Source organism: Micromonospora musae (genome assembly GCF_003626635.1).
Taxonomy (GTDB): domain Bacteria; phylum Actinomycetota; class Actinomycetes; order Mycobacteriales; family Micromonosporaceae; genus Micromonospora; species Micromonospora musae.
In genome coordinates this window covers 172,526-287,868 of sequence record NZ_RAZT01000005.1, presented here as the reverse complement: position 1 = coordinate 287,868, position 115,343 = coordinate 172,526, and the positions used below count along the sequence as shown (strand labels likewise).

At 72.9% G+C, this 115,343-nt stretch carries 99 protein-coding genes, 2 tRNA genes and 1 pseudogene (2 of these 102 running past the window's edge); 40 read left to right on the top strand and 62 right to left on the bottom strand.

The window, feature by feature from the left end; genetic code table 11:
• Window positions 1-1,804, bottom strand: partial view of a bifunctional polysaccharide deacetylase/glycosyltransferase family 2 protein gene (locus D7044_RS12070; protein WP_199716588.1) — the 5' portion only. It extends 383 nt beyond the left edge of the window; only the first 1,804 of its 2,187 coding nucleotides appear in the window; its start codon is at window positions 1,802-1,804; its stop codon lies beyond the left edge, outside the window.
• Entirely contained in the window at window positions 1,797-2,720 is a 924-nt protein-coding gene (locus D7044_RS32610) for a hypothetical protein (RefSeq protein ID WP_199716587.1), read from the bottom strand. The genes D7044_RS12070 and D7044_RS32610 overlap by 8 nt, the downstream gene beginning before the upstream one ends.
• 176 nt (window positions 2,721-2,896) lie before the next feature.
• Here D7044_RS32610 and pta point away from each other — a divergent pair, with 176 nt between their 5' ends.
• A complete protein-coding gene (gene pta / locus D7044_RS12065; RefSeq protein WP_120688878.1) occupies window positions 2,897-4,972 on the top strand; it encodes a phosphate acetyltransferase in 2,076 nt (691 codons plus the stop codon).
• Entirely contained in the window at window positions 4,969-6,084 is a 1,116-nt protein-coding gene (locus tag D7044_RS12060) for an acetate/propionate family kinase (RefSeq protein ID WP_120688877.1), read from the top strand. The genes pta and D7044_RS12060 overlap by 4 nt, the downstream gene beginning before the upstream one ends.
• A 4-nt stretch (window positions 6,085-6,088) precedes the next feature.
• Here the strand turns inward: D7044_RS12060 and D7044_RS32605 are convergent, their stop codons facing one another.
• Window positions 6,089-6,259 (bottom strand): hypothetical protein, encoded by a 171-nt coding sequence (locus tag D7044_RS32605; protein WP_199716586.1) that lies wholly within the window; start codon window positions 6,257-6,259, stop codon window positions 6,089-6,091.
• Between the two features lie 154 nt (window positions 6,260-6,413).
• On the opposite strand from D7044_RS32605, the gene D7044_RS12055 reads away from it, so the two are divergent.
• From D7044_RS12055 to D7044_RS12045, 3 genes are all read left to right on the top strand, one after another.
• Window positions 6,414-7,301 (top strand): alpha/beta hydrolase family protein, encoded by an 888-nt coding sequence (locus D7044_RS12055; RefSeq protein ID WP_120688876.1) that lies wholly within the window; start codon window positions 6,414-6,416, stop codon window positions 7,299-7,301.
• A 37-nt stretch (window positions 7,302-7,338) separates the two neighbouring features.
• The gene (locus D7044_RS12050) at window positions 7,339-7,860 is read left to right on the top strand and encodes a nucleotidyltransferase domain-containing protein (RefSeq protein WP_120688939.1); all 522 of its coding nucleotides are present in this window, start codon (window positions 7,339-7,341) and stop codon (window positions 7,858-7,860) included.
• Window positions 7,861-8,001: 141 nt separating this feature from the next.
• Complete coding sequence (locus D7044_RS12045) at window positions 8,002-8,967, top strand: alpha/beta hydrolase family protein (RefSeq protein ID WP_120688875.1); 966 nt, start codon at window positions 8,002-8,004, stop codon at window positions 8,965-8,967.
• 18 nt (window positions 8,968-8,985) lie between these two features.
• On the opposite strand, the gene D7044_RS12040 is transcribed toward D7044_RS12045, so the two are convergent.
• From D7044_RS12040 to D7044_RS12030, 3 genes are all read right to left on the bottom strand, one after another.
• Entirely contained in the window at window positions 8,986-9,948 is a 963-nt protein-coding gene (locus D7044_RS12040; protein ID WP_120679346.1) for a zinc-binding dehydrogenase, read from the bottom strand.
• A 99-nt stretch (window positions 9,949-10,047) separates the two neighbouring features.
• On the bottom strand, window positions 10,048-11,226 hold the full coding sequence (locus D7044_RS12035) for an NAD(P)-dependent malic enzyme (protein WP_120688874.1): 1,179 nt from the start codon (window positions 11,224-11,226) through the stop codon (window positions 10,048-10,050).
• Between the two features lie 143 nt (window positions 11,227-11,369).
• Window positions 11,370-11,777: a S24/S26 family peptidase gene (locus D7044_RS12030; protein WP_199716585.1), complete on the bottom strand. Its 408-nt coding sequence runs from the start codon at window positions 11,775-11,777 to the stop codon at window positions 11,370-11,372.
• Between the two features lie 25 nt (window positions 11,778-11,802).
• Between D7044_RS12030 and sodN the strand changes: the two genes are divergently transcribed.
• The 3 genes from sodN (at window position 11,803) to D7044_RS12015 (ending at window position 13,168) form a co-directional block, all read left to right on the top strand.
• A complete protein-coding gene (gene sodN, locus D7044_RS12025) occupies window positions 11,803-12,207 on the top strand; it encodes a superoxide dismutase, Ni (protein WP_120679342.1) in 405 nt (134 codons plus the stop codon).
• Between the two features lie 65 nt (window positions 12,208-12,272).
• Complete coding sequence (locus D7044_RS12020) at window positions 12,273-12,728, top strand: GNAT family N-acetyltransferase (protein ID WP_120688937.1); 456 nt, start codon at window positions 12,273-12,275, stop codon at window positions 12,726-12,728.
• A gap of 32 nt (window positions 12,729-12,760) precedes the next feature.
• Complete coding sequence (locus tag D7044_RS12015; protein WP_120679864.1) at window positions 12,761-13,168, top strand: ATP-binding protein; 408 nt, start codon at window positions 12,761-12,763, stop codon at window positions 13,166-13,168.
• A 12-nt stretch (window positions 13,169-13,180) separates the two neighbouring features.
• On the opposite strand, the gene D7044_RS12010 is transcribed toward D7044_RS12015, so the two are convergent.
• Window positions 13,181-13,573: a hypothetical protein gene (locus D7044_RS12010; protein ID WP_120688873.1), complete on the bottom strand. Its 393-nt coding sequence runs from the start codon at window positions 13,571-13,573 to the stop codon at window positions 13,181-13,183.
• 43 nt (window positions 13,574-13,616) lie between these two features.
• Between D7044_RS12010 and D7044_RS12005 the strand changes: the two genes are divergently transcribed.
• Both D7044_RS12005 and D7044_RS12000 read left to right on the top strand, forming a co-directional pair.
• On the top strand, window positions 13,617-14,567 hold the full coding sequence (locus D7044_RS12005; RefSeq protein WP_120679338.1) for a diacylglycerol/lipid kinase family protein: 951 nt from the start codon (window positions 13,617-13,619) through the stop codon (window positions 14,565-14,567).
• 442 nt (window positions 14,568-15,009) lie between these two features.
• Entirely contained in the window at window positions 15,010-15,267 is a 258-nt protein-coding gene (locus tag D7044_RS12000; protein WP_076472094.1) for a WhiB family transcriptional regulator, read from the top strand.
• Between the two features lie 155 nt (window positions 15,268-15,422).
• On the opposite strand, the gene D7044_RS11995 is transcribed toward D7044_RS12000, so the two are convergent.
• Genes D7044_RS11995 through D7044_RS11985 form a run of 4 tightly spaced genes read right to left on the bottom strand, consistent with a single transcriptional unit; the run spans window position 15,423 to window position 18,917 of the window.
• Entirely contained in the window at window positions 15,423-16,280 is an 858-nt protein-coding gene (locus D7044_RS11995; protein ID WP_120688872.1) for a sirohydrochlorin chelatase, read from the bottom strand.
• Window positions 16,262-17,050, bottom strand: a complete 789-nt coding sequence (locus D7044_RS11990) for a phosphoadenylyl-sulfate reductase (protein WP_411710979.1) — start codon at window positions 17,048-17,050, stop codon at window positions 16,262-16,264. The genes D7044_RS11995 and D7044_RS11990 overlap by 19 nt, the downstream gene beginning before the upstream one ends.
• Complete coding sequence (locus D7044_RS32600) at window positions 17,047-17,208, bottom strand: hypothetical protein (protein WP_187398655.1); 162 nt, start codon at window positions 17,206-17,208, stop codon at window positions 17,047-17,049. Before D7044_RS32600 ends, D7044_RS11990 begins: the two co-directional genes overlap by 4 nt.
• Window positions 17,205-18,917 carry a nitrite/sulfite reductase gene (locus D7044_RS11985; RefSeq protein WP_120688871.1) on the bottom strand — a complete coding sequence of 571 codons (1,713 nt, stop codon included), beginning with the start codon at window positions 18,915-18,917 and terminating at the stop codon, window positions 17,205-17,207. Before D7044_RS11985 ends, D7044_RS32600 begins: the two co-directional genes overlap by 4 nt.
• A gap of 365 nt (window positions 18,918-19,282) precedes the next feature.
• Between D7044_RS11985 and D7044_RS11980 the strand changes: the two genes are divergently transcribed.
• Window positions 19,283-20,731 carry a glycosyltransferase family 39 protein gene (locus tag D7044_RS11980; protein ID WP_411710980.1) on the top strand — a complete coding sequence of 483 codons (1,449 nt, stop codon included), beginning with the start codon at window positions 19,283-19,285 and terminating at the stop codon, window positions 20,729-20,731.
• Between the two features lie 21 nt (window positions 20,732-20,752).
• Here D7044_RS11980 and D7044_RS11975 read toward each other — a convergent pair whose 3' ends face one another.
• Window positions 20,753-22,369: a PAS domain-containing sensor histidine kinase gene (locus tag D7044_RS11975; RefSeq protein WP_120688870.1), complete on the bottom strand. Its 1,617-nt coding sequence runs from the start codon at window positions 22,367-22,369 to the stop codon at window positions 20,753-20,755.
• 25 nt (window positions 22,370-22,394) lie between these two features.
• Complete coding sequence (locus D7044_RS11970) at window positions 22,395-23,426, bottom strand: SIS domain-containing protein (protein ID WP_120679330.1); 1,032 nt, start codon at window positions 23,424-23,426, stop codon at window positions 22,395-22,397.
• Between the two features lie 189 nt (window positions 23,427-23,615).
• Between D7044_RS11970 and D7044_RS11965 the strand changes: the two genes are divergently transcribed.
• A complete protein-coding gene (locus tag D7044_RS11965) occupies window positions 23,616-25,430 on the top strand; it encodes a tetratricopeptide repeat protein (RefSeq protein ID WP_120688869.1) in 1,815 nt (604 codons plus the stop codon).
• Between the two features lie 89 nt (window positions 25,431-25,519).
• Here D7044_RS11965 and D7044_RS11960 read toward each other — a convergent pair whose 3' ends face one another.
• Window positions 25,520-27,085, bottom strand: a complete 1,566-nt coding sequence (locus D7044_RS11960; protein WP_120679326.1) for an MDR family MFS transporter — start codon at window positions 27,083-27,085, stop codon at window positions 25,520-25,522.
• Between the two features lie 110 nt (window positions 27,086-27,195).
• Between D7044_RS11960 and D7044_RS11955 the strand changes: the two genes are divergently transcribed.
• A complete protein-coding gene (locus D7044_RS11955; protein WP_199716584.1) occupies window positions 27,196-27,783 on the top strand; it encodes a TetR/AcrR family transcriptional regulator in 588 nt (195 codons plus the stop codon).
• A 129-nt stretch (window positions 27,784-27,912) separates the two neighbouring features.
• Here D7044_RS11955 and D7044_RS11950 read toward each other — a convergent pair whose 3' ends face one another.
• A complete protein-coding gene (locus D7044_RS11950) occupies window positions 27,913-28,419 on the bottom strand; it encodes a GNAT family N-acetyltransferase (RefSeq protein ID WP_120679322.1) in 507 nt (168 codons plus the stop codon).
• Complete coding sequence (locus tag D7044_RS11945; protein ID WP_120679319.1) at window positions 28,416-28,631, bottom strand: biotin/lipoyl-binding carrier protein; 216 nt, start codon at window positions 28,629-28,631, stop codon at window positions 28,416-28,418. The genes D7044_RS11950 and D7044_RS11945 overlap by 4 nt, the downstream gene beginning before the upstream one ends.
• A gap of 246 nt (window positions 28,632-28,877) precedes the next feature.
• Between D7044_RS11945 and D7044_RS33525 the strand changes: the two genes are divergently transcribed.
• The gene (locus D7044_RS33525) at window positions 28,878-28,952 is read left to right on the top strand and encodes a 50S ribosomal protein bL37 (protein WP_369700219.1); all 75 of its coding nucleotides are present in this window, start codon (window positions 28,878-28,880) and stop codon (window positions 28,950-28,952) included.
• Between the two features lie 110 nt (window positions 28,953-29,062).
• On the opposite strand, the gene rsrA is transcribed toward D7044_RS33525, so the two are convergent.
• The 5 genes from rsrA to D7044_RS11920 form a co-directional block, all read right to left on the bottom strand.
• Window positions 29,063-29,350, bottom strand: a complete 288-nt coding sequence (rsrA, locus tag D7044_RS11940) for a mycothiol system anti-sigma-R factor (RefSeq protein WP_120679316.1) — start codon at window positions 29,348-29,350, stop codon at window positions 29,063-29,065.
• A 1-nt stretch (window position 29,351) separates the two neighbouring features.
• Window positions 29,352-30,164, bottom strand: a complete 813-nt coding sequence (locus tag D7044_RS11935) for a sigma-70 family RNA polymerase sigma factor (protein WP_120679314.1) — start codon at window positions 30,162-30,164, stop codon at window positions 29,352-29,354.
• Window positions 30,165-30,533: 369 nt separating this feature from the next.
• Window positions 30,534-31,196 carry an alpha/beta hydrolase family protein gene (locus D7044_RS11930; RefSeq protein ID WP_120679312.1) on the bottom strand — a complete coding sequence of 221 codons (663 nt, stop codon included), beginning with the start codon at window positions 31,194-31,196 and terminating at the stop codon, window positions 30,534-30,536.
• A 100-nt stretch (window positions 31,197-31,296) separates the two neighbouring features.
• The gene (locus tag D7044_RS11925; protein ID WP_120688868.1) at window positions 31,297-31,689 is read right to left on the bottom strand and encodes a WhiB family transcriptional regulator; all 393 of its coding nucleotides are present in this window, start codon (window positions 31,687-31,689) and stop codon (window positions 31,297-31,299) included.
• Window positions 31,690-31,887: 198 nt separating this feature from the next.
• Window positions 31,888-32,595, bottom strand: a complete 708-nt coding sequence (locus tag D7044_RS11920; protein ID WP_120688867.1) for an SOS response-associated peptidase — start codon at window positions 32,593-32,595, stop codon at window positions 31,888-31,890.
• A 92-nt stretch (window positions 32,596-32,687) separates the two neighbouring features.
• Between D7044_RS11920 and aroA the strand changes: the two genes are divergently transcribed.
• From aroA to D7044_RS11900, 4 genes and pseudogenes are all read left to right on the top strand, one after another.
• Complete coding sequence (aroA, locus tag D7044_RS11915) at window positions 32,688-33,989, top strand: 3-phosphoshikimate 1-carboxyvinyltransferase (protein ID WP_120679306.1); 1,302 nt, start codon at window positions 32,688-32,690, stop codon at window positions 33,987-33,989.
• A 121-nt stretch (window positions 33,990-34,110) separates the two neighbouring features.
• Complete coding sequence (rsgA, locus tag D7044_RS11910) at window positions 34,111-35,094, top strand: ribosome small subunit-dependent GTPase A (protein WP_233564956.1); 984 nt, start codon at window positions 34,111-34,113, stop codon at window positions 35,092-35,094.
• Between the two features lie 28 nt (window positions 35,095-35,122).
• Window positions 35,123-35,941, top strand: coding sequence for a histidinol-phosphatase (hisN, locus tag D7044_RS11905; protein ID WP_120688865.1), 819 nt, complete (start codon window positions 35,123-35,125; stop codon window positions 35,939-35,941).
• 59 nt (window positions 35,942-36,000) lie between these two features.
• Window positions 36,001-36,945, top strand: a pseudogene (locus D7044_RS11900) (hypothetical protein).
• On the opposite strand, the gene D7044_RS11895 reads toward D7044_RS11900, so the two are convergent.
• Window positions 36,903-38,102, bottom strand: a complete 1,200-nt coding sequence (locus tag D7044_RS11895; RefSeq protein WP_120679298.1) for a glycosyltransferase — start codon at window positions 38,100-38,102, stop codon at window positions 36,903-36,905. The pseudogene D7044_RS11900 and the gene D7044_RS11895 sit on opposite strands and share 43 nt — an antisense overlap.
• 232 nt (window positions 38,103-38,334) lie before the next feature.
• On the opposite strand from D7044_RS11895, the gene D7044_RS11890 reads away from it, so the two are divergent.
• The 4 genes from D7044_RS11890 (at window position 38,335) to D7044_RS11875 (ending at window position 41,379) form a co-directional block, all read left to right on the top strand.
• A complete protein-coding gene (locus D7044_RS11890) occupies window positions 38,335-39,336 on the top strand; it encodes an SDR family oxidoreductase (protein WP_120679296.1) in 1,002 nt (333 codons plus the stop codon).
• Entirely contained in the window at window positions 39,333-40,097 is a 765-nt protein-coding gene (locus D7044_RS11885) for an ATP-binding protein (RefSeq protein ID WP_120688863.1), read from the top strand. Before D7044_RS11890 ends, D7044_RS11885 begins: the two co-directional genes overlap by 4 nt.
• Window positions 40,098-40,200: 103 nt before the next feature.
• Window positions 40,201-40,773 carry a DUF5709 domain-containing protein gene (locus D7044_RS11880; protein ID WP_120679292.1) on the top strand — a complete coding sequence of 191 codons (573 nt, stop codon included), beginning with the start codon at window positions 40,201-40,203 and terminating at the stop codon, window positions 40,771-40,773.
• A 144-nt stretch (window positions 40,774-40,917) separates the two neighbouring features.
• Window positions 40,918-41,379 (top strand): ATP-binding protein, encoded by a 462-nt coding sequence (locus tag D7044_RS11875; protein WP_120688862.1) that lies wholly within the window; start codon window positions 40,918-40,920, stop codon window positions 41,377-41,379.
• A gap of 15 nt (window positions 41,380-41,394) precedes the next feature.
• Here D7044_RS11875 and D7044_RS11870 read toward each other — a convergent pair whose 3' ends face one another.
• The gene (locus D7044_RS11870) at window positions 41,395-42,333 is read right to left on the bottom strand and encodes a ribose-phosphate diphosphokinase (RefSeq protein WP_120679858.1); all 939 of its coding nucleotides are present in this window, start codon (window positions 42,331-42,333) and stop codon (window positions 41,395-41,397) included.
• Between the two features lie 126 nt (window positions 42,334-42,459).
• On the opposite strand from D7044_RS11870, the gene glpK reads away from it, so the two are divergent.
• The 4 genes from glpK (at window position 42,460) to D7044_RS11850 (ending at window position 48,330) form a co-directional block, all read left to right on the top strand.
• Entirely contained in the window at window positions 42,460-43,944 is a 1,485-nt protein-coding gene (gene glpK / locus D7044_RS11865; protein ID WP_199716583.1) for a glycerol kinase GlpK, read from the top strand.
• 165 nt (window positions 43,945-44,109) lie between these two features.
• A complete protein-coding gene (locus D7044_RS11860; protein ID WP_120679287.1) occupies window positions 44,110-45,786 on the top strand; it encodes a right-handed parallel beta-helix repeat-containing protein in 1,677 nt (558 codons plus the stop codon).
• Window positions 45,787-46,171: 385 nt separating this feature from the next.
• Entirely contained in the window at window positions 46,172-47,305 is a 1,134-nt protein-coding gene (locus D7044_RS11855) for a type VII secretion protein EccE (protein ID WP_120679285.1), read from the top strand.
• Window positions 47,302-48,330, top strand: a complete 1,029-nt coding sequence (locus tag D7044_RS11850; protein ID WP_120688861.1) for a polysaccharide deacetylase family protein — start codon at window positions 47,302-47,304, stop codon at window positions 48,328-48,330. Before D7044_RS11855 ends, D7044_RS11850 begins: the two co-directional genes overlap by 4 nt.
• A gap of 44 nt (window positions 48,331-48,374) precedes the next feature.
• On the opposite strand, the gene eccCa is transcribed toward D7044_RS11850, so the two are convergent.
• Window positions 48,375-52,325 (bottom strand): type VII secretion protein EccCa, encoded by a 3,951-nt coding sequence (gene eccCa, locus D7044_RS11845; protein WP_120688860.1) that lies wholly within the window; start codon window positions 52,323-52,325, stop codon window positions 48,375-48,377.
• A 213-nt stretch (window positions 52,326-52,538) separates the two neighbouring features.
• On the opposite strand from eccCa, the gene eccD reads away from it, so the two are divergent.
• Window positions 52,539-53,915 carry a type VII secretion integral membrane protein EccD gene (gene eccD, locus D7044_RS11840; protein WP_233563213.1) on the top strand — a complete coding sequence of 459 codons (1,377 nt, stop codon included), beginning with the start codon at window positions 52,539-52,541 and terminating at the stop codon, window positions 53,913-53,915.
• Window positions 53,916-53,922: 7 nt separating this feature from the next.
• Window positions 53,923-55,317 carry a type VII secretion protein EccB gene (gene eccB / locus D7044_RS11835; protein ID WP_120688859.1) on the top strand — a complete coding sequence of 465 codons (1,395 nt, stop codon included), beginning with the start codon at window positions 53,923-53,925 and terminating at the stop codon, window positions 55,315-55,317.
• 11 nt (window positions 55,318-55,328) lie between these two features.
• Here eccB and D7044_RS11830 read toward each other — a convergent pair whose 3' ends face one another.
• From D7044_RS11830 to D7044_RS11820, 3 genes are read right to left on the bottom strand one after another with little or no spacing between them, the layout of a single operon-like run.
• Window positions 55,329-56,615, bottom strand: a complete 1,287-nt coding sequence (locus D7044_RS11830; RefSeq protein ID WP_120679277.1) for a S8 family serine peptidase — start codon at window positions 56,613-56,615, stop codon at window positions 55,329-55,331.
• Window positions 56,612-57,586 carry an SMI1/KNR4 family protein gene (locus tag D7044_RS11825; RefSeq protein WP_199716582.1) on the bottom strand — a complete coding sequence of 325 codons (975 nt, stop codon included), beginning with the start codon at window positions 57,584-57,586 and terminating at the stop codon, window positions 56,612-56,614. Before D7044_RS11825 ends, D7044_RS11830 begins: the two co-directional genes overlap by 4 nt.
• Complete coding sequence (locus D7044_RS11820; RefSeq protein ID WP_120679275.1) at window positions 57,583-58,527, bottom strand: SseB family protein; 945 nt, start codon at window positions 58,525-58,527, stop codon at window positions 57,583-57,585. The genes D7044_RS11825 and D7044_RS11820 overlap by 4 nt, the downstream gene beginning before the upstream one ends.
• A 148-nt stretch (window positions 58,528-58,675) precedes the next feature.
• Here D7044_RS11820 and D7044_RS11815 point away from each other — a divergent pair, with 148 nt between their 5' ends.
• Window positions 58,676-59,119: a hypothetical protein gene (locus D7044_RS11815; RefSeq protein WP_120688858.1), complete on the top strand. Its 444-nt coding sequence runs from the start codon at window positions 58,676-58,678 to the stop codon at window positions 59,117-59,119.
• Between the two features lie 14 nt (window positions 59,120-59,133).
• Here the strand turns inward: D7044_RS11815 and D7044_RS11810 are convergent, their stop codons facing one another.
• The 12 genes from D7044_RS11810 to D7044_RS11755 form a co-directional block, all read right to left on the bottom strand.
• Entirely contained in the window at window positions 59,134-59,682 is a 549-nt protein-coding gene (locus D7044_RS11810) for a hypothetical protein (RefSeq protein WP_233564955.1), read from the bottom strand.
• The gene (locus tag D7044_RS11805; RefSeq protein ID WP_120679271.1) at window positions 59,679-60,239 is read right to left on the bottom strand and encodes a hypothetical protein; all 561 of its coding nucleotides are present in this window, start codon (window positions 60,237-60,239) and stop codon (window positions 59,679-59,681) included. Before D7044_RS11805 ends, D7044_RS11810 begins: the two co-directional genes overlap by 4 nt.
• The gene (locus D7044_RS11800; RefSeq protein WP_147434642.1) at window positions 60,239-60,481 is read right to left on the bottom strand and encodes a hypothetical protein; all 243 of its coding nucleotides are present in this window, start codon (window positions 60,479-60,481) and stop codon (window positions 60,239-60,241) included. The genes D7044_RS11805 and D7044_RS11800 overlap by 1 nt, the downstream gene beginning before the upstream one ends.
• Window positions 60,482-60,546: 65 nt before the next feature.
• The gene (locus D7044_RS11795) at window positions 60,547-61,212 is read right to left on the bottom strand and encodes a hypothetical protein (RefSeq protein WP_147434641.1); all 666 of its coding nucleotides are present in this window, start codon (window positions 61,210-61,212) and stop codon (window positions 60,547-60,549) included.
• 112 nt (window positions 61,213-61,324) lie between these two features.
• Window positions 61,325-61,855 carry a hypothetical protein gene (locus D7044_RS11790; RefSeq protein ID WP_120688856.1) on the bottom strand — a complete coding sequence of 177 codons (531 nt, stop codon included), beginning with the start codon at window positions 61,853-61,855 and terminating at the stop codon, window positions 61,325-61,327.
• A gap of 95 nt (window positions 61,856-61,950) precedes the next feature.
• On the bottom strand, window positions 61,951-62,484 hold the full coding sequence (locus D7044_RS11785) for a hypothetical protein (RefSeq protein WP_120688855.1): 534 nt from the start codon (window positions 62,482-62,484) through the stop codon (window positions 61,951-61,953).
• A 237-nt stretch (window positions 62,485-62,721) separates the two neighbouring features.
• Complete coding sequence (locus tag D7044_RS11780) at window positions 62,722-63,828, bottom strand: hypothetical protein (protein WP_120688854.1); 1,107 nt, start codon at window positions 63,826-63,828, stop codon at window positions 62,722-62,724.
• Window positions 63,825-75,131, bottom strand: a complete 11,307-nt coding sequence (locus D7044_RS11775) for a WXG100-like domain-containing protein (protein WP_120688853.1) — start codon at window positions 75,129-75,131, stop codon at window positions 63,825-63,827. The genes D7044_RS11780 and D7044_RS11775 overlap by 4 nt, the downstream gene beginning before the upstream one ends.
• Window positions 75,132-75,176: 45 nt before the next feature.
• On the bottom strand, window positions 75,177-75,551 hold the full coding sequence (locus D7044_RS11770) for a hypothetical protein (protein WP_120679257.1): 375 nt from the start codon (window positions 75,549-75,551) through the stop codon (window positions 75,177-75,179).
• Window positions 75,544-75,945 carry a YbaB/EbfC family nucleoid-associated protein gene (locus tag D7044_RS11765; RefSeq protein ID WP_120679255.1) on the bottom strand — a complete coding sequence of 134 codons (402 nt, stop codon included), beginning with the start codon at window positions 75,943-75,945 and terminating at the stop codon, window positions 75,544-75,546. Before D7044_RS11765 ends, D7044_RS11770 begins: the two co-directional genes overlap by 8 nt.
• Window positions 75,946-76,089: 144 nt before the next feature.
• Complete coding sequence (locus D7044_RS11760; protein ID WP_120679253.1) at window positions 76,090-76,380, bottom strand: WXG100 family type VII secretion target; 291 nt, start codon at window positions 76,378-76,380, stop codon at window positions 76,090-76,092.
• A 33-nt stretch (window positions 76,381-76,413) separates the two neighbouring features.
• Entirely contained in the window at window positions 76,414-76,773 is a 360-nt protein-coding gene (locus D7044_RS11755; RefSeq protein ID WP_233563209.1) for a WXG100 family type VII secretion target, read from the bottom strand.
• 247 nt (window positions 76,774-77,020) lie between these two features.
• Here D7044_RS11755 and D7044_RS11750 point away from each other — a divergent pair, with 247 nt between their 5' ends.
• Window positions 77,021-78,055 (top strand): hypothetical protein, encoded by a 1,035-nt coding sequence (locus D7044_RS11750; RefSeq protein ID WP_120688852.1) that lies wholly within the window; start codon window positions 77,021-77,023, stop codon window positions 78,053-78,055.
• A gap of 19 nt (window positions 78,056-78,074) precedes the next feature.
• Window positions 78,075-80,060 carry a hypothetical protein gene (locus D7044_RS11745; RefSeq protein ID WP_120688851.1) on the top strand — a complete coding sequence of 662 codons (1,986 nt, stop codon included), beginning with the start codon at window positions 78,075-78,077 and terminating at the stop codon, window positions 80,058-80,060.
• Between the two features lie 37 nt (window positions 80,061-80,097).
• On the opposite strand, the gene D7044_RS11740 is transcribed toward D7044_RS11745, so the two are convergent.
• Complete coding sequence (locus tag D7044_RS11740) at window positions 80,098-80,931, bottom strand: phosphoribosylaminoimidazolesuccinocarboxamide synthase (protein WP_120688850.1); 834 nt, start codon at window positions 80,929-80,931, stop codon at window positions 80,098-80,100.
• Window positions 80,932-81,055: 124 nt separating this feature from the next.
• Between D7044_RS11740 and D7044_RS11735 the strand changes: the two genes are divergently transcribed.
• A complete protein-coding gene (locus tag D7044_RS11735) occupies window positions 81,056-82,429 on the top strand; it encodes an ABC transporter substrate-binding protein (RefSeq protein WP_233564954.1) in 1,374 nt (457 codons plus the stop codon).
• 50 nt (window positions 82,430-82,479) lie between these two features.
• On the opposite strand, the gene D7044_RS11730 is transcribed toward D7044_RS11735, so the two are convergent.
• The 12 genes from D7044_RS11730 to D7044_RS11675 all read right to left on the bottom strand — a co-directional run bounded on the left by D7044_RS11730 (window position 82,480) and on the right by D7044_RS11675 (window position 96,845).
• Window positions 82,480-82,731, bottom strand: a complete 252-nt coding sequence (locus D7044_RS11730) for a hypothetical protein (RefSeq protein WP_120679243.1) — start codon at window positions 82,729-82,731, stop codon at window positions 82,480-82,482.
• A 112-nt stretch (window positions 82,732-82,843) separates the two neighbouring features.
• Window positions 82,844-83,407 (bottom strand): hypothetical protein, encoded by a 564-nt coding sequence (locus D7044_RS11725; RefSeq protein ID WP_147434640.1) that lies wholly within the window; start codon window positions 83,405-83,407, stop codon window positions 82,844-82,846.
• A 122-nt stretch (window positions 83,408-83,529) separates the two neighbouring features.
• A tRNA-Met gene (locus D7044_RS11720) sits at window positions 83,530-83,603 on the bottom strand.
• A 101-nt stretch (window positions 83,604-83,704) separates the two neighbouring features.
• Window positions 83,705-84,667, bottom strand: a complete 963-nt coding sequence (locus D7044_RS11715; RefSeq protein WP_199716581.1) for an SGNH/GDSL hydrolase family protein — start codon at window positions 84,665-84,667, stop codon at window positions 83,705-83,707.
• A gap of 329 nt (window positions 84,668-84,996) precedes the next feature.
• Complete coding sequence (locus tag D7044_RS11710; protein ID WP_120688848.1) at window positions 84,997-87,408, bottom strand: glycosyl hydrolase family 95 catalytic domain-containing protein; 2,412 nt, start codon at window positions 87,406-87,408, stop codon at window positions 84,997-84,999.
• Window positions 87,409-87,527: 119 nt separating this feature from the next.
• Window positions 87,528-89,393, bottom strand: coding sequence for an alpha-galactosidase D (locus tag D7044_RS11705; protein ID WP_199716580.1), 1,866 nt, complete (start codon window positions 89,391-89,393; stop codon window positions 87,528-87,530).
• Between the two features lie 60 nt (window positions 89,394-89,453).
• The gene (locus tag D7044_RS11700) at window positions 89,454-90,536 is read right to left on the bottom strand and encodes an ROK family protein (RefSeq protein ID WP_233564953.1); all 1,083 of its coding nucleotides are present in this window, start codon (window positions 90,534-90,536) and stop codon (window positions 89,454-89,456) included.
• Between the two features lie 325 nt (window positions 90,537-90,861).
• A tRNA-Met gene (locus D7044_RS11695) sits at window positions 90,862-90,935 on the bottom strand.
• A 95-nt stretch (window positions 90,936-91,030) separates the two neighbouring features.
• Window positions 91,031-91,957: a hypothetical protein gene (locus tag D7044_RS11690; protein ID WP_120679233.1), complete on the bottom strand. Its 927-nt coding sequence runs from the start codon at window positions 91,955-91,957 to the stop codon at window positions 91,031-91,033.
• A complete protein-coding gene (locus D7044_RS11685; RefSeq protein ID WP_120679231.1) occupies window positions 91,947-92,459 on the bottom strand; it encodes a SigE family RNA polymerase sigma factor in 513 nt (170 codons plus the stop codon). The genes D7044_RS11690 and D7044_RS11685 overlap by 11 nt, the downstream gene beginning before the upstream one ends.
• 162 nt (window positions 92,460-92,621) lie before the next feature.
• Window positions 92,622-95,633: a UPF0182 family membrane protein gene (locus tag D7044_RS11680; RefSeq protein WP_120679229.1), complete on the bottom strand. Its 3,012-nt coding sequence runs from the start codon at window positions 95,631-95,633 to the stop codon at window positions 92,622-92,624.
• Window positions 95,634-95,831: 198 nt separating this feature from the next.
• Window positions 95,832-96,845 (bottom strand): YlbL family protein, encoded by a 1,014-nt coding sequence (locus D7044_RS11675; protein WP_120688847.1) that lies wholly within the window; start codon window positions 96,843-96,845, stop codon window positions 95,832-95,834.
• A gap of 112 nt (window positions 96,846-96,957) precedes the next feature.
• On the opposite strand from D7044_RS11675, the gene D7044_RS11670 reads away from it, so the two are divergent.
• Window positions 96,958-98,256 carry a zinc-dependent metalloprotease gene (locus tag D7044_RS11670; protein ID WP_199716579.1) on the top strand — a complete coding sequence of 433 codons (1,299 nt, stop codon included), beginning with the start codon at window positions 96,958-96,960 and terminating at the stop codon, window positions 98,254-98,256.
• 98 nt (window positions 98,257-98,354) lie between these two features.
• Here the strand turns inward: D7044_RS11670 and D7044_RS11665 are convergent, their stop codons facing one another.
• On the bottom strand, window positions 98,355-98,954 hold the full coding sequence (locus D7044_RS11665) for a glycosyltransferase family protein (RefSeq protein WP_120688846.1): 600 nt from the start codon (window positions 98,952-98,954) through the stop codon (window positions 98,355-98,357).
• 44 nt (window positions 98,955-98,998) lie between these two features.
• Window positions 98,999-99,532: a M48 metallopeptidase family protein gene (locus tag D7044_RS11660; protein ID WP_120679222.1), complete on the bottom strand. Its 534-nt coding sequence runs from the start codon at window positions 99,530-99,532 to the stop codon at window positions 98,999-99,001.
• Window positions 99,533-100,059: 527 nt separating this feature from the next.
• Between D7044_RS11660 and D7044_RS32595 the strand changes: the two genes are divergently transcribed.
• The 3 genes from D7044_RS32595 (at window position 100,060) to D7044_RS11650 (ending at window position 102,955) form a co-directional block, all read left to right on the top strand.
• Complete coding sequence (locus D7044_RS32595; RefSeq protein WP_007072829.1) at window positions 100,060-100,227, top strand: DUF5679 domain-containing protein; 168 nt, start codon at window positions 100,060-100,062, stop codon at window positions 100,225-100,227.
• A 216-nt stretch (window positions 100,228-100,443) separates the two neighbouring features.
• Complete coding sequence (locus D7044_RS11655; RefSeq protein WP_120679220.1) at window positions 100,444-101,496, top strand: TOMM precursor leader peptide-binding protein; 1,053 nt, start codon at window positions 100,444-100,446, stop codon at window positions 101,494-101,496.
• Between the two features lie 112 nt (window positions 101,497-101,608).
• Window positions 101,609-102,955: an ABC1 kinase family protein gene (locus tag D7044_RS11650; RefSeq protein ID WP_120679218.1), complete on the top strand. Its 1,347-nt coding sequence runs from the start codon at window positions 101,609-101,611 to the stop codon at window positions 102,953-102,955.
• A gap of 408 nt (window positions 102,956-103,363) precedes the next feature.
• Here the strand turns inward: D7044_RS11650 and D7044_RS11645 are convergent, their stop codons facing one another.
• From D7044_RS11645 to D7044_RS11635, 3 genes are all read right to left on the bottom strand, one after another.
• Complete coding sequence (locus tag D7044_RS11645; RefSeq protein WP_120679216.1) at window positions 103,364-103,729, bottom strand: WhiB family transcriptional regulator; 366 nt, start codon at window positions 103,727-103,729, stop codon at window positions 103,364-103,366.
• 133 nt (window positions 103,730-103,862) lie between these two features.
• A complete protein-coding gene (locus D7044_RS11640; RefSeq protein WP_120688930.1) occupies window positions 103,863-104,117 on the bottom strand; it encodes a hypothetical protein in 255 nt (84 codons plus the stop codon).
• 122 nt (window positions 104,118-104,239) lie between these two features.
• Complete coding sequence (locus D7044_RS11635; RefSeq protein WP_120679214.1) at window positions 104,240-106,405, bottom strand: ATP-dependent DNA helicase UvrD2; 2,166 nt, start codon at window positions 106,403-106,405, stop codon at window positions 104,240-104,242.
• Between the two features lie 92 nt (window positions 106,406-106,497).
• Here D7044_RS11635 and D7044_RS11630 point away from each other — a divergent pair, with 92 nt between their 5' ends.
• Window positions 106,498-106,743, top strand: coding sequence for a mycoredoxin (locus D7044_RS11630; RefSeq protein ID WP_120679842.1), 246 nt, complete (start codon window positions 106,498-106,500; stop codon window positions 106,741-106,743).
• 110 nt (window positions 106,744-106,853) lie between these two features.
• Here the strand turns inward: D7044_RS11630 and D7044_RS11625 are convergent, their stop codons facing one another.
• Window positions 106,854-108,257 (bottom strand): MFS transporter, encoded by a 1,404-nt coding sequence (locus tag D7044_RS11625; RefSeq protein ID WP_120679212.1) that lies wholly within the window; start codon window positions 108,255-108,257, stop codon window positions 106,854-106,856.
• Between the two features lie 141 nt (window positions 108,258-108,398).
• Between D7044_RS11625 and D7044_RS11620 the strand changes: the two genes are divergently transcribed.
• The 3 genes from D7044_RS11620 to D7044_RS11610 all read left to right on the top strand — a co-directional run bounded on the left by D7044_RS11620 (window position 108,399) and on the right by D7044_RS11610 (window position 110,168).
• A complete protein-coding gene (locus D7044_RS11620) occupies window positions 108,399-109,379 on the top strand; it encodes a helix-turn-helix domain-containing protein (RefSeq protein WP_120679211.1) in 981 nt (326 codons plus the stop codon).
• A gap of 69 nt (window positions 109,380-109,448) precedes the next feature.
• Entirely contained in the window at window positions 109,449-109,685 is a 237-nt protein-coding gene (locus D7044_RS11615) for a DUF397 domain-containing protein (protein ID WP_120679209.1), read from the top strand.
• A gap of 219 nt (window positions 109,686-109,904) precedes the next feature.
• A complete protein-coding gene (locus tag D7044_RS11610; RefSeq protein ID WP_120679207.1) occupies window positions 109,905-110,168 on the top strand; it encodes a hypothetical protein in 264 nt (87 codons plus the stop codon).
• A 147-nt stretch (window positions 110,169-110,315) separates the two neighbouring features.
• On the opposite strand, the gene nudC is transcribed toward D7044_RS11610, so the two are convergent.
• From nudC to D7044_RS11590, 4 genes are all read right to left on the bottom strand, one after another.
• Window positions 110,316-111,275, bottom strand: a complete 960-nt coding sequence (nudC, locus tag D7044_RS11605) for an NAD(+) diphosphatase (RefSeq protein WP_233563204.1) — start codon at window positions 111,273-111,275, stop codon at window positions 110,316-110,318.
• A 55-nt stretch (window positions 111,276-111,330) separates the two neighbouring features.
• Window positions 111,331-112,689 carry a M16 family metallopeptidase gene (locus D7044_RS11600; RefSeq protein ID WP_120679205.1) on the bottom strand — a complete coding sequence of 453 codons (1,359 nt, stop codon included), beginning with the start codon at window positions 112,687-112,689 and terminating at the stop codon, window positions 111,331-111,333.
• Window positions 112,686-113,996 carry a M16 family metallopeptidase gene (locus tag D7044_RS11595; protein ID WP_120679203.1) on the bottom strand — a complete coding sequence of 437 codons (1,311 nt, stop codon included), beginning with the start codon at window positions 113,994-113,996 and terminating at the stop codon, window positions 112,686-112,688. The genes D7044_RS11600 and D7044_RS11595 overlap by 4 nt, the downstream gene beginning before the upstream one ends.
• A gap of 166 nt (window positions 113,997-114,162) precedes the next feature.
• Window positions 114,163-115,343 carry the 3' portion of a DEAD/DEAH box helicase gene (locus tag D7044_RS11590; RefSeq protein WP_120679201.1) on the bottom strand. 154 nt of this gene lie beyond the right edge of the window, so only the last 1,181 of its 1,335 coding nucleotides appear in the window; its start codon lies beyond the right edge, outside the window; its stop codon occupies window positions 114,163-114,165.

The following is a 115,343-nucleotide window of genomic DNA, read 5'->3' as shown; positions in this document are numbered from 1 at the left end:
GCGAGCGTCGGTGCTTCCACATCGCCTGCATGGTGCCGTAGCTCCACCGGTAACGCTGCTTCCACAGCTGGCCCATGGTCGCGGGCGCCTCGGTCCACGCGCGGGCGCTCTCCTCGTACACCACCTTCCAGCCGGCGCGTCCCATCGCCATGGTGATGTCGGTGTCCTCGGCCAGCGTGTCGTCGCTCATCCCACCGGCGTAGCGCAACGCCTGCCGCCGGAAGGCGCCGATGGCGCCGGGCACCGTGGACATGCAGCGCAACGTCTCGTAGAGGCGGCGGTCGAGGTTGAACCCGATGACGTACTCGATGTGCTGCCACTTGGCGATCAGGCTCTTGCGGTTGCCCACCTTGACGTTGCCGGCGACCGCGCCCACCTGCCGGTCGGCGAAGGGCTGCACCAGCCGGCGCACCGAGTCGCGTTCCAGGACCGTGTCGCCGTCGACCATCACGATCAGCTCGTGCCGGGCCAACGCGACCCCGGTGTTCAAGGCGCTGGACTTGCCGCCGTTCGGCTTGCGGACCACCCGGACGTTCGGCAGCCTCAGACCGTCGACGATGTCGGCGGTCCCGTCGGTCGAACCGTCGTCGACGACGATGACCTCGATGCCGCCCGGGTGATCACCGTCGGCGAGGGACCGGACCGCCGCCTCGATCCCCTCCTTCTCGTTGTAGGCGGGGACGATCACCGACACCGGATCGGTCACCGGCTCCCCCCAGGCCCACTCCGGCGAGCGGCGACGGCGGGCGTGCCGGGCCGCGAGCACGAAGAGCAGGGCGGTACGCCCGATGGTGAGCGCACCGACCACGACGAAGAGGATCCCGAAGAGGCCCAGCATGCCGTCGGCGCCCTGCACCGCCCAGACGAGGAACTTGCCGCGCCACCGGTCCGCCTCGGAGGCCACCGGGTTCCCCACCACCCGCTGGTCGACTCCGGCCGCCGCCAGCGCCAGGTTCACCCCCTCCGACACCGTGGTGAACCGGTAGCCCCGCTCCTTCATCAGCGGGATGAAGCGGTCCAGCGCGGCCACCGTCTGCGCCCGGTCGCCGCCGGCGTCGTGCCAGAGGGTGATCGCGCCGGAGTAACCGGGCGGGATGGCGTTCTGGATCACCTTCTCCGTGCCGGGCCGCTCCCAGTCCAGACTGTCGGTGTCGTTGAGCACCGTGAGGTAGCCGAGCTGACCGGCCTCATTCACCAGCGGCCAGTCCCGGTCGTCGATGGCGTTCGCGAAGGACGAGTACGGGAAGCGGATCAGTGAGGTCTCGACGCCGGCCGCGCTCGCCATCGCCAGCTGGGTCTGGGCGTACTCCAGCCGGCGTCGCCAGCCGGGCAGGTTGGCCAGGTCCGGGTGGGTGAAGGTGTGCACCCCCAGCTCGTGTCCCGAGCCGGACATCTCGCGGACCAGCTCGGGGTGCCGGGCCACCTGTGAACCCATCACGAAGAAGGTGGCCTTGACGTCGTACTTCGCCAGCACCCGCAGGATCTCGGGGGTCCACGTCGGGTCGGGGCCGTCGTCGAAGGTGAGCGCGATGGTCCGGGCCGGGAAGCGGTAGGAGCGGACCTTCCCGTCGGCGGCGCCGATGACGGGCCCGCCGTCCACCACCTCGGCGGGGACCCGGCTCTGGTCGTGGTCGGTGTGCTCACGGTCGGGCACGAAGGCGGCGTTCGAGTATGCCGCCACGAAGAGCACACCGGCCAGGACGACGAGCAGCATGCCGAGCACGGCCCAGCTCGGCGACGGCACCACCCGGCGCACCCGGCGGGCGGCGGTGGGGGGTGTGACGGAGGAGAGCTGGTCAGCCATGCGGCTCGGTCACCGACGCCCTGCCCGAGGCGGGCGGCTGCCGATCGCCGGCCGACGACGGTTCGTCGGCGAGCCCCGCGGGCGCTGACGCGTCGCTGGCGCTGACCCCCGGCGCCGGCTTGGAACCGGTCGGGGTGGGGTCCGGGATGGTGGCCGGTATCGGTGGCGGTTGCCACGGCTGCTTCGTCGACTCGACGAAGGGGAGGATGGAGCCGGGGCTCACCGACGCCCCGGCGAAGCTCGCCCCGACGAGCCCCGTGTAGGCCAACCCCAGCAGCCCGAGGGCGTACGCGACCAGCCGCAGCCGGGACCTTCGCCGTCCGGTCGGGTCGACGAAGACGGGCGGGAGCCGCGGGATCACGGCCATCAGCATGGTCGGGGTGTCGACGCGCCTGGCGGCGGGCGTGATGATGACCGTCGTGTCGTCGGACTCCGACCGAGCTGCGGCAGCTGTCCGGGGCCGGCGCGACACAGCGGGCTTGATGATGATGGTCGTGTCGTCGGAGGCCGACGGCGCGGCGGCCGGAGTCGGCACCGTGGGCGGCACCACGGCCGGAGTCGGCACCGCGGGCGGCGCAGCACGCGTGATCACGACCGTCGAATCCTCGGAGGGCAGCGACAGCACGTTGGGGGTCCGGGTCGCGGACGGCGCGGCGGGCGTGACCACGACGGTCAGCTCACCGGAGTCCGACGGCACTGCGGCCGGAGTCCGCAGCGGCGCGGGCGCGGCGGGCTTGATGGTGATGGTCGTGTCGTCGGAGGCCGACGGCGCCACGGCCGGAGTCCGCAGCACGGCCGGCGTGATCACGACGGTCAGCTCGTCGGAGACGGACGGCCCCACCACCGTCGCACTCTCGGCCGCGGTCTCGATCGGATTCTCTAGCACGGCCGGGACGACGGTCGGACGGTCGGTCACAGGTGGCGATTCTAGCGAGGGGTCTTCACGTCCGTGCGGCGCACTACCACCGATGCCGATCCCACCGGGCTCGCGCCGCGAGCAACCGGTTGACCAGGCATTCCTGCACCCGTCCGGCGGTGCCCGGCACCGGGCTCGGCCCGACGGGGCACAGCACGATCTTGTAGCGTGAGATCGTGGCGCGGAGTGTGTACCTGACCAGCGTGGGGTCCGGCGGTGGGAAATCGACCATCGCGCTCGGGCTGGCCGAGCTGCTCTCCCGCCAGGTCGGCCGGATCGGCGTGTTCCGACCGCTGATCGCCGGCACCGGCCCGGATCCGATCCTGGCGCTGCTCAGCGAGCGCTACCGGGTCGACCTGCCGTTGGCGGACCTGGCCGGAGCGACGTACGCCGAGGCCACCACCCTGGTCGCCGACGGCCGCCGCGAGGAGCTGATCTCCCTCATCGTCGAGCGGTACCGGGCGATCGAGCGGCAGTGCTCCGCGATGGTCGTGGTGGGGAGTGACTTCGACGACACCGGGGATCCCGCCCGCCCCCGCGAACTGGCGTTCAACGCCCGGCTGGCCACCGAGTTCGGCAGCGTCGTGGTGCCCGTCGTGGACGGTTTCGGCCAGGAGGCCGCAGCCATCGCGGCGACCACCCGCGGCGCCTACCACGACCTCGCGGACCTGGGCGCCACCGTGCTCGCCGTGATCGCCAACCGGGTGCCCGAGCCGATGGCGCTGCCCGAGCTGCCGGTTCCCGCGTACGCCATCCCCGAGGTGCCGAGCGTCTCGGCGCCGACGGTGGCCGAGGTGGCGGCGGCGCTCGACGCCACCGTGCTCGCCGGTGACGAGGCGGCGCTCAGCCGGGACGTGCTCGACTTCGTGGTGGGCGCGGCGCACGTGCCGACCCTCCTCGACCACCTGACCACCGGGGCCCTGATGATCACCCCGGGTGACCGCGCCGACCTGCTCGTCGCGGCGAGCGCCGCGCACGTGGCCGGGCAGATCTCCCTGGCCGGGCTGGTGCTCACCCTCGGCGAGCGGCCGGACCCGCGGGCGATGCGGCTGGTCGAACAGTTGAACACCGGCCTCGCCGTGCTCTCCGTGGGCACCGACAGCTACGACACGGTGGCCGCGTCGAGCCGGATCGAGGGGCGGCCGAGCGCCGCCAACCCGCGCAAGGTCGAGGCGGCGCTCGGCGCGTTCGAGGCGAACGTGGACACCGCCGACCTGGCCGGCCGGCTCCGGGTCAGCCGGTCCGAACGGGTCACGCCGCTGATGTTCGAGAACGAGCTGATCGACCGGGCCCGCACCCAGCGCCGCCACCTGGTGCTGCCCGAGGGGAGCGAGGAGCGCATCCTGCGCGCGGCGGAGATCCTGCTGCGCCGGGGCGTCGCCGAGCTGACCCTGCTGGGCCGCCCGGACGAGATCGCCCGGCGGGCCCGGGAACTCGGTGTCGACGTGGGCGACGCGCACCTGGTCGACCCGACCGCGAGCCGGTGGCGCGACGAGTTCGCCACCGAGTACGCGCGGCTGCGCGCCCACCGTGGCGTGTCGGCCGAGCTGGCGTACGACATCGTGGCCCAACCCAACTACTTCGGCACCCTCATGGTGCGGGCCGGCCGCGCCGACGGCATGGTCTCCGGGGCGACGCACACCACCGCCGCCACCATCCGCCCCGCCTTCGAGGTGATCCGGACCGTGCCGGACGTCTCGGTCGCTTCGAGCGTCTTCTTCATGCTGCTCGCCGACCGGGTGCTCGTCTACGGTGACTGCGCGGTGAACCGCGACCCGGACGCCACCCAGCTCGCCGACATCGCGATCTCCTCGGCGGAGACCGCGGCCCGGTTCGGCATCGAGCCCCGGGTGGCGATGCTGTCCTACTCGACCGGCAGCTCCGGGGCGGGCGCGGACGTGGAGAAGGTCGCCGCGGCCACCGCGCTGGTCCGCGAACGCCGGCCGGACCTGCTGGTGGAGGGCCCCATCCAGTACGACGCGGCCATCGATCCGGCGGTCGCCGCCACGAAGCTGCCGGGCAGCCCGGTCGCCGGGCGGGCGACGGTCTTCATCTTCCCGGACCTGAACACCGGCAACAACACGTACAAGGCGGTGCAGCGCTCCGCCGGGGCGGTGGCGGTCGGGCCGGTCATGCAGGGTCTGCGCCGCCCCGTGAACGACCTCTCCCGAGGGGCCACCGTGCCGGACATCGTCAACACGGTGGCCATCACCGCGATCCAGGCCGCGGTGCCGGCCGAGGAGGCCGAATGAGCCGGGTGCTGGTGCTCAACTGCGGGTCGTCGTCGGTCAAGTACCGGCTCTACGACGGCGACGAGGTGCGGGACAACGGCACGGTCGAGCGGATCGGTGAACCGGGCGGCGGGCCCGCCGACCACGAGACCGCCGTCCGCCAGGTCATCTCCGGCCTGGACCTGACCGGGCTGACCGCCGTGGGCCACCGGGTGGTGCACGGCGGCACGCGCTTCGGTGAACCGGTGCGGATCGACGAGGAGGTGCTCGCCGCGATCCGTGACCTGGTGCCGCTGGCGCCGCTGCACAACCCGCCCAACCTGGCCGGCATCGAGGTGGCCCGGGAGGCGCTGCCGGACGTGCCGCAGGTCGCGGTCTTCGACACCGCGTTCCACCGCACGCTGCCCGAGGCGGCCGCGACGTACGCGATCGACCGGGACACGGCGATGCGCTACGGCGTACGCCGGTACGGCTTCCACGGCACCTCGCACGCGTACGTCTCCCGGCGCACCGCCGAGCTGCTCGGCCGCCGCTACGACGAACTGAACACCATCACCCTGCACCTGGGTAACGGGGCGAGCGCCTGCGCGATCGCCGGTGGCCGGAGCGTGGCGACCTCGATGGGCATGTCGCCGCTGGAGGGCCTGGTCATGGGGACGCGCAGCGGCGACCTGGACCCGACGATCATCTTCCACCTGCGACGCGAGGGCGGGCTCTCCGTCGACGAGATCGACGACCTGCTCAACCACCGCAGCGGTCTGCAGGGGCTGGCCGGCGCCAACGACATGCGGGAGGTGCTGGCCCGCAGGGCGGCCGGTGACCCGGCGGCGTCCCTCGCCTTCGACGTCTACTGCCGCCGCATCACGAGCTACGTGGGGGCGTACTACGCGCTGCTCGGCCGGGTCGACGCGATCACCTTCACCGCCGGCGTCGGTGAGCACGCCGCCCCGGTGCGGGAGGCGGCCCTGACCGGCCTGGAGCGCCTCGGCATCACCGTCGACCCGGCACTCAACGCGGGGAAGGGCGACCGGGTCATCTCGCCCGACGGGGCCGAGGTCACGGTCTGCGTGGTCGCCACCGACGAGGAGCGCGAGATCGCCCGCGCCGCCCGCCGGATCGCGGGAACGGCCTGACCGCTCAGCCCGCGAGCCAGACGGCCACCGCGACCAGCACCACGACGACTGCGGCCGCGCCGATGATCAACGGCAGCCGGCTGGCGGTCGCCACCGGCGCCTCCGGCTCGGGGGTGTGGACGAAGGCACGGAAGGCCTCGGTGTTGCCGCTCGGGTCGCTCTGGGTCTCAGGCATGCGAGTGACCCTAGCGAAACCGGTCCAGGCCGGTCGTGCCGCATCGCCGACGCGGGCGTGGACCGGGCGGTGGAGCGCGACCCGGCCACCGGGTGCGACGGCCCGACCCGGACGGCGGGGCGTGCGGCCCGGCTCGGGCCCCTACCGTGGAACCATGGGGACGAGGCGGCTGCTGGCCGCGCTGGTGGCGGTGCTGCTCGCCGGCTGCGCGCCGGCCGGCGCCGTCGGCGGGGAGCCGGACCCGACGCGCCGGGCGCCCGAGGGAACGTACGCCGTCGGCGTGCGTACGTTCACTCTCGATCCGGGCTCGGCGCGTCCCCTGCCGGTGACCGTCTGGTACCCGGTTCGGGACGGGGCGGTGGCCGCCGGGCGGTTCCCGGTGGTGATCTACAGCCACGGCCTGGACAGCCTGCCCGAGCTGCACGCGGGGCTGACCCGCCGTTGGGCCGGGGCGGGCTTCGTGGTGGCCGCGCCCGCCTTCCCGCACACGCGGCGCGGCGCGCCCCGGTTCACCAGGGCGGACGTACGCCACCAGCCGGCCGACTGCTGGCGGCTGATCCGGCACCTGGTCCGGTTGGACTCGCGCCGGAGCGATCCGCTCGCCGGGCACCTCGACGTGGCCCGATTCGCGGCGGCCGGCCACTCGGCGGGCGGCTACACCACCGCGGGGATGTTCTCCGCGGGCCACTCGTCCCGGCTGCGCGCGGGCGTGATCGTCGCGGGTGGCGGGATGGCGGGCGGTCTCGCGGGGCAGCCCGCCCCGCTGCTCTTCGTACACGGCACCGCCGATCCGATCGTGCCGCTGGCGGTGGGGCGCGCGGCGTACCACCGAGCCCCCGGCGCGGCCGGCTTCGTCAGCGTGCTCGGGCAGGGCCACGGCGAGTACCTGATCCCGGGGAAGCCGGCCTTCGAGCAGGTCTTCGCCACCATCACGGATTTTCTGCGCTGGACCCTCTACGGCGACCGGGCCGCCCGTGACCGCCTTCCCGCCGACGCGAACTCGCCGCCGCTGACCCGCTACGAGTCCCGCCGACCCTTCTGACCTCATCGGCGGTCCGGTCCGGTTGTACGGTCTGCGGGTGGACGGGCTCACGGAGCGGCAGTTGGCGAGCGTCGACGACGTTGTCGAGGCGGCCGCGGCGGCCGGCATCGAGGTGTGGCTGCGCGGAGGTTGGGCGATGGACTTCCACCTCGGTCAGGTGACCCGCCCGCACGTCGACGTCGACTGGTACTGCTGGCGTGCGGACGCGGAGCGCCTGGCCGCGACGTTGACCGGCCGGGGTTGGCGCCCGGACCCCCGGATGCCGGTCGAGGTTCAGCTGGACCTGTTCCGGGGCGACGTCGAGGTGAGCTTCGCCTACCTGTCCCGCGACGACACCGGCCGGGTCACCGTGGGCGGTGGCCCGTGGACGGGCACCCCGCTGCCCGCCGGGATGCTGGACGGTCCGCGCGGAGAGATCGGGTCGCACACCGCGCCGATCATCTCGGTGGCGGCGCAGATCGAGTTCAAGGAGATGTTCCCGGTCTGGATGCCGGAGCGCCCGCGCCGGCCGAAGGACGCCGATGACGTGGCCCGGCTGCGCGCGTCCCTCATCACCTGAGCGACCAGCGCCGATGGGGACGAACCGGCGGCGCAGGTCCGCGTCGGAGAGGCCCCGGTCAGAGCGGTGTCGAGTGCGCGGCCGACCACGGTCCGTCGGATACCGGACCGGCAGCCTCGGGATCCGGGCACAATCGGATTCATGTCCCGTCGCTGGAGGGCCACCCTGCTCACCGCCGGCCTCCTCGCGGCCGGCCTGACGGGCTGTTCCGCGAAGGCGCCCACCGCCGAGCGGCCAGCCGCCCCGGCGGACCGGTCGACGAGCACCACGCCGACACCGCGGGTGCCCGCGGGCAACGCGCCCACGGAGAGCTTCGCGGTCGGCGTACGACAGTTGCAGCTGAAGCGCGACGACCGTTCCCTGCCGGTGACCGTCTGGTACCCGGCGGCCGGGACGGCCGGCGGCGATCCGGAGCGCTCCGTCGCGGCGGCGGACGGGGATTTCCCGGTGGTGATGTTCAGTCACGGGCTGGGCGGCCGGCCGGACGACTACGCGGCGCTGCTCACCCGCTGGGCGGCGGCGGGTTTCGTGGTGGCCGCGCCGACCTTTCCGCACACCTCCCGGGGCGCCGACGGGAACGTGCTCGACGTGCTCAACCAGCCGGCCGACGTGTCGTACGCGCTGACCCGGGTGCTCGCGCTCGACGGCGCGGCGGGTGACCCGCTGCGCGGCCGGCTCGCCGCCGACCGGGTGGCGGCGGCCGGGCACTCGGCGGGCGGGGTGACCACCGTCGGCCTCTTCACGGCCGGCCGCGACGAGCGGTTGGACGCGGGCGTGGTCTTCGCCGGCACGTCGCTCGGCGTGGGCACGGCGTTCGCCGGCGCGACCGCCCCGCAGCTCTTCGTGCACGGCGAGCTGGACGAGGTGATCGAGTACGCGGCGGGGAAGGCCGTCTACGACGCGGTGCCCTGGCCGAAGGCGATGCTCAGCCTCAGCGAGGGTGACCACGGGCGGGCGCTGCTCTCCGACGGCGCCGCGCTGCGCGTGGTCGCCGACACCACCGTCGAGTTCCTCCGCTGGTCCCTCTACGGCGACGCGGCGGCCAAGGGCCGGATCGCGTCCGACGCCACCCGCGGTGGCCTGGCCACCTTCGACAACCACCTCTGACCGCGCACCTCGGCGGGGTCAGGCGGTGTGGTCGACGACCACCTTGCCGAAGACCTCGCCGGTCTGCAGGCGGGCGAAGGCCTCCTCGACCTTGCTGAACGGCACCACGCTGTCGACCACCGGGCGGACCTGCCGGTCCGCGCAGAACGTCAGCAGCTCGTACAGCTCGCCGGGGGTACCCATCGAGGTGCCGAGGATCTCCAGCTGCATGGCGAAGACCCGGCGCAGGTTCACCTTCGGCTCGTGCCCGGCGGTGGCGCCGGAGACCACGATCCGGGCGCCGGGCGCGGCGGACTTCAGCGAGTGGTCGAAGGTGGCCGCGCCGACCGTCTCGATCACCACGCCCACCCGCTCCGGCAGCCGGGCACCCGGCTCGACGCCGGTCGCGCCCAGCTCGGTGATCCGCTCCCGCTTGCCGGCGTCGCGGCTGGTCGCGTACACCCGCTTGCCCATGGCCACGGCGAGCGCGACGGCCGCCGTCGCCACCCCACCGCCCGCGCCCTGCACCAGCACGGAGTCGGCCTCGTCCACCCGGCCCTTGGTGGTCAGCATCCGCCACGCGGTCAGCCAGGCCGTCGGCAGGCAGGCCGCGTCGGCCGACGCCAGCCCCGCGGGCAGGGGCACCAGGTTCGCCCGCGGTACGGCCACCCGCTCGGCGAGGGTGCCCGGGAAGTGCTCGGAGAGGATGGAGAGCCCGCGCGGGTCGCCCGGGGTGGGGACGACCGGGTAGACGACCACCTCGTTGCCCTCCGGGTCCACCCCCGCCGCGTCGCAGCCGAGGATCATCGGCAGCTGCGCCTCGGTGAGACCGACACCGCGCAGCGACCAGAGGTCGTGGTGGTTGAGCGAGCTGGCCCGCACCTCGACGGTCACCCAGTCGTCGGCCGGGTGGGTCGGCTCCGGCCGCTCCCCCACGCTGAGCGCGGCGAGCGGGTTGGCGTCATCGAAGCGGGAGGCGAAGGCGGCACGCATGGTCGGCACGGTAACAAGCTGAGCGCCCGTTAAGAAGGCCCCTTCCTGTGCCGAACGCGACAGGAAAGGGCCTTCTCCAGCTTCACGGGCGGGCCGGGCGGGCCGGGGTCAGGCGCGGGCGACACCGTCCCGGCGGGCCGCCTCGGCGACCGCTTCCGCCACCGCGGGGGCGACCCGCGGGTCGAGCGGCGACGGCACGATCGCCTCGGCGGTGAGCGACTCGGCGACCACGCCGGCGATGGCGTCGGCGGCGGCCACCTTCATCCCGTCGGTGATGCGGGTCGCCCGGGCGGCGAGCGCGCCCCGGAACACCCCGGGGAAGGCGAGCACGTTGTTGATCTGGTTCGGGTAGTCGCTGCGCCCGGTGGCGACCACGGCGACGTGCCGGGCCGCCACCTCCGGGTGCACCTCGGGGGTGGGGTTGGCGAGGGCGAAGACGATGCCGTCCGCCGCCATGCCGGCCACCGCCGCCTCCGGGATCTGCCCGCCGGAGACGCCGATCAGCACGTCGGCTCCGCGCAGCGCCTCGGTGATGTCGCCGGTACGGGCGTCGGCGTTGGTCGTCGCGGCCAGCTCTGCCTTCGTACCGGTCAGGTCGGTGCGGTGCCGGCCGATGATCCCCTTGGAGTCGCAGACCACCACCTGGTCGGGGTCGACCCCGCCGGCGATCAGCATCTTCGTCACGGCCACCCCGGCGGCGCCGGCGCCGCTGACCGTCACCCGCAGGTCGCCGAGCTTGCGGCTGAGCAGCGTCGCCGCGTTGCGCAGCGCGGCCAGCACCACGATGGCGGTGCCGTGCTGGTCGTCGTGGAAGACCGGGATGTCCAGCGCCTCGTCGAGCCGGCGTTCCACCTCGAAGCAGCGCGGTGCGCTGATGTCCTCCAGGTTGATCCCGCCGAACGACGGCGCGAGCGCCCGCACGATCGCCACGATCTCGTCCACGTCCTGGGTGTCCAGGCAGACGGGCACCGCGTCGACGCCACCGAACTGCTTGAACAGCACCGCCTTGCCCTCCATCACGGGCAGCGCCGCGCGGGGACCGATGTTGCCGAGCCCGAGCACCGCCGAGCCGTCGGTGACCACCGCGACGGTGTGCGAGGCCCAGGTGTAGTCGGCGGCCAGGGCCGGGTCGGCGGCGATCGCCTCGCAGACCCGGGCGACTCCCGGGGTGTACGCGAGGGAGAGGTCCTCCCGGCTGGTGAGCGGCACCGTCGAGGCGACGGCCATCTTGCCGCCCCGGTGCAGCTGGAAGACGGGATCGGCGGGGTCCACGCGGGACGAAGGCATCGGTGACTCCAGAACTCTGTCGAGCAGACGGGGCGGCTCGCTCGGGGCGCGAGGTGGGCGGCGAGCGGTGGCACGCGGTGCAGGGGGTCACCCGGGCACTTTCCGAGCATAGTGTCGGCGGTGACCGCCGGACGTGAGCAGGGTCATAACGGTCGGGGTCGGACCCGACCGGGCCGGGGCCAGTAGCGGGCCAGCACCCGGCCCCGCACGTCGGCCACGCCGTACGCCCGGGAGTCGTCGGTGACCAGGTCGTTGTCCCCGAGCAGCCACCAACCGCCGTCCTGCGGCCGGACCGCACGCTTGACCACCAGGAGGTCCGGGCGGCTGCGGAACACCGCCACCACCACGTCGCCGGGGCGCACCGGTCGGCCACCCCGGCGCACCAGCAGCGCGTCGCCGTGGCGCAGCGTGGGCGCCATGGACGGGCCGCTCACCAGGACCGCGGTCAGCGGCCGACGCAGCCGGTGCGGCTCCGCCGGGTGACTGGGTGGCACGGTTTCACCTCCACCGGGTCGGGGAGCCGGTCCAGGAGTAATGTCGTCTTGGATCATCGCAAACTTCCCATGGAGGATCCCGATGCGACTTCCACGCATCCTTACGCCCCGTGTCACGGCGAGCGCCCACTGCGACCTGCCCTGCGGCGTCTACGACCCGGCCCAGGCCCGCATCGAGGCCGAGTCGGTGAAAATGATCTGCGAGAAGTACCAGGCGAACACCGACCCGGAGTTCCGTACTCGCGCGGTCATCATCAAGGAGCAGCGCGCCGAGCTGGTCAAGCACCACCTCTGGGTGCTCTGGACGGACTACTTCAAGGCGCCCCACTTCGAGAAGTACCCGAACCTGCACCAGCTCTTCAACGAGGCCACCAAGCTCGCCGGCTCCGGCGGCGTCAAGGGCAGCCTCGACCCGGCCACCGCCGAGCAGCTGCTGCAGAAGATCGACGAGATCGCCAAGATCTTCTGGGAGACCAAGAAGGCGTGACGCCCGGAGCTCCGGCACCGACGATCCGGCCGGTACGTCCCGAGGACGTACCGGCCGTCGTCGCGATGGTGCATGAACTCGCCGCGTACGAACGTGCCCCCGACGAGTGCCACCTCACCGACGAGCAGCTCACCACCGCGCTGTTCGGCCCGGTGCCCGCGCTCTTCGGCCACGTCGCCGTGGACGCGCAGGACGAGCCGCTCGGGTTCGCGCTCTGGTTCCTCAACTTCTCGACCTGGGCCGGGGTGCACGGCATCCACCTGGAGGACATCTACGTCCGTCCGACGGCTCGGGGCAGCGGCGCGGGTCGACTCCTGCTGGCCACCCTCGCATCGATCTGCGTCGAGCGGGGCTACCGCCGGCTGGAGTGGATGATGATCGACTGGAACCCGGCGGCCGGCTTCTACGCCGCGATCGGCGCGGGGCAGGAGAACGAGTGGGTTCCGTACCGGCTCAGCGGCGAGGCGCTGCACGAGCTGGCCCGCCAGGCGGTGACGGCCCCCACGCGTACGACCGTCTGAGCGGGTAGAGTCCCCGACCGGGGGGATGAGTGGTGACTCAACTGACCGGCCAGGCGGCCACCGATGACGATGTCGTGCACCTCACTGTGCCCGCTGACGGCGGCTACCTTGGCGTGCTCCGCACCGCCACCGCCGGCCTCGCGGCCCGGCTGCAGTTCGCCCTCGACGAGATCGAGGATCTGCGCATCGCCGTCGACGAGGCCTGCGCCATGCTGCTGGCGATCGCCACGTCGGACGCCGAGCTGGAGTGCCGCTTCTCGGTGACGGAGGACGCGCTGACCGTCGAGGTGACGGTGCCGACCGTGCGCGGCGCCACGCTCCCCGCGGAGTCGTCCTTCGCCTGGAAGGTGCTGACCGCGCTCACCACGTCCGCCGCCGCCACGGCGGGCGACGGGCGGGCGACCATCTCGCTGCTCACCCGGCGGTCCACCGGCTACTGAGCGGCCGACGGCTCAGGAGAAGCCCAGGGCCCGGTTGCTCGCGGGGGCGACCAGCAGCGCGCTCACGCCGACCCCGAGCGCCATCAGCGGTACGCCCAGCCAGCCCAGCCCGCCCTGGATCATGTACCAGCCGATCGGCAGGAGCATCAGCTGGAGCACGATCGACGGGGCGCGCGCGCCCGCGCGGCGGCGGTTCAGCGCCGCACCGAGCGCCCAGAGCGCCACGGCGCCGGCGACCGCGAACCCCGTCACCAGCAGCGCCGAGGTCAGCCCGACGGTGGTCTCCGCAGTCAGGTCGGCCCAGATCAGCCAGACGGCGATCAGCCCCACGGCGACCGCTTCGGCGCGCAGCAGCCGTACGGCCCAGCGGAGCGTGACGGGAATCGGGTCTGCGTCGGTGGTCACGCGCGCCACGATACTCGGGCTACCGAGAGGTACAGTGCCGCCCATGCGGGCCGTCCTGGTGGTCAACCCGAAGGCCACCACCACCAGCGAGCGCAGCCGGGACGTGCTGGTCCGGGCGCTGCGCAGCGAGGTCGACCTCACCGTGCGCTACACCCGTCGACGGGGGCACGCGACCGCGCTGGCGCGGGAGTCCGCCGAGGAGGGCGTCGACGTCGTCGTCACGCTCGGTGGCGACGGCACGGTGAACGAGGTGGTCAACGGCCTGATGGCGGCGCAGCCGCCCACCATGCCCGGCGCGGCGTCGTCGGCCGAGCGGTTGCCGGCGTTGGCCACCGTGCCAGGCGGGTCGACGAACGTCTTCGCGCGGGCGCTGGGTCTGCCACGGGAGTGGCCGGAGGGGACCAGCATGATCCTCGAAGGGCTGCGTCTGGGTCGTTACCGGACGATCGGTCTGGGCCGGGCCGACGACCGCTACTTCACCTTCTGCGCCGGTTTCGGGCTGGACGCCGCGGTGATCCACCGGGTGGAGCAGGCGCGGCGCCGGGGACGGGTCTCCAGCCCCGGTCTCTACCTGCGCGCAATGCTGAGCCAGTACTTCCTCGCCTCGGACCGGCGGCATCCGGCCGTTCGGCTGGAGCGGCCGGGCGAACCGGCGGAGGAGGGGCTCTCCACGGCGATCATCCAGAACACCGCGCCGTGGACGTACGTGGGCGACCGGGAGGTCAATCCCAATCCCGGGGCCTCTTTCGACCTCGGCCTCGACGTCCTCGCGTTGCGCCAACTACGGGTGCCGAGTACGACACGGACGGTCACCCAGTTCTTCTCCACTCGGCCCGACCCCAAGGGACGCGGGGCGCTGCGCCTGCACGACGTCGCCGAGTTCACGCTGGTCTCCAGCCGCCCGCAGGCGTTCCAGCTCGACGGTGACTATCTCGGCGAGCGGGAGAAAGTCAGATTTGCATCCGTTCCCGCCGCACTGAGAGTAATCTGCTAGGCCTCGGGTACCACCGCAGGTTGACGCGGCCGCCGCACCGAACGCGAGAGGCCGCCACGCCGAAGGAAGGGTGCCGGAAATGTCAGCATTGACACCTCATCCGTACTATATTGATCCTCGACTGTGGCACTCCGGGTAACCAGAGGGCCCAAGAATCCGGACAAATGGGTTGTGGGCTTGCTCACCGCACGGAGTTTTTCCGAGCGTCACCCTTGACATTGCGTGAGTTCGTGAAAGTATTCACAAGCGAACTTGAGTTACCGGGACATCGCCTGGACATACTCACGAAGCGGAGTTGTTCCAGCAGGTCCCCGGGGCCAGCAGCCTGCTCACGCATAGCCGAATAGTCGAACGCGAACCGTTACGACCGGCGATGCGGACGCATATAGGAAAAGCACCAAAGCATTACTGCCACCCATCCAGAATGAGGAGTGTTGCCGCCATGGACTGGCGTCACCATGCTGTCTGCCGCGACGAGGACCCGGAGCTGTTCTTCCCGATCGGGACGTCTGGCCCGGCTCTCCTGCAGGTCGAGCAGGCCAAGGCCGTCTGCCGGCGCTGCTCCGTGACCGACCAGTGCCTGCAGTGGGCGCTCGAGTCGGGTCAGGACGCTGGCGTCTGGGGCGGAATGAGCGAGGAAGAGCGGCGCGCCCTCAAGCGCCGCGGTGGCCTCCGGGTGCTGCGCGCCCACTCCGCCTGAACCACGACACAGCGAAACGCCTCGCGGGTGAACCCGCGGGGCGTTTCGCTGTCCGCAACCGGAAATTCGCCGCCGAAAGCGCGGCGCACCGGAGATCGTCACGCAGCGGCATCCTCCGACCGTACCGATCTGTCGGAGAGTGACGGCGAGCGCAGTCACGCAGCGTCAATTCGCGCGGCCGCCGCGAGCGGAACGGCCGGAGCCGGATTCCCGCGCCGGTCCGGCCCGGCGCGGAGCGCGTCGACCCGCCGCAGCACCAGACCCGCCAGCTCCGGCGCGTCGGTGAGCGGAGCCGAGACGGCCGCCGCACCCGCGTCCCGAGCGCCCGCCGTCACCGCGTCGTGGAAGAGACCGGGAGCCAGGAAGTACGCCGACACCACGATCCGGCGAGCCCCCTGCGCGCGCAGCCGAGCCACCGCCGCCCCGACCGACGGCGGAGCCGCCGAGGCGTACGACACCCGGACGGGCACCTCAAGTTCCCGGCCGAGCGCCGCCGCCACCCGACCCACCGAACCACGGGCCCGCGCGTCCCGGGTACCCGCCGCCGCCAGCACCAGCGCGTCGAACCGACCCGGCTCCGCCTCGACCAGCCGACGCCGCAGCGCCGCCAGCAACGCCGGATCCACCTCCGCCCCGACCGGCCCGAGCACGTCGGTCACCCGCACCGCGAAGCCCGGCTCGGCGGCCCGAACCGCGGCCACCGCCGCCGGAACGTCGACCCGACGGTGGTACGCGGCGGTGAGCAAGAGCGGTACCAGCACGGCCCGCTGCTGCCCGGCGACGGCCAGCGCCCGCAACGCCTCGGTCGGCCCCGGGGCCGTGTGGTCCAGCCAGCTCGCCGAGACCGGGACGCCGGGGCGGGCCGCGCGCACCGCCCGGACCAGCGCCCGGGTCGCCGCGGCAGCTCGCGGATCACGGCTGCCGTGCGCCACCAGCAGGACCGGATCGGCGGCCCGTGCCGCCACCGGGGCGGGCACGGACCGGATCGGCCGACTCAGGTGTGCAGACCGCATTCGGTCTTCTCGAACATCGCCCACCGGCCCGCGCGCGGGTCCTCCCCCGCTCTCGTCCGCCGGGTGCACGGCCAGCAGCCGACCGAGCCGTACCCCTGCTTGAACAGCTCGTTCACCGGCACGTCCCACCGGGCGATGTAGTTGTCCACCTCCGCCTGGGTCCAGGCGGCGATCGGATTCACCTTCACCTTGCCGCGCCGCGGGTCGAACGTGACCACCGGCGTGTTGGCCCGGGTCGGCGACTCGTCCCGGCGCAGCCCGGCCGCCCACGCGTCGTAGCCGGTCAGCGCGCGCTCCAACGGCTCGACCTTGCGGAGCTGGCAGCAGTCGTCCGGGGACCGGTCGAAGAGCCGGGGACCGTACTGGCCGTCCTGCTGCCCCACCGTCAGCCGGGGCCGGACCGAACGCACTCGCACCGGCAGCCGGCGGGCCACCTCGTCGCGTACCCGCAGCGTCTCGGGGAAGTGCAGTCCGGTGTCGAGGAAGACCACGTCCACCCCGGGCGCGACCCGGGACACCAGGTGGGCCAGCACGGCGTCCGCCATCGAGCTGGTGACGCAGAACCGGTCGCCGAAGGTCTCCGCGGCCCAGCGGGCGATCTCCAACGCCGGGGCGCCCTCCAGCTCCCGGCCCGCCTCCTCGGCGAGCGCGCGCAGCTCCTGCGGATCACGCCGGGCGGCGTCGGCCGGCGCGGGCCCGCCGGCCCCCACCAGAGCCAGGTTCACCGCCGACACGAGGGACCTCGCGGCCGGCGCGACCTCCGCGCTCACCGGGCCACCGCCCGGCCGAGCAGACCGGTGAACCTGACGGTGAAGACCCGGGCGCAGGCGTGGCACTCCCAGGCGCCGTGGCTCGCCTCGTTGGGCCGCAGGTCCTCCTCGCCGCAGTACGGGCAGTACAGGGGTGCCGCTCGGTTCTCGCTGCTCACCGCAGTTCCTCCTCGTCGACTCTGATCACCCACTGGGCGAACGCCTCATCCTCCTGCCGGCCGGCGAGGTAGCGGCGCGCCAGCCGTTCCACGTACGCCGGAAGCTCCTCGGCGGTGGTCTTCAGGCCGCGCAGCTTGCGGCCGAAGCCGGCGGTCTGCCCGGTCGCCATGCCGAGGCCACCGCCGAGGTGCACCTGGAACCCCTCCACCTGACGCCCGTCCGGGCCGAGGACCAGCTGCCCCTTGAGCCCGATGTCGGCCACCTGGGTACGGGCACACGCGTTCGGGCACCCGTTGAGGTGGATCGAGATGTCCGCGTCGAAGTCCCGGAGCCGCTGCTCGAGCCGGGTCACCAGCTCCTCGCCCCGGGCCTTCGTCTCGACGATGGCGAGCTTGCAGTACTCGATGCCGGTGCAGGCCATCGTGCCCCGCCGCCAGGCCGACGGCCGGGCCTCCAGACCGATCCCGCGCAACGCGGTGACCAGGGACTCCACCCGCTCCGACGGCACGTCCAGCACCAGCAGCTTCTGGTACGGGGTGAGCCGTACCCGGTCGCTGCCGTGCGCCTGCACCACGTCGGCGAGGCGGGCCAGCTGGCTGCCGGAGACCCGGCCGACGATCGGGGCGGCGCCCACGTAGCTGAGCCCGTCGTGCTGGCGGTGCACGCCGATGTGGTCGATCGGCTTGCCGGGCAGCTCCGGGGCGGGGCCGTCGAGCAGCGTGCGGCCCAGGTACTCCTTCTCCAGCACCTCCCGGAAGCGCTCCACGCCCCAGTCGGCGACGAGGAACTTCAGCCGGGCCCGGTTGCGCAGCCGGCGATAGCCGTAGTCGCGGAAGATCCCGACCACGCCGGCCCAGACGTCGGGCACCTCGGCCAGCGGCACCCACACGCCCAGCCGCTGCGCCAGCATCGGGTTGGTGGAGAGCCCGCCACCGACCCAGAGGTCGAAGCCGGGGCCGTGCTCGGGGTGCTCCACCCCGAGCAGGGCGATGTCGTTCGCCTCGTACGGGGTGTCCGCGAGCCAGGAGATCGACGTCTTGAACTTACGCGGCAGGTTGGAGAACTCGGGGTTGCCCACGTACCGACGGACGATCTCGTCGATCGCCGGGGTCGCGTCGACCACCTCGTTCTCGGCCACGCCGGCGACCGGGCTGCCCAGCACGATCCGCGGGCAGTCGCCGCACGCCTCCGTGGTCTGCAGACCCACCGACTCCAGCCGCCGCCAGATCTCCGGCACGTCCTCGATCCGGATCCAGTGGAACTGGATGTTCTGCCGGTCGGTGATGTCGGCGGTGTCTCGGGCGAACTCCTGGGAGACCGCGGCGATCGTCCGCAACTGGGCGAGGGAGAGCTGGCCGCCGTCGATCCGTACCCGGAGCATGAAGTGCTCGTCCTCGAGCTCATGCGGCTCCAGCACCGCCGTACGCCCACCGTCGATGCCGGGCTTGCGCTGGGTGTACAGGCCCCACCAGCGCAGCCGGCCGCGCAGGTCGGCGGGGTCGATGGAGGCGAAGCCGCGGTGCGCGTAGATGGTCTCGATCCGCGCGCGGACGTTCAGCGGATCGTCGTCCTTCTTGGTCCGTTCGTTGGGGTTGAGCGGCTCGCGATGCCCGAGCGCCCACTGCCCCTCGCCGCGCGGGCGGCGCGGGGCCCTGGCGGGGCGGGTCGGCGGATCCTCGGGCCGGGTGGAGATGCTGCTGACCGCCATCGCGGCCTCCTCAGTCGTCTGCTGGACCTCGGTGGGAGCGCGTACGCGACGGCGGCCCGTCAGGACGGGCTGAGGACAGCGATGTCGGAGAAGCCGGCGCGGAACGCGCCCGAGATGAATGAGTCGGGCGTCGTCAGTGGGCCGGACAGATCGCGCTGCGCACGCGGCCGTAGTCGACGTGGCGGCGGGCCACGAAGCGACGCACGACGGCGGCAGTCATGCCCGTCATGCTGCCACACCCACCCGGGCGCAGCCAACGATCGCGTGCCTGATCCCACATCACGGGCCGGCGCCGTCGATAGGCTCGACCCGTGGGCGAAAAGTCCGATAGGCGGCATCGGGCAACCCCGCCGGCGAGCGGCGCGGTGCCGCCCGCGGCCCGGCGCGGCCTGCGGGAGACCGCGGTCTGGCTGGCGCCGGCGGTACTGACGCTGGTGGTGACCGGCTACGGGCTCACCGGCGCACAGCTCTGGCGGGACGAGCTGGCGACGTGGAACGCGGCCAGCCGCTCGGTGCGGGACCTGGTCCGGCTGGCCGGCAACATCGACGCGGCGACCGGACCGTACTACCTCTTCATGCACTTCTGGACGGCGCTGGCCGGCGACTCGATCGTCGCGCTGCGGCTCCCGTCGGTACTGGCCATGGCCGGTACGGCGGCACTGACCGCGCTGCTCGGCCGACGTCTCGCGGGGGCCCGCGCCGGGCTGCTCGCCGGACTGCTCTTCGCGCTCCTACCCGGCACGTCCCGGTACGCCCAGGAGGCCCGCCCCTACGCGCTGGCCAGCCTCTTCGCCATCCTCGCCACGCTGCTCCTGGTCGACGCGCTGTGCCGACCCGGCTGGGGACGCTGGATCGGGTACGCCGCGGCCCTCGCCGCCCTCGGACTGACCCACCTGATCGCCCTCACCCTGCTCGCCGCGCACGCGGTCGCCGTGCTCGCCACCCACCCTGCCGGGCTCACCGCGGGCGGGGGCGACCGCCGGCGCTGGTTCTGGGTGCCGGCCGTGCTGCCGGCGGTGCTGCTGGTGGCCCCGCTCGCGCTGGTCGCCCGGTCGCAGCGCGGACGTCAGCTGCAGTGGGTGGAGCTCGTCCGGCCGAGCGATCTCACCACGCTGCCGGGCGGGGTGGCGCAGAGCAGCGTGGTGGGTGGACTGCTGGTGGGGCTCGCCGTACTCGGCGCCGCCCGACTCGGCCGGCGTGCCCTGCTGCCGGGCACCGCGGTGCTGCTGCCGGTCTTCCTGCTCTTCGTCGCCGGGTTGGCCGTACCCATCTGGGTGCCGCGCTACCTGGTCTTCGTGGTCCCGTTCGCGTGCCTGCTGGCCGGGGCGGCGCTCGCGGCGGTACCGCTGCCCGGCGGGCTCGCCCTGGTGGTCCTGGCCGGGCTGCTCGGCGGGCCGGACCAGGCGGCCCTGCGGCGTACGCACGAGTGGCCGCGCAGCGCGCCGATCGACTACCGGGCGGTGGCCGAGGTGATCGCGGCGAACCAGCGCACCGGCGACGCGATCGTCTACTCACCCCGGCGCAGCTGGCTCTTCCTCGACTTCGGGATCGAGTACCAGCTCCGGGACCGGCGCCCGCGCGACGCGCTGCTGGTCGAGGGGGCGGCCCGGCGCGGTGACCTCTGGGCCACCGAGTGCGGCCGGCCCGCCGACTGCCTGGCCGGGGTGCCCCGGGTCTGGCTGGTGCTCTCCGGCCGGCACACCGATCCGGTCGCCGCGGTCTCCGGCGCCAAGGGCTCGGCCCTGCGGGACGGTTTCACCGTCACGCAGGTCTGGCAGCGCCCGGGTCTCACGCTGGCCCTGCTCACCCGGTGACCCGCGGCCGGGGCGCGGCGGTCAGGAGACGGAGCGCCCCTGCTCGCCGCCGCGCGCCAGCGGTACGACCAGCACCGCCTCGGTGCCGCCGCCGGAGGCGTCGCGCAGCTCGATGCTGCCGCGCAGCTCACCGGTGACCAGGGCCCGGACGATCTGCAGGCCGAGGTTGCCGCCGCTGTCGGCGTCGAAGCCCGCGGGCAGGCCCCGCCCGTTGTCGGTCACCGTGACGTGCAGCTGCTTGCGGAACCGGTGCGCCGCCACCACCACCTCCGGCGCGCTCGGCAGGTCACCAGCCCCCGGCGGCTCCCCCGCCCCGGCGGCCTCCGCCTCGTCGCCCGCCGGTGCGAAGCCATGCTCGACGGCCTCCGCCTCGTCGCCCGCCGGTGGGAAGCCGTGCTCGACGGCGTTGAGCAGCAGCTCGTTGAGGACCATCACCAGCGACGTGGCGATCTCGGCGGGCAGCACGCCGAAGCTCCCCTTGCGACGCATGCCGACCGGCACCTCGGTCGCCGCCACCTCGGTCGCCGCGCTCGCCACCCGGTCGACGATCGTGTCGAACTCGACCGCCTCGTCGCTGGACATGGAGAGCGTCTCGTGCACCAGCGCGATCGAGGCGACCCGGCGTACCGAGTCCTCCAGCGCGACCCGGGCCTCCGGCATGGCGACCCGCCGGGCCTGGAGGCGCAGCAGCGCGGCGACGGTCTGCAGGTTGTTCTTCACCCGGTGGTGGATCTCCCGGATGGTGGCGTCCTTCGTGATCAGGGCGCGGTCCCGGCGGCGCACCTCGGTGATGTCGCGGACGAGCACCAGCGCGCCGATCGGCACCCCGGCGGGCATCAACGGCAGCGCCCGGGTCAGCACGGTGGCGCCGCGGGCGTCGATCTCCCGGCGCGGCGGCGCGTCGCCACGCAGCGCGGCCAGGACGGCGTTCGCCGCGTCGGTCCCCTCCAGCGGGTCGTTGGCGAGCCGCCGGTGCAGCGCCGCCAGGTCCTCGCCGACCAGGTGCGAGGCGTAACCCAGCCGCCGGTACGCGGACTGCGCGTTAGGGCTGGCGTAGGTGACCTTCCCGTTCGCGTCCAGCCGGACCAGGCCGTCGCCGACCCGGGGAGCGGAGGTGGTCTCGCCCGGGTGTCGGGGCGGCGGGAAGGTGCCGTCGGCGATCATCTGGGCCAGGTCGTCGGCCGTGGTCAGGTAGTTCAGCTCCAGCTGGCTGGGCGTACGCGCGGTGGAGAGGTTGGTGTCCCGGCCGACCACGGCCACCACCTCGCCCGCCTCGCCGTCGGCGGTACGCAGCCGGACCGGGATCGCCTCGTGCCGGGCGGGCACGTCGCCGTACCAGACCGGGTCGCCCTCCCGCCAGATGCGGCCCTGCCGGTAGGCGACCTCCAGGTGCGCCACCTCCGGCCCGCCGACGATCCGGCCCACCTGGTCGTCCTGGTAGGCGGTGGGCGCGGTGGTCGGGCGTACCTGGGCGACGCAGAGGAAGGTGCCGTCGGCATCCACCGGCGCCCAGAGCAGCAGATCGGCGAAGGACATGTCGGAGAGCAGCTGCCAGTCTCCGGCGATCCGGTGCAGGTGGTCGATGTCCGCCGGGCGGAGCTGGGTGTGCTCCTCGGCGAGGTCGCGCAGCGTGGACACGTGCTTTAGCGTGCCACGCGCCGCCTCACATCGTCGCGGTGACCTTCTTGAGCCCGCGTGGGGAGTCCGGATCCTCGCCCCGGGTCAGGGCGAGCGCCAGGGCGAGCCGCTGCAGGGGCAGGATGTCCAGCAGCGGGGCGTACCGCTCGTCGACCTCGGGGACGGCGATCCGGGTGGCCCCCTCGACGTCGGCGGAGCCGACCACGACCACGTCGGCGCGGCGCTCACCGAGCCGGGGCAGGACCTTCTCCATCGAGCGCCCGCCGGGCCCAGAGCCGACCACGGCGAGCACCGGCACGTCCGGGTCGGTCATGGCGAGCGGGCCGTGCAGCAGGTCGGCGCCGGAGAAGGCGAGCGCCGGCAGGTACGAGGTCTCCATGAGCTTCAGCGCCGCCTCCCGCGCGGTCGGGTAGGCGTAGCCGCGGCCGGTGGTGACCAGCTGGGCGGCGAACCGGTAGCGCGGGGCCAGCTGGGCCGGGGTGGGGTCGGCGAGGGTACGGGCGGCCAGCTCCGGCAGCGCCGCGAGCGCGGCCTGCTCCTGCGCCGGCAGCGGCCCGCCGCCGGCCCGGACGCCCTCGACGAGCAGGAGCAGGGCGAGCAGTTCGGCGGTGTACGTCTTGGTGGCCGCGACCGCTCGCTCGTGGCCCGCCGCGACGTCCACGCTGAGTTCGGCGGCGGCGGCGAGCGGCGAGTCGGGCGCGTTGGTGACCGCGAGGGTGAGCGCTCCGGAGGCGCGGGCCTCCCGCAGCACCTCGGTCAGGTCCGGCGAGCCGCCGCTCTGGCTCACCCCGACGACCAGCGCGTCGGAGAGGTCGGGTCGAGCGCCGTAGAGCGTGACGACGCTCGGCGAGGCGAGCCCGGCGGGCAGGCCGAGCCGGATCTCGGTGAGGTACGCCCCGTAGAGCGCCGCGTGATCCGAGGTGCCGCGCGCGGTGAAGACGACGTGCCGCGGCCGGCGCTCGGCGATCACGGCGGCGACCCGGGCGATCGCCCCGGCGTGCTCGGCGGAGAGCAACCGCTCGTAGCCGGCCGGCTGCTCGTCGATGTCGGCGGCCATCCCGGCCCCTGCACGCGTCACGGAAACTCCTCCCACTGCGCGGTTGCCGCGCGTTTCCTGCTCAGTCTTGCATCTTTGATCTGGCCTGAGCAATCGAACGCGCAGTAGTGCGCAGCCGATCACCATGGCGGCTCAACATCACCTAGGCTGTCCCGGCTCGATTCCGCCACCGGACGACGAAAGGACGACGTGCCCGACGACGCCGCGCTCTCCGCCGCGGAGGAGCTCGCCCTGGCCCGGCTGGCCTTGACGGAGGGCGACCTGCAGCACGCGGCGGGACACGTGGCCGGCGCGCTGGCGCAGGCGCCGACCCTGCCCGAGGCTCACGAGACGCTGGCCCGGCTCGCCGCGATCAGCGGCGGCGGGGTGGACCTCTTCCCGCTCGACCAGCACACCTACGTCGGCGCCGCGGTCGCACGCGCCCACCTGCTCGCGGCGGCCGGGAAACCCGAGGACGGACTGGACCTGCTCGCTGCGGCGACCGGCTACGCCCCGCAGACGGACTGGGCCGGGGTGCCGTGGGTGATCGCGCCGGAGCTGACCCAACGGGTCACGCCGGAGCACGTCGCGCGGATCCTCATGCAGGTCTGCGCGGCCGTTCCCGACCCGGTGCCGCGCGCCGGGCGGCCGGCGCTGGCCGCGTACCTCACCCTGGCCCGCAACGCGGTCACCGCCCACCCCGAGCACGCGCTGCTGCTCGGCGCGGCGTCCGCGCTGGCCCGGCGACTCGGCGAGGTCGCCCTCGCGATCGACTGGGCCGCTCGGGGCGTACGCGCCGAACCGACGAAGCTCGGCGAGGTCTGGCTCGGCTACGCGTACCGCAGCGCCGGCCGGACCCGGGAGGCGCTCGCGGCGCTCGGCCGGGCGATCGAGCACGACCCCGACGACCTCGCCGTCTACGCCGACATCGCCGGCACCCTGGCCGACAACGGTCGGCTCGACGAGGCGCTGGACTGGATCGACCGGGCGCTGGGCCGGGACCCGACCTTCGACTGCGCGGTGCACACCGCGCATCGGCTGCGCTACCTGCGCGACGGAGACGTGGCACACCTGGTCGCGCTCGCCGACTTCATCCGGGACCACCCCGACGACACGCACGAACACGGCGACCTGGCCGAGTGCTGCCGGGGCCGCCCGTGGCTCGGGCAGCTGACGCCGGCCGGTGGGCCGGTGGCCGAGGCGCTGCGCCGGGTGGCCGCGGAGGGCGACCGGGCGGCCACCGTACGGCTGCCGACCCCGCCCGCACCGAGCGCGCTGCGGACGATCACGGGGGCGGGGCTGCGGGTCGAGGTGGACGGCGACGGCTCACCGGAGGCTCGCGAGCCCCGGCGCGCCGACGCCCAGCGGCTCTGGCGCTACGACGACGGCGTCCCGGTACCCGCGGTGCCGACGCCCTCGGTGGCCGCCGCCGACCGGCTCCGCCAGCTCGCGCACCCGGCGTGGCCGCACCCGCCGGCCGCGTACGACGCGGCGGTGGGGCTCGCCACGCTGGAGCTGACGGACCTGGTCGGGCTGCTGGTGCACCCGCCCGAGCCACCGGCCACCGCGGTCGGCCGAGTGCTGGCCGCGCAGGACCCGACGCTCTGGGTGCGCTGCGTGCAGGTCTGGGCCTGCCTCGGGCTGCTGCACCATCGCACCGACGAGCCGTGGGACGGCTCCACTCGCCGCCGGGTGCTGCTCGACCTGGTCTGGGGCGTGGAGGACTGGGTCACGGAAGCGGCGCTCTTCGCCCTGGTCACCGCGGCCTGGGTCGACCCGGCCGTACGCCCCGACGTGGCCGGGGTGGTCGCCGGGCGGATCGCCGACGCGGCGGCCGCGGCCCGGACCCGCCCGGTGCCCATCGCCACGTCGCTGGCCCACCTGGCGCTGGCCGCGCCGGCGCTGGAAACCGAGACCCGCGAGCTCGCTGCCGCACTGATCGCCACGGCCGTCCCGGTGCCGCGACCCCGCAACCCGCTGACCCGCCTCTGGCGACGCCTCACGGCCCCGCTCCGCCGTCCCTGACCCCGCCCCCACCACGGCTGATCATGAGGTTGTCGCCGTGACACGCCGACGTGGGTGGCGACAACCTCATGATCACCGCGAGGTGGGGGTCAGGCGACGGGAGCCGGTTCGCTCTCCTCACCGGTGGCCGGCGCCGGCGTCTCGTTCGCCGTACGCAGCGGGATCTCCTTGATGAACCAGGCGAGCACCGGAATGGCGACGGTGAAGAGCACCGCCCACAGGAACACGTGCGAGACCGCGTCGGCGAGGCCGGCGAGCACCGTCTCGCGGACCTGGGCGGGCAACTCCTTGAGCTGCTCCAGATCCATCCCGCCGCCCTCACCGCCGCCGAACGCTCCGCCCGCGGCCGAGTCGGCGAGCCGGTTGGCGAAGATCGCGCCGAAGAGCGAGATGCCGAACGAGCCGCCGATCGACCGGAAGAAGGTGGCCGCGCCACTCGCCGCGCCGAGGTCCTTCTGGGCCACGCTGTTCTGCGCGATGAGCATCGAGGTCTGCATGAGGAAGCCCATGCCGGCGCCGAGCACGACCATGAAGAGCGAGGACTCCAGCTTGCTGGTGCCGACGTCCAGCATGGTCAGCAGGCCCATGCCGGCGATCATCGCCACGCCGCCGATGATCGGGTACGCGCGGTAGCGGCCGGTCCGGGTGATCGCCCGACCGACGAGCAGCGAGACCACCAGCATGCCGAACATCAGCGGGAGCAGCAGCAGGCCGCTGTTCGTGGCCGAGGCGCCCTGCACGGTCTGCTGGTACAGCGGCAGGAAGTTCATGGCGCCGAACATCGCGAACCCGAGCAGGAAACCGATCACCGAGATCAGCGCGAAGTTGCGGTTGGCGAAGAGGGCCAACGGCAGGATCGGTTCGGGCGCCCGCCGCTCGACGAAGCCGAAGGCGATCAGCGACACCACGGCGAGCGCGACCAGGCCGAGGATCTGCCCGGAGCCCCAGTCGTACTCGTTGCCGCCCCAGGTGGTGATCAGCACGATCGAGGTGATGCCGACGGAGAGCAGTCCCGCGCCGAGCCAGTCGATCCGGTGCTCGGTGCGGTACTTCGGCAGGTGCATCGTCGTGATCAGCAGCGCCAGCGCGACGCCGCCGAGCGGCAGGTTGACGTAGAACGCCCAGCGCCAGGAGAGGTGGTCGGTGATGAAGCCCCCGACCAGCGGGCCGGCGACCATGGCGATCGCCATGATGCCGGCGATCATGCCCTGGTAGCGCCCCCGTTCCCGGGGCGGGACGAGGTCACCGATGATCGCCATGACGCCGACCATCAGGCCGCCCGCGCCGAGTCCCTGGACCGCCCGGAAGGCGATGAGCTGCATCATGCCGTCGGCGGGCCCGCCGAGGAGGCCGGAGCCGGCCATGCCGCAGAGCGCCGAGCCCACCAGGAAGATCGCGACCGAGGTGAGGAAGACCGACTTGCGCCCGTAGAGGTCGCCGAGCTTGCCCCAGATCGGCGTGGAGACGGTGGTGCCCAGGACGTACGCGGTGACCACCCAGGTGAAGTGGTCCAGGCCGCCGAACTCGTTGACGATCCTCGGCAGCGCGGTGCTGACGATCATGTTGTCGAGCATCGCGAGCATCATCGCGATCATCAGGCCGAAGAGCACGACCCGTACGTTGGGTCGCACGGCGGCCTGGCTTGGCTGACTCATCGGTAAGCTCCCCCGGAAGCGTGTACGGCCAACTTACTTGCCGGCCGGCTAGTTAACTTACTAGCCGCACGGTAAGTTGGTGGCGGACCAGGGTCAAGTGAATTGGGTGGGTGAGAGTGCGGGAGAGCACGAGCGGCACGCGGAACCGGATCAAGGCCGTGGCGCTGGAACTCTTCACCGAGCAGGGGTACGAGAAGACCTCGCTACGGGAGATCGCCGAGCGGCTCAATGTGACGAAGGCCGCCCTCTACTACCACTTCAAGAGCAAGGACGAGATCGTCTCCAGCTTCGTGGAGGACCGGCTGGAGCAGATCGACTCGCTCGTCGCCTGGGCGGAGGCGCAGCCGCCCGACCGGGACACCCGGCGGGAGCTGATCGCCCGGTACGCCGACGCCATGTTCACCGACGACCACCCGTCGGTGATGCGCTTCTTCGAGCAGAACCAGACGGTGCTCAAGAGCCTCGCCGCCGGCCAGCAGATGCGTGGCCGGATGATGCAGCTGGCCAGCGCCCTCTGCCGCGGTGACGACTCCCCGGCGGCGCAGCTACGCGCCGCGCTCTCGCTCTTCGCCGTGCACAGCAGCTGGTTCGCCGTGCGCACGCCGCACATCACCGACGCGGAACGCCGGAAGATCGCCCTTGAGGTGGCCGACGAGCTGCTCGCCCGGATCGGCCAACCGGAGACCGGCAAGGCCTAGCCACCGGCGCAACGGCCGGGCCCGGCGGCCCGGCGCGGCCGATTGCGGGTTGGTCGACCCGGATTCCGTGCATGTCGGGGTGTCCGATCGCGCGGAGGCCCCGACACACAAGGATCCCGGCGCCGTGCGTCAGGTCCGAGGCAGCTCGAGACGAAGGGCCAGCAGCTCTACCCCCGGCAGCGGCGACCAGTCCTTCTCCCGGACCCGGACGAAACCGAGCCGGTCGTAGAGACGCCGCGCCTGCTCGGCCATCCCGTCGCGTATGCAGATCACCACGGCCGAGCAGCCGAGTTCGCCGGCACGGTCGACGCACGCGCGGGCCAGCGCCACCCCGGCACCGAGCCCCTGCGCGGCGGGGTCGACGGCCAGCATCCGGAACTCCGCCTCACCCGGGCCGCAGAGCTCGGCGTACCGGGAGCCGGGCAGCACGAAGGTGACCGAACCGAGCAGCCGGCCCGCCGCGTCCTCGGCGACCAGCACCGTGCCGTGCTCCGCCCGGGCCGGCACGTCGGCCAGCACCGCGCCGTAGCCGTTCTCCCCCTTGAGCTGCCCGTCCGCCTCGTACGCGGCCACCGTGAGCCGGGCGATCGCGGGAAAGTCGGCCGGCGTGGCCGGCCGGACGAGCAGCCCCGTCAAGCGATCACGGCGATCAGGTCGCCGTCCTGCACCACGTCGCCCTCGTTGACCGCGAGCTGCTGCAGGATCCCGTCGGACTCTGCGACGACCGGGATCTCCATCTTCATCGACTCGAGGATCACCAGCGTGTCCCCCTCGGACACCGAGTCACCCTGCGACGCGACGACCTTCCAGACGTTCGCCACCATCTCGGCGCGAATCTCCTCGGCCATCTTCGCCCTCCCTCTCCTGGTTGCCTGCCGACGTATCCAATCATGCGGCGGCAGGTGTGCGGCCGGCGCTGGCGGGCACCCACCTCGACCCGGCCCGGCCGGCCGACCGGCGTGGCCGACGCCCCGGCGGGGCGCGGGCCACGCGGCCCGCACTAGCATCAGCGGGTCGGACCCGGTGCCGGGCGACCGGTCGGTGCACCGGCGCCGAGGTCGTCAAACCGGATCCGACCATCAAAGGAGGTCACCATGGCGAAGAAGGCTCGCAAGAAGAAGGCCCGTAAGAAGAGCGGCGCCAACCACGGCAAGCGCCCCAACTCCTGACCTCGCGGCGGGCCAGCCCGCCGACGACCAGTCAGCATCCCCGGCCCCGGCCGGGAACGCCGGTGGCCCGGGTCGACGATCGACCCGGGCCACCGTTGCGTGTGCTGTTCTCAGTCGGCCAGTTCGCGCGACTCGGTGCTCTCGAAGACGACCAGTTCGGTGAGCTTGACGCGCAGGCGCTCACGCAGCTGCTCCGGCGCGGTCTCGTTACCGCAGCACCGCGCCACCAGCGCCCTGACCTCCTGCTCGATGCCGTACTCACGTAGGCACGGCCCGCAGTCGTCGAGGTGGTGCCGGATCAGCGAGCGCCGGTCGTCGGCGCACTCCAGGTCCAGGTAGAGGTAGACCTCGGCGAGCACCTCGCGGCAGTCCGTCTCGTGCGGCTCTCCACAGCTCACGTCACACCTCCCGGCCGGCGGGAGCGGTCGAACCCTTGGTGGCGGCGCTGAAGCCCCGCTCCTTGGCGTACTGCTCCAGCAGCTTGCGCAGATTACGGCGACCACGGTGCAGACGCGACATCACCGTGCCGATCGGCGTGCCCATGATGTCGGCGACCTCCTTGTAGGAGAAGCCCTCGACATCGGTCAGGTAGACCGCGAGGCGGAACTCCTCCGGCAGCTGCTGGAGGGCCTCCTTGACGTCGCTGTCCGGCAGCCGGTCCAGCGCCTCGGTCTCGGCCGAACGCAGCCCGCTCGAGGTGTGCGACTCGGCCTCGGCGAGCTGCCAGTCGGTGATCTCGTCGGTCGGCGCCTGCACCGGCTGGCGCTGCCGCCGCCGGTAGGAGTTGATGTAGGTGTTGGTCAGGATCCGGTAGAGCCAGGCCTTGAGATTCGTGCCCTGCTCGAACTGGTGGAAGGCGGCGTACGCCTTCAGGTAGGTCTCCTGGACGAGGTCCTCGGCGTCCGCCGGGTTACGCGTCATCCGCAGCCCGGCAGCGTAGAGCTGATCGACGAATGGCATCGCGTCCCGCTCGAAGCGGGCCCTGCGCTCGTCCGTCTTCTCGGTCGTCAACCGCACGTCCCCTCGCGTCGGATGCTTTCTCGCCGAGGATACGCGCACGGGCCTGCCCGCAGATTCACTTCCGGCCGGTGTGCTCGTGCTCACCGCGGCCGTTCCGCCCGACGTGGCGGGCCACTCCGGCCCGGCGAGCAGCTGGCGTAGCTGCCGCACGTCCCGGTCGTCCCGCTCCCGGCTCGGTGTCTCGATCGGCACCCCGGTCCCCCCTCCGCGAAGAAAAGTCGTCCCGGGGGTAGTAACACGGCTGTGGGGTGGAGCATTCCGAGCGCCGCACCTTGATCGACTCGGGTGCCGGGAAGTCGGGCCGCCCGGCAGGGTCGAGACCGCGACTTGCTCGCCGCCCGCCCCCTTTCCTGGTCCCGGCGTCGGCGCGGCCGGCGCTGGGACCAGGAAGGGCCTGGGAGGATGGTTCCGCCGCCCGAACCGGACGTTCGGCACCATCCGATGCAACGACCCTCCTCGGCTGCCGGAAACGGCTCGATCGGGACGCGGAGTCCACTCCGCCGAGCATCACCCGCCGCCGGGAAGCCGGTCCCGGCCCGGCCCGATCCGCGCGCCGACGTCCTACCGCGACCGCGACCGCGCGACCGAATCCGCCGGGACACCCGCCGCTCGGTCGCCCGCCCAGCCCTGCCCGCGCAGCCAGTCGCGCACCACCGCAGCCGTGCCGGCCGGATCCTTCCGCAGGTCGTGCACCTCACCCGGCCGGGTCACCACGGTCACGCCGGGGCTCGCCTCGGGCACCCCGAACGGGTCCCGGTCACCGTTCACGACCAGGGTCGGCAGCCCGGTGAGCAGCTCCGCCGCCCGGGACCGCTCCGGCCGGCCCGGCGGGTGCAGCGGAAAGGCCAGGGCCACGATCCCCGCCGCGCCGACCGCGCCGGCCGTCCGGCAGGCCACCCGCGCGCCGCTGGAACGCCCGCCCACGAGCACGGGCACGCCCGGGTGCCACTCGCGTACCACGGCGAGCACCGCAGTCCACGCCTCGTCGAGGTGCCCGGCGGGCGCGGGCGCACGTCGGCCGGCCACCCGGTACGGCTGGGTCACCCGGACGACGCCGACGCCGACGGAAAGCACGGCGTCGCGTACCGCGAGCAGATCCGGGGCGTCGACGTCGCCCCCCGCGCCGTGCCCGAGCACGAGCAGGGAGGCGACCGGCCCGGCCGGCAGGTCGGCGTCGATCCGGGCCGGACCGCGGACAGTGGTGATCTCGTCGTGCTGGGTCACCGGGCCATTCTCCGCCCCGCCACACCGTCAGCAGGCTCGGACCCGGCCAGGAGTCGGCGCCCGACGGCCGACCCGACGGCAGGAGCTCCGAGCCGACCGCTCAGCTGAGCGGGACGAGAGCGAGCAGGCGGTCGCGGACCGGTGGGCCGGCCTCCTCGGCGGCCTCCGGATCCGGTTCGACCTCGGCCCGCCAGGCGACCAGCATGGCCCGGCGCTCCCGGGGCGTGGTCGCGCCCCACACGCCGTGGCAGTCACCGACCTCGAGCGCCCAGGCGAGGCACGAACCCTGCACGTCGCAGCTGCGGCAGAGCGCCACCGCCGCGTCGGCGGGCTCGTTCGGCGCGGGAAAGAACGTCTCCGGATCAACGGTCTGGCAGGTTCCTCTGGTCCGCCACGCCTCGTCCTCACGCCGCTCGCGCAGTGCGCGGAGCAGACGTGGATCTCGTCGTGCGGCAGCAACCTCGTGCGGGCGGGGCATACGCGCCCGGGTCATCCACCCACCTCCCCCGTGGGACCGGCAAGATCGATGGGTGTCGTCCGCCCCCTGCGAATCGACACTCACCACCGGCGCTGTGTTCTACCGCACTTGTGCGGGCGGTCACAAGGGGCTATCGGGAAGATGGCTGAACGGCCGGGCGACGTTTCACCCGCAACACTGGCAAATCGGCACGCGACAATGCGCAAGCCGCGATCAGAACAGGGTCGGCTCCGCCAGGTCGACGGCGCGGGCGAGCGGCACCCGAGCGGTCAACTGCGGGCCGTCGTTGCGTACGTCGCCCACTGCGGGACCGACCGGACGGACCTCCAGCCCGGCGAGCCACTCGGACGAGGGTGGGACGAGCAGCGCGGCCGGATCGTCGGCGGGGGCCAGCCACGACGCCCAGCGCTCGCGGGGCAGCAGCAGCGGCATCCGGTCGTGCACCTCCGCCAACTCGCCGAGCGCGGCGGTGGTGAGCACGCTGAACGTGAGGCGCTCGCTGTCGGCCGAGCCCCAGACCGACCAGATGCCGGCGAAGGCGAGCACCGAGGCGTCCCTCGGCGTCATGTAGTACGCCTGCCGGCCGCTCGGCGTGCGCACCCACTCGTACCATCCGTCGGCCGGCACCAGGCAGCGACGACGGGCGAAGGCACCGGCATAGGCCCGGCTGGTCGCCACCGTCTCCGCGCGCGCGTTGATCATCCGCGCGGCCCCGGCGGCGCTGCGGGCCCAGTGCGGCAGGAAGCCCCAGCGACCCACGGAGAGGATGCGCTGCTGCTCCGGGCTCAACCGGACCAGCGGAACCCGGTCGGTGGGCGCGACGTTGTGGTCGGGGCCCAGCTCGCCACCTGTGTCGTCGGCGGACTCGAAGACGGCACTCAGCTCGCCGGAGCTCCGAGTCGTCGCGTACCTGCCGCACATGGCCCCCACGCTAACCCGCCGGACGGCTCGCCGGCTGTCCCGACTACCGGGCGGCCGACGTCACGGGCCGGCGGACACGGCAGAATGTAACCGTGGGGAATCTGACCGCGACCCGGCCGCTGAAGCCGTGGACCGCACCGACCGCCACCGACCCGGTCGCGGCCACGCTGCGCCTGCCCGGATCCAAGTCGATGACCGCCCGCGCGCTGGTGCTCGGCGCACTGGCCAACGGTCCGTCGACGCTGGCCGGGCCGCTGCGCGCCCGGGACACCGAGTTGATGGCCGCCGGCCTGCGCGGCATGGGCGCGCACATGTCGATCAGCGACGACGAGCGCTGGCTCGTACGACCGCACCGGCTCGTCGGCCCCGCGCACGTCGACGTCGGCCTGGCCGGCACGGTGATGCGCTTCGTGCCACCGGTCGCCGGGCTGGCGGACGGACGGATCAGCTTCGACGGCGACCCGCACGCCCGGACGCGCCCGCTCGGCCCGCTGATCGGGGCGCTGCGCTCGCTCGGTGTCCGGATCGACGTCGCCGGCCCCGGCAGCCTCCCGCTCACCGTGCTCGGCGTCGGCCGGGTCACCGGCGGCGAGGTCGTGATCGACGCCTCCGCCTCCAGCCAGCTCGTCTCCGGCCTGCTGCTGGCCGCGCCCCGCTTCGACCGCGGGGTGGTGGTCCGGCACGTCGGTCCGCCGGTCCCGTCCGCACCGCACCTGCGGATGACCGTGCAGATGCTGCGCGCCGCGGGCGCCGCCGTCGACGACACCGTCCCGGACGTCTGGACCGTCGAACCGGGGCCGCTCACCGGGCGCGGTTGGCAGATCGAGCCGGACCTCTCCGGCGCCGTGCCCTTCTTCGCCGCCGCCCTGGTGACCGGCGGCGAGGTCACCCTCAAGGGGTGGCCGCACAGCAGCGCCCAGCCGCTCGAACGGCTGCGGGAGCTGCTGCAACTCATGGGGGGCGAGGTGACCCTCTCCACCGAGGGGCTCACCGTACGCGGCACCGGCACGGTGCACGGCCTGGACGCCGACCTCTCCGACGTCAGCGAGCTGACCCCGGCGCTGACCGCGCTGGCCATGCTGGCGGACTCCCCGTCCCGGTTCACCGGGGTGGCGCACATCCGCGGCCACGAGACCGACCGGATCGCCGCGCTGGCCCGGGAGTTCACCGCGCTCGGCGCCGACCTCACCGAGTCCCACGACGGGCTGCACATCCGGCCGCGTCCACTGCGCGGCGGCACGTTCCGCACCTACGCCGACCACCGCATGGCGCACGCCGCCGCGGTGGCCGGGCTCGCCGTGCCCGGCATCGAACTCGACGACGTCGCCTGCACCTCGAAGACCATGCCCGAGTTCCCGGCGCTATGGTCAGCGATGGTGACGGGCAAGAGCTGACACGACGGAGGGGCGGGTCCTGACGACCAAGCGGCGGGAGTACGACGAGGACGACGTACGGGTCCGACCCGGTAGGTCCTCGCGCCCGCGTACCCGCACCCGCCCCCGGCACGCCGACGCGGTGGAGGGCTTCGTCATCGCCGTGGACCGCGGGCGCTACACCTGCGTGCTCGATGACGCCGCGACGGTGGCGGCCACCGTCACCGCGATGCGCGCCCGCGAGCTGGGCCGCAAGTCGGTGGTGGTCGGCGACCGGGTGGCGCTGGTCGGCGACACCTCCGGCACGGCGGGCGCACTGGCCCGGATCGTCCGGATCGCCGAACGGTCGTCGGTGCTGCGCCGCACCGCCGACGACGACGAGACCACCGCCGAGGGGCGGTTGGAGCGGGTGGTGGTGGCCAACGCCGACCAGCTCGTGATCGTCAGCGCGCTCGCCGACCCGCCGCCGCGCACCGGGTTCATCGACCGTTGCCTGGTGGCCGCGTACGACGCGGACATCGAGCCGCTGCTCTGCCTCACGAAAGCCGACCTGGCCGGCCCCGAGACCGTGCTCGACTACTACGCCGAGCTGGAGCTGCCGTACGTGCTGATCCGGCCCGACTCGGAGCTGGACGCGCTGCGGGCGCTGCTTGCCGGGCGGGTCTCGGTGCTCGTGGGGCACTCCGGCGTCGGCAAGTCGACGCTGGTCAACCGGCTGGTCCCGGAGGCCGCCCGAGCGGTCGGCACGGTCAGCGCCATCGGCCGCGGCCGGCACACCTCGACCAGCGCCGTGGCGCTGCGCCTGCCGGCCGCGCCCGGGGGGTCCGGCACCTCAGCCGGCTGGATCGTCGACACGCCCGGCGTACGCAGCTTCGGGTTGGCGCACGTCTCCGCCGACAGCCTGCTGCACGGCTTCCCCGACCTGGTCGAGGGCACCGTCGACTGCCCGGCCAACTGCCCGCACACCCCGGACGCGGCGGAGTGCGGATTGGACGCCTGGGTGGCCGCCGGCAAGGCCGACCCGCGCCGGCTCGCGTCGTACCGCCGGCTGCTGGCCTCCCGGGCCGGCGACAGCGACCCGCGAGGCGAGCCGGAGTCCCGCGGCGAGCCGCCCACGCTCGGCTGACCCGGGCCCGGTCGGCTAGGTTCTCCAAATGACCGGGTACGCCGACGACCTCGCCCTCGCCCACACCCTCGCCGACGCCGCCGACGCCATCTCGACGGCCCGGTTCCGGGCACTGGATTTGCGGGTGGAGTCGAAGCCCGACCTGACCCCCGTCTCGGACGCGGACACCGCCGTCGAGCGGCGGATCCGGGACCTGCTGGGCGAGCACCGCCCGGCCGACGGGCTGCTCGGCGAGGAGTACGGCGCGCAGCCGGCCGCCGGACCGGACGGGCGGCGCTGGGTGATCGACCCGATCGACGGCACCAAGAACTTCGTCCGCGGCGTGCCCGTCTGGGGCACCCTGATCGCCCTGCTGGAGGGGGATCGGCCGGTGCTCGGGCTGGTCTCCGCTCCGGCGTTGGGACGCCGCTGGTGGGCCGCGGCCGGCGCGGGCGCCTGGGCCGGGCCGGACCGGGACAGCGGCGAGCCGATCCACGTCTCCGCGGTGCGGCAGCTCGGCGACGCCAGCTTCTGCTACTCCTCGCTGACGGGGTGGGAGGCCGCCGGACGGCTGGACGCGATGCTTGGCCTCATGCGGGACTGCTGGCGCAGCCGCGCGTACGGCGACTTCTACGGCTACGTGCTGCTGGCCGAGGGGGCGCTGGACGTGATGGTGGAGCCGGAGCTGTCGCTCTGGGACGTCGCCGCGCTGGTGCCGATCGTGCGTGAGGCGGGCGGGACCATCACCGACCTGGCGGGCACGCCGGCCCCGGCGGGCGGCCCCGGCACCGAGCACAGCGCGGTGGCCAGCAACGGCGAGCTGCACTCCGACATCCTCGACCGGCTGCGTCGACCAGCCGAGCGCTGACCCTCGTCTACCTCTATCCTCGCCAGGTGGTCTCCTCCGGCTGGTGCTTCCTCGCCGCCATGATCGTCGCGTACGGCGTCGCCAACCTGCTCCAGTCGGTGGCCGCCGCGCGCACAACGGTGCACCACACCTTCGATCCCGGGCTGCTGCTGCGGCTGGCCGGGCACCGCACCTACCTGGTGGGCGTGGCCTGCCAGCTCGGTGGCTTCCTGCTCGCCTTCCTGGCCCGCCGCGACCTGCCGCTCTTCCTGGTCCAGTCGAGCGTGGCCGCCGGGCTCGGGGTGACCGCCATCCTCGGCGTGGTGGTGCTGAAGTGGCGACTACCGGCCGCCGAGGTGGCGCTGCTGGCGCTGCTCTTCGCCGGGATCAGCGCGCTGGTGCTGGCCGCCCGCCCGGCGCCGTCGCGGCAGCTCGGCACGGGCGCCGTGCTCGCCCTGCTGCTGGTGCTCGCCCTCATCGCCGCCCTCGGCTTCTTCGCGGTGCGGCTGCACGGGGCACCCGGCTCGGTGGCGCTCGGGTCGCTGGCCGGCCTGGCGTTCTCCGCCGCCGCGGTGGCCGCCCGCCCGCTCGCCTCCGCGCCGTCGGTGGAGGCGTTCGCCCGCAACCCGCTGCTCTACCTGCTGGTGGCCCACTCGGTGGTCGGGCAGCTGCTGCTCGGCCTGGCCATGCAGCGCGGCTCCACGACCGCGGCGGTGGCGGCGATGGACGCGGCCGGCGCGGTGCCCGCCGCGATCGTCGGGTTGCTGCTGCTCAACGACAAGATCTGGCCCGGCCGTGAGTGGCTGGCCGCGGTCGGCTTCCTGGTCACGCTCGCTGCGGTGATCGGCCTGACCCGGTACGCCGAGCCACAGCAGCACCCGGTGGCCCGGACGCCCGGACCGGCGATGGCCGGCGTCGGCCGTCCCCGCTGAGACCCGCCGGCGGTGGCGTCACCGCACGCCCTGCCGCCGGCCGGTGCGGCTCATGCCTCGACCGGCTTGCGCTTGCCCACCACCCGCTCGTAGAGGCGCTCCAGCGCGGCGGCGGTCCGCTCCCAGGTGTAGCTGCACCGCACCCGGTCCACCGCCGCGTGCCCGTACGCGAACCGGCCCGCGTTGTCCGCGAGCAGCCGGCGCAGCGTCACCCCGAGCGCGCGTACGTCGCCCGGCGGCACCAGTCGCCCGGTCACCTCGTCGACCACCGCGTCGGCGATCCCGCCCATCGCGTAGCCGACCACCGGCACACCGCAGGCCATAGCCTCCAGCGAGACCCGCCCCGCCGAGGAGTAGTGCGGGGTGCAGGCGACCACGTCCGCCGACCGGTACCAGGTGGCCATCTGGTCGTGCGGCACGGCCCCCACCAGGCGCACCTGTTCGCCCACTCCGTTGCGCTCGGCCAGTTCGCGCAGCCGGCGCGCCTCGGCGTGGTTCTCCAGCTGCTCGACGGGCGGCCCGCCGGCGATCACCAGCTCGACGTCACCGACCAGCCGCATCGCCTGGATCAGGTCGTCCTGTCCGTGCCCGGGGGCGAGCCCGCCGACGGAGAGGATCCGGGGCCGCTGGTCCCGGGGCGCGGCCTCGCCGTCGGGGTGGAACTGCGCGACGTCCACCCCGGTGGGCACCATGGCGACCGAGGTGCGTTGCAGCCCCATCCGGGTCAGTTCGTCGACCTCGTCGTTGCACTGGGCGACCGCCACGTCCACCGCGCGGGTCAGCGCCCGCTCCAGGGGGATCCGCTCCCCCGGGCCGTCGTACGCCCCGCCGAGGTGGCGCAGCTGCTCGATGCCGAGCGAGTGGAAGGTCTGCACCACCGGGATGTCGGTCTCCCGCACCGCGTGCGCCGCGGCGAGCCCGCCGACCCAGTAGTGGCCGTGCACCACCTCGGGCGGCTCCTCGCCGGCCCAGCGGTCGGTCAGCCAGCCGCCGAACTCCGCCACGTACGGGATGAGCTCGGCCGTGGGCAGCGGCTCGGCCGGCCCGACGGGAACCCGTTCGACCTGGTAGCCGTCGAGCTCCAGGGTCGACGGCAGCTCGGGGTCGTCCCGGCGTTCGTAGACCCGGACGTCATGGCCTCGTCCGGCCAGCTCCGCGGCGACCCGTGCGATGTGTTGATGGGTGCCGACGGTCGGGCCGTCGGTCGTCCTGGACGGGCCGGCGTGCGCGCAGACGAGGCCGACGCGCATGGGTCACCTCCATGCGATGTGTCCAACGGTGGTCCTCCCGGTCAGAGGGTCCCATTAACCACGGCCCGAGAAGCCGAAACCTGGCAGATCAGGAAGAGCCCGGCAGGTCACCCGGACACATTCGCCACGAGGGCCACCAGACGCCTCGGAACATCGCCCTGTTGATCACTTTCGTGGCGATCCGGTCACCTTCACCGGCATGACCCGCCCCGGCCGGGGGTACGGGCCAGGAATGCCACTCACGCGCAGCCTCGACGCCGCCACCGTCGTGATCACTGGCGCCTCCAGCGGCATCGGCACCGCCACCGCGTACGCGCTGGCCAGGCGGGGTGCCGCGGTGGTGCTCGCGGCACGAAGCGAGGCCGCGCTGGGCCGGGTCGCGCAGCGCTGCGAGGAGCTCGGCGGCCGGCCGCTGGTCGTACCGACCGACGTCACCGACGCGGTCTCGGTCGAGCGGCTCGCCGAGCGCGCGGCGACGGGCTTCGGCCGGATCGACGCCTGGATCAACAACGCGGCGGTGGGTGCCGTCGGGCTCTTCGACGAGATCCCGGTGGCCGAGTTCCGCCGGGTGCTGGAGGTGAACCTGCTCGGCGCGGTGCACGGCATCCGGGCGGCACTGCCCCACCTCGGCGCCGCCGGGGGCGGGGTGGTGGTGAACAACGCCTCGATGCTCGCCGAGGTGGCGATGCCCTACCAGTCGGCGTACAACGCCACGAAGCACGGCCTGCGCGGCCTCGCCGACACCGTCCGTCAGGAGCTGCGGGTCACCGGACGGTCCAACATCTCGATCTGCACGGTGCTGCCGGCCACCGTCGACACCCCGTTCTTCCGGCACGCCGCGAACCACAGCGGACGCGAGGTGCTGCCGCCGCCTCCGGTCTACCCGCCGGAGATGGTGGCCGCGACGATCGTGCGCCTGCTGCGGCGGCCGCGCCGCGAGGCGTACGCCGGCAACGCGGCGCGGCTGCTCGGGCTCCAGTGGCGGCTGGCTCCGGCGCTGGCCGAGCGGACTCTCGGCTGGTACACGCACCGGACGCAGTTCGGGCCGGGCGTCCGCCTGGAGAGCTCGGGGAACGTGTTCCGGGCCGACGCCGACGGCCGGCGTGACGGCGGCTGGCACGGCCGACGCAGGCGGCTGGTCCGGATGACCGCCGCCTTCGGACTCGCGGCGGCCGGCACGGCGGTCGGCACGATCGCCGCCCGGTCCCGCCGGGCTCGGACGGAGCGCGCATGAGGCGGACCGAGCGCCCGGCGACCGTGGGGCAGGAGACGGCGAGCGGGCCCTGCCGGGTGGAGGCCGACGAGTCGTCGGCGGTGGTCCGGGTCCTCGGGCTGCTCGAACCGGCCGGCGCCCCGGCCGTACGCGAAGCGCTGCTCGCCCGGCTCAGCGAGCGTCCCGGCCCGGTGGTGGTCGACCTGACCGACCTGTGGGTGGCGGATCCGGCCACCCGTTCCGTCTTCGCCGACGTGCAGCGTGAGGTCGCCGGCTGGCCGGCGGCGGGTCTGCTGCTCTGCGATCCCGCCGCCACGGGCGACGACCCGGATCCGGCGCTGGCCGGGGTGCCGGTCCTGCCGAGCCTGGACGCGGCCCTGGCCGCGCTCGCCCGCTCGCCGATGGCCGCGGTGCTCAGCGCGGACTTCGCCCCGGTGGTCGATGCGGCTCGACAGGCTCGGGGGCTGGTCGCCGAGGGGTGCCGGCGGTGGGGTGTGCCGGCGCTCGCCGAGGCGGGCGGCATCGCGGTCACCGAGCTGGTCAACAACGTGGTGGCGCACGCCGGTACGCCGATGACGGTGCGGATCGCCCCGGCGGGCGAGGCCCTGCACCTGTCCGTACGCGACCACTCGCCGCGTCCGCCAGCCTTCGTCGGGCCGGCCGCCACGACGTCGATCGGCGGCCGGGGCCTGCTGCTGGTGGACGCCCTCGCCGACCGTTGGGGGAGCACTCCCCTGCCCGACGGCAAGCTGGTCTGGTGCGTTCTCCCCGCCGCGCCCTGACCCCTTCGGGACGGGTGGACTGCTGGGCGGTATCTGCGCTTGTGCCGCCTTTGCGGGCCGGGCCGACTGCATGACCGACGGGTCGAGTGGGTAGAGGTCCGTCATGCGCGACGACGAGTACCCGACGCCCGTGTCCGACCCGGAGGCGAACGGCCTGCCGGGGACCGCCGACGACGACTCGACCGCGAACGACGACGTGTTGACCGGTCGCGAGGCGGACGGCCCGGATCCGGCCCAGCTCCCCGGCGACCGGGACCCCGTCGCCGTGGACAGCTACGGCATCACCGCCGACGAGCAGCTCGACGGCGAGTCGCTCGACTACAAGCTCCAGCGCGAGCAGTACGAGCGCCCCACCGACGACCCGCTGGCCGGTCCCGTCGATCCCGGCATCGCGGCCGAGGCGGACAGCGAGGAGGCCGCGGCGCAGGCCCAGCTCGACGCCGACGTGATGGACGCGGGCCCGCGCTCGGACCCCGACTCGCCGGTCTCGCTCTACGACCACGGTCAGCTCGGCACGGTGGCCGACGCGGAGGTGGGGCGCATCGTCGAACCGGACGAGGGGGCGCACACCGACCAGGAGACCGACAACGTGGCGTACGACGCGGGCTCGGCCGGCGGCGGCGCGACCGCCGAGGAGCTGGCGATCCACGAGACGCAGCCACCGCACTCGGTCTGACCGGCACGGCGGCTCGGCAGCTCCGACCCCGTCCAGCGGCGCTGCGGCCGTCACACCATCCGGGGGCGCTGGTGCGCACCAGCAAACCCTGACGTACGGTGGAAAAGCCGCGAAAAACTCCGAGAGCCGCTGCCGGGACGGGCCATGACGAACGCCGATCCTCGCGTACCGCGTACCGTTGGGCCCATCGAACCTGCCCTCCTCATCGCCGAAGCCTTCGACCGGGGCCGGGTGACCGAACTGCGTCACTCGGTCACGTCCTGCGCCCAGGCCGCGGGCCTGCGCGACCAGCGACTCGACGACTTCGTGCTCGCGGTCAACGAGCTGATCACGAACGCCGTGCGGCACGGCGGCGGCCAGGGCTCGCTCCGCCTGTGGCAGCACGGCGGGACGCTGACCTGCGAGGTCGCCGATCAGGGCATCGGCATCAGCTCACAACGGCTCGACGACCGCAGCCGCCCCGCGCCCGACACCGCCGGCGGCTGGGGCCTCTGGCTCGCCCGCGAACTCAGCGACACCATCGAGATCGTCAGCGCCGAGACCGGCACGATCGTCCGGATCACCACCGCGGTCCCCGCGCAGACCTCGGCCGGTCAGCCCGACTGAGCGCGCCGGCCGGGCTCAACCGAAGAGAGCGCTGACCGACTCGCCGTTGTGGATCCGCCGCATCGCCTCGGCCAGCGCCGGCGCGACCGAGAGCACCTCGAGCTTCGGGCCCCGCTTCTCGGCCGGAATCGGCACGGTGTTGGTGCAGACGATCTCCAACACCCCGGGCTGCTCGCTCAGCCGACCCAACGCACCGCCCGAGAAGAGGCCGTGCGTGCAGGCGAGCCGGATCGACTGGACATCCCGCTCCCGCAGGTGGTCCATCAACTCGATCATCGTGCTGCCCTTGGCGATCTCGTCGTCCAGCACGATCACGTCCCGGCCCGACACGTCACCGATCACCGCGCTGATGGTGACCCGATCGTCGCTGAACCGCTGCTTCGCGCCCGCCGCGACCGGCGTACCGAGCATCCGGGCGAAGGCCGCCGCCTGCTTGGCGTTGCCCAGGTCGGGCGAGACGACCACGGTGTTGCTCAGGTCGTAGCGCTTGAAGTGGCCGGCCAGCTCGCGCAGCGCGTGCAGGTGGTCGACCGGGACGCTGAAGAATCCGTGCACCTGCGGCGAGTGCAGCGTCATCGCCAGCACCCGGTCGGCCCCGGCGGACGTGAGCAGGTCGGCGACGAGCCGAGCGCCGATCGAGATGCGCGGGGCGTCCTTCTTGTCCGACCGGGCGTACGCGTAGTGCGGCAGCACCACGGTGATCCGGCCGGCCGAGGCGCCCCGGGCCGCGTCGATCATCAGCAGCAGCTCGACCAGGTGCTCCTGCACCGGAGGCACCAGCGGTTGGATCAGGAAGACGTCCCGCTCCCGGCAGTTGGCCTGCAACTGCACCTCGAGACAGTCGTTGGCGAACCGGGACACCCGCACCGGGCGAAGCGGCACACCCAGCTGGTCGCAGATCTCGGCGGCGAGTTCCGGATGGGCAGATCCGCTGAAGACGGCGATGTCGCGCACGTTTGCAGATCGTACGGCCGGACGCGGGACGCGCCGCGCGCCGGGCCGTACGGCTCGGCGGCGAAACACGACGGACGCCGATCGGAGCGGTCGGCACGACCGCGCCGGTGCGGGTACGGTGCTGCCGTGACCGGAGAGTACGTCGCCGCCATCGATCAGGGCACCACCTCTTCGAGGTGCATCGTCTTCGACCGGGCGGGGGAGATCGTCTCCGTGGCGCAGCGGGAGCACCGGCAGATCTTCCCCCGCCCCGGCTGGGTCGAGCACGACGCCGAGGAGATCTGGGCGAACGTCGAGCACGTGGTGCGCGAGGCGCTGCGGGCGGCCGGCACCGACGCCGCCGGTCTCGCCGCCGTCGGCATCACCAACCAGCGGGAGACCACAGTGGTCTGGGACCGGGCGACCGGCCGCCCGGTGGCGAACGCGATCGTCTGGCAGGACACCCGGACCGGGGAGCTGCTGCGCGAGCTCGACCAGGCGTACGGCGAGCAGCGGTTCCGGGAACGCACCGGGCTGCCGCTGGCGACCTACTTCGCCGGGCCGAAGCTGCGCTGGCTGCTGGAGAACGTCGACGGGCTGCGGGCCCGCGCCGAGGCCGGCGAGGTGCTCTTCGGCACCATGGACAGCTGGCTGATCTGGAAGTTGACCGGCCGGCACGTCACCGACGTGACCAACGCGAGCCGCACCATGCTGATGAACCTCGCCACCCTCCAGTGGGATCCGGAACTGCTCGACGCGATGGGCGTACCGGCCGCGATGCTGCCGGAGATCCGCAGCTCCGCCGAGGTCTACGCGACGGCGACCGGGGTGCTCGCCGGGGTGCCGGTGGCCAGCGCCCTCGGCGACCAGCAGGCCGCGCTCTTCGGGCAGGCCTGCTTCCAGCCGGGAGAGGCGAAGTGCACGTACGGCACCGGCAGTTTCCTGCTGCTCAACACGGGCACGAGCGCGGTCACCTCGGCGCACGGCCTGCTCACCACCGTCGCCTACCGGATCGCGGAAGAGCCGCCCGCGTACGCCCTGGAGGGGGCCATCGCGGTGACCGGCGCCCTGGTCCAGTGGCTACGGGACAACCTGGGCCTCATCTCCACCGCGCCCGAGGTCGAGGAGCTGGCCGGCACGGTCGAGGACAACGGCGGCTGCTACGTGGTGCCGGCCTTCTCCGGGCTCTTCGCCCCGCACTGGCGCAGCGACGCGCGCGGAGTCATCGCCGGGCTCACCGGCTACATCACCAAGGGGCACCTGGCCCGAGCGGTGCTGGAGGCGTCGGCCTGGCAGACCCGCGAGGTGGTCGACGCGATGAACGCCGACTCGGACGTCGCGCTGCGACGGCTCCGGGTGGACGGTGGCATGACGGCCAACGGGCTGCTCATGCAGTTCCTCGCCGACGTGCTCGACGTCCCGGTGGTCCGCTCCCGGATCACCGAGACCACCTGCCTCGGCGCCGCGTACGCGGCCGGCCTGGCGGTCGGCTTCTGGCCCGACCTGGCCACGCTGCGCTCCCACTGGCGCTCGGACGCCGAGTGGGCGCCGCGGATGGACCCGGCGCATCGCGACCGTGAGCTGCGCAACTGGCGCAAGGCCGTGCAGCGGACCCTGGACTGGGTCGACTGACGCTCCCGGGCACCACGTCCGGCGGCGCGCGCGAGACGGCCGCCCCGGCGCCGGCCGGCACTTTCACCATCTGACGCGGCCGTCACCGTCACGAAGGGACCGGTACTCTTCGAGCCGGACGCCCACGGGCGTTCCGGTCCGTCCCTTCCACGACCGAGCGGGGCCATCGTGCGCGTGCTGACAGTCTCCCCAGATCGACCCGGCGCCTGTCCGACCATTTCGGACGCGCTCGAGATCGCCTCGGACGGCGCGGTGGTCTCGATCGAGGCCGGCGTCTACCGCGAGGCCCTGCACCTCGCCGGTCGGCGGATCACCCTGTCGGCCGCGGGCGAGGCCGGTTCGGTCACGATCGACGGCGAGGGGGCCGGCCGGCCGACGATCGGTTGCGCCGGCGGCGAGGTCGTCCTCCAGGGCCTGGTCGTGAAGGGCGCCGATCACCCCGCCGTCCAGGCGGCCGGCGGCCGGCTACGGATGGAGAAGTGCACGGTCGCCGCGGGCTACGCCGCGGCGGTGTCGGTCACCGACGGCGCGCGGCTGGACGCCGTCGAGGTGACGGTCACCGGCGGGCAGCACGGCATGGTCATCTCCGACGCCGGCGGCACGATCGAGCAGTGCGAGATCCGGGACGTCGCCGAGGACGGCATCATCGTCCGGCTCGGCGCCGATCCGACGATCCGCAACTGCACCGTGGTCAACAGCGGCTTCCGCGGCATGTACGTCTACCAGGCCGCCCGCCCCACCATCGAACGCTGCGACATCTCGGCCACCGGTGACGCGGGCATCGTGGTCGCGCTGCAGAGCGGCCCGACCATCGTGGACTGCTGGGTGCACGACACCCCCGGCGTCGGCATCGACGTGGGCCGGGGCTGCGCCGGGGTGGTGGAGGGCTGCCGGACCGAGCAGACCGCCCGGCCGGGCATCCGGATCGCCGAGGGCGCGACCACGGTGCTCCGCGAGGGCGAGGCGGGCGGCGGGCGGCCGAAGGCCGGCGTCAGCTCGGGCAGCTCCGTCGGGCAGGACGAACAGAAGGTCGACGAACTCCTCGGTGAGCTCGACTCGATGATCGGCCTGGAGGGGGTGAAGGCGGAGGTCCGCTCGCTGATCGACGAGATCCAGGTCAACGAGTGGCGGCGCAACGCCGGCCTGTCGGTCGGCGCGGTCAGCCATCACCTGATCTTCACCGGCGCCCCGGGCACCGGTAAGACGACAGTGGCCCGCCTGTACGGACAGCTGCTCAAGGCCCTCGGGGTGCTGCCGAACGGCCAGTTCCGCGAGGTCGCCCGCCGCGACCTGGTCGGGCAGTACATCGGCCACACCGCGGAGAAGACCTCCTCGGTGTTCAACGAGGCGCTGGGCGGCGTGCTCTTCATCGACGAGGCGTACACCCTCTCCCGGGCCGGGAGCACGGGTGGCGACTTCGGTCAGGAGGCGATCGACACCCTGGTCAAGCTCATGGAGGACCACCGGGACCAGGTCGCCGTCATCGTGGCCGGTTACACCAACGAGATGGCTGCCTTCCTGGACGCGAACTCGGGTCTGGCCTCCCGGTTCGCCAAGACGCTGGAGTTCGAGAACTACAGCCCGGAACAGCTGGTCGAGATCGTCGGGCGGATCGCCCGCAACGACGACTACGTGCTGCTCGACGGCCTGACCGACGGGCTGCTGGAGTGGTTCGGCCAGATCGACCGGGACCAGAACTTCGGCAACGCGCGCGAGGCTCGCAAGCTGATCGAGGGGATGCGCAAGGCCCAGTCCGGGCGGCTGCGTGCGCTGGGCCGGATGCCGAGCCGGGACGACCTGCGCACCCTGGTGCTGGAGGACCTGCTCGTCGCCACCCGCTGACCTGGGGTCCCGATCCGACGGCTGCCCTCCCTGCCAGGCCACCGCGCCGGCGGCGGGCCCGGTCGCCGCCATCGGGGTACGGCTCGACGGGCCGCGGCGACCGGATGGTCGACAACGACCGGTCGGCGTCGAACGCCTACCGGGAGGGCGCGGGAGACGATGCGCGTACGGTCTTCAGTGTCCGGTGGCCCACGGGTCCCGGGCGAGGCACCGAAGTTCCTATGATGAGCGGAGCCCGAGTGCCGACCACACAAGTCAATGCGTCTGGAGGTAGCAGCCGGAGATGACCGGAGCACCGCGACCAGCACGCCCCGACACACGACCCGACGGCTCCGCCGAAGCCCCGCGACTTCGAGCCCGCCGCCGCCCGGGCCGGGTCGGCGAGGTGCACGTACTGCAACTGTTCGTTCTCGAGGCGGTCGTGCTGGGCGTCCTGGCCAGCGGCCTGATCGGGATGCCGGCGCTGATCGGCACCGCCGTGCTCGGGGTCCTCGTGCTGTCGGTGACCTTCCTCCGCTCCCAGGGGCGCTGGTGGCTGGAGCGCCAGGTGATGGCCCGCCAGCACCGACGCCGTGGGCTCACCGGGGCGCCGGTCACCGCCGATGCACGCCTCGGGATCCTGCATCGCCTCACCCCCAGCCTGTCGGCGGAGAACGTGGCGATGTCCGACGGCAGCGTGATCGGGGTGGCCCGCGACGACGCCGGCTGGTTCGCCGTGGCCGCCGTCGTCCCGCCGGAGTCCGGCGCCGGGCCGGCCCCCGGCCTGCCGCTGGACCTGCTGGCCGCCGCGCTCAGCGAGGCCGGCCAGCAGGGTGCCGTGCTCCAGGTGGTGACCAGCACGGTGCCCTCGAACAGCGCGGAGGCGGCCCACGCGACCGTGGCGAAGGAGTCCTACCGCCGCCTGCTGGCCGGTCTGGACAGCCCGGTCGTACCGGCGGAGCGGACGACCTGGGTCACGGTCCGGCTGGACGCGCGCGCCCTCGCCGAGGCGCTCTCGGACTACGCGGTCGACCTGAGCCTCGCCCCCTCCGTGGTGGCGGCGCTGGCCCGCCGGGTCGGCAAGTCGCTGCGCCGGGTCGGGGTCGTCCACCGGCTGCTGGACGCCGAGGCGCTGGTCGCGGCCCTCGCCCAGTCCTGCGGGTTCACCCCGGAGACCCACGCGGGTGCCGAGCAGGTCCGCGAGGAGTGGTCCGCCTGGCACTACGGCCAGCTCGCGCACCGCTGCTACTGGATCCGCCAATGGCCGCCGGTCGACCGGGCCGCGGCGATGTTCGGCTGGCTGGACACCATTCCCACGTCGATGGTGACGGTCTCGTTGACCCTCACCGCGAACGGCGCGGACGAAGACTTCGGCCTGCGCGGGCTGGTCCGGTTGACCGGCCCGGCGCAGGCGCTCGCCCAGCTCTCCGGCGCGGTCGCCGACGGGGTGGGCAAGGCGGGTGGGGAGCTCTTCCCGCTCGACGGCGAGCACGGCCCGGCGGTCTACGCGTCGGCGCCGACGGGAGGTGGCGCGGGATGAGCCGATCCGGAGACCAGGGGCGCGCGGCGGTACCCGGGAACTTCGCCGGGTCGCCGGGCAACTCCGGGTACCCGGGTGCCGCCGCGGCGGCCGCCCCGCCGTCGACCGCCACCCAACCGGCCCCCGCGCCGGCCGAGAACGCGGCCGTGGTCGCGGCGCCGTCGGCCGGCGCCGAGGCCGGTGCCACGGCCACCGCCACCGCCCTGGCGACGGCCCGCGGCGACCGGCTCGCCCGCGCCGTGGCCAGCCCGCTCGCCGCCGGATACGGAGATCCGGGCCGGCCTACCGACCCGCCGGCCCATCCGTTCGAGGCCGAGCCGGGGACGGCGCGGCGTGGACCCGCCGGTCGGATGCCCCGCCTGCGGATCGGTAGCCACAGCGTCTCCTCGACGGCCCTGACCCGGCTCAGTCCGGCCCGCTACTCCGCCGGTCTCGTGCTGGGGGCCGACCGTCGACGGACACCGGTGACCGTCCGGATGTTCCGCCCCGAGCCCGGGCGGATCGCCCTGGTCGGTGGGGTCTGGGCGGGGCAGCTCCTCGCCTTCCGCGCGTTGGCGCTGGGGGCACGGGTCACCGTGGTGACCGCCGAACCGGCGGTGTGGAACGGCCTCGGTCCTGCCGCGTTGGGGCGGGTCGACGACCGGGTGGAGATCCGTACCGAGCCGGGTGCGGTCCGGCCGGCCACCGCCCAACGCCCGACGCTGCTCATCCACGACGTGCCGCCGGCCGCTTTGAACACCGCGCTGCCGGAGCAGCCGTGGCAGACCCGGCTCACCATCGTGCGGCGACTCGAACCGGCCGCCTGGCCGACGCTCAAGCAGAGCGGGCTCTGTCTGCTGCAGCGACTGGGGGCGGCCGAGTCCTCACTGGCCCAGCACGCCCTGCGGCTGCCGCAGGACAGCGCCCGGTTCCTCCAGGTGATGGCCGACGACATGCTGACCATGGTCGGTACCGACGGTGACCGCCACCTGTGGCTGCACCAGACCGACCTGGAGCGCCAGGTGCTGGGGCCGCCGCGCCGTTGACCGTGCTGGACCGGGCCGGCACCGCCGGCCCGGTCCACCCGGTTTCACTGGTTGGGCGGCAGCCAGGGCAGCTGAACCAGTTGGGCGCCGCCCCGGCGGGTGAAGAGCCAGCCCCGGCCGGCGGGGAGCCGCTGCGGCTTCATGTTGCCGAACAACGCACCCTCCTCGCGCGGGCCGGACATCATGATCGCCGGTGAGGCCAGCTCCCTGATCCGGCCGATGACCGGGTCGAACATGGCCCGACCCGCGCCACCGATCCGGCGGGTGAGGATCAGGTGCAGGCCGATGTCCCGCGCCTGGGGCAGGAACTCCAGCAGCGGCCCGAGCGGGTTGACCGACGCACCGGCCACCAGGTCGTAGTCGTCGATCAGCAGGTACAGCTCCGGCCCCTTCCACCAGGAGCGGTTGCGCAGCTGCTCCTGGGTCACGTCGCGGCCGGGGAGCCGTTCCTTCATCACCGTCACCACCTGCTTCACCAGGTCGGTGGTGACCTGCTGGGAGGTGCCGTAGCCGATCAGGTGCTCGCTCTCCACCGCGCCCAGCAGGCTGCGCCGGAAGTCCACCAGAATGATCCGCGCCTGCGCCGCGTCGTTGCCCGTCACGATGCTGCGGGCCAACGTGCGCAGGAAGGTGCTCTTGCCGGCCTCGACGTCACCGAAGAGCAGCAGGTGCGGCTCGGCGGTGAAGTCCAGGGTGACCGGCTGCAGGTTGGTCTCGGCGATGCCGACCGGGATCAGGCCACCCTGCGCGGCGGGCAGCGAGTCGTACGGCAGCTCGGCCGGGAGCAGCCGCACCGGCGGGGCGCCGGCCGCCGTCCAGTTCTGCTGGACCTGCTTCACCAGGGCGCCGAGGGCGTCCGCCAGGTCGTCGGTCTCCGGCCGACCGTCCACCCGCGGCAGGCCGGCGAGGAAGTGCAGGCCGTCCGGGGTGAGGCCATGACCGCTCTGCTCGGGCACGTTGACCGCGGCCCGGCGGTTGATGACCGAGTCGGCCGGCTCGCCGAGCCGCAGCTCCACCTTGGTGCCGAACATGTCGCGCACCGCCGGCCGGACGTCCATCCACCGGTTCGTCGCGGCGAGGATGTGGATGCCGTAGCCGAGACCCCGGTTGGTCAGCTCGGTGACCAGGGGCTCCAGGTCCTCGAAGTCGGCGCGCAGCGTGGACCAGCCGTCCACCACCAGGAAGACGTCGCCGAACGGGTCCTGCCGGAACCGCCCCTCGCGGCGGGCCCGGCGGTAGCCCGCCGCACCCTCGATGCCCTCCGTGGCGAACATCGCGTCCCGGGCCTGCATCAGGCCGTGCAACTCGGCGATGGTGCGGCGGACCTTGTCCACCTCACGCTTGTTGGCCACGCCACCGACGTGGGGCAGGCCGCTCAGCGCGGCGAGCGTGCCGCCGCCGAAGTCGAGGCAGTAGAACTGGGCCTCGCGCGGCGTGTGGGTGAGCGCGAGGCTGGCCACGAGCGTACGCAGCACGTTGCTCTTGCCGGTCTGCTGGGCGCCCACCACCATCACGTTGCCGGCCGCCCCGGACAGGTCGATCCAGAACGGGTCGCGGCTCTGCTCCAGCGGCTTGTCCACGATGCCCGCGACGCCCTGCAGCGCGTTGTGCCGCTCCTCCGCGGCGGCCGCGAAGCCCCGCTGCGGGATCGGCACGATCGAACCGAGCAGCTGGTCGAGGGTGGGCGGCTCGTCCAGCGGCGGAAGCCACACCTGGTGGGCGGCGGCGCCCCGCCCCTCCATCCGCTCGATCAGGACGTCGAGCAGGCTCTCCCCGACGACCTCCTCGTTCGAGGTCTCCGGCGTCTCGTCCGGCTCCTCGTCGGTTGCCACCGGAACGTAGTCGGTGCTGTAGTCGCGTACCGGGTCGATCTGCCGGCCACCGACGGTCGGTACGCCGCTGAAGTGCCGCACCGCGCCGGAGACGTACGCGGCCTTGAACCGGATCAGGCCCTCGGTTCCCGCCTTCAGGTAACCGTGTCCGGGCGAGCGGGGCAGCTCGTACGCGTCGGCCACCCCGAGCACCGCGCGGCTCTCCATGGAGGAGAAGGTCCGCAGGCCCAGTCGGTAGGAGAGGTGCGTCTCCAGCCCCCGCAGCCGCCCCTCCTCCAGCCGTTGCGAGGCGAGCAGCAGGTGCATGCCGAGTGACCGGCCGACGCGGCCGATCTGCACGAACATGTCGATGAAGTCGGGGCGGGCGCTGAGCAGCTCGCTGAACTCGTCGACCACGAGGAGCAGGCTCGGCAGCGGGGCGAGCGGCACCCCGGCCGCCCGGGCCCGCTCGTAGTCCCGCTGCGAGGCGTAGTTGCCGGCCCGGCGCAGCAGCTCCTGCCGGCGGGTGATCTCACCCTGGATGGCGCCGAGCATCCGGTCCACCAGGAAGAGTTCCTCGGAGAGGTTGGTGATGACCGCGCTGGTGTGCGGCAGCCGGTCCATCGCCGCGAACGTGGCGCCACCCTTGAAGTCGACGAGCACCAGGTTGAGGATCTCCGGGCTGTGCGTCACCGCCAGGGCGAGCACCAGCGTACGGAGCAGCTCGCTCTTGCCGGAGCCGGTGGCGCCGACCAGCAGGCCGTGCGGGCCCATGCCCTCCTGAGCGGATTCCTTGAGATCCAGCTCGATGGGGCGCCCGCTCTCGTTGACGCCGATCGGCACCCGGAGCCGGTTGCGGGTGGGGCGGCTCGCCCAGCTCTCGGTGAGGTCCAGCTCGTACGGGTCACCGAGGCCGAGCAGCTCGGCGAGGCCCAGGTCGACGTTGACCGCCGGCTGGTCCTGGTAGGAGACCGCGGAGAGGCGCAGCGGGGCCAGCTCGCGGGCGAGCACCTCGATCCGGTCCCGCTCCAGGCGGTCGGCCTGGCCGACCCGCGTGCTGCCGTCCGCCGTGGCGCCGGAGACGCTGCCGTCCGGGGCCACCTCCAGCACCACCGAGGTCTCGTCGAGCAGGCGGGGCGGCCGGCTGGTGAGGTCCAGGACGGTCACCCCGGCCAGGCCGCCCTCGGTCATCAGGTGGTCGGCGCCACCGACATGTCCGCCGTCGATCACCACCAGCACGTACGGCATCGCCGACTGGGTCACGGCGGGGTCGAAGCGGGGCCGGTTGGCCAACACGTCGACGAGCATCGCCTCCAGTGCCACCACGGTCGGCGCGAAGAGCCGGATCGGCCCGACGGCGTCGAGCTTGTCCGGGTGCTGGGCGTGCGGCAACCACTTGGCCCACTCCCACTCGGCCCGCTTCTCCTCGGCGACGCAGAACGCGACGAGCAGGTCCTCGGGGGCGTGGAAGGACGTCATCTGGGCCAGCATCGCGCGGACCAGGTTCGGCACGGCGTCCCCCTCGCCGCGCAGGTAGACGTGCGAGAAGTCGCGCAGCGCGATCGCCACCGGCAGGTCCGGGACCACCGAGTAGGTCGAGACGAAGCGACGCAGCGCCAGCGCGCAGAGCGGCTCCAGCTCGTCCACCGGGCGGGACTGCGGCGGCACCAGGGGGGTCGCCACCTCCTGCGGCCCCAGCGCGATCCGCACCACGCCGAAGTCGGCGTCGCCGCGGCGTCGCTCCCACAGCCGCCCGCTGGTCACCGTGGACCAGAGCGCGTCCGGGTCCGGGTGCCGGTAGTGCAGGGCTTCCCGCTGCTGGCGGATGGTGGCCCGTACCTGCGCCCGGAGCTGGGCGAGTCGCCGCATGTACTGCCGGCGGGACTCGATCATCTCCTTCTTGCCCGGGCCGGACTGGTTCACCACCATCACGGCGATCATGCCGAGGATGGAGACGCCGTACATTCCACCGACCACATAGGTCATGACCCCGCCGCGCTGCATGCCCATCATCAGGCCCATCGCGGCGGCGCCCGCCGCCATCGGCAGGATCATCAGCATGCGGGTCCAGCCGCGGCCACCCGCGGGGGGCACCTCGGGCGGAGGATCGAGCAACACCTCACCGGTCGGCAACATGGGCGCCGGCCGACGGGGCGGCCGTTTGACGACCACCAACGACGACATCTGCCAGTCCCTCCCACCACATTGGCCGACAGCGGCGCCAATCCTATCGACCGTTCGTCACGCGCAGGGACCGCCGCCCGCCGACGGACGGACGCCGGCCTCGATCCCGCCGTGTTACGTTGACCGGCGCGGAGGCCGAGGAGCGACCGCGCGCAGACGCATGCACGGGAGGTGACCAGCGTGACGGCCCCCGGCGGTCTCAGTCTGGCCAGGGTGACTATCGCCGCTCCCAAGCGGCGGATGGACGTGGCGTTACCGAACGCCATGCTCGTTGCGGAATTGATGCCGCACCTGCTCCGGCACGCCGGTGAAGGGCTCGGCGACGTCGGTGAGCAGCAGGGCGGCTGGGTGCTCCGGCGGGCCACCGGCACGTTGCTGGAGGCCAACCGGAACCTGTCCGCGCAGGGCGTACGCGACGGCGAACTGCTGCACCTGGCGCCCGGCCGTGACGAGTGGCCCGATCTCGCCTACGACGACGTGGTCGAGGTGATCGCGAGCAGCGCGCGCCGGGCCGGCCGGCCCTGGAGCGACGACGCCACCCGACGATGCGCGCTGGCGGTCACCGCGGCGCTGCTCGGGGTCGGCCTCATCGCGTTGCTGGCGATCGGTTCGCCGTGGCTCGTTCCGGCGCTGGTGGCGCTCGGCGTCGCGCTGCTGCTCGCGATCGCCGGGCCGGTGCTCTCCCGGGCCATGGGCGACGCCACCACCGGCGCGGTGGTGGCCGCCGCGGGCCTCCCCTACGGGTTCTTCGGTGGAGCGTTGCTGGCGACCCCCGACGGCACCCCGGTCACCGGCATCGGCGCCCCCGGGCTGCTGCTCGGCTCGTCCACACTGCTGGTCTTCAGCCTGATCGGGTACGCCACTGTCGCGGGCGTGCAGCGGCTCTTCATGGCCGGGCTCGCGGCCAGCGTGACGGGCCTGCTCGCCGCGCTGCTCAGCTACGCCGGGGTCTCCCCGGCCGGGGCGGCCGCCGCCACGCTGACCACGGTCATCGGGCTGCTGCCCGGCTACCCGCTGATCGCCAGCTGGCTGGGCAAGCTGCCGGTGCCGGAGCTGCCCGACCGGCCGGAGGAGATCCTCAAGGACCGGCCGGTGCCCGAGCGCGCGAAGGTCTTCGTGACCGTCGCCCGGGCCGCCGAGCTGCTCACCGGAATGCTGCTCTCCGTCTCGATCTGCGGCGCGCTGGCCATCGCCTTCCTCCTCAACCACGACCAGACGCCGGCGGGCGCGCTGCTGGCCCTCTGCGGGTCCGGCGCGATGCTGCTGCGCGCCCGACTCTTCCCCACCGCCGAGCAGCGGATTCCGCTGCTGGCAGGTGGCCTGCTCGGGCTGGTCGCCCTCGCGATGGGCGAGATGTCCGGCACCGGGTCCGGCGGCGGACGGCTGCTGGTCCTGGTCGGTGTGCTCGCCGCGGCGGCGGTGGTGCTGGCGGCCGGGCTGCGGTTCAGCCGGCGGCGGCCGACGCCCTACCTCGGCCGAGCCGCCGACATCGCGGACGTGGTCGCCATCATGGCGCTCATTCCGCTGGCCTGCGCGGTGATCGGCCTGTTCGGGGCGATCCAGGGAATGTTCGCCTCGATCGGCGGGTGAGGCACGGATGGCGACACGGCGGGATCAGCTTCAGTCGTACCAGTTCATGACCCAGCGGGTCATCTCCGCCTTCGTGATGCGGGAGACCGATCCGCAACAGTCACCGCTGCGCCGCGGCATCGGCGCGCTCTTCGGCGGGCTGATGGTGGCTGTGCTCGTCGCCGCCGGCGTCGGCATCTACGGCCTGTTGACCAAGGTCGGCGGCGACAGTTGGCGCAAGCCCGGCTCGGTGGTGGTCGAGAAGGAGAACGGCGCCACCTACGTCTTCCTGGACGGCAGGCTGCACCCGACGCTCAACTACACCTCGGCGCTGCTGGCCGTGGGCAAGCCCGGCGCTCCGGTGGCTCGGGTCTCCAGCGGGACCCTCGCCGGTGTGCCCCGGGGCGTTCCGATGGGCATCCCGAACGCGCCCGATTCGCTGCCCGGAGTGAAGGGGCAGACCGGCCTGCCGTGGTCGGTCTGCTCCACACCGAACCCGAACGGCAGCGGGCAGGCGGCGACCACGGTGACCCTCGCGCTCGCCGCCACGCCCTCCGGCGGGACCGGGGTCGGCGACGGCGGGCTCCTCGTCACGGACGCGGCGCTGGGCATGACGTACCTGGTGTGGCACGGTCGCCGGCACCTGGTGCAGGAGTCCCGGGTCCTGGTGCCCGCGCTCTTCGGCGCCGTCACCCCCGCACCGGTCGGCACCTCCTGGCTCAACGCGATGCCGGCCGGTGCGGACCTCGCCGCAGTGCCGATCGCGAACCGGGAGAAGCGGTCGGACGCGGTGCCCGGGCGACGCAACGGCGACATGCTTGTCGCGCAGACCGGCTCCGGCCCCCAGCACTACCTGGTGCTCGCCGACGGCGTGGCGCCGATCACTCCGGTGCAGCAGGCGATCCTCAGTGGACGGTACGGCCACCAGCCGATCGAGGTGCCGGTCTCCGACGTGACCTCGCTGCCGAGGAGCAGCCAGTCTCCGCCGCCCGCGACGAACGGTCAGCCACCGGCCACGCCGCCACGGCTCGTCACGGTCGACGGCGGTCAGCAGATCTGTGCCGTCACCCGGAGCTCCGGCGAGCCGCCGGAGCTGACGGTGGGCGGCGGCGTGGCTGGTGCGGAACGGGCCACGCCGACCGGTTCGGTCTCACCCGACGGTATCCCGCTCGCGGACCGGATTCTCGCCCCGGCCGGGCGCGTCACCGTGCTGAAGGCATTGAACAGCCCCGGCTCGTACAGCATCGTCACCGACCTCGGCATCCGGTATCCGGTCCCGTCGGCGGCAGTGCTCGGCCTGCTCGGATACCCGGCGGAGGCGGCGCTCGACGTGCCACCCAGCCTGATCCTGCTCATCCCGACCGGGCCGTCGCTCGATCCCCGCGCCGCCACGCTGCCCGCGGTGGCCGGCGCGGGGAGCTGAGCGCCCGGGCGTCAGCGGGCCGGGCCGGCCGGGACCTCGTCGAAGAGCTGAACGGGCGGCCCCGGCTCGTCGGGCTCCGGCGGCGTCACCGGACGGGAAGCGACCGCCGCCCGCCAGCGCCGCCGCCGCGCCCGGGGCAGCATGATCGCGACGATGGCGACCAGCAGAACCACGATCAGCGCGGCGAGCGCGCCGGTGAGCGCGGTGCGGCGGCTCGCCGCCTCGGCCGGGTCGGTCCGTTCGGTGGCGGCGGTGAACCCGGGGGGCGACGCCGGCTTCCCGTTCGGCAGCAGCTGGCCGTTGATCGCGCCGTACGGGTTCACCAGGCCGTGCCCGTACTGCTGCGGGTCGGCTCCGGGCACCGCGTTGGCGGTGAGCAGCCGGATCAGCTCGCTGCGCGGCGTCCCGGCCCGCTTCGCCCGGGTGAGTGCCACCGAGGCGGCGACGAAGCCGCAGGCCAGCGCGGTGCCGTCGGCCGCCTCGGTCAGCCCGCCACCGCGTTGCGTGGTGGTGATGCCCACCCCCGGGGCGACGAGGTCGAGGTAGGAACCGAACTGCGACCGGCCCCAGCGCTGGCCCTGCTGGTCGATCGCCCCGACCGCGAGCACCTCCGGATAAGCCGCCGGGTACGACGGCGGATTGCCGTCGTCGCCGTGGTCGCCACTGGCGGCCACCACGATGGTCCCCCGGTCGGCCGCCCTGCCCACCGCCTCCCGCAGCGCCGGGGCGTCCCGGTCCGAGTCGATGGTGACCGCGACGACCTGGGCACCCCGGTCGACCGCCCAGGAGATGCCGTCGGCGAGCACCTGCGGATCGGCCGGCGCGTCGCCGGGGCTGGCGTCGTCGCGCACCCGGACGGGCAGGATGCGGGCCGCCGGCGCGAGTCCGGTGAACGGAGCCCCCTCGGTCCGCCGGGCGACGATCAGCCCGGCCACTCGGGTACCCGCCCCGGTGCAGTCGCTGTTCGCGGTGCCGCCTCGGCGGACCGCGTCGTAGCCCTCCAGCACCCGGCCGCGCAGCTGCGGGTGTGAACCGTCCACACCGGAGCCGAGCACGGCGACGGTCACTCCGCTTCCCTGGCTGAACGGCCACACCTGCTCGGGGGCGAGCACCTGCTGCGCCCACGGCATCGCGGTGACCTGGCCACCCGGCTGCGCGCACTCCGGTGCCGCCTGCGCCGGCGCCGCCGGCCCCACCAGGACGGCGGCCACGGTGCCGGCGGCCGCCGCCCCCGCCGTCCAGCGTCGTACCGTCCGTGCCAGCCGACGGTTCGCCATTCCGACCTGTACCTCCGTCATCTCACGCCGGCCCGCCGTGTGACCGGCAGGGCCGTACCGATCCGGTCGTCGTCGACCCGCACCGCCCGGCCCTCGGCGACCGCTCTGGCTGCGGACTCCCACAGCGTGGCGGGGACCGCGCGCAGCGCCTGCCAGAAGGAACCGAAGCCGTCCGCGCACCGGTGCAGCAACCGGTCACCGATCTCCGCGGCGCTGTCGCCGTCGCGGGCTCGCGGGTCGTCATCGTCCCAGTACCAGATCGACCCCTCGTCCCCGCCCCGGATCTTCACCAGGAGCAGCCCGCCCTGCACGTAGCCGACGGCCAGCCACTGTGCGGGGAAGCGGTCCGCCCACCAGGTGTTGGCGTAGCCGAGGTCCTGCAGCCCGTCGGAGCGGGCGACACCGAGGAACGGCTGGTCGACCACGAACCCGAAACGCGGGTGTACGGCCGGCCACCCGGGCCGCCCGCCGTTGGTGCGGGCGAGGAAGTCGCGGTAGCCGGCGGGCAGCGGACCACCGACCCGTTCCTCGACGAGAGCCACCACCTCGGGCGACAGCCGCTCGGCGACCTCGATCGGTGGCGGTTCGGCGGTCTTTACCGGCAACCCCCGCCGCCCGTGGTCGGCGTCTCCGGCGCTGACCCCGCCCAGGTGCCGGAAGGCGGCGTGCAGCTCGGCGGGGACCAGCGCCACCCGGCGGGCTCCGGCCAGGTGCGCCCAGGTCCAGCCCAGCGGCGTACGGGCGTCGGGGTCGGCCGGGTCGGCCAGCGCCAGGTTGGCGGTGACCACGGCCAGCACCCGGGCCACGTCGACGCCGGTGCCGGGTGGCAGCGGCGGCAGCTCGACCACCTCGCGGGCGTACGGGACCCAGTCGGGAAACCCGTGCGGGTCGACGGCCACGCCCTGGCGGTAGCGGATCCGCAGCATCGGGGAGGCCGGGTGGAACACGCCGAAGGCGTACCCCGAGCCGGGAATCCGCGGCGCCCCGCTCACCTCGGCCACCCGCCGGTGGTGTCCCCGTCGGAGGCCTCCTCGTCGGCGGACGGCCAGAGCAGCAGGAACTGCACCTGCTCGGGAGGCAGGGTGATGCCCGCCGGTGAGTCCGGGTCGACGGCGAGGGCATGCCCCTCCGGCCAGACCGTGAGCAGCGAGACGAGAGTGGCGCGCAGGCTCGGCGCACCGTCCGGGTACGCCCGCTGGAAGCGCTCCGGCGTGGTGAAGACCTCGATCACCGGGGCCTCCGGCGGCCCCACCGGACGCCACGGGAAGTCGAGGTCGACCACCTGGGCCGGATCGTCCACCGGGCGGGCGGTCGGGAGCACCACCATCGCGTCCAGCAGAGCGTCCAGGTAGCCGGCCACGTCCCCGCTCTCCCCGGCGCTGAGCAGCAGCTCGGCGGTGTCCGGCTCCGGGGTGCGCGCGGTCCGCGCCATCGCGGCCTCGAACTCCGCCATCAGGTCGCCGTCGTCGCCGTCGGTGACGGCGGCGGTGATCTCCTCACCGGCGGTCGCCTCGGCGACCTCGGCGAGGACCTCCAGACCCGCGGGTACGGTCAACTCGCCGTCCGCCGCCGCCTGGACCGCCTCCACCGGCAGGTACACGTCGAGCGGGGTGCCTGGGTTGACCGCCAGCTTCCAGTCGGCCATCGGCCACCGCTCACGCAGCTCGTCGTACCCGGTCACGGTGTAGGCGTCGGCCACCCCGGCGATCCGCGGCGCCATGGTCTCGACCGAGGTGAACACGGGCAGGAACGGCTGCCCGAAGAGGTCCATGGTGATGAACCGCTGGCCTGCGGTGTCGGTGTCGCCGCTCAGCTGCGGAAGGTAGAGCTCGGCCCGGGTCAGGATCCGGAAGAACTCCACCCGGTCGTCGGCCTGCGCCGCACGCAGCAGCGCCCGTTCGGTGTCGTTGGCCGGCTGCCACGACTCGTCCACGACGGGTCTCCTCCCCCACGCGTCGTCGCGCTTCCCGCGCCGTCGGGTCCGAGCCTAGCGATCCGACGTCGATGGGCGGGACCCCGCCGACGGCGCACGTTAGGCTACGGGCCGGTCGCCGTCCATCGACGTCCCCTGAGGAGGATCCATGCGACGTGTCGCCACGATCGCCGCGCTGACCGCCCTACTGGCCGGCTGCTCGCCGGACACCTCGGCGCTGGACGCGCAGAAGCCGGTTCAGCAGAAGGTCACCCTCGAGCTGGCGCTGGTCGGCCCGGCCGAGTTCTTCGACCTCGTGGTGCAGTGGGGGCACACCACCGTCGCCAACAAGGAGGAGCACACCCCGGCGCCGAACTGGGTGAAGGATCTGACGCTGACCTGGCCCGACGACGTGTACGTCTACGTCAACGGGACCGCCCGGAAGAAGCCCACTGTGGACGACCGGCTCGCCTTCGTCAACGGCCAGCCGTCGGTCGAGTGCCGCCTGCGCATCAACGGCCAGGTCGTCAAGACGGCGACGAACGCCTCCCCGCAGTGCGACTTCAACCTCACGGGAACCTCGCCCGCGGCGCCGAGCGGCAGCGCCGGCTGAAGGTTCCCCCGGCGTCAGCCCAGCCGCCGCAGCGCGGTGTCGTACGCGGAACGGACGGCGGTGAGGCGGCTGGCCCGGAACCGACCCGGCTCCCGCTGGTAGACCGAGCGGCCCAGCGGGCTCCAGACGGCGGTGAACGGCACCCGACCGCCCCCCGCCGGCACGAACTTCAGCGCCTCGTCCACCGCCGCGACCGCCGCCGTCAGCCGGGTACGGCACCGCCGCCGGTCGGCCTCCGGCAACCGCTGCGCACCGGCGGGTACGCCCCGCGCGTGCCCCTCGGCCACCCAGAGCCACTCCCCCGCGTCGATCAGCGCGGAGGGCTCGGCAGCACCGTAACGGAAGCCCGCCTCGGCGCTCTCCGGCTCCGCGGGCAGCCGGAAGAGGAACTCCCGGGCGGTGCCGCAGCGTTCGCAGGAACCCGCGTACCGGCGGGCCAGCTCGCCGTCGGGCAGCGCGAGGATCGTGGAGGCACGGGGGAAGCGGCCCTCCCCGCAGCCACAGGGGTGCAGATCCATGTAGAGGTGCGCCTCGTTGGCGCTACGGGCCGCCAGCGCGCTCACGACGGGCTCCAGGGCATGTGGTCAAGGTAGAAGTCGCGGATCCCTTCGAGCCGTCGACGCCGGAAGCGGCCCGGGTCACGCTGGTAGACCGTACGGCCCCGGGTCGACCAGAACGCCGACTCGGGCACCACGTCGCCCTCCGTCGGGACGAACTTGCGGACCTCTTCCATGGCCGCCACCGCGGTCCAGCGCAGGTCCGCCGCCTCGGCGTCGTCGCCCTGCCGCTCGGCGATCTCCGACGCCTCCCCGCACCAGTCGGCGACCAGCAGCCACTCGCCCGGGTCGAGCAGCGCCGAGGGCTGCGGCCCGCCGAAGCGATTGGTGGGGTGCGGACCGGGAGCGGCGGGGGCGGGCTGCCCGTCGGGCAGCGCGAAGAGGAACTCGCGCTGGTCACCGCAGTCCACGCAGCGACCGCTGTACCGGTAAGCCGGCCGGGTCCCCTGCGCGGCGGGCGCCTCGTCCCAGGCGGCCTCCATCGCCCCGCACCGCGGACACGGATGCAGCTCCAGGTAGAGGTCCGCCTCGTCCCGGCTGCGTACGGCGGGCAGCAGCGTCATCACGCCTCCCGGTAGTGCCCGGTGTCCGGGTCGAGTCCCATGATTTCTCGTGCCCGGCGCATGTACTCGCGCTCGGCCTCCGGTGACGGCGGTCGGCGATTCTCCGAGTCGGCCCCGTCGGGGGTGAAGTCCGCGTCGTCCACCCGGTGCTCCGCCTGCCACCGACGGTGCAGCTCGGTCAGCTCCCGTAGGCGCCGCTGCCGCTCCGGATCGGTCTTCATCGCCGCGCTGTCTCCCTTCACGCCGTGGTCGTCGAGCACCCGGTTCCGGCTGCTGGTCGACGGTTCCGGTCTCCCGCCGTACCCGTTCAGGAGAGCGGGATCAGCACCCGGTCGGCGATGGTCTTCCGCTCCCAGGTGGCCGCGCGGTTCGGACCGCCGGTCACCGTCCACGCGTAGACGTCCACCGCCGTCATCATCTCCGACACGAAGTAATAGTTGTGCGAGAAGAACGTCAAGGTCCACTCACTGCCAGGGCCCTGCTCGAACACGGGAGGAGCCACCGCAGGCGCGTCGGGCACGACCAGCACCCGCGCGAAGTGGTCGGCCTCACGCACCAACCAACCCGCCCGCGCGCTCTCCGTCGCCCCGAACGAATACACCACCGGACCGTCGATGTCCTGCACCGAATACAGCTCGCCGAAGAGCTCCGCATACGCCAACGGACTCAACCCGGCACCGACCCGACGACCGAGCTCCGCCATCACCTCCGGACGGTTCAGGTGCAGCGACTCACCATCGACCGGAAGGAGCAGGCCATGGGTCACGTAGATCGGCTGCCCCGAGGCGACCACCCGGACCGCCTCGGACACCCAGCCCTCGTCGGCGACGGCCCAGTCGGCCGGGCGGGCCGCGTAGCGGTAACGGGATGACCGGACCGTGACCGAGGTCGGGCCCTGCCAGATCTTCTCGACCGTCTCCGCAGGGCTCAGCACATAACGCTGAATCGCCTCGGCGGTCCGCTCCGTATCCACCGGACACCCTCCCCGTGCTCACCCGCAGCGGCCCAATCCTGCCACAACGGCCCGCCCCTCCGGGGCCGCCGAGCGCCCGACCGGGGCCGGGCCTAGGGCGCGAAAGCCGCTGTCACCCGCGCCCGGAGTCCGTCCGGTCGGGCCAGGTCCGCCGGGCCTCCGCCAGCTTCTGGTGGACTTCAGGGACGAACCCGAGACGCCGCAACGGCCCGCGCCGGATCCGGAACGCGTCCCGGAATTCGAGTGAGGCGTCCCGGTGAGTGGCGTACAGGAAGACGTTCCGTTCCGCCGGGCCGAGCAGCGTGCCCAGCAGCGGGCCGGACAGCGGTGCGTTCATGCGGTTGTTCGCGATGATCGCGGCGCACCGTGCCCCAGTCTCCGCCATCCGTGACCGCACCGCCGACATCACCCAGCGCCAGAACTCGTCGGGATACCCGTTGCCGCGATACAACTCGGTGAGGTCGACCCGCTCCGTCCGCACGATGCTCCCGGTCGTTCCGAGCGTCAGCCAGAACGAGTTCACGAACAACCTCGACGACCACCGGGCGGGCAGCTCGGCCAGCACCCACTCCGATATCCGCAGGTAGTCGTCGCGTACGTGGTCGGGCAGCCGATCCAGGTGCGCGAGGCTCGCGTTGTACACGGGCCAACGTTCACCCGACGGCCCATCGTCGTCAAGCGGCTCACCCGCCCGAATACGCCGAGCACCCGGCCGGAAAGCAAGCCCGGCAATCCGCGTCAAAGCCCGCGCCGGGTATCCCTCTGATCGGGCCAGTCGCGTCGTGCCTCCGCCAGCTTCTGGTGTACCTCGGGAGCGAACCGCAACCGCCGTAACGGCCCGCGCCCGATCCGAAAGGAATCCCGGAACGTACGCGAGACGTCCCGGTGGGCCGCATGCAGAAAGAGGTTGTCCTCCGACGGACCTAGCAGCGCGCCTAATATCGGGCCCGGGAACGACGAGTCCATGCGGTCATTGGAGACGATCGCAGCACACCGTGCATGAACCTCCGCCAGCCGTGACCGCACCGCTGACAGCACCCAGCGAGAGAACTCATCGGGGTAGCCGTTGCGGCGATACAACTCAGTGGTGTCGACCCGCTCCACGTGCACGGCGTTTCCTGCCGTCCCGAGAGTCAGCCACAGCAGGGGCACGGACAACCTCGACGACCCCCGCGAGGGCAACTCGGCCAGCGTCCACTCCACAAGACGCAGGTAATCGTCGCGCACGTGGTCCGGCAGCCGGTCCAGGTTCGCGAGGCTCGCGTCATACATGAGCCAACGATCGCCCGGCGGCCCATGGTCGTCAAGCGAGGACCAGAATGCTCTCAGCGGTCTCGCCTGGCGTCAGCACCTGATGTTGAATTGCCGCGGCGATGCGCTCCGCATCCACTCGGACACCCTCCCCGTCGTACCCGGCGACGGCTCCTCCTGCCTCAGCCCGCCAGGTTCATCGGTTGCGCCGAACGCCGGGCCGTCGACACGCGCGGCGTGGGCGCCGCGATCGGGCGGTCAGCGGCCCGAGAGTGCGAGGCTGGCGCGGAAGGCCGCGACCTGGCTCGCCGGCGTCGTCGCGCCACCCCCTGCCAGCGCCTCCGTCAGCTCCCGAGGGGGTGCCACGCCGTACTCGGTGAGGTAGTAGCCGAGCGCCTCCGGCCACACCCAGCGGCCGTCGGTGCGGTACCCGCCCGGCACGACCTCGCCGCGCCCCGGCTCGACCAGGTCGGGAAGCCGCTCGGCCCGGCCGGGCACCGCCGCGCCCGCTGCCAACCGCTCGGCCAACATCCGACGCTCCGGCACGGGTACGCGGGGAGCCCCGGACCGGACGAGATCGGTCAGCTGTTCCGCGCCGAGTGCCAGCCGGACCCGGCCCACCTCCGGCGTCCACAGCAGCGCCGCCCCAGCCAGCGCCAGCCGGTGGTACGCCGGGAGCACGTCGCCGGTCCACCACACCTCGACCTGCGGCGCAGGGTCGCCGTCCTCGGCGAGCGAGCGCTGAGTGTCGTACGCGAGGTCCCACGCCGGTACGCCGGGCGCCACCTCGGCGAGGTACACCGGACGGGCTGCGGCCTCTTGGTCCGTTCCCACCCGCCAGGCACGCCAGACGCCCACCACTCCCGGCTCGACGGTGAGCGTCACCATCGCCGTGTCATCGGACGGTTCGGTGAGGCGGTTGGCGAGATCGGCGAGGGAGCGAAGCTCCGGCGGCAGATCGGTCAGGTCGTCGGGGTCGCCGCCGGTCAGATCGAGTCTGGGTGGCACACGTGGGCCTGCCTCCGCCAGCACCGCCGGCCGCACCGGCAGGAACCGGAACGGCCCGACGGCCGACGGGTCGGCGGCCACCGGCACCCGGTCGAACAACTGGGGCTTCCCGCCTGGTACGTCCAGCACGTCCAGGATGTGGGCCAGCAGGTCTCGGTCGGCCGGAGTCAGCGGAACGTCCAGCTCCACCGCCGCCACCGACACGGCGTCCGGCAGATAGCGCAGGTCGCCGCTACCGAAGAGTTCACGGAGCCGAGTGAGCATCTCGTCCGGCACCCGACCGGCGAGCCGCGTCAGCATCCGGTGCACGTCGGCGAAGAACTGGCTTGCGTCGTCCCAGCCGGTTCCGTCCGTCACGGTCTTTCCTCTTTCATCACGATGATCTCGCAGTTGTCCCGGAACTCCTCGGGCAATCCGGCCCGTACCTGCTCGACCAACTCAGGATGATCGGATGTCCGTCGCATCCTCGACCGGGGCGGGAAGACGGCCTCGTCGTCCTCGGCGAACGACGAGAAGACGGAGATGTCGCGCGCCTGCTCGCCGGTCAACAGGTAGACGACCAGCACCTTACCGCCCGACGCCGGGTTCTCCGACATGAACCGCACCGCGACGTCGAGTTGGCGGCTGACGCTGAGGAACTCCCGCGCAATACCAACTGGGAAGGTGGAACTGCCGTAGATCGGCGAGTAGACCGGGGTGATCCAGTCGCCCCGGTAGGCGACCGTCGGGCGTTCCGGGCTGCCGAGGGCGGGTAGCTGCATCATGGCGTCGTGGACCATGTCGGCGTGCCAACGCATCTCGTCGAGCAGTTGTGGTGTCACAGCGTCCAGCTCACGCCGGATCTGCCTCCAGGCGACCGCGGCGTCCCGTTGGGCCCGAAGCTTTTCGAGCCGGGCCTGGCCCTCCTCACGCAGGTTGCCCAGTCGTCTCTCTTCCGCCATTCGGACATTCGCGTCGGCGATCCGGCGGTGGGCGTCCACGTACCGTTGCGCCGGCTCGGCCAGGTCGGATCGGGAGTTGAGATGTCCCTCCCCGACGTGGACCACGGAACGCAGCTTCAGGGGCAGCGGCAAAGCCTTCGTGTCCGCCGTCAGGTTGTCGAGGTAGTTGGTCACCAGCTCGCGGATCTTACGACCGAAGAGCACCTCCATCGGCACGTCTCCGGCCAACCTGGTCCACAGGTGGCCGCGGATCACATTGTTGATCAGGTAGTGGCTGTGCCGGGTGTAGACGGTCAAGGCCATCACGTGCGGCTTCGACAGGCGCTGGCCCAGCTCCCGCACCGCGGCCGAGTCGGTCGGGTCGATGCCGTTGCGCCGCAGCCAGTCGGCCAGGTCCGGGTCCCGGACGTGCCCGCTCTCCAGCTGCGGCCACAACCGGTCGGCGATCTGCGGCACCTTGTGCTGCGTCTCGGAGAAGCCGCGCGGGTCGACGGCGTGCTCCAGGTAGCGGGCCTCGTGCGGGAGGAGCCCGTCAACGCCGACCTCTCTCCGCAACGTCGGCAGGTCGATGTCCGGCAGGGCCCGGTAGAGGTCCACCGCGGTGAACCGGGTGCCCGGCGGACGCACGTCGACCCGCGCGACGCCGGCGATCTCCGATCCGCGCAGGATCTCGAAGAGGCTGTGGTCGCGGGCAGGGAGCATCCAGCCCATCAACCCGCTGAGGAACCGCTCCAGCTGCGGGCCGTCGAGACCGATGAAGCGGGCGGCGGTCAGCATCCGTGCCGTGGTGCCGGAGACACCGTCGATGACCGGGAAGCCGTCCCGACCGACCCACCAGGCCCACGGGCCGCGATCCGTGTGGTGCGCCGTGACTCCCTCCCGCCACGGCAGCTTGCCATGCTCGCCGAGCGGCTCGCCGGTCTTGTTCCGTTCCAGCTGGTCCACGTAGGCCCGCTCGAGCCGTCCCAGCGGCGTGCCGAGGCTCGCGTAGTGGTCCGGGGTGTTCGCCCGCTCCAGCATCTCGGAGTGGCTACGGTTCTGCCGGGGTTTTTGGCTCGCCGTCATCTCGGTCAGGTCGCGGACGCCGTGCTCGGAGTTGCGCGCCACGTTCCCGGTCGCGAAGAAGTCGCGACCGAACTTGAACGTCTTCTGTAGGGCCTCCGGCATCAGCCGGTTCAGGTTCCCGTCGAGCAGCTCGCCCATCCGGCGTACGGACGGCACGTCGACGCCCGCCGCCCGGGCCTGCTCCCAACGGTCCCCGTCCAACACCGCCCGCAAGGCGTGGGACAGCGTGTGCGGGTTCGCCTGGTTCGTGTACGCGGCGTTGTAGAAGGCGGTCATCGTCTCGCGCAGGTTGCCCTCGCGGATCAGCCGGTCGAAGCCAACCCCGCTGCCGACCTGGCCGGCGCTGTCCTTCGCGTCGTCCCGGAAGAACGCGCTCTCCACCCGGGCCTTCACCTGGGCGGGGGTCTCGCCGGCGCGCGGCTCGGTGAGGTCCACCAGGATGTCCCGCATCCGGGTCAACGCCGTACGGACGGTGTCCAGCACCTCCGGGTCGCGGAAGTAGTACGCGCCGAGGCGCTGCTCGAACTGCGTCGCCTCGTCGGCCCAGCGCGGGTCGTTGAGGAAGCGCTCGAAGTCGAACGGCACCCGCGTGGTCCGGGCCGGGTAGGTCGCGGCGGCCGTCTCGGCCCGCTCCGGCACCGCCAGCTCGGCGGAGTCGGGCCGCTCCGGCACCGTCGGCTCTGCCGAGTCGGACCGCTCCGGCGCCGTCAGCTCGGCGGGATCTGACCGGTCCGGCACCGGATCGGCGTCGACGCGATCGGGCGCCGCGCCGTCGCTGTCGCGACCCGCCGGCGGGACCGTCTCACCGTCGGTCGCCCGTGCCGGGCCGCCGTCCGCCGGCGAACGGGTGGAGTCGGCGGGAGGCCGTTCCCGGCCGAGCAGGGCGTCCCGGCCGGCGTCGCTGATCCGCCCGTCGAGCAGCCGCGACCGGGCCGCCGCGCCGGGATCGTCCGGGTGCAGGCCGAGGTGGTCGCGGAGGGCCCGCAGCTCGGTCCGGGCGTGCGCGGCCTGCGCCGGATCGCGCAGCAGGTCCGCCAGCACCTCGGCCTCGGCCAGCCGACCGTGGTCGTGCGGGCTGAGCGTGGCGCCGTCGGCCATCGCACCGGGAACGAGGGCGTCCGGGGTGAAGGGGTCCAGCCCACCGTCGGCCCGCTGCCGGATCGCCGTCAGCTCGGCCGCCTCGTGCGCGACGGCGCGGGCGACATTGACATCGCTCGCACGGTCCGACAGTTCGACGCGCCAGCCGCCGCCCTCCGGCGGAACGGTACCGTGCGGCAGGTCCCGCCCCTGCGCGTCGATCGGCACGGACCGGGCCACCGCGCCGTCCGGCAGGGCGTCCGCCGGGACCGTGGTCAACTCCAGCCGTACGCCCTTGAGTGGGCTCCCCTCCGGCAGCGCCTCGGTGACCTGGCGCAGGGCGTCGTCACCGAGCTGCCGCACCGCGTCCGGCTCGGGGACGTCCCGGCCGTACCCGTGGAACTCGCCCTCCGGCACCCGGGCGGCGGTGACCGGCGGATGCCCGTCCCCGCTGAGCAGGCTGTGGATCGACGACGGGTCGGGAACCCGGGGCATGCCCTGGGTGTGCGCCGACCGGGGATGCAGCGGACCGGTGTCGCTGATCTCCTTGACGCCCTTCCAGTCCGCGCCGAGCAGCGCGCGCTTGCCGACCCACGACGCTTCCCGGCCGTGGTGGTGGTCGCCCCAGCCGGCCTGGCTGATGTCGAAGGGCGTCGGGTACCGGGCGCTGCCGAAGGAGCTGGTACGGGCGCGTTCGAGGATCTGCTCGGCTGCCTCCCGCTGCCGCTGCACCTCCTGGGCCACCTGCTCCGGATCGGTGGTGCCGTAGCGCTTGCGCAGCCGGTCGGCGTCCACGCTCGGGTCGTCCGCGGCCAGCCGGCGAGCCATGTCGACGTCGGCGTCGAGACCGCGCAGCTCGACCCGGAGCCGGTCGAGTACGGCGCTGGACCGGTGCTCCGTGTTGGGAGCCCAGTCGTAGCCGTCGCGCGCCCAGGCGTACCCGCCGACGGTGGAGGCGGCGTGCACCTCGATCCGCTCGACGCCGGAGTAGCGGTACCAGTCGATGAGGCTGTCGTTGAACTCCCGGGCGAAGCCGTGGCCCTGGACGCGGTCGTCGAGTTTCAGCGAGACGTGCTCCACGAAGAGGCTGCCGTTGTGGTCGCGCTGGAAGGAGCGCACCACCCGCCCGGCGCTCACCCCGTTCGCGTCCTGCACCTCCGCCCGGACCACGACCTCGTTGCGGTGCACGCTGACGCTGTACGGGTCCTCCAGGTCCACCCGGATCCGCAGCCCCGCGAACTCGCGCCCGTCGAGCTGGTCGGCGAACTCCCGCCGGACCGAGTCGCCCCAGGCGGTCGCCTCCTCCTGCGAGCTGGGGATCAGTTCGTCCAGCGAGGGCCGCCGGTCCTCCTGCCGCCATGGCGGGTCGGACCAGATCTCGTCGTGCCGGGAGTGGTCCCGACCGTCCGCCGCGGGAGCGTCGGCGGCTGTGGGACCTTCCGCCTCCGGCACCCGCTCCAACTGGTGCACCGGGTAGCCGCGCTGGGCCAGATCGGCGTCGATCCGCTGGAGATCCGCGCGTACCTGGGCCTGGTGCACCGGGTCCGTCGACGCGCGCAGCTCCTCCAGCGCGATGGAACGCTCGGTGAGCGCCAGGTTTGTCCGCCCGTCGGCAGCAACCGGGTCGGCGGAGGCGCGCTCGGGGCCGTTCGTCCAGGCGGGACGGTCGGCGGCCTCCGGCGTCGACCAGGCCGGCGTCCTCGGTTCCGGCGCACGCTCGGGGGTGCCCCAGGCGGGAGCATCCGACGTCGGACGCGCCTGCCCGGTGTACGGGTCGACGCCCGGCCGCCCCGGCGTCCCGGTGTGACCCGGGTCGGCCTCCGGCGGCCAGCCTCGGCTCGCATACGGGTCGTGGGCCGGCGGGTAGGCCTCGCCGGGCCGCCAACTCGGGGCCGCCTCGCCGGGGCGCTGGCCCCACTGCTGGGGCTCGGCCGGGCGCTGGCCCCACTGCTGAGACTCCGCCGGACGCTGACCCCACTGCTGGGCCTCACCTGGGCGCTGGCCCCACGGGCTGGTGTCGCCGTGAACCGGCTCGCCGGACCGCTGGCCCCACGTCCCGAAGCCGCCCTGGGTCGGCTCCCCTGGCCGCTGCCCGCCCCACTCTCCGAGGCCACCGTGGCTCGGCTCACCGGGGCGCGGAGCCCACGGCTGCGGGGTCGCCGGGTTCGGTTCGGGGGCGTGCGGGGCCGCCTCGCCACCGCCGAAGAGGCCGGTGATCCGGCGCAACGCCCGCGACAGCGCACCGGGCCGGCGCTCCGGCTCCGGGCGGGCCGGCTGCCCGTCGTGGTGCGCACCCGGCCCGTGCGTCGGCGATGGGTCGTGCCATGGGGGTGTGCTGTCGTGGGCAGGCCCGTCGGTTCGCCACGGCGGGGCGGTGTAAGGCGACTGCTGCTCGGGCGGCCAGGCCGCGTCCCCGTCCCGGCGAGGTCCCCACTCCGCCAGCGGCAGCGAGTCGGAGCCGTTCCGGGGTACCGAAGTCTCCGGCGCGGCCTCCTGATCCAGCAGCCGGGGCAGCGACTGCCTGCCGTGCTCCTGCCCGATCGCGTCGAGGTCGATGCCGTACCGGTCGGCGGTCTCCCGCGTCATCGGGCCGTAGAAGGTGCCCTGCCGGCGGTCGTCGGCGATCGGGAAGTTCGCCTCGTCGATCGAGAGGCGGGCCCGATCCAGAACACTCTCCGGGGTGAGCGCCACCAGCTGGTCGAGCAGATGATCGGGGATGGCGGCACGTTCGGCGGGGTTGGGGACGTACCGGTCGAGGATGCTGTCCCGCATCTGTTGCGGGGTCCAGTCCGCCATCTCCTGATAGCCGTCGCTCCGGGGTACGCGCAGATCACCGCCGTGTTGGATCTCCCGGAAGCCGGCCAGCCCGCGCAGGAACTGCTGCTGGACGGCGAACGCCTGGAACTCGCCCTCGAAACGCAGCGGGGCCATGACGTTGAGGAAGACGTCTTCGCCGTATCGCCCCTCGGCCACGCCCTGATCGATGTGGTCGGCCACCAGGTCCGTGCGGGGCTGGAGGCGGTGCATGCTCTCGTGCACCACGGTCGCGGCCACCGCGCTGATCGGCCGGCTCGACCCTCCTGCGTCTCGCGGGTCGACGTAGAGAATCTCGGTTCGTGGGTTGAAGCCGCCCCGGGCGGTCCCCTGGATCCACTTGTCCAGCTCCGGGCTGCGCAGTTCGGGCGGAAGCAGCGCGTCGACGCTCTCCATGTCCTTCGGGACAAGCCGCTCGAACGTACGCGCCGCGTGCCCCTCGAACGTCGGCCCGAGCACGTCACCGATCTTGGCGATCGCGATCGCCTGGTCCATGACGTGGAAGCGGTGGGTCTGCGGGTCGACGCTCACCACCCGGGTGGCCATCTCCACCGAGTTCAGCGGGTCGACGCCGTCGAGGTCCCGCCAACCCGGGTCGGCGTAGTCACCGCCGCGTTCGAAGTCACGCCAGTCCCGGTACTGGTCGGCGTACTCGTTGACGGCTCGGCTCAGGTCGCGGACGCCCTGCACCACGTCACCGAGCCGGCCGCTCTCGCGGGCCGCGTCGGCGGCCGTCTGCAACCGGTCGGCGATACCGCCGATGGCGTCCAGGTCGGCGATCCGGGCCGCCACCGCCGTCTCCGGGTAGCGGCCGAGCAGGTTCTCCTTGGCCCGCTGCACCAGCTCGTGGACCTGTTCGGGCAGCTCGGCGCCGGTCCTCGTACGATGCGGCGGGAAGTTCTCGCTGGGCGCCAACTCCTGGAGGATCGGCGAGTCGCCCGGGCGCGCCGTCTGCTCCGGGTGTACCGCGCCCTCCGGCGTCGCGTTGGGGTCGGCCGGCACGTGGGAGTCGACGACCGCTGCGGTCTCCTCGTGCAGCCGGGTCACCGCCGCGTCGATCTCGGCCTGCGAGCGCGGCACGTACGAGCCGTCCTCCTGCCGTACGGCGAGGTGGTCGCGGGCCCAGCCGCGGACCTGCTCCGGGGTGCCGGCGTCGGCCAGCAGGCCGCGAACGGTGTCCGGCGTGAGCGGCCGGGGCGGCGCGGGATCCGAGGGGGTGGCGTCGCGGAGGGTGACCCGGTCGAGCACCGGCGGGTCGGGGTGCAGGGGTCGTTCCAGCTCGGCCAGCGACGGCTCGTCTGCCCGGCGCGGAGGCTCCTCCGGACGCGGCGCCGCCGCGGTGTCGCGCGGGCTCTCCGGCACCCCGTCGGCCCGCGCGTCGTGCTCGGGCCGGACCGGCGCCGGATCGTCCGCGTCCGGCCCACGCCTCGGCTCTGTCGGGGTGCCGTCGCGGTCCGCGCGCGGCCCGGAGGCATCGTCCCGCTCCGAACGCGGCCCGGCGGCGTCATCCCGCGACGTACGCGGCCCGGCGGTGTCGTCCCGGTCCGTACGCGGCCCGGCGGCGTCATCCCGGGGCCGCTCGGTCCGGGTCGTGCCGTCATTCCGCGCCGTGTCGGTCCGGGACGTGTCGGTGGGCGTCCGATCGGTACGCGGTCCACCGTCGGTGGGCGTCCGATCGGTACGCGGCCCGCTCTCGATGCGTGAGGTGTCGGTCCGGGTCGTTCCGTCGCCACGCGGCGACGGGGGCTCGACCGGCCGGTCGAGCACCTGGTGCAGTTCCCGGTGCAGGGTGCTCCAGGCGTCGCCGAGTTGCCGGTCGACGAAGGCCGCCCGGGTGTTCGGGTCGTTCGGCAGGTGGTCGGGGAGCACCACACCGGCCGGTTCGCGCTGCACCCACTGCCCGTGCTCGACCTCCAGCCCTGGTCGCAGCACCACCGGCTGACCGGGCGGTAGGGACGAGTTGACCTGCAGCGCGACCTGCACGGTGACGCCGTCCGGGTACTCCACGGTGAGCAGCCGCGACGACTCGTCCCAGCTCGCCCGGTGCGGCTGATCCACCGGGCCGGGATCGCGGCCGGTGAGCAGCTCGCCGATGTGCCCGTCGAAGGTCGACCGGACAGCCTCGGGCATCGGCACCGACGGCCCGACCGGACGAGGCTCGACCGGCACCAGCTCGAACGGAACCCGCTCGCCCTCCGGCGTTACGCCGCGTAGCTCCCCCCGGCCGGCCAGGTCGCCGCCTCGGCCTGCATCCGCAGGATCTTGCCGAACGCCTTCCGGTACTGCATGTCCTCCGCCCCGTCCAGCGGTGTCCCCTGGCGGGAGTCCTTCTGGATGACCAGTCGACGATCCTTCTCCGGGAAGCCGAAGCTGTATTCGACCTCCCGACTGTCCTGTCGGATCAGTTCGAAGTCCACCAGAATCGCCATCGCCGGTTCTCCTCGGATACGCGTTGTCCAGGTCCTCCCCGGTACGCCCGGGCGCGACCCGCTCCCAATTGAACAGGCTCTGGGCGTGCGCGTGGGCGTCCGGGTAGGTGGCGTCGGGGTGGACCCGCATGTAGCCCGACTCGGCCAGCTCGTGCTCCAGCAGCACCAGGTCGGGCTCGAGGTGCCGCCCCTCCCGCAGGCGGATCCAGGCCTCCGCGATGTCCTCGTCCGCATCGAACCGGCGCCGTTCCCAACCGTCGGGGTAGTCGCGCAGCGTGTGCTCGTCGAACATCAGGTGCTGCTTGACCCGGGCGATCTCGGCTTGGCTGTAGCCGATGGTGCCGTCGGGGCGCTCCACCTCGGCGAGGTGCGCGGCGATCTCCGGCACGTCCTCCGGGTCGGCCCGGAACCGGTCGTACGCCTTGTTGGCCCACTCCTGGGCCCGCAGCTCGTCGCGGGGTCGGATGGACGCGCCGCTCTGCGCCTCCCCCGCCGTCGGGTCGGCGTGCTGCTCGTCGGCGCGGACCGGCGCGGACGGATCCTCGTGGCGGCTCGGCGGTGGGCCGTGCTCGTCCCGGCCTGTGGGTGCACCGTTCCGGTCGCCCGTGCCGGTGGGCCGGTCCTGGACCGGATCGGTCGGACCGCGCTGACCGTCCCGGCTCGTGGGCGTCTCCGGCCGACTCGTCGGCGCGGAGTGGTCGCGCGGCGACGGCGGACCGTCCGCACGCGGCGGCGTGGGGCTGTCGGTGCGCGGGGTCGTGGGGCTGTCCGCGCGTGGCGGCGTGGGGCTGTCCGCACGTGGCGGCGTGGGCCCGTCGGCACGCGGCGTCGTGGGCCCGTCGGCACGCGGCGTCGTGGGCCCGTCGGCACGCGGCGGCGTGGGGGCGTCCGCGCGCGGCGCGGTGGGGCCTTCGACGCGCGGCGGCGGAGCATCGGTGCGTACCGGCGGCGGGGTGTCGCCCCGGACGGCGGGCCCGGTCTCCACGGGCGGGGCGGTGTCCGGCCGGGCCGGCGGGGCGGTGTCGGCGCGTGCCCCGGAGCGCGGCTCCGTCGGGAACTCCGAATCCGTCCGCGGCGGAGGCGCGTCGCCCGACCGAACCGGATCCGAGTGCGGCCGGGTCGGAGCCGGATCGGTGGGGTGCGGGCCGGTGGTGTCCCGGGGCGACCCGGGCGGCTCCGAGCGGGTGGGTTCGGGTGGCGGGGCGTCGCCCGGCTCGCGCTGCTCCGGCCGGCTCGGGTCGTCCCCGATCCGATCCGGCGCCGTCTCCCGCGTGGAAGGACCCTCCGGGCCACGGTCGCCGGTCGGCCCGCCGTCGGTGGGTGTCCGGTCGCCTGGCGGCGCCGAGTCGGGCGTCGGGCGCTGCGGCGACGCGTCGGTGGGGGTGCGGTCGGCGACCGGCGCACTGTGATCGGTGGTCGGCCGGGTGAGTTCGCCGACCGGCCGCGACGGGTCCGTCGTCCGGATCCCGACATCTCCGGTACGACCGCCGGACGTCGGGTGGGCGGGCTGACGCGGGCCACCTCCGCCGCCTCCGCCGTCCCCACCGCCCGTCCCGCCGACCAGGTTCGTACGCTGCGGGACGTCGGTGCTGGGCAGCTGCGCGAGGGGCGTGTGCGGGGCGGACGGCTCGGACCGGATGACATCCCCGTCGACCACGTGCGGGGCGGGCGACTGGGTGCTGTCCCGGGAGAGGACCGTCCCGTCGGCGCCGATGCTCCCACCGTCGATCCGGGTGCCGCTGCCGTCGACCCGCTGCCAGGACGCGCCGTGCTCGCTGTACGTGACCTGCAGCCCGTCGGCCCGGTCGAACGCGCCGATCCCCTCGGGGAGCACCACGACGTCGTGGCCGATCCGCAGGGTGCTCCCGACGTTGACGGCCTCCATCTTGTTCTGCGCGCCGAAGATCGCGCCGGCCTTGGCGCCCTCGGCCCCGCCGTGCAGGATCTCGGTGACGTTCGCCCCGGTGATGTTCGTGAGGTCGAGCTTGCCCTGCGCGGCGAGCGTCGCCGCCGACATGCCCGCGCCGACCACCCCGCCGCCGACGATGTGCCCGGTGATGCCGCCGAACATCGAGGCGCCGAAGACACCGCCCTGGAGCGTGGACATGCCCAGCTGCCCCAGGTCGAGGCTGGCCCGCTCGCCACCGGCGATCTGGTACATCTGACCGAGCAGGTCACCGGCGCCCATGAAGCCGGCGCCGAAGGCCACCCGGGTGCCCACGTACTTGGCCAGCTCCCGGCTGAACGTGGTGGCGGCGATCTCGCGGGCCGCGTACTGGCCCAGCGCCTCGCGGCTGACCTGTTCGAACACCTCGTTGCCGGCCATCCGGGTCAGCGAGGTGCCGGCCGCGCGTCCGGCGAGGTCGGTGCCGACCCGGGCGCCGAACTTACGGAGCAGCTGCTCCTCGATCTCCTTCGCCAGCTGGTTTCGGGCGGCGAGCAGACCACGCCCGGCGAGCCGACGGGACTCCAGCCCGGCCTCGCGGCCGAGCTGGCGGAGCAGCTCGCGGTTGGTGGCGCTGCGCAGCCACTGCCCGGCCATCCGGTCGGCCACCGAGCGGGCGATCACGTTGCGGGGCAGGACGCCGCGCGCGAAGGTGGTGCCGCCCTGCCGGAGCAGGGTGGGCAGGGTGTGCCGCATGAGCGTGGGCAGCTCGTGCCGGATCAGGTTCGGTAGCTGGGTGGTGACCAGGCGGGGCAGTTGGGTGCGGACCAGATTGGGCAGCTGGGTACGGACCAGGGTGGGCAGCGCCCGGGTCACCAGCGCGGTCGCCTCGGCGAGCGCCGCGCGTACCGAGATGCTGCCGATCGCGCGCATCGCGTTGCTGGCCGCGGCGCCGATCGCCGCGCGACAGGCGGCGAAGGCCCCCGGGATTCCGGCGGTGGAGAGGCCGAGCGACGGAATGGCCGCGGCGACCAGCATGAAGAGCGAGACCGCGAGCATGATCAGGCCGATCAGGGCCATGAACTTCATGAGCTCGACCTGCAGCCCGTAGCTCTGTACGGCCTGCTCCATCGAGGCGAGCGTGTCGACCGATCCGGCCAGCGACTCGATGTACTTGTACCACTGCTCGGCGAAGGCGGCCGACGCGCCGTCACCGGACCAGTTGTTCAGGATGCCGTCGGCCGCGTGTGCGGCCTCCTCGTAGAACGTCCCGAGTGCCTCGGTGGCGTCGGCCCAGGTGTCGGCCAGGTCGTAGACGGCGCCGATGTCGGACTCGGGGATCTTGCCGATCAGGATCTCGCCGACGGTGGAGCGCACCCCGGGGATCGCGGCTTCGAGGTCGGAGAACCACTCCAGAATCTCGGCGAGCGCGTGGTCACTGTCGCTCACGCGCAGTCCTCTCCTTCACCGCCGTGCTTCACGACGGGGCCACGGTCAGCTGCGGCCACCGGCCCGGTTGATCTGGTCGCGGTTGTCGTCGTCGGTGCCGGTGTAGCTCCACATGGCGTCGGCGGCGTACTTGCCGAGCTGGACCATCGCCTCACCCAGTTTCGGCATGCTGCTCTTGACGGCCTCGTTCATCGGCTGCGCGCCACCGCCGGGCACCTCAATCGACTTGTGGTACGTCTTGAGGAACTCCTCGACGAACTCGTCGCCGCGGGGCAGCGTGCCGTGCCCGGACTCCATGGCCGTGACCGCGTCGAGCTTCGACGTCATGGTCGAGGCGAGCGACTGACCGCTGGCGCTGATGCGGTTGGCGATGCCGATGATGTCGGCGACGCTGGACTTGATCTCGACGAAGCTACTCATCGTCGTCCCCCTTCACGAGCACGTCGGCGTCGTGGCTGTGCAGCAGCTTCTGCAGCTGGTTCCCGCCGGGCGCGATGCGCCGCAGGTCGGGGGCGAGGCTGCCGTCGAGGATCTCCTTGGACTGCTCGGCGGCGTCCTCGACGGCCAGTCGGACGGTGGCCACGATCGTCGCCGCCAGCGCCTTCGAGTTGGGGTGCCGGAAGACCCGCGGGTCGATCTCGAGTTCGAGCAGGTGACCTCGGGGCCCGACCACCGCCTTGATGGTCTGGTCGTCCGACCAGGCCGTGCCGGTGACCTTGAGCATCTTGCTCTGCACCTCGTCCATTCCGGACCAGGCCTTCTTGAGGTCACCGATCATGGCGCTCAACGCGCCGAAGTTCGGTCGCTCCTCCATCGCCCCTCCCCCAAGGTCGCCGACGGAAGCCTATCGAAATCCCTGCCGTCCGACCGCCCCGCTGGTGCCGCGATGCGGGTCGCCGGTGGCGCTACGACCGGGCCGGCCGCCTCCACCGTGGATGGAGGCGGCCCGTCCCGTCCGTCACATGCCGGCGGCGATCGCCTGATCGACCTGCTGCATCCGCTCGGCCGAGGCACCGAGCTTGACACCGACGCGCATCAGCGCGCTCTTGATCTCTTCGGCGCCCTGGTTCCACTTCTGCTGGGCCTCGTTGCAGGCCTGGCCCGCGGCACCCTGCCAGTCCGCGGCGAAGAGCTGCTGGAACTGGCCGTACAGGTCCTGGAGAGCACCGTCCATGTGGCCCTGGTAGGTGCCGATGGCCGTCGCCACGTCCGAGATCTGGCCGAAGTTGTAAGTGATGGGACTGGTCACTGAATTCTCACCTCTCGCTCGTCGCTTGCGGCCTCAGCCACGCAGGATGCTCATCACGCTGGTGTCGCCGGTCTCGGCGGCGGCGTTACGGATCTCGGTCGCCGCGTCCTCGTCGTTCATCCCGTACTGCGTCGCGGCGTTGGTCATCTTGCCGGACAGCTCGTCGAGCGCCGTGATGATCGTCCGCAGACCGTCGTTGAGCTGAACTGACACGTCCTGCAGGGCGTTGTTCGCCGAGCCCCGCATTCCCCCGCCGCCCAGGGTCTGGATCCGCTCGATGAGCTGAGCCATTCCCTGCGCGAGACCCTCACCGGTGTCGTTGCACCGCTGCGCCATCGCGTTGAGCTGTTCCTGGGTGGCGTGAACCTGACCCAGTCCTGGAGTGTCGGTCAAGGTGGACTCACCCGCTCCTCTGCTCGCGCCCCCCGTTCAGGGAAGCGTCCCCTTGATGTGGTGGCCTAGTACGGCCGATGCTGACGGTAGCGTCCCGTGCCGAATCGGGCTACCTCGATCGGTCCGATGTGGTGGATGATGACAGGTCGTGACCGTTCGCCGTTACCCGCGCGTTGCTGACAGAAGCTAGTCTGGGCATCGATCTGTGCACACTCGGGCGGGGGCCCGCCGCACCAGGGGAGGGTCGGTGGCGGAGGAAAATCCTTACCAGCGGGAGACTGATCTCAACACCCGCACGGACTGGCTCGCCGATCAGAAGCCGGTCGACGTCGACATCGACGGCATGGTCGACTACGGCAAGAACATGGTCACCATCCAGGAGAACCTGCAGAACCACGGTGGCCAGTTGAGCCTGCTGGCGGAGCTGCCGAACAGCGCCTGGGAAGGCGCGGTGCTGCCCGAGGCCGGATACATCAAGGGCCAGATGGCCAGCAACTACGGCGAGCTGCAGCGCTACATCACCTACCTGGGCACGGCGCTGACCAACACCGGCATGGCGGCACAGACCATCGCCGACGCCTACTCCTCGACCGACGGCTTCTCCGCGGCGTCGCTGGACGCGGTGCGGTTCGCCTTCGGCGACGCGAACGCGCCGCGGCCGCCGGGCCTGCCCCCCTTCGTCACCGGCAAGACCTACTGGGACCAGCAATTCGAGTCGTTGTCCGCGACCGACCAGGGCGGGGGCGGGGAGCAGCAGAAGTTCACCGACACCGGCCAGCCGACAGTCAACCCCGACGGGAGCGTCACCCACACGTCGCTCGCCGAGGACGGCAGCGTGCGTACGCTCACCACCCAGACGCTACCGGGCGGCGGGACGTTGACCACGATCGTCACCAAGGACCCGTCCGGCAAGGTGACCAGCACCAGCAGCAGCCGGACCACCACGGTCGTACGGGACGACTCGACGATCACCACGACCACCAACTACGACGCGAACGGCAAGACGACCGGCGGCAGCCGGCAGACCACCACATACGGCGAGGACGGCAGCAACAGCCGGACCGACGAGCAGCTGGACGCCGAAGGCGAAACGACGTCGAGGTCGGTCGACCGGCAGAACGCCGACGGCACCCGGCACGTGACGGAGAGCGACGGCGAGGGCAACGTCACCCAGGAGCTGCACGTCGGGCAGAACACCGACGGGGTGGATCCCAGCGAGGTCTGCGACTCGCCGACCAGGAACGCCCTGGACGAGATCAAGCGGCACGACTACGGCATCTGAGCCAGGGAGGAAAGACGCCATGGCGGACTACTGGGGTGCCCGCGCGATCTATCCACACGGCGGCCCCAGCGGCGAGGGCACCCGCTACGTCACTCCGCCGCAGCAGACCGATCTGCAGTTCACCCCACCCCCGTCCGACGAGGGCGGGGCCACGATCGAGGCGGTTCGCCAGCAGGTGTTGGGCCAGCACCCGGAGGACATCTCCGCGCTGGCTGACCAGTGGCAGAACGCCTACAACCTGCTGCAGAGCATCCACCAGCAGCTCTTCAACGCCAGCCAGGCGCTGCACGACGAGACCTGGAAGTCACCGCAGGCGCGGGACGCCTTCCTGCAGGCCGGCCCGGGTAAGACCCTGGCCTACCTCGACGAGTGGATGGACGCCACGCTCAACAACGTCGCCGCGCTGCGGGCGATGGTGGGCATCGCCCGCGACTCCCGGGCGGAGATGGACCGGCTCTGGACGGAGTACCAGAACGCCATCAACGACGCCAAGAACGCGGACGGCTGGACACAGTTCTCCGAGGGCTTCAAGCAGGGCTTCACCCTGGGTCTCTACGACGGCGAGAAGGGCATCCAGGCGGCGGAGGCCGAGGCGGTCCAGGAGAAGCAGAAGGAGTACAACCGCAAGGCACAGCAGTTGGCCCACCAGACGGCCAACGAGTACTTCGACACCATGAGCAAGGTGAGCGGCGGGCACGGTCCGCCGTTCTTCCCGATGGACGCCGTGCTCAACCTGGTGGGTCACCCGCCGTGGCGCGGCCCGACCGGGGTTCCGCCGGTGGCACCCCCGCCGGTCGCGCCTCCGCCGGTCGCGAAGCCACCCGTGGCGAAGCCACCCGTTCCGGTCAAGGCGGTGCCCAGGCCGACCGATCCGGCGGAGATCCAGAAGCAGATCCTGGAGAAGATGCAGCCGCCACCGACGGTGGTGACGCCGACGCCGACGCCGTCGGTGGCCCCGCCGCCGGTCGCGACGCCCCCCATGGTCACGCCTCCGCCGGCGGTGGTCCGGACCGGGCCGCAGGCGACGAGCGTGCCCCGGCCCAGCGTGACGCGTCCGCCGGGGCTCGACGGGCTGAACGCCGCTGAACGCGGCGCGATGCGCAACGGGGTGATCCGGGGCGGCACGGGCGCGCCCGTGGCGGAGCCACCGCAGGCCTCGCTGCGCTCCCCCGGCGCCACCGCCACCCCACCCCCGGCCGGTGGACGGTCCGCACCGCCGAACGCCTTGCGCTCGCCGGGGGCGTCGGCGAACGCCACGCCGCCGCCGGCCGGAACCCGGGGCAATCCCGGCCAGACGGGTGCCCCGCCGGCGTCGACCACGCGTCGGCCGGGTGCGCCCGGCACGACGAGCGAGTCCACCACCGGCCGTACGCCGGGTCGGCCGGGAGCGCCCGGTGCCGAGCAGTTCGCGCCGCGCAGCAACGCCACCTCACCGCCGGTGCTGCAGAATCGGCAGCCCACGAAGGGCCGGCCGGGGGCCGGACTGCCCTCCGACGGGCACGGCAGCTCGACGCCGACCCGCCCGGGCACCTCCCCGTCGGTGCTGGGCAACTCGGCCAAGGGCGGCAGCACGCCACCGACGACGCCGGCCCGGTCGAGGCGGGACCAGGACCGTACGACCCGGCCGGTGCAGCCGGGCGGCGAGTGGCTGGGCGACGGTCAGCCGGAAGGTGTCGCGCCGGTGCTCGACGGGCCGGTGGCGCCGCCGACGGGTGCGCGGGTGTCCCGGCTGGAGGAGGTGCCGAGCAGCCTGCGGGGCCGTCCGGCGGCGAGCGGGCCGGCGCGTCCGGCCCGCGGTGGCCAGGCCGTTCCTCCGGAGCTGGCGAAGCGCCGGACGAGCATCCCCGAGCAGGCAGCACAGCGGGACGAGCAGGACGAGCTGAAGATCGTCACGGACGAGCAGGCGTTCAGCGTGGAGACGCCGGGCGGCGGGGTCGTCGGTCGGCAGGCGGAGGACCGCTCGTACCGGCCGGAGCCGAAGACCGCGCTCGGCGGCGGTAACTGAGTGACGCGTTCCCGGCCGGCTCGCCGGCCGGGAACCGTCAGCTCCAGCTGTTGCCCGTCAGCTTCTCGTAGACCTCGACGTAGCGGGCCCGGGTCGCCTCGACCACCTCGGTCGGCACGTCCGGCGCGGGCGCCTGCTTGTTCCAGCCGCTGTTGACGGCCCAGTCCCGCACGTACTGCTTGTCGTAGGAGAACTGGACCCGCCCCGGCTGGTACGACTCGGCCGGCCAGAAGCGGGACGAGTCCGAGGTGAGCAGCTCGTCGCCGAGGAGCAGGCTGCCGTCCGGCGCCCAGCCCAGCTCGAGTTTCGTGTCGGCGATCAGGATGCCCCGGTCGGCGGCGATCTCGGCACCGCGGCGGTAGACGTCGATGGTGATCTGACGCAGCCGCTCGGCGAGCGACTCACCGACCTTGGCCACCACGTCCGCGTAGGTGATCGGTTCGTCGTGCTCGCCGGCCGGCGCCTTCGTGGACGGCGTGAAGATCGGCTCAGGCAGGATCGAGGCCTCGCCCAGGCCCCGGGGCAGCGGAACACCGGAGACCATGCCGGTGCGCTCGTACTCCCTGAGCCCCCCGCCGGTGAGGTACCCGCGCGCGACGCACTCGACCGGCACCATCTCCAGCCGTCGGCAGCGGATCGCCCGGCCGGCGAACTCGGCGGGCACGTCGCTGGCCGAGATGACGTGGTTCGGTACCAGATCCGACAGCTGCTCGAACCACCAGAGCGAGAGCGCCGTGAGCAGCTTGCCCTTGTCGGGGATGGGTGTCGGCAGCACCACGTCGTAGATCGAGATCCGGTCGGAGGCGACCAGGATCAGGTCGTCGCCGTCGGCGTACACGTCCCGGACCTTGCCCGAGTGCAGAAGTTCCACGCGGCCTAGTAGACCACGCGGCACACGTACGGCGGTCAGGGTGGCCCGAGCGCATCGATGCGTACGCCAGTGGTGCGCGGCGGCTCTGCCCGGACGGACGTTGACACCTTCGGGCGGTGCCTGCGTGAATGATCCGATCGTCCCCAACGTCTCGTCCCGGGAGTCCCGCGTGCCCGTTTCCCGACCGCCGGTGCCGGCAGCCGACCCCGGCCGGCGCCGCGTGCTCGCCGCGCTACTGGGTGCGCCGTTCCTCGCGGCCGGCGGGCTCACGGGCTGCACCTCCGGGCCGGCCACGACCCCCACCGGGGACGGGCCGATCGAGTTGTCGGTCTTCTGGTGGGGCGGACCGGACCGCGCGAAGCTGACCGAGCAGGCGCTGCGTCTCTACAGCGAACGCAACCCGCGGGTGAGTTTCCGGGTGACCTGGCAGGGCATCGACGGCTACTACGGGCGGCTGGCCACCCAGGCCGCCGGCGGCAACGTGCCGGACCTGATCCAGCTGGACGACAGCATCCTGACCGAGTACGCCGATCGGGAGATCATCCGCGACCTCACCGACCACGTCGCGGACAACCGGCTGGATCTGCGCAACCTTCCCCAAGGGCTGGCCCAGTACGGCCAGGTGGCGGGCCGGACGATGGCGGTGGCCGCCGGGCAGACCGCCGCAGCGGTGATCTTCAACCGGGACCTGCTGAGTGAACTGCGGGTACCCGAGCCGCGCACCGGAATGTCCTGGGACGAGTACGTCGACTGGGCCGAGCAGGTGACGGAGGCCAGCGGGGGGCGGGTGGCCGGCAGCACGGATCCGTCCGGTGACTACCGGGCGTTGTGGCTCTGGCTGCGGGGGCGCGGCGGGGAGTTCTACCGGGGCCGGCAGCTCGCCTTCGGTGTGGAGGAGCTGGTCGGCTGGTTCGAGCTGTGGCGTCGGGCGCGCGCCGGGCGAGCCACCCCGAGCGCCGCGCTGGTCGAGCAGACCGACAGCGGCGAGCCGGCCCGGCAGCTCGTCGTGTCGGGGTTGACCGCCGCCTCCTTCGCCTGGTCGCACCAGCTGCCCGAGCTGCAACGCCTCACCCGGGCCGGGCTGGGGCTGATCGCCTTTCCCGGCTCCCCCACCAGTCAGTGGCCGCGGGCCTCGATGTACTGGGCGGTCTTCCGGGGAAGCCGCGACCCCGAGACGGCGATCGACGTGATCAACTTTCTGACCAGCGACGTCGCGGCGGGAGCCCTCCTCGGGCACGAGCGCGGCCTCACCCCGAACCAGGCCGTCCGGCGGGCTGTCGAGGGCAGCATCACCGATCCGGCGCAGCGGCGCGCCGCCGCCCTAGGTGGCCTTCTGGGCGCGGCCCCCGGCCCCGCCCCGGCGCCACCGCCGCGGGGGCACGCCCAGGTTCGCAGCCTGCTGGTCGCGGCGGCCGAGAGCGTCCGCTCCGGTGACAGCGGCGCCCGGGCGGCCGCGACCCGCTTCCTGGCCCAGGCCGACGCTGCCCTGACCAGCTGAGCCGGCCGGGGGCGGCACCGCGACGTCACACGTCGGCGCCGCCGCGTCGGTCAGCGGCGCGGACCGCGACGGTTGCGGGTCAGGCGTAGCAGCAGGAGGACGATCACCACGACGACCGCGAGGCAGCAGAGCGCCCCGAGGAAGCCGAAACCGATCCCGCCCCGTGAACGCCGTCGCGCGGCCTCCACCACCAGCTCGCCCGTCCCGGTCGACGCCCACGCCGCCACCGGTACGAACACCGAGAGCACGACCGCGCCGAGGACCGCGCCGAGTCGGCTCCACCACTTGCCGAAAGAAGACATGCTGACATCCTCGCCGAAGGCCGCAACCAGGGCAGCATCGGTGCCTAGAAGGTCCCGGCCGGGACGGCCACCGCCCCCGACGCTCGGTCGACGCGCCGGGCGTCGAGCCCGGTCAGCCGCAGGAGAGGCCGTCGAAGTCGTCCTCGTCGGCGCGAGTCATCTCGAACGTCAGCGGCGGCGAGTCCGACCCGGTGGTCGTGCCGTCGGCGCCGAGCGTGGTCAACGAGGTACGGATTCGCACCAGATCGCCGTCCCACTCGCCGTGGAGCTCGTTCAGCTGTGGCCCCGGGCCTTCGACCTCTGATCGGGTGTGCAGCGAGAAGCGGGTCCCGCGGTAGTTACGGGCGTCTCCCCACAGCTCGTAGGTCTCGGTCCGCCCCGCGGCGCAGACCTTGGCGACGCCCACCATGCCGGGGCAGTCGCCACAGCGGTCGGTCGCGCTCGGCGGGTCGTCGTCGAGGCGCAGCACGATCCGTCGATCGTCGGCCGGCCCGTACGGCACCGTGCCCTGCCAGTGACCCGTCAGCGCCGGCCGGCCCGGTAGGGAGAGGGCCCACGGATTCGCGGCCCAGTGCAAGCCGTAGACAGCGCCGACACCGACGACGATCAGCGCGGTGAACAGGACGAAGAAGCGTAGCTTGTTGGGCTTGCGACGCCCCTGCGGTCGGACTGCCATCCGGATCTCCTTCAGGTTGCCCACACCGTACGCGCCACGCCCCTGGCCCGCCGTCCCGCAGAGACCTCCGGATACGAAAGAACCCGGCCCCCCAACCGGGGAACCGGGTTCTTCTTCTCTCGTAGCGGGGACAGGATTTGAACCTGCGACCTCTGGGTTATGAGCCCAGCGAGCTACCGAGCTGCTCCACCCCGCGTCGGTGAAGACAACTCTACCCCATCCTCTGCAGGCCCGTTCGGTGGGCCCAAGATTCGCTCAGGCACCCCTTCGAGAAGGGCTGCCACCTGCGAAAACGGTTCAGCGGTCACACTCCAGGGCGGCCAGGTCGACCGCGTCCGCCATCGCCTGCATCCCCTTGTCGTTGGGGTGCAGGTGATCCCCGCCGTCGAAGAACGGCAGCATCCGCTGCGGGTCGTACGGACTGCGGGTGATCCGGTCGAAGTCGACGACCGCGTCGAACTCGCCGCCGCGCCGGATCCAGTCGTTGACCGCCTGGCGCACCGCCTCGCCGGCGTCGTCGTACTCGGACCAGCCCTTGAACGGCATGACCGTCGCACCGACGACGCACTTCCCCGCCGCGTGCACCCGTTCGACGATCTCCCGGTACCCGGCGATCAGGTCGTCGGCCGTGACACCGCTGTGGGCCTTGAGGTCGTTGATCCCCTCGAACAGGACAACCGTCTCCACCCCCGGGTGCGAGAGCACGTCCCGGTCCAACCGGCGCAGGGCTGCCTCACCGGCGCCGTCCGCGAGCACCTTGTTGCCCGAGATGCCCTCGTTGGCCACACCCTTCACCCCGCCGGTCTGCGCCGCCTGGAGCCGTCGGGAGAGATAGTCGGGCCAGCGACGGTTCTCGTCCTGGGTGGAGGCCCAGCCGTCGGTGATGGAGTCACCGAGGAGCGCCACCGCGCCGACCTCGACCGAGGTCTCCACGGTGACGGCGTCCAGCCAGTACCAGGAGCTGATCCGATCGGTCCAGCCGGTGGCCTCCTCCTGCGCCGCATGGTCGCCCGAGGCCGCGTACGACGTCTGCATCGCCATTCCGTGTCCGGTCGTCGGCCCCTGCGCACCCGTGACGTACAGGCTCACGACCAGGTCGACCTGGGCGGCCAACCGCCCGGGCAGTGGATCGCTGTAGACGGTCCCACCGGCCGGTACGACGACGGAGCCCTGCCCGCCGAACGTCAGCCGACGGTTGCTCCCCCGCACCAGCTCCGCACCCTGCCGCTGCAGCCCGAGGTAGGCGCTCGCGAAGGTCACCGGGTGCTCGCCGAAGGCGTTGGTCAGGCGGATGCGCGGCTTCGACCCGCCGACGCTGGTGCGTACGACCAGCCGGTAGCTGCGGTCCGCGGGCCCGGCGCCCTACCGATCGGCGCTGGCCCCCCACGTGATCACGGAGTGTCGATCCGTCCGGGTCGTCGCCGGGCCGCCCGCCGCGACAGATGCCGCCGGCGGGTCGGCCGGGACCGACGGCCGGGCCTGCACCGCCGTCGCGGTCGTCAGGGGTACGCAGACCGCGGCGACCGCCGCGACGACGACCGACGAGCGGCGGCGGCGAGCGCCCCGTCCGACGTGGTTGTCCCGTGCCCTCACCGGAAGCTCCGCAGCGTGACCGACTCCCCCGGGCGGAGCGTGACCTGCCGCGACCGGCCACCGGCGACGACCGTCGTGGCGCGCCCGCCGACGCTGGTCAACGTCGCCCGGGTGACCGCGCCGTCCTTCCAGGCCACGTCGACGACGAAACCACCGCGTACGCCCACCCCGGAGACCGAACCGGAGGCGGCCCAGGCGGCGGGGAGCGCGGGCAGCAGTTCGACGTGGTCCGGTCGCGAGTAGACCAGCATCTCCACCACGGCGGCGGGGGTGCCGAGGTTCGCGTCGATCTGGAAGATGCCGCGGCCCGGGTTCGTCTCGTAGATGTCGAAGAGGTTCATGGCGGTGCCGTTGCTGCCGTTCGTCGACGGCTTCAGGTTGTTGACCAGCAGCTGGTAGGCCTTCTCCGCGTCCTTCAGCCGTGCCCAGCAGAGGCTCCGCCACGCGTTGGCCCAGCCGTAGCTGTTCATGCCCCGCGCGGTGAGCAGGGCGGTCGCTCCGGCGACGATCTCCGGGGGCGTCGAGTCGTCGGGGCGGATCCGGTCGCCGGGAAAGAGGCCGATGAGCGGGGAGAGGTGCCGGTGGGTGGTCTCACCGAGGTTGTCCGGCGACATCCACTCCTGGAGCCAGCCCGTGGTCGGGCTGACCTCGGGCAGGTACAGGCGCCGGCGCAGGCCGTCGACGGTCTCGCCGTGGCCGGTGTCCCGGCCGAGCAGCCGGGTCGCCGTGCGGTAGTTCTCGAAGAGGTTCCACACCAGCTCCTGGGCGTAGGTGTTGCCCCTGGTGTCCTGCGGGCCGTGCTCGGGCGACCAGTCGCTGTCGGCGACCAGCACCTCGCGGGTGACACCCGCCGCGTCGGTGACGGTCATGGTGACGAGGCGGGTCTCCCAGAACTCCACGGCGCCCTTGAGCAGGGGGAAGATCTTCGCCAGGTAGGCGCGGTCCTGGACGTACTCGTAGTGCTCGAAGAGGTTCTGGCAGAGCCAGGCGTTCCCGGCCGGGTGCCACCACCATCCGCTGCCACCGTAGGGGTTGGTGGAGAAGGCCACCGTCCAGCCGGCCACCCTGCCGCTGGAGTTGCGGAACCGGTTGGTCGGAGTGTTGAAGAGCCGCCGGGTGACGTCCGTCCAGGCGGGCAGCTGCGCGACGCAGTAGTCGGCGAGGGCGTCGAAGCAGTCGGAGAGGCCGGCGCGGTCGGCGAGCCAGTAGCTCATCTGGATGTTGACGTCGGTGTGGTAGTCCCCCATCCAGTCCGGGTCGTTGCCGTCCAGCCACGGCCCCTGCAGGCCCATCGGCAGGCTGCCTCGGGAACCGGAGATCGTCAGGTAGCGCCCGAACTGGACGTACGCGGCCTCCAGCTCCGGGTCGGGCACGTTGTCCCGCCAGCGCGCCGCCAGCCGGCCCCAGGTGTCGAGCTCGCGCTGCGCCGGCGACGACGTACCGAGGTCGAGGTCGAAGCGCTCGAAGAGCGGACGGAAGTCGGCGACGTGGGTGTGCAGCAGATCGCGGAGGGATTCCCGGGCCGCGGCCAGGACCTTCGCCCGGGCCAGGTGCTCGGGCTCGACCGACGGGTCGCGGAATCCGGTGCCGGCGTCCGGGGCGTAGTTGGTGCCGCCGCTGACTACGACCGTGAGGTCCCGGCAGCCGGTGAACGTGATCGAGTTGCCCTGGATCGCGACCGTGCCGCTGCTGCTGTGGGCGGTGACGGCGGCGCCGTACCTCAACCCGTTGGCGAAGGAGGCGCCGAACGACGCGCACCGACCGCCGGCGGTGGTGGCCTCGCCGTGGGTGCCGGCCAGCGAGACGGTGCCGGTGTAGGTGCCGCGCCCCTCCCGGCTGAAGTGGAGCACGACAGCGTCGTCCGGCCGGCTGGCGAAGATCTGCCGGCGGTAGCTGACCCCGTCGATCTCGTACGTGGTGCCGACCAGGCCCTGGGCCAGGTCGAGCGTACGGCGGTAGTTGTCGACGACGCCCAGGTCGTGCTCGGGGATGTCGACGGTGAGCGTCCCCAGCAGCGTCAGCGAGCCGAAGTCGTCCCGCCCGTAGGGAAACTGCCCGTCGCTCTGGAGAGTGTCGTTGAGCCCCCCGGTCCAGAGGGTGGCGTCGCTGATCGTCAGGAGCTCGCGGGCGGGGTCGTTGCTGGCGAGGGCGCCGAGACGCCCGTTCCCGACCGGCAACCCCTGCTCGATCATGGAGTTGGCGGAGCCGGGCGCCGACCACCAGAGCTGGTTGCGTGCCGCGTCGCCCGGGGAGAGCAGCGGGGATTCGGTGGGGCGCCGGGGTGCCGCCGAGGCGGCGAACGCCGGTACGCCGCCGAGGGCGGTGGCCAGGCCGGAGGTGGCGGCGAGGGCCAGGAAGCCGCGGCGGCTCGGACGGAGGTCGCGCGATTCGGTGTTCCGGAAATCCATGTCGGTGCTCCAACTCCGGCGTTCGGCGGATGCGCGGGTCAGGACGGGGGCGGCGGCGGGTGTGGCGGCCCGGCGGGAGGCGGGGCCCGGCCGTCGACGACCGGGCCCCGCGCGTCGTGTCAGGGGGTCCGCGGTACGTCGATCCGGTCGATGTCCGGGGCGTACCAGTCGGCGCTGTCGAAGGTGACCGTGTTGACGCCCGCCTTCAGAGCGAGCTGGACGCTGACGGTCGCGACCGTGCCCCAGTCGCCGGTGGCGGGGAACTTGAGGCTGGTGCCGTTGCCGTCGTTGGAGTAGACGGTCACCGACCGGGCGTCGCCGCTGACGTACGCCACGCTGATCGTGTAGATCCCCGCCTTCCGCACGGTGACGCCGTTGATCTGCACCTTGCCGCCGAGGTAGAGGTTGCCGACCTTCTGGCCGCCCGAGCAGGCGTCGCAACCGTTCACGGACGCGTTGCCGCTCAGGGTGTTCGTGCCGGCCTCGGCCTCGTAGCTGGTGGTGACCAGTTCGGTGCCGCCGGGGCGGACGGTGAAGAGCCGCGAGCCGTGCGCGGGCAGGGTCGCGGTGATCTTGTTCTGGTACGTGCCGAGGTTCTTCCGGTTCCACAGGTCGCGCACCGAGGCCTTGCCCGTGAACCCGAGGGAGGCCCAGTCGGCGGTGACGGCCGCCGGCGCTTCGGCGAGGTTGAACAGCGCGATCGTCCAGCTGCCGTCGGGGTTGTGCGTACCCCAGACCTGCTGGTCGCCGGCGGGCGTGACCGGACGGGCGGGCGGGCCACCGTTCTGGTCGACGGCGATGACCTCGCGGTTGGTCAGCAGCGAGAGCCCGTACTCGTCGAGGCGGGTGAGGTCGTCGCCGGTGTAGAGCGGGGACTTGGAGATGGCCCACAAGGTCGTGTACGTCTGCCGCTCGGCGTTGGTGAGGCCGTCCATCACGCCGTTGCCGACGTTGAGCGAGTCGAGGTCGTTCCAGCCGCCGGGGCCGGCCCAGCGGCTCCAGGCCGGTGCGTCGTCGAACCGGTCGTCGACCGAGTTCTCCCAGGTGACCAGGGTGTTGCAGTAGCACTCGACGTCGGTGTCGATTCGCCAGCCGTTGGAGTAGCGCTTCCAGTCGGCGGCGTGGTTGATGTCGAGCGACCAGGAGAGTTCGAGGTGGATCGGGCGGCCGGTCGCGGCGATGGCCCGCTGCCAGGCGGCCACGTCGGCGATGTTGTCGTAGTTGTCGCCGGACTTGAAGGAGCCCGGTCCCACACCGTCGAGCTTGAGGAAGTCGTACCCCCAGTCGGCGAACATCTGCGCCTGCGAGTCGATGTACCGCTGGGCGCAGGGGTTGTCGAAGTTCAGCTTGTAGGCGCTGTCCCAGCCGTTGGTGGTACGCAGGTCCGGGTAGACGATGTCGGCGGTGGTGCAGTCCGGCGCGTTCCAGATCGGCGCCGCGCCCTCGACGTACGCCTCCTTCTCCAGGCCGACGGGCAGGTAGATGCCGGCCTTCAGCCCCTTGGCGTGGATGTCATCGGCGACCGCCTTCATCCCGCGCGGGAAGCGCGACGGTTCGGGGGTCTGCCGGGCGTACTCGTCGAACCTCGGTTTCCAGGCGAAGTCACGCCACCAGCCGGCGTCGATGTTCACGTACTCGTAGCCGTACGGCTTCAGCTTGCGCGCCAACGCGTCCGCCTGCTTCAGCACGTTCGACTCGGTCAGGTAGCTGTAGTCACCGTCCGGGTTCAGGCCCGGGTACTTCGAGGACTGCATGCTCCAGCTGGTCCACCCCATGTAGGGGCGGGCCGCGACGTCGCCGTCCGCGTCGACGTCGACGTCGGCGTCGACGTCGGCCGAGGTGACCGCCGCGCCGCCCGGTTCCGCTGCCGTCGGCGAGGCGGGGGTGGCCTGCGCCGGGACGACTCCCGCGCCGAGTGTCCCGGCCAGCGCCGCGGCCACGACGGCCACGCCTGTGCGGTACCGGGAACCTCTGCTGGTTCTCATCATCAACCTCCTGGTGGCGGGTGGTGCCGGCGTCGACGGGGCCGGGCCGGCCCCGAGGGGTCAGGGAAGGACGAGCGACTGGATGCTCACCGCGGCGGCCCCGCGGGCCCACTCCTCGAAGGGCAGCGGGCGGATCGTGACGGGGCAGCGGGCGGCCGCGCCGAAGGCCTGGCGTTCGAAGCTCGCCCGGATCGGAGCGTCGAACAGGTCGTAGGCGGCCAGCCCTTCACCAGAGACGACGATCCGGCTCGGACCCACGAGGTTCGCCACGGCCGCGATGCCGCAGCCGATCGCGTCGCCCGCTCGCGCGAAGACCGAGCGGAGCCCCTCGTGGCCGCCGCGCGCCAGGGCCACCGCCTCGTCGAGGGTGAGGTCCGGCTGGCCGGTTCGTTCCCGGGCCTGCGCCACGATGGCGTCCGTGCCGGCGATCGACTCCACGCAGCCGCGCCCCCCGCAGTGGCAGTCGGGGCCGGTCGCGTCGACGACGACGTGCCCGATCTCGCCGGCCACCCCGTACGAGCCGGAGACCAGTCGCCCGTTGACGACCAGGCCGCAGCCGATGCCGGTGCCGACGGTGACGAGGGCGAACGACTCGGCCCCCACCCCTTCGCCGAACCAGTGTTCGGCGGCGGTCAGCGCCTTGACGTCGTTCTCGACGGTGACGGCGAGGCCGGTCAGCCGGGCGGCCCGCTCGCCCAGCGGCACGTTCCGCCAGTGCAGGAACGGCGAGTAGCGGACCAGACCACTGGTGTGGTCCACGTCGCCGGAGAGGGAGAGCCCGAGCCGACGGAGGCGGGGGCGATGTTCGGGCAGCGTGTCGAGCAGTCCGTCGACGAGCAGACCGACCTCGGCGAGCACGGATTCGACGTCGGGACCGCTGAGCGGGCGGCGGGCGGTGGCCCGCACCTGGGCGCAGAGGTCGCAGATCACCCCGATCAGCTCGTCAGCGGTGATCTTCACACCGACGAAGAACTCGCGGTCGGCCCGGACGGCCAGTGGACTGGCCGGGCGCCCGGCGCCCGGGCCGCTGCGCTCCGTGGCGGCGAGTTCGTGCAGGTAGCCCAGTTCGATGAGCGGGCGGGCCGCCTTGGTCACCGCGGCGGAGGAGAGCCCGAGCCGGCGGGCGAGGCCGACCCTGCTCACCGGGCCCTCGGTCAACACCGTCGTGAACACCGCCGTCGCGGCCGGTGCCCCTACTGGCGAACCCGCGTCGCTGACCGGAGACATGCCCGCAAGCCTAGGTAAATATTTAACTTCTTCAAGTATTGAATTTGGCGATTGGCCGCCCTACAGTTCGCGGCGACGTGACCCCCGCAACGCCAGGTCGGACCGGTCCGCGGCAGTCCGGCCGCTGGCACGGTCAGTGGCGCGACGGCCAGCCCCGCCCTCGCGCCGCACGGCAGCGCCGGTCCAAAACAATCGAGCCCGCCCCCGAGAACGGGGACGGGCTCGATCTGGTGTTTCTTCGTAGCGGGGACAGGATTTGAACCTGCGACCTCTGGGTTATGAGCCCAGCGAGCTACCGAGCTGCTCCACCCCGCGTCGGCTCGACAACGGTAGCGCACCGTCCCCCAGGTAGCAAAACGACATCGGGGCGGGTGCCGGGCCGGCACCCGCAGCGCCGGCCCGGCAGTGGATCAGTCCAGCCAGTTCGAGATGGCCCGTTCCGCACGACGGCTGTAGTCGTCGACCTGCGCCCGGTCGCTGGACGTGCCCTCCCAGCCCATCTCCCAGAGCACCGTCACCACGTCGCCGATCCGGATCACCCGGATCAACCGCAGGACCTCGCCCTCCGCCGGCTCACCCGCCTCCCAGGCCGGCTCGCGCACCTCGACGAGCACCGCCTCGTCACCGAGGTCGCCGCCGGGGAGCAGCCGGTGCCGGTCGAACCGTCCCGGTGTGGTCTCCTGCTCCGGGCACTCCCGCACCGCCCGGCGCAGGTCGGCCATCCAGTCGTCCGCCCGACCGGATCGGTGAATGGTGATGGAGTTGCGGTAGATGCCGTACGGCACCGTCGCCTCCGGCTGGTTCGGGGTCAGGTGATAGGTGAGCACCCGACTCCGGGTCTGCACCACCCGGCCATCGAGGTCCGCCCCGCAGAAGTCCGGCAGAACGTCTTCCCCCTGCCGGAAAACAGGTGGTGCCGCCGTGGTCGACGCGGGCTGGGTGAAGAACGCCCGGTCCGGGATCGAGGTCGGCGTACGCGGGGCGCTGCTCGTCGAGGGCGTACCGCCGCTCGGTGCGGTCGCCGTCGCCGAGCCGACCGGTGACGGGTCGGCCCGTGACGGCGACGGGGTGACAGGTGACGGCGACGGACTGGGCGCGGTCACCGTCGGGGCCGGCGGACCGGCCGGCGGCCCCACCGGGCCCTCGTCGGCGGCGAGGACCAGCCGGGTGCCGGTGGCTGTGCCGGCGACCAGCAGCGCCACCGCCAGCACTCCCCCCGCCGCCCGTACCCGCGCCCGTCGGTCGGCCCGCCGGCGCAGCTCGCCCGGCCCGCCGAGCGGGCGGCCGTCGGCGTCCGCGGCGAGCGATCGGTAGAAGTCAGACAGATCACGCGACATCGTTGGCCTCCAGTTCCTCGGCGGCGCCGTCGGGCAGCAGCGCGGCCAGCCGCGCCCGCCCCCGGGACAACCAGGACTTCACGGTGCCGACGGGCACCTGCGTCTCCCGGGCGATCTCCTCCACCGACATGTCGACGAGGTAGTGCAGAGCGAGCGCCTGCCGTTGGGCGGCCGGCAGTTGACGCAGCGCGTCGAGCAGCAGCACGCCGTCCTCACCGGGTGGCGGCACCACGGCCGGCGGCGGGCCGCTGCGGATGAGCGCCGCCCGCCAGCCGTTGAGCCGACGCCAGCGGTCCGTGGCCAGCCGCGCGACGACCAGGCGCAGCCACGCCTCCGGCGCCGGGTGCGTCGACATCCGCCCCCACTGCCGCCAGGCCCGGGCGTACGCCTCCTGCACCAGGTCCTGTGCCTCGACGTAGTCACCGGCGACCGCGTACCCGTACCGGAGCATCCGCCGTGACGTGCTCCGGTAGAAATCGTCGAAACTGCCTGCGTCCCTCATCTCGCCACCACGCTCCCCACGGTCATCGCCCGTATGCAGACAGGACGGACGGGCGGTGCGGGTGGTTGCAGTCGGTGACGAGTCGGAGAGACGACACAGCCCCCGGACACCGGGACCGGAGTCGGTCCACGGGCCGGGGGCTGAACTGTCGTTCCGCCGCGGTCAGCCGCCCGAGGGGGCGCCGCTGCTCGGCGGCGGGCTGCTACCGCCCGGTGTCGGCGTTCCGCTCGGCGTCGGGCTGGCCGGCGTGCCGGCGGTCGGCGTGGCCTGCGACTGGGCCGCCTCGAAGGCCTTCATCGCGTCGTCCAGCGTCTTGAGCGCCCGGCCGTACCGCTCGAAGTCGCCCGAGGCCTGAGCCGCGCGCACCTCGACGATCGCCGTCTGCACCCGGTCCGCCGCGGCGGCGAGCTCACCGGTGAGCGGCGGCGTGTCCGGCCCGGTGGGCGGCGGCGCGGGCGGGTTGTCCCCGGTGGGCGGTGGCGGCGGCGCGTTCTCCGCAGCCCGTTTGCCCTGTTCGACGAGCTGTTTGATGCCGTCGGCGAGGTTGTTCGCCAGCGCCACGAACGAACTGCCGTCGCCGTAGGAGACGAGCACCCGCTGCAACTGCGGGAACGCGTCCTGGTTGTTGCTCTTCACGTACACCGGCTCGACGTACAGCATGCCGTTGCCGAACGGGAGCGAGAGCAGGTTGCCGTACAACACCTGGGCCTGGCCCGAGGCGGCGAGCAGGTTGAGCTGCTGCCGGATGTCTCCGTTGTTGGTCATCTGCTGGTGCACCTGCACCGGCCCGGAGATCCGGGTCTGGTCCGGTAGCTCCAGCACCTCCAACTGCGGCTCACCGTCGACGTACGACCCGGAGATCATCGCGGCGAGGTTCTGCCGCCCGTTCGGGGTGACCGCCGAGGTGAGCTGGAACCGTGGCCCCTCCTGCCCGGGGAACTGGGTGAAGAGGTAGTACGGGGGCTGCGTCTGGCCGCTGTCCGGGGCGTCCGGCACGTTCGGCACCTGCCAGAAGTCCTGCGCGGAGTAGAAGTCGCCCGGGTTGGTGACGTGGAACTTGGTGAGCAGGTTGCGCTGCACTTTGAACAGGTCCGCCGGGTAGCGGAAGTGCTCGGCCAGCTCGACCGGGATGTCCTTCTTCGGCAGCACCAGGTCGCCGCCGAACGCCTTGTTCCAGGCCTTGAGCACCGGGTCGTTCTCGTCGAACTCGTAGAGCCGGACGGTGCCGTCGTACGCGTCGACCGTCGCCTTCACCGAGTTGCGGATGTAGTTGACGTTCTCCCGGGCCAGCTGGAAGGTCCCCCGGCCGGTCAACTCGTCGGTCGTCTCCTCGCGCAGGTTGACCCGCTGCGCGTACGGGTAGCTCGCCGACGTGGTGTAGCCGTCGACGATCCACTGGACCCGGCCGTCCACGACCGCCGGGTAGGGGTCGCCGTCGAGCGTCAGGAACGGGGCGACCTTCTCCACCCGGTCCCGCGGGTTGCGTACGTAGAGCAGCTTCGAGTCGTCGTTGACGGCCCCGGAGAGCAGGAAGTTCGACTCCTGCTCCTTGATCGCGTAGAGCAGCCGCCGGGTGAACGAACCGATCTCCACACCGCCGGTGCCGGTGTAGGTGTAGAACTCGCCGCCGCCCTCACCGACCGGCCGGTCGAACTCGGCCTTCTTGTTCGGGTCGGTCTGGCCGACGATCGCGTAGTCGTCCTCGCCCATCCGCTCGCCGTAGTAGATCCGCGGCTGGTCGGCCGGGATCTGCTCGGTCTGCGAGGCGCACCCCTGCCCGGCCTTGTCGCCGAGGAAGCCGGAGACGAAGAACGGCTGCCCGCTGCACACCTGGTTGGCCGGCGCGGCCACCAGCCCGTACCCGTGGGTGTACACGGTGTGCCGGTTGATCCAGGTGTTCTGCTGGTCGGTCAGCTCGCCGTAGTTGATCTCGCGGACGCCGACCACGTAGTCGGAGGTCTTCCCGTTCACCCCGTACCGGTCGATGTCCAGCTTCGGGCCGAAGTCGTAGAACCCGCGCACCTGCTGGAGCTGCGTGTACGTCTCGCTGACCAGCTGCGGGTCGAGCAGCCGGATGTTCGGCACCACCGAGGTGTCGGTGGCCAGACTGGCCGGCGGGGTGAGGTTGTTCGCCGCGTACGCGGTGGTCTTGGTGTCGCCGAGGTCGAACGCCGTCCGGGTGGCCTGGATGCTGCGCTCGATGTACGGCGCCTCCTTCTCCTTGGCGCTCGGCTTCACCTCGAACGTCTGCACGGCCCACGGGTAGATGCCGCCGATGGCGACCGCGGAGACGCCGAGCAGGGCGAGCGAGATGCCCGGCCAGACCAGGTTCCGCATCCAGGCGTTGGAGAAGATGATGATCGCGATGGCCACCACGATCGAGATGTACGCGAGGATCTCCTTCGCCGGCAGCAGCGCGTTGACGTCGGCGTAGCCGGCGCCGTAGAGCTTGGCGCCCTCGTTGTACTCCAGCAGCATCGCCCGCCGGTCCAGCACGTACGCGACCGCCTTCAGCGCGACGAAGACCGCGACCAGCGTGCTCAGGTGGGCCCGGGCGGCGGTGGTCATCCGGTCGCCGACGCCCTGCAAGCGGACCCCGCCGAAGACGTAGTGCATGGCGAGCGAACCGATCACGGCCAGCACCACCGCGGTGAAGCCGATGCCGAGCAGGTAGCGCCAGAACGGCAGCTGGAAGACGTAGAACCCGACGTCGACGCCGAACTCCGGGTCCTTGACGCCGAAGTCACCACCGTTGCGGAAGAGGAGCCACTGGTTCCACCGGCCCTGCCCGGAGAGCCCGGCGAAGAGACCGACGACCGCGGAGATGATCGCGATCCAGGTGCCGAGGCGCGGCGTGAGCGCCATCCGGTAGCGCTCCAGGGTCGCCTGCTCCATGGAGTGCGGGCGCAGCCGTGGACGCAGCCGGTAGGCCAGCCAGAGGTTGCCGCCGATGACCAGCGCCATGGCGAGCCCGATCACCAGGAAGAGCAGCAGCCGGGTGACGAGCACACCGGTGAAGATCTCGGTGTAGTTGACCTCGTCGAACCACAACCAGTCGGTCCAGGCGCGCACGCCCCAACCGAGCAGGGTGAAGAGCGCGAACACCCCGACCAGGACGGCGATCGTGACCCGTCCCCGCCGACTCATCCTCGGCAGAGGGCTGCCGCTTCGCATGACCACTGTTGGCTCCGCACGCTCGATTGATCGGCTCCGACCAGGCACCCAGAGTACGGGGTGTTCCTGAATGCGGCGTCCCATGGTCGCGTTCGGCCGGTCACGGGGCGTCGGCGAAGCCCACCCGACCGGCTCCGCGGATCCGGCGGAGGCGGTCGGGCGGTGGCGCACCGCCGGGCTCGGCGGCTCAGCAGCGGCTCAGCAGCGGGTCGGCTGCCCCCCGGCGCGCAGCTTCTCGAGGGCGGTGAGCGCCTCGTCCAGTGATCCGACCCGGATCAGCGGCAGGTCGGGCTGCGGATTGCGGACGGCCTCGGCACAGTTGTCGGCCGGCACCAGGAAGACCTTCGCCCCGGCGTGCTTCGCGCCCACCAGCTTCTGGGCGATCCCGCCGATCGGGCCGACCTTCCCCTCGTCGTCGATGGTGCCGGTGCCCGCCACCACCGTGCCGCCGGTCAGGTCGGCCGGGGTCAGCTTGTCCACGATGCCGAGGGCGAACATCAGGCCGGCGCTCGGCCCGCCGATGTCCTCCAGGTCGATGTTGAGAGTGAACGGGTGCGGCTGCTTCTGCTCGACCTCGACCCCGATCCGCGGGTTGCCGTCCTGCTCACGGCTGGTGATCCGCGCGGTGGCCGGAGCTCCGTCCCGGGTGTAACCGATGGTCAGCGCGCTGCCCGCGCGCTTGGCGCGGATCAGCTCGGTGAGCCGGGCGGCGACCGGCACCGGCTGGCCGTCGACCGAGGTCAGGACGTCGCCGGGGGCCAGCATCCCGACCGACGGGCCGCCGGCGGTCACCGCCTTCACCACCACCTGCACCGGGAAGCCCAACTCCCGCAGCGCGGCGGTCTCGGCGCTGGTCTGCGACGCCGCGAAGTCCTCGGCGTTGCGCTTCTCGACCTGCTGCTGCGACTCCCCGGGCGGGTAGATCAACTCGCGGGGCACCACCGCCTCGTCCTTCGAGAACCAGCCGGCGATGGCCGACCGGAGCTTGACCGAGGGTTGGACGCCGACCGTGGTCAGCCGCAGCTGCCCGGCCGAGGTGGAGGTCGCCCGTCCGGAGACCTGGATGACGTCCTTTCCGTTCTCCGCACCCAGCGTGTTGACGGTCGGGCCGGGACCGAGCACCACGTACGGGATCGGCGCCCCGAGCACCCCGATGCTGAGCAGGGCCGTGAACAGGGCACCGAGCAGGACGGTCAGGCCGCGACGTCTCATGCGGCAGAGCGTACCGACCGCCACGGATCGGCCGACCGCAGCGCGGAGGACTTCGCCCTAAGCGCAACGCCAGCGGCGCTACCTGGGGCGCAGCGCGCGTACCGTAGACCTCGTGCCTGATATTCCGTTCGGTTTCGCGCTACCGGGTGGGCAACCACCAGACCCCAACGACCCCGCGCAGATGCAGCAGTTCATGGCGCAGCTGCAGCAGCTCTTCTCCGCGCCGGGCAGCGGGCCGGTCAACTGGGACCTCGCCCGGCAGGTGGCCGCCAGCCAGCTCGCCGCCGCCGGCGACCCGGCGGTCTCGCCGTACGAGCGAAACGCCGTGGAGGAGGCGCTGCGCCTGGCCGACCTCTGGCTCGAGCCCGCCTCGGCCCTGCCGTCCGGCATCCAGACCTCGCTGGCCTGGAACCGCAACGAGTGGATCTACAAGACGCTGGACGTGTGGCGGAAGCTCTGCGACCCGGTGGCCAGCCGGATGGTCGGCGCGATGGGTGACCTGGTGCCGCCGGAGGCCCGCGCCCAGCTCGGCCCGATGCAGTCGATGGTCGCCACCCTCGGCGGGGCCCTGTTCGGGGGCCAGCTGGGTCAGGCGCTCGGCTCGCTCGCCGCCGAGGTGCTCTCGGCCGGCGACATCGGGCTGCCGCTCGGCCCGGCCGGCACGGCCGCGCTCATCCCCGCCAACATCAAGGCGTACGGCGAGGGCCTGGAGCTGCCGGAGGACGAGGTACGCCTCTACGTGGCCCTGCGCGAGGCCGCCCACCAGCGGCTCTTCCAGCACGTCCCGTGGCTGCGCGGGCACGTGCTCAACGCCGTCGAGACGTACGCCGCGGGCATCCGGGTGAACCGGGAGGCGATCGAGGAGGCGATGGGTCGGGTCGACCCGACCGACCCGGAGTCGATGCAGGCGATCGCCCTGGAGGGGATCTTCACCCCGGAGGACAGCCCGGCGCAGAAGGCGTCGCTGGCCCGCCTGGAGACCGCGTTGGCGCTGGTCGAGGGGTGGGTCTGCCACGTGGTGGACAGCGCCGCCGGCGGCCGGTTGCCGAACGTCGTGCGCCTCGCCGAGGCGTTCCGCCGTCGCCGTGCGGCCGGTGGGCCCGCCGAGCAGACCTTCGCCGCCCTGGTCGGCCTGGAGCTGCGTCCGCGCCGGCTGCGGGAGGCGGCCGCGCTCTGGGCGGCGCTCACCGAGCACCGCGGCATCGCCGGGCGGGACGCCCTCTGGGGCCACCCCGACCTGCTCCCCTCCGAGGACGACTTCGCCGATCCGGTGGCGTTCGCGATGGCCGAGTTCGACGTCATCGGCGAGCTGGAGAACTTCGACTTCACCGCTCCCGGCGGGCCGCACGAGGAGACGCCCGGCGAGTCGGAGCGGCGCGGCGACGAGGGCGACGACGACAAGCGTTCCTGACCTCACCCGTTGGGCCGAGTTCCACCGACCCGGGTTCCGGTGCCGACCAGCGGTCGGCACCGGCCACGATCGTGCCCCGCATCCTTGCCCGGGTCGGGTCAGCCGGCGGTGCCCGAGAGCAGGGCGCGGGTGGCCTCCCAGCCCTCCAGGGCCGGGTCGAGCGTGGCCAGGTCGGCCGGGCCGCGGAGCCGGCGCCACGCCGGCGTCACCGAGAGGTCGCCGGGGCGTGGGGCGGCGGCGCGGATCTCCGTCGGCGTCGTCCGGTCCAGGTCCAGCGACGGAAGCCACGACGGTACGGGCAGCCGCACGGCGACGCCGAGCAGCCCCGGGCCGGCGCCCTCGGCCGGTGCCACCGCGGCGGGGCGACTGGTCAGTGGGCGGAGCAGCTTGCCGATGGTGAGCGCGGGCAGGTCCGGGGCGTCGGCCACGAGCACGGCGGCCTGGTCGTACCCGGAGAGCGCCGCGAACACGGCGTTCGGCGTCGGCTCGGGCACCTCGTGGACGGCCATGTCCGGCCAGGTGACCGCGTCGGCGAGCCACCGGTCGTCGGGGGTGACCGCCACCGCGGTGTCGACCTCGGTCAACGTGGCGAGCAGGTCGACGGTGTCCTCGGCGAGGGCGGTACGCCAGCGGGCCGGATCGACCCCCGGGGGCGTCCAGGGCACCGGCCCGAGCAATGCGACGACGACCCGAACCATCCCCCGACCCTAGACCCGCTCCCGCCGGTGCGGGCGGCCCGGGGTCACTCGGTCAGGGCGGGGACGGCGACGGCCGCGGCGATGCCCTCCAGGTAGCCCCGGGCCCGCTCCGACTTGGGGTAGCGGGCGACCAGGGCCCAGAAGGCGGCGTTGTGGCTCGGCACGATCAGGTGCGCCAGTTCGTGCAGCAGCACATAGTCGATCACCCAGTCCGGCATCTCCTGCACCCGGTGCGAGATGCGGATCGTCCGGTCGGCGGGGGTGCAGGAGCCCCAGCGGCCGTTCTGGTTGGTGACCCACCGAACGCTGGCCGGGACGGCCTGCGCACCGTGGTCGGAGAGGTAGGCGTCGAGCAGCCGGGTGGCCCGGGCAGCCAGCTCGGCGTCGGAGCGGGCCAGTCGCCCCTCGCGGGCGGCGAGCCGGGCGAGCATGCGGTCGACCCATTCGCTCTCCTCGGCCCGGGAGAACTGGTCGGGAATCAGCACGACGACCCGCTCACCGTCGCGGTAGGCGGACACCGTACGTCGTCGGCGCTGGCTGCGCCGTACCTCGACGACCGGCTTGCGCGCCCCTGCCATCAGAGACCCGCGCAGCCTCGATTTGCTGCCACGAGGGAAAGCTACTGCCTAGTGACCAGGGGTACGCAAGGGTCAACCCTCCGACACGCGCCCGGAAGATGGTGATTGGTCGCCAGGAGTCCTGAAAAATTTCTTGCCGGGGTGTCGAAGGACACCCGGTCACCCACCGTGGCGGCCCGAGATACCCATCAGCTGGGTAGGGGCGCGCCCCTGCCCACGGTAAGTGATCAACCGGTGCACCCGGCGCGCGGGGGCGCTTCGAAGGGCTGTCTGTGCGGGTTCGGTCGGCGTGTCCCCGCCAAACTGACTTATCCGACCTAATTCGCCGTGCACACTCTCGTGGTCGGCTTCCTCACAGTGTCGACGCGCAGCTGACATGGAACCGCCCAGACCTGGGTAGGGTCCGCGGACCAGCGGCCACGCGGGTGGCCGTGGGAGTTAGACCCAGCGCCGGCGCCGCTCACGGCCCGCCGCCGGGAAACCCGCCGGAACCGGTACCGGCCGGCGGACGAGACGAGGAGGGCACCGTGGCCGACCAGGCCCAGACCTACAACGGTTACTGCGTCAAGTGCAAGGAGAAGAGGGACTTCGAGGGACACATCGAGGTCTCGAAGACCGGGATGAACATGGCCAAGGGCAAGTGTCCGGTGTGCGGCACAACAGTGAACCGCATCCTGGGCAAGGCGAAGGTCTGACCCGATCAGCGACGGGCGAGGGGTGGCTCTCCAACGGGTCACCCCCGCCCGCGCTTGCCGGCCGGGCTGACCCGCCGGCAGCGTGTCGGGTGGCCGACACCGCACCCGGAGGCCTGTGGATAACTCCGGAAGTCCTGTGGACAGCCCTGGACAGGGCACCCCACACCTGTGGACAACGATCGACGTAACGCACGGACGCGGTGACGATTCGTTGCCATGACCCGTGCCGTACTCCCCCGCCCCACGCTGCTTCCCGGCCTCACCCGGCTCTGGCGTGACCGGCACACGCTTCAGCTCGGCGTCGGGCCGGAGCACGCCGTCCTGCTCGAGATCGCCGACCCGCGCGCCGCCCGCCTGCTGGATCTGCTCGACGGCACCCGCAGCGAACGTGGCGTGCTGACGCACCCGCTCGCCACCGAGCTCGGCGCCGAGCCGGCGCGTACGCTCCTCGACACCCTGCGCGCCGCCGGTCTGCTCGTACCGGGACACACCCTGTTGCCGCGTGACCTGGCCGGACCGACGCGGGCCCGGCTCGGCGCGGAGGCCGGCGCGCTCGCTCTCGCCGCCGCCCGGCTGCCGGCCACGCCCGCCCAGCTGCTCCGGCGCCGGCTGAGCGCCCGGGTGCTGGTGACCGGTGCCGGTCGACTCGGTGCCGCGGTGGCCGTGGCGCTCGCCCAGGCCGGCGTCGGGCAGGTCAGCGCGGAACTCGCGGGTCCGGTGCGCCCGGCCGACCTGGCGGGCACCGGCATCCCCGCGGCGGAGCTCGGACGTCCGCTCGCCGCCGCCGTGCGGGAGGCGATCGCCCGCACCGCCCCCGGCGCCGCCGGCCCGACGGGTCGACGCGGCCCGGTCGACCTGGTGGTGCAGCTCGGCACGGACCGTCCGGCCGCTCTCATCGCGGCCGGGTACGCCCAGCGCCGCCAGCCGCACCTGCTCGTCACGCTCCGGGAGGGGGTGCCGGTGATCGGGCCGCTGGTGCGGCCCCCGGTCGGACCCTGCCTGAACTGCGTCGACCTGCACCGCACCGACCGGGATCCGGACTGGCCCCGGCTCGCCGCCCAACTCGCCGGCGAGGAGCCCCTTCCCGCGGGCGCGACCGCGACCCTGCTCGCCGCGGCCGGGTTCGCCACCGCGGAGGCGCTGGCCCAGCTCGACGGCGGTACGCCCGAGACGCTGGGTGGCGCGGTCGAGGTCGCCGGTCCGGGCAGGCTCCGGCGCCGCGACTGGCCGCCCCACCCCTCCTGCCGGTGCTCGCGAAGAGGCCGTTGACCACCCCGCCGCCTGCCCCCGACGACCCGTCTTCGACCTGTCGTCCGGAACGAACGACGGGTGACAGGGCGCTCAGCAGCCGCGCGCCCGTCGAGTCGGTAACAATGACCGGGTGACCGACATCCCACGCCGGGCTGTGTCCCGGACCGCCAAGCTCGCCGCACTGCCGCTCGGCTTCGCCGGCCGGACCGTCCTCGGCATGGGAAAGCGCGTCACCGGTCTCGCCTCCGATGTGATCTCCGCGGAGATCCAGCAGCGCACCGCCGAGCAGCTCTTCAGCGTCCTGGGCCAGCTCAAGGGCGGGGCGATGAAGTTCGGGCAGGCGCTCTCCGTCTTCGAGGCGGCACTGCCGGAGGAGATCGCCGCCCCCTACCGGCAGGCGCTGACCAAGCTCCAGGAGGCGGCGCCGCCGCTCCCCGTCGCCAGCGTGCACAAGGTGCTGACCGAGCAGCTCGGCCCGGACTGGCGGGACCGCTTCGTCGAGTTCAACGACACCCCGGCCGCGGCGGCCAGCATCGGGCAGGTGCACCGCGCGATCTGGCGGGATCCGGGGTACGGCCCGTCGGGCGAGCCGAAGCAGCGTGACGTGGCCGTCAAGATCCAGTATCCGGGCGCCGGGGACGCACTGCTCGCGGACCTCAAGCAGCTCTCCCGACTCGGCGGGATGTTCCGGGCGATCCAGCCCGGCCTCGACGTCAAGCCGCTCCTGGTGGAGCTGCGGGAGCGGATCACCGAGGAGCTCGACTACGAGCTCGAGGCCGAGTCGCAGCGCGCCTTCGCGGCCGCGTACGCCGACGATCCGGACATCTACATCCCCGCCGTGGTCTCGGCCGCGCCGCGGGTGCTCATCACCGAGTGGGTCGAGGGCACGCCGCTCTCCGTGATCATTCGGGAGGGCACCGAGGAGCAGCGGGACGAGGCGGGCCGGCTGATGGCCGAGCTGCACCTCTCCGCGCCGATGCGGGCCGGGCTGCTGCACGCCGACCCGCACCCGGGTAACTTCCGGCTCCTGCCCGACGGCCGCCTCGGCGTGATCGACTTCGGCGCGGTGGCCCGGATGCCGGACGGCACCCCGGAGCCGATCGGCCGTCTCGCCGGCCTGGCGCTGCGGGGCGAGGCGGACGCCGTCGTGGCGGGGCTGCGGGCGGAGGGCTTCGTCAGCGAGGCCGAGGAGATCGACGCGCAGGCGGTGCTGGAATATCTGCGGCCCATGCTGGAGCCGGTGGCCGCCGACGAGTTCCGGTTCAGCCGGGCCTGGCTGCGGGGCGAGGCCGCCCGGTTGGCCAGCCCACGCTCCCCCGCCTACCAGCTGGGGCGTCAGCTCAACCTGCCCCCGTCGTACCTGCTCATCCACCGGGTGACCCTCGGCTCGATCGGGGTGCTCTGCCAGTTGGAGGCCAAGGCGCCGTACCGGCGCATCCTCGAACGCTGGCTGCCCGGCTTCGCGCCGGTCGGCTGAGCCGCCGCTCCTCGCCGCGACCGCCGGGACACGAGCCGCCGCTCCCCGGGAAGCGCGGGCCCGCCCCGTCGAGCAGGACGGCCCCGCCTCGTCCGGGGGCTCAGCGCCACCTCGCCCGGCTACGCCGCGGGGCGGGCGGCCGGAGTTCCGGCCACCCGCCCCGCGGATCGGTGGTGTCAGCGAATGCCCAGGTCGCGTGCCGACTGTCGGCGGCTGTTCATGGCGACGGTGAGGGCGGAACGGGTTGCCTCAGTGCTCGTGGTGTTGCCGGCCTGAGGCCGGCGCATTCGGGCCCTGGACAACGCTTCGTGAAGTAGTTGCATCTCAACTCCGTTGGGTACGTGCAGCATGTCGTTTCCAGTCGTCGCCGGAGCTGTACCGGCGTGGTTGGTTCGGATCGGGTTCATGTCAGGCCGCCAGCCGGACCGCGTTACGCCCCTGGGACAGCCCACTGGCCGCCAGGCGCGCCTCGGCCTCGACCCGGAGCGCGGCGTCACGGGCGACGTCCTCCTTGCGCGGACGGCCACGGGGCCGCTTGCGCGGGACGACCGCGCCACGCTCGAAGATCTCGCCACCCCAGACGCCCCAGGGCTCGGCACGCTCGACCGCGCCGGCGAGGCACTCGACGCGCAGCGGGCAGTCCCCGCAGAGCGACTTGGCAAGCTCGAGCTCGGCGGGCGCGTCGGAGAACCACAGGTCGGGGTCGAACTTCCGGCAGGGCAGGTTCGCCTCCAACTCGACGTCCAGGTCGAGCGGAGCCAGTGCCAGACTCATCGCCCGGTCACCTCTCTCTCATTTCGATCTCGTGGATCGCTACTTCCGACTAGGTGGGCGGAGCAAAAAACTGAGGCCGCGGATCCCGGTTTACGGGTTCCGCGGCCTCGAGGTGAGCCGGTCGGTCTGTTGATCAGACCGGTCTACCTCGAGGTGGAACGCCGCGGACATCGGTGCGCTTCGCGACACCATCGATGCCCATGCCCGTGAAGCCACTGGTCCCCCGGAGTCCGTTCGGCGCAGCGGCGAGGATCAGCTCGGCCTGAGCCTCGACCTGGTGCACCTGTGGGACCGACGGTCGCTTGACCGCGGAAGCCACCCGGACAGCCGACAGCGGAGCGCAGGCAGCCGGCATCGCCGCCAGACGCTCATAGGTGAAGATCTTCACGGGTGCCACCTCCCTCACGTTCCTCGAATCGACTGGGACAACCCCCGTGAGCAGCCCGAACTGCGCCGCTCGCGAGGTGTGCACTGAGGCTATTCCTCGCCCGAGGGGGAGGGCAAACGAATTTACGGCTCGATTTCGAAAGTTTTCTCGGGGCAGACGTCGTCGACCGCCGCGCCGCCCACCAGCGCCAGTACCGATTCGCCGTAGAGGCCCAGTTTGCGTGGGCCGATGCCGGCGATGGCGATCAGATCCTCGGGGCGACCCGGCCGCCGCTCGGCCAGCGCCGTCAGGGTGGCGTCGGTGAAGACCACGTAGGCCGGGACCCGCTGGTCACCGGCGACCCGCCGCCGCCACTCGCACAGCCGCTCGTGCAGCTCCTCGTCGATGTCGGACGGGCAGGTCGCGCACCGTCCCAGCTTCCGCTCCGGACCGGCGAGCAGCGTCGCGCCACAGATCCGGCAGGAGACGATCTGCGTCCGCCGCCGCTCCGGCCGGGGCGTCGTGCTCGTGCCGCGGGCCCGCTCGCCACCGCCGCCGGAGCGGTCGAGCTGGGGCAGGAAACGCGACGGCCGCCGGGCCCGCCCACCCGGCGAGCGGGCCACCGCGTACGACAGCCAGAGCCACTCCCGCGCGCGGGTGACCCCCACGTAGAGCAGCCGGCGCTCCTCCTCGACCTGCTCGGCCGTCTTCGCGTACGTGGTGGGCAGGGTGCCCTCGGAGAGCCCGACGAGGAAGACCGCGTCCCACTCCAACCCCTTCGCCGAGTGCAGCGAGGCCAGGGTCACCCCGTCGAGGGTGGGCACGTGTTGCTGGCTCGCCCGGCGGTGCAGCTCGTCGGTGAACTCGGCCAGCGTCACCGCCCGCTCGACGGTCGCCGCCTCGCCGATCGGCAGGACGGTGGGGGTCGCCGCGTACTCCTCGGCGAGCTGGACCAGCGCGGCGAGCGCCTCCCAGCGTTCCCGGGCGGCGCCACCGGCCGGCGGCGTCTCCGGCGACCAGCCCACGGCCGCGAGCGCCTCGACCACGGCCGCCGGGAGCGGGGTCTCCCCCGGGATGGAGCGGGTGGCGGCGCGCAGGGCGACCATCGCCTGCCGCACCTCGGCCCGCTCGAAGAACCGCTCCGCCCCCTGCACCACGTACGGCACCTCGGCCTCGGTGAGCGCCTTCTCGTACGCCTCGGACTGCGCGTTGGTGCGGAACAGCACGGCGATCTCCCGGGCGGGGGTGCCGGCGTCGATGAGCGCCCGGGCCCGCGCCGCCACCGCGTTCGCCTCGGCCGGCTCGTCGGTGAAGATCCGCAGCTCCGGTTCGGGGCCGGGCGGACGCTGCCCGCTCAGCTCCAGCCGGAGCCGGGCCTCGGCCCCCCGGGCCTGGGAGATCACGGCGTTGGCCAGCCCGACGACCTGCGGCGTGGACCGGTAGTCCCGGACCAGCCGGACGACCACCGCGTCCCGGTGGCGGCGCGGGAAGTCGACCAGGTACGACGAGGTGGCCCCGGTGAAGGAGTAGATGGTCTGGCTCGCGTCCCCCACCACGGTCAGGTCGTTGCGCCCGCCGAGCCAGGCCTCCAGCAGCCGCTGCTGGAGCGGGTTGACGTCCTGGTACTCGTCGACCACGAAGTGCCGGTACTGCGCGCGCACCTGCTCGGCGACGTCGGCGTGCTCCTCGATCCCCCAGACCGCCGCGCGCAGCATGTCCTCGAAGTCGATCACGCCGTTGCCACGCTTGATCTTCTCGTAGGCGGCGAACACCTCGGCGACCTTCGCCGGCTCGTGCGGGGTGTCCCGCAGCGCCTTCGCCGCCGCCACCATGTACTCGCCGGGCTCGACGAGTGACGACTTGGCCCACTCGATCTCGCCGGCCAGGTCCCGGGCGGCGGCCCGGTCGGTACGCAGACCCACCCGGGCCGCAGCGAGCGTGACGAGCCGGACCTTGCTGTCCAGCAGCTCCGGCATGGCCCGCCCGTCGAGCAGCCGGGGCGCGAAGTAGCGCACCTGGCGCAACGCGGCCGCATGGAAGGTGCGCGCCTGGACACCGCTCACCCCGAGCTGGGTGAGCCGGCTCCGCATCTCGGCGGCGGCGCGGGCGGTGAAGGTGACGGCGAGCACGTGCCGGCCGGAGATCTCACCGGTGAGTGCCCGGTGGGCGATCCGCGAGGTGACCGCCCGGGTCTTTCCGGTGCCCGCGCCGGCCAGGATGCAGACCGGCCCGGCCGGCGCGGTCACCGCGCCGCGCTGCTCGGGATCCAGCCCGGCGAGCACCCGTTCCGCGTCAGAGTGAACCGCCACAGCAAGGAATTCTCGCAGCAACCCCGGATGTTGCAGTGGATAGCCTCGGCTTGATCGGCAAGCCGACGGCGGAGCAGCGGGAGGAATTGACCATGCTGACGATGTACTCCACCTCGTGGTGCGGTTACTGCCACCGACTGAAGTCCCAGCTGGACCGGGAGGGCATCGGGTACGAGGTGGTCGACATCGAGCGGGACCCCCAGGCCGCGGAGTTCGTGATGAGCGTCAACGGCGGCAACCAGACCGTTCCGACGCTTCGCTTCGCCGACGGCAGCGCGCTCACCAACCCGTCGATCAACCAGGTCAAGCAGCACCTCGCGACCATCGTGACCGCCTGATCATCCAGTAGTCCCCCGAGAGGCGGCCGCCCGGACGGGCGGCCGCCTCTCCCCGTCCCCACCCCAACCCCAACCCACCCCGGCCCCGGCTCGGCCCGGTGATCATGGAGTTATCGGCCACGGCGTCGGCGTGTCGCGCCGATAACTTCATGATCACCGTTCGGGGAGCCGGGGGCGGTCGGGGAGGAGCCGGGGGCGGACGGGCGGCGCGGGGACGGGATCCGCGCTGTTCGGTGGGGAGGCTCGGTCGGCGGGGTGAGGTGCCGGGAGCGCCAGAGGTAGCCGCCGGCCAGCAGGGTGACCAGACCGGTCAGCAGGAAGAGCAGCCGGTAGTCGACGGCGCCGACGAGCAGCGCGCCGACGCCGATCGAGAGAGCCTGCGGCCCGCTGACCACCGCCTCGGAGGCGGCCGTGACCCGGCCGAGCAGCGGCGGTGGGGTACGGCGTTGGATGAGCGTGTTCAGCCCCACCATGGTCAGCGGGATCGAGACCCCGGCCAGCAGCACCGCCGCCACCCCGAGCCGGAGATCGGGGTAGGCCAGCGCCAGCGCGGCCGGCCCGAAGAAGGCCACCCCGGTCGCGAGGGTGCCCACCTCGCCGAGCCGGCGTACCGCGCCGGGTGAGCAGAGCCCACCGACCAGCCCGCCGACGCCCTGCACGGTGACCAGCACCCCGACGAACGCGGCGTCCCGGCGGAGCCCCTGGTCGACGTACGCGAAGATCAGCGACTCGGTGAAGCCCATCACGAGCGAGCCGAGCGCGTAGCCGAAGAGCGCCCGACGCAACGCGGGTTCGCCGGCCAGGTGCCGCAGGCCGGCACTCACCTCGGCCGGCCAGCGCGGTCCCGGTCGCGCGGGCGGCTCCTCCCGGGTCCGCAGCATGCCCACCACGGCGGCTGCCGTCACGAACCCGAGAACGCCGACTCCGGCCAGCGCCGGGCCGCCGATCGCGGCGTAGAGGCCGGCGCCGGCGAGCGGTCCGATCAGTCGCAACCCCTGTCGTACGGTCTGCAGCACGCCGTTCGCCTCGGCCAGCAGCTCGATCGGGACCAGTTGCCGGATCAGCCCGCTGAGCGCGGCGCTGAGCGCGAGGTACGAGAGTCCGTACAGGGCGGCCACCGCGTACACGATCCACACGTCGTCGCGCTCCCGTACGCAGAAGAGTGGGGTCAGCAGCACCGCGGTCACCAGGTTCGCCACCACGAAGAACTGTCGTCGCGGGTACCGGTCGACGAACCACCCGACCAGTGGCGCCAACGTCATCGGCGCGATGACCGCGAAGATCGTGGCACCGGCCATGCCGTCCGAGCCGGTGAGGTCCTTGACCCAGATGGCGAGCGCGAGCAGCAGGATGGACTCCGCGCTCATGCTCGCCAGCAGCCCGCAGAAGAGCAGGCGGAACTCGGGTCGGCGCAGGACGTGGCGCATTGTTCCTCCGGGGCGACGGTGGCGCGCCGCACTGGGCGCGCTCTCGGGGCGGCGTGGGCGGTCCGGACGCCGTGGTGGGGCGGCCACACGTTCCACGGTCCTCTTTTCTGCAAGACACGCCCTCGCCGGTACGTCCGACACCGGCCGCGCCGTCCATACTGACCGTGGGGGGCGAACTTCATACAGTTACCGTCGCGTCTGCGGCGGTCGATGGGAAAGAGGACACTCTTGCCTCCTGCCTCACCCAGCCCGATCCTGCGCCGCCGCAGGCTCGGCACAGAGCTGCGCCGACTGCGCGAGACGGCGGGTCTCACCGGAGACCAGGTCATCGAGCGGATCGGTTGGGCATCAGCGTCCAAACTGTCCCGCCTGGAGAACGGACGCAGCCGGCCGGACCCGGAGGACGTCCGGACCCTGCTCGACCTCTACCGCGCCGACGAGTCGCTCCGTGCCGAGCTGCTCGGCATCACGCTTGAGGCCGGCGACATGCGCGGCTGGTTGAAGAACTTCCCGGTCATGACCCAGCAGCAGCGGAGCTTCGCCGAGCTGGAGGCGGGCTGCGTCGGCATCTCCGAGTACAACCCGGTGCTCGTCCCCGGCCTGTTGCAGACGGCCGGCTACGCAGGTGTGCGGATCGTCTCGGCCCAGCAGGTCGCCGACCAGGCCGGCGATCCGGAGCCGACGGAGGAGACCGAGACCGAGGTGCAGGCCCGCCTCGCCCGGCAGTCACTGCTCACCCGGGAGTACGACCCACCCCGCTACACGGCGGTCATCGAGGAGGCGGCGCTCGGCCACCGGGCCGGCCCGCCGGAGGTGCTGTACGAGCAGCTGGTCCAGCTGTGCGAGCTGGCGCTGCTGCCGAACGTGACCCTGCACGTGCTGCTCCGCGAGACCCGGGTCGGCGACTGGTACCTCCCGCCGACCGCGTTCTCCCTCTATCGGTTCGCCGATCCGCTCGATCCGGAGACGGTCGCCATCGAAGGTGGCTTCACCGACGTCATGTCGACCGACGCAAAAACACTGAATCGCTATAAAGTGGTGTTCGAGTGGCTATGCACGGCGGCACTTCCCGCCTCGGACACCCTCGCTTGGCTGATCGAGGCGACGGGACGGCTGACCGGGGCAGACTCCCCGTCCACAGTGGCGTACGGGCCGGCAACGGCGCCGGTCCAACGCCGCCGGCAGCCGGGGCGACTGACGGACCGGTGATCCACGGGGGACCGCCCGTCGGCGCGTGCGCCACTCGTCCCATCGGAGCGGTTCGAATGGAGCAGAACCATGAACGAGATCCGCAACAACCCGTCCGTCCCCGCCCGACTGCTGGCGGACGCCCCGTGGCGCAAGAGCACCCGCAGCCAGACCTCCAACTGCGTGGAGGTCGCCCCGGTCGGCGGTCCCGCCGCCATCGCGCTGCGGGACAGCAAGGATCCGCAGGGCCCCGTGCTGTTGTTCAACCGCGCCGGTTGGCTCGGCTTCATCGCGGGAGCGAAAGAAGGCCAGTTCGATCTGAACTGAGCTGGTTGACGGGACAGGGCCGCCGGCACGGATGCCGGCGGCCCTGTCGCATTCCCGACCCGACCCGATCCACCGCTGACCAGGCATCCCCTGATCGGACGACGCGCCGAATCAATCGTCGAGTTTCACTTGCTGGGACGAACACGGCGCGTAACATGACGAGTGAGTGACGTGGAACTTCCACACCGGCTCACCAGTCGCGGTTCATCGGAGACCCCCATGCGGTTCCTGATCGTTCGCACCGACATCCGCACCGTCGCCGACGGGGAGATCGCGGCCGCCTGGGCCGGCGGCCACCGGTTGCGGGACGAGACGACCGCGCCCGAGCCACGCCGGCAGGTCGTCCACGCCGAAGACCGAGAGGCCGCAATGCACCTGGCCCGCGCCCTGGCCTCGGTGGGCGCGGTCCGCGCCGGCCGGCAACGGATCAAGGTCCTGCCGCTCGGTGAACCCCTACCCGCCTACCGCAGCCGACAGACATGAGGCGTCCGTCGTGGCCGGACCGGCTCCCCCGCCGCGTTCCTCGCCCACCGACCACGACGGTCCGTGTTCCCGGCCCGTGACCGCCGCGGCAACGACGGTCACGGGCCGGGACCGCATCCGGCATCGCCGCGCCGACGGCTTCCGCGTTCAGCGCGCCTCGTCCACCCAGCCGTCCAGCCAGCGGTGGATCAGGAACAACGCGATCGACGCGGGCGGCGGCAGCACCAGTTGCGCGCCCCCGCCCACGTCCACCGTCCGGCCGGCCAGCGCCGCGCCGATCTCCGCCCGGGTGAACCAGCGGGCGTACGCGATCTCGGTGGGGTCGATCCGCACCGGATCCTCCGGGTCGGCGGTGGCCAGGAAGCCCAGCATCAGCGAACCGGGGAACGGCCAGGCCTGGCTACCGACGTACACGATGTTCCCGACCTCGACGCCGACCTCCTCGCGGACCTCGCGCAGCACGGCGGCCTCCGCCGACTCCCCCGGCTCGATGTAGCCGGCGAGGCAGGAGAAGCGCCGCTGCCCGGGGCTGCTCGGCCAGGCGGCGTTGTTGCCCAACAGGCACCGCCCCGCGAGGCCCGGCTCCCCGTCGTGCACCAGCACGATCATGGCCGGGTCGGTGCGCGGCCAGACCCGATCGCCGTCGCGGTCGATGCGGGACCAACCCGCCTCGTCCATCTCGGTCGGCGAGCCGCTGGCCGACGAGTAGCCGTGCCGGATGTGCCAGTTGAGCAGCGCCAACGCCGTGGTGAAGAGGCCGGCGTCCCGGTCGGTGAGCAGATGCCCGACGTCGCGCAGGCCGACGGTCCGGGTGCCGACCACCTCCGGCAGCGGAATGTCCACCGCGAAGACGGGCAGCCCGTCCTGCTCGACCCCGAGGAACATCGCGGCCGCCTCGCTCCCCGCCGGCAGCTCGTCGGCGCGGAAGAGCACCAGCGCCGGCGGGTTCGCGTCCGTACGCACCAGCGTCCGACCCTCCGCCGTGGAGTCCAACGCCAGCACCCGGCCCCGCAGCCACGCCTCGGCCAGCCAGGCCCGATCCGTACGGTGGTGCGCGGCCCGGTCCAGCGTGGCGCGGGCCAGCGGTGGAGCCGCCTCCCCGCTCACGCCGCCGCCTCCCCTCGACCGGCGACGGCGTGCGGTTCTGCCGCGCTGCGCTCGCTCATGCCGTCTCGATCGGAGTGAGCGCGGCCAGCGACGGGGCGATCCGTTCGGCGTCACCGAGCACCATGGTGACCGCGTTCGCCGGGGCGAGGTAGCGGGCCGCGGCCTCCGCGACATCCGCCACCGTCGCCTTGGCCAGGCGTGCGGCGTGCTCGGCCAGGAAATCGAGCCGCAGGTCGTTGCCCGCGTACGCGCTGACGAGGGCGGCCAGGCCGGCCTGGGTGGACATGCCGAGCTGAAGGGTGCCGAGCGCGTACTGGCGGGCCTGCTCCAGCTCCTCCTCCTTGACCGGCAGCGAGGCGAGCCGACCCAGCTCGTACACCGTCTCCAGCAGTGCCGGAGCGGTCACCTCGGTGGCCACCTCGGCGCCGGCGACCAGCACCGAACCGGCCACCGAGTGCTCGACCACCGAGTGCGGGCCGTACGTGTAGCCCTTGTCCTCGCGGATGTTCTCGACCCACCGGGAGGAGAAGTAGCCGCCGAAGATCAGGTTGGCCAGTTGCAGCGCCGCGTGGTCCGGGTGGGTGCGGGGCACCGCCGGCAGCGCGACCCGCAGCGACGACTGCACCGACCCCGGCCGGTCGACCAGCAGCAGCGGGCCCGGCTCCAACGGCGGGGCGGGCGGCAGCTCGGCCGGCTGCCCGTCGCCCTTCCAACCGGAGAGCGCCTCCTCGGCGGCCTCCAGCGCGCGGTCGGGTTGCACGTCGCCGACGAGCACCAGCACCGCACCGGCCGGGTGTACCCGCTCGCCGTGCAGGCGGCGCAGGACGGGCGGCCGGACCGCGCGGACCTGATCGGGCTCCGGGGTCTGCACCGCGTACGGGTGCCGGCCGTAGATCCGCTTGAGCAGCGCCGTCCGGGCCAGGTGGGCGGGCTGGCTCTGGGCGACCTGGATCCGGTCGACCAGCCGGTCCCGCTCGATCTCCACCCAGTCACCCGGATAGGTGGCCCCGGTAAGGACGTCGGCGAGCAGCTCCAGCATCCGGCCCAGGCCGGTGACGAGGCTCGCCCCGGAGAGCATGAGCCGGTCCGGATCGACCCCGGCGGCGAGACCACCGCCGACCTTCTGCAGCTCGGCGGCGATCTGCGTCGCGGTGTGGGTCTCCGTGCCGGAGAGGATGGTCTGCGCGAGCATCGCCCCGCGGGCCAGGTGCGTACGCCCGAAGGGCACCCAGAGCCGCAGCTCCACGAGGGGCACCGCCGGCCGGCGCACCGCGATCACGGTGAGGCCGTTGGCCAGCGTGCGCTCCGCCTGCTTCGGCAGTTTGAGCTTGCGGTTGGGGCCGAGCGGCGGCAGGGTCCGCGGCGCGGGCTCGACGGTCGCCGTCACGTTCTCCTTCTTCGTTCGCGCGTTCATCGGGCACCGCCGGCGACGACCTCGATGGTGGCTCGACGCTCCGGCCGCAGGGTGGCCGCGGCGGAACGCACCTGCTCGTCGGTGACCTCACCGACGAGCCGGGGCAGGTCGTTGAGCAGGCCCGGCTCGGCACGCTGCTGCTCAAGCACCGCCATCCGCAGCGCCCGGCCGAGCACCGCGTCGGTGTCGCGCAGCAGGTGGGTGGCCATCCGGGCCTGGGTACGGGCCAACTCCCCCTCGGACAGCCCGTCGGTGGCGAGCCGGTCCAGCTCCTCGTCGACGGTGCGCAGCACCTTCTCCACGTCCCCGCCCGGCGGCAGGTGAGCCTGGAGCAGCAGCGCCGTCGGGTCGCGTACGTCGAACGGGTCGCCCATGAAGCCGAGGTAGCCACCGACGCTGGTGACCGTCCGGTCCCGCTGCACCAGCCGCTCGACCAGCCGGGAGGCGTCGCCGTCGGTGAGCACCTCGGCCAGCACCACGTACGGCAGGTAGCCGAGGAAGTCGCTGTGCGGGTCGGGTACCCGCCAGGCGCTGGCGACCGCCGGCAGCGGGGCGAGCTTGTCGGTGTAGGAGGTGCGCCGCTCGGCGGTCAGGTCGGGCTCGGTGAAGTCGGGACGCTGCGGGGCGGGGCGGGCCGGCACGTCGCCGAAGTGCCGCTCGATGAGCGTGGTCGCCTCGGCCACGTCGAGGTCGCCGCTGACCGCAAGTACCGCGTTGCCGCTGGCGTAGTAGCGCCGGAAGAAGTCCGCCGCGTCGGCGACGGTGGCCGACTCCAGATCGTCGAAGGAGCCGTAGCCGTCATGCGCGTTGGGGAAGGTGTCGAACATGACCGGTGGCAGGGTCAGCCAGGGGAACCCGCCGTACGGCCGGTTCAGCACGTTGACCCGGATCTCCTCCTTGACCACGTCCACCTGGTTGCGCAGGTTCTCCTCGGTCAACCGGGGACCACGCATCCGGTCGGCCTCGAGGAAGAGCGCGCGCTCGAGCGCATTGCTGGGGAGGGTCTCGAAGTAGTCGGTGTAGTCGAGGTGGGTGGAGCCGTTGAAGGTGCCGCCGGCGCCCTGCACGTGCCGGAAGTGGGCCAGCTTCTCCAGGTTCTCCGAGCCCTGGAACATGAGGTGCTCGAAGAGGTGGGCGAAGCCGGTGCGTCCCTCCGGTTCGGAGCGGATGCCGACGTCGTAGACGACGGCGACCCCGATGACCGGGGCGCTCCGATCCGGGGTGAGGACCACCCGCAGGCCGTTGTCGAGCTTGAACCGCTCGACTGGATATTTGGTCGCTGGAATTCTCGATCTCCGCGCCGCCACGTGACCGACCCTAGCGCGTCGGCACCTCCGCCACCTGTGACCTTCGACAGCCGCCGCGACCGGGGTATCCCACCATCTCGACGGGTGGGCCGCGGCCGCGACGCCGGTTCGCCGACCTGCCACCGGACGGCCGCGATTCGACCGTCGGGCGGTGGATCGGCAGGTGTCAGGCCCGGCGGGGACGGCGGGGGCGACGTGACCGCCCCGACGCACGGTGCGTGGGCCGGCCCACCTGTGATCCGCCCTCGTCGGTCGCCCCGTCCGTCGCCCGTACCGACGCGGGACGGGCCGCCCGCACGGGTGCCGGCGGCGCGATCGTCACCGGCACACCGGAGGGCTCCCGCGCCCCGGTCAGCCGGGCCAGCGCGTCGTCACCGGAGCGCACCTGGACGGACTCGGGGCGGATGCCGGCCGTCGCCATGAGACGGGAGACGTCCCGCCGCTGCTCCGGCACGACCAGGGTCACCACCCGGCCGGGCTGCCCGGCGCGAGCCGTACGGCCGCCCCGGTGCAGGTAGTCCTTGGCCTCGGTGGGCGGATCCACGTTGACCACCAGATCCAGCCCGTCGACGTGGATGCCCCGGGCCGCCACGTCGGTGGCGACCAGGGTGGTCACCAGCCCGGTGCGGAACTGCTCCAGGATGCGGGTCCGTTGCGGCTGCGACTTGCCGCCGTGCAGGGCCGCGGCGCGTACGCCCCTGGCCAGCAGCTGGCGGGCGAGCCGGTCGGCCCGGTGCTTGGTGCCGAGGAAGAGGATGGTGCGCCCCTCGCGGGCGGCGATCCGGGTGACCGCGGCCGTCTTCTCCATCGGGTCGACGTGCAGCACGTGGTGGCTCATCGCGGTGACCGTGGCGGTCCCCGGGTCGACCGAGTGCGACACCGGGTCGCTCAGGAAACGGCGGACCAGTCGGTCCACGCCGCCGTCGAGCGTGGCGGAGAAGAGCATCCGCTGCCCGTCCGGAGCGACCTGCTCCAGCAGCTTCGTGACCTGCGGCAGGAAGCCCATGTCGGCCATCTGGTCGGCCTCGTCGAGCACCGTGACCTGGACCTGGTCGAGGCGGGCGTCGCCGCGGTTGATCAGGTCGTGCAGCCGGCCGGGGGTGGCCACCAGCACCTCCACCCCGGCGCGCAGCGCGTCCGCCTGCCGCTGCAGCGACAGTCCGCCGACCACCGTCGCGCAGCGCAGCCCGACCGCACGGGCGTACGGGGAGAGCGCCGTGGTCACCTGCTGGGCCAGTTCGCGGGTCGGCACCAGCACCAGCGCCAGCGGACGGCCCGGACGGGCCCGCCGGCCGGCGGTCCGGTGCAGCAGCGCGAGCCCGAAGGCGAGGGTCTTGCCGGAGCCGG

Bases quoted from the DNA above. Each gene is read 5' to 3' on its own strand.
- D7044_RS12060 (WP_120688877.1), top strand. From the start codon at position 4,969: ATGAGCCGGGTGCTGGTGCTCAACTGCGGGTCGTCGTCGGTCAAGTAC.
- D7044_RS32605 (WP_199716586.1), bottom strand. From the start codon at position 6,259: ATGCCTGAGACCCAGAGCGACCCGAGCGGCAACACCGAGGCCTTCCGT.
- D7044_RS12055 (WP_120688876.1), top strand. From the start codon at position 6,414: ATGGGGACGAGGCGGCTGCTGGCCGCGCTGGTGGCGGTGCTGCTCGCC.
- D7044_RS12045 (WP_120688875.1), top strand. From the start codon at position 8,002: ATGTCCCGTCGCTGGAGGGCCACCCTGCTCACCGCCGGCCTCCTCGCG.
- D7044_RS12035 (WP_120688874.1), bottom strand. From the start codon at position 11,226: ATGCCTTCGTCCCGCGTGGACCCCGCCGATCCCGTCTTCCAGCTGCAC.
- D7044_RS12030 (WP_199716585.1), bottom strand. From the start codon at position 11,777: ATGATCCAAGACGACATTACTCCTGGACCGGCTCCCCGACCCGGTGGA.
- sodN (WP_120679342.1), top strand. From the start codon at position 11,803: ATGCGACTTCCACGCATCCTTACGCCCCGTGTCACGGCGAGCGCCCAC.
- D7044_RS12020 (WP_120688937.1), top strand. From the start codon at position 12,273: ATGGTGCATGAACTCGCCGCGTACGAACGTGCCCCCGACGAGTGCCAC.
- D7044_RS12005 (WP_120679338.1), top strand. From the start codon at position 13,617: ATGCGGGCCGTCCTGGTGGTCAACCCGAAGGCCACCACCACCAGCGAG.
- D7044_RS12000 (WP_076472094.1), top strand. From the start codon at position 15,010: ATGGACTGGCGTCACCATGCTGTCTGCCGCGACGAGGACCCGGAGCTG.
- D7044_RS11995 (WP_120688872.1), bottom strand. From the start codon at position 16,280: ATGCGGTCTGCACACCTGAGTCGGCCGATCCGGTCCGTGCCCGCCCCG.
- D7044_RS11985 (WP_120688871.1), bottom strand. From the start codon at position 18,917: ATGGCGGTCAGCAGCATCTCCACCCGGCCCGAGGATCCGCCGACCCGC.
- D7044_RS11970 (WP_120679330.1), bottom strand. From the start codon at position 23,426: ATGGCCGCCGACATCGACGAGCAGCCGGCCGGCTACGAGCGGTTGCTC.
- D7044_RS11960 (WP_120679326.1), bottom strand. From the start codon at position 27,085: ATGAGTCAGCCAAGCCAGGCCGCCGTGCGACCCAACGTACGGGTCGTG.
- D7044_RS11945 (WP_120679319.1), bottom strand. From the start codon at position 28,631: ATGGCCGAGGAGATTCGCGCCGAGATGGTGGCGAACGTCTGGAAGGTC.
- D7044_RS11925 (WP_120688868.1), bottom strand. From the start codon at position 31,689: ATGACCCGGGCGCGTATGCCCCGCCCGCACGAGGTTGCTGCCGCACGA.
- D7044_RS11920 (WP_120688867.1), bottom strand. From the start codon at position 32,595: ATGTGCGGCAGGTACGCGACGACTCGGAGCTCCGGCGAGCTGAGTGCC.
- hisN (WP_120688865.1), top strand. From the start codon at position 35,123: ATGACCGGGTACGCCGACGACCTCGCCCTCGCCCACACCCTCGCCGAC.
- D7044_RS11895 (WP_120679298.1), bottom strand. From the start codon at position 38,102: ATGCGCGTCGGCCTCGTCTGCGCGCACGCCGGCCCGTCCAGGACGACC.
- D7044_RS11890 (WP_120679296.1), top strand. From the start codon at position 38,335: ATGCCACTCACGCGCAGCCTCGACGCCGCCACCGTCGTGATCACTGGC.
- D7044_RS11885 (WP_120688863.1), top strand. From the start codon at position 39,333: ATGAGGCGGACCGAGCGCCCGGCGACCGTGGGGCAGGAGACGGCGAGC.
- D7044_RS11880 (WP_120679292.1), top strand. From the start codon at position 40,201: ATGCGCGACGACGAGTACCCGACGCCCGTGTCCGACCCGGAGGCGAAC.
- D7044_RS11875 (WP_120688862.1), top strand. From the start codon at position 40,918: ATGACGAACGCCGATCCTCGCGTACCGCGTACCGTTGGGCCCATCGAA.
- D7044_RS11850 (WP_120688861.1), top strand. From the start codon at position 47,302: ATGAGCCGATCCGGAGACCAGGGGCGCGCGGCGGTACCCGGGAACTTC.
- eccCa (WP_120688860.1), bottom strand. From the start codon at position 52,325: ATGTCGTCGTTGGTGGTCGTCAAACGGCCGCCCCGTCGGCCGGCGCCC.
- eccB (WP_120688859.1), top strand. From the start codon at position 53,923: ATGGCGACACGGCGGGATCAGCTTCAGTCGTACCAGTTCATGACCCAG.
- D7044_RS11830 (WP_120679277.1), bottom strand. From the start codon at position 56,615: ATGACGGAGGTACAGGTCGGAATGGCGAACCGTCGGCTGGCACGGACG.
- D7044_RS11815 (WP_120688858.1), top strand. From the start codon at position 58,676: ATGCGACGTGTCGCCACGATCGCCGCGCTGACCGCCCTACTGGCCGGC.
- D7044_RS11805 (WP_120679271.1), bottom strand. From the start codon at position 60,239: ATGACGCTGCTGCCCGCCGTACGCAGCCGGGACGAGGCGGACCTCTAC.
- D7044_RS11785 (WP_120688855.1), bottom strand. From the start codon at position 62,484: ATGTATGACGCGAGCCTCGCGAACCTGGACCGGCTGCCGGACCACGTG.
- D7044_RS11770 (WP_120679257.1), bottom strand. From the start codon at position 75,551: ATGAGTAGCTTCGTCGAGATCAAGTCCAGCGTCGCCGACATCATCGGC.
- D7044_RS11765 (WP_120679255.1), bottom strand. From the start codon at position 75,945: ATGGAGGAGCGACCGAACTTCGGCGCGTTGAGCGCCATGATCGGTGAC.
- D7044_RS11745 (WP_120688851.1), top strand. From the start codon at position 78,075: ATGGCGGACTACTGGGGTGCCCGCGCGATCTATCCACACGGCGGCCCC.
- D7044_RS11730 (WP_120679243.1), bottom strand. From the start codon at position 82,731: ATGTCTTCTTTCGGCAAGTGGTGGAGCCGACTCGGCGCGGTCCTCGGC.
- D7044_RS11725 (WP_147434640.1), bottom strand. From the start codon at position 83,407: ATGGCAGTCCGACCGCAGGGGCGTCGCAAGCCCAACAAGCTACGCTTC.
- D7044_RS11710 (WP_120688848.1), bottom strand. From the start codon at position 87,408: ATGGATTTCCGGAACACCGAATCGCGCGACCTCCGTCCGAGCCGCCGC.
- D7044_RS11705 (WP_199716580.1), bottom strand. From the start codon at position 89,393: ATGAGAACCAGCAGAGGTTCCCGGTACCGCACAGGCGTGGCCGTCGTG.
- D7044_RS11690 (WP_120679233.1), bottom strand. From the start codon at position 91,957: ATGTCGCGTGATCTGTCTGACTTCTACCGATCGCTCGCCGCGGACGCC.
- D7044_RS11685 (WP_120679231.1), bottom strand. From the start codon at position 92,459: ATGAGGGACGCAGGCAGTTTCGACGATTTCTACCGGAGCACGTCACGG.
- D7044_RS11680 (WP_120679229.1), bottom strand. From the start codon at position 95,633: ATGCGAAGCGGCAGCCCTCTGCCGAGGATGAGTCGGCGGGGACGGGTC.
- D7044_RS11675 (WP_120688847.1), bottom strand. From the start codon at position 96,845: ATGAGACGTCGCGGCCTGACCGTCCTGCTCGGTGCCCTGTTCACGGCC.
- D7044_RS11665 (WP_120688846.1), bottom strand. From the start codon at position 98,954: ATGGTTCGGGTCGTCGTCGCATTGCTCGGGCCGGTGCCCTGGACGCCC.
- D7044_RS11660 (WP_120679222.1), bottom strand. From the start codon at position 99,532: ATGGCAGGGGCGCGCAAGCCGGTCGTCGAGGTACGGCGCAGCCAGCGC.
- D7044_RS11655 (WP_120679220.1), top strand. From the start codon at position 100,444: ATGACCCGTGCCGTACTCCCCCGCCCCACGCTGCTTCCCGGCCTCACC.
- D7044_RS11645 (WP_120679216.1), bottom strand. From the start codon at position 103,729: ATGAGTCTGGCACTGGCTCCGCTCGACCTGGACGTCGAGTTGGAGGCG.
- D7044_RS11630 (WP_120679842.1), top strand. From the start codon at position 106,498: ATGCTGACGATGTACTCCACCTCGTGGTGCGGTTACTGCCACCGACTG.
- D7044_RS11615 (WP_120679209.1), top strand. From the start codon at position 109,449: ATGAACGAGATCCGCAACAACCCGTCCGTCCCCGCCCGACTGCTGGCG.
- D7044_RS11610 (WP_120679207.1), top strand. From the start codon at position 109,905: ATGCGGTTCCTGATCGTTCGCACCGACATCCGCACCGTCGCCGACGGG.
- D7044_RS11600 (WP_120679205.1), bottom strand. From the start codon at position 112,689: ATGAACGCGCGAACGAAGAAGGAGAACGTGACGGCGACCGTCGAGCCC.